General features: G+C 30.0%; 116 protein-coding genes, 7 tRNA genes, 3 rRNA genes and 1 pseudogene (2 of these 127 cut by a window edge). 19 read left to right on the forward strand and 108 right to left on the reverse strand.

Annotation, left to right across the window (positions count from 1 at the left end):
- The 13 genes in view from lysA to CVOLT_RS06865 are tightly spaced (at most 46 nt apart) and all read right to left on the reverse strand, a layout consistent with a single transcriptional unit that may run on beyond the window.
- Nucleotides 1-446, reverse strand: partial view of a diaminopimelate decarboxylase gene (gene lysA, locus CVOLT_RS06805; protein WP_039666043.1) — the start only. The gene continues 763 nt to the left of window position 1, outside the view; the window shows 446 of its 1,209 coding nt (coding positions 1-446); the start codon lies at nt 444-446; its stop codon lies off the left edge, out of view.
- A gap of 18 nt (nt 447-464) precedes the next feature.
- The gene (locus CVOLT_RS06810) at nt 465-1,526 is read right to left on the reverse strand and encodes an LptF/LptG family permease (protein ID WP_039666044.1); all 1,062 of its coding nucleotides are present in this window, start codon (nt 1,524-1,526) and stop codon (nt 465-467) included.
- Complete coding sequence (gene pth / locus CVOLT_RS06815; protein WP_039666045.1) at nt 1,527-2,066, reverse strand: aminoacyl-tRNA hydrolase; 540 nt, start codon at nt 2,064-2,066, stop codon at nt 1,527-1,529.
- Nucleotide 2,067: 1 nt separating this feature from the next.
- Entirely contained in the window at nt 2,068-2,604 is a 537-nt protein-coding gene (locus CVOLT_RS06820) for a 50S ribosomal protein L25/general stress protein Ctc (protein ID WP_039666046.1), read from the reverse strand.
- A 46-nt stretch (nt 2,605-2,650) separates the two neighbouring features.
- Nucleotides 2,651-3,622, reverse strand: coding sequence for a transaldolase (locus CVOLT_RS06825; protein ID WP_039666047.1), 972 nt, complete (start codon nt 3,620-3,622; stop codon nt 2,651-2,653).
- Nucleotides 3,619-4,245 carry a phosphoserine phosphatase SerB gene (gene serB / locus CVOLT_RS06830; protein ID WP_039666048.1) on the reverse strand — a complete coding sequence of 209 codons (627 nt, stop codon included), beginning with the start codon at nt 4,243-4,245 and terminating at the stop codon, nt 3,619-3,621. The genes CVOLT_RS06825 and serB overlap by 4 nt, the downstream gene beginning before the upstream one ends.
- A complete protein-coding gene (locus CVOLT_RS06835) occupies nt 4,245-4,763 on the reverse strand; it encodes a chemotaxis protein CheW (protein ID WP_039666049.1) in 519 nt (172 codons plus the stop codon). The genes serB and CVOLT_RS06835 overlap by 1 nt, the downstream gene beginning before the upstream one ends.
- Nucleotides 4,764-4,767: 4 nt before the next feature.
- Nucleotides 4,768-7,077, reverse strand: coding sequence for a hybrid sensor histidine kinase/response regulator (locus CVOLT_RS06840; RefSeq protein ID WP_039666050.1), 2,310 nt, complete (start codon nt 7,075-7,077; stop codon nt 4,768-4,770).
- A 2-nt stretch (nt 7,078-7,079) separates the two neighbouring features.
- Nucleotides 7,080-8,033: a chemotaxis protein gene (locus CVOLT_RS06845; RefSeq protein WP_039666051.1), complete on the reverse strand. Its 954-nt coding sequence runs from the start codon at nt 8,031-8,033 to the stop codon at nt 7,080-7,082.
- Entirely contained in the window at nt 8,033-8,758 is a 726-nt protein-coding gene (locus tag CVOLT_RS06850) for a metallophosphoesterase (RefSeq protein WP_235362413.1), read from the reverse strand. The genes CVOLT_RS06845 and CVOLT_RS06850 overlap by 1 nt, the downstream gene beginning before the upstream one ends.
- A 12-nt stretch (nt 8,759-8,770) precedes the next feature.
- Nucleotides 8,771-9,256 carry a transcription elongation factor GreA gene (gene greA, locus CVOLT_RS06855; RefSeq protein ID WP_039619215.1) on the reverse strand — a complete coding sequence of 162 codons (486 nt, stop codon included), beginning with the start codon at nt 9,254-9,256 and terminating at the stop codon, nt 8,771-8,773.
- Between the two features lie 10 nt (nt 9,257-9,266).
- Nucleotides 9,267-10,361, reverse strand: coding sequence for a lipid-A-disaccharide synthase (gene lpxB, locus CVOLT_RS06860; protein ID WP_039666052.1), 1,095 nt, complete (start codon nt 10,359-10,361; stop codon nt 9,267-9,269).
- Between the two features lie 8 nt (nt 10,362-10,369).
- The gene (locus CVOLT_RS06865) at nt 10,370-11,275 is read right to left on the reverse strand and encodes an ArsA family ATPase (protein ID WP_039666053.1); all 906 of its coding nucleotides are present in this window, start codon (nt 11,273-11,275) and stop codon (nt 10,370-10,372) included.
- A 160-nt stretch (nt 11,276-11,435) separates the two neighbouring features.
- On the opposite strand from CVOLT_RS06865, the gene CVOLT_RS06870 reads away from it, so the two are divergent.
- Entirely contained in the window at nt 11,436-12,140 is a 705-nt protein-coding gene (locus CVOLT_RS06870) for a cytochrome b/b6 domain-containing protein (protein ID WP_052243194.1), read from the forward strand.
- 18 nt (nt 12,141-12,158) lie between these two features.
- Here the strand turns inward: CVOLT_RS06870 and CVOLT_RS06875 are convergent, their stop codons facing one another.
- From CVOLT_RS06875 to CVOLT_RS06895, 5 genes are all read right to left on the reverse strand, one after another.
- Nucleotides 12,159-12,422 (reverse strand): cory-CC-star protein, encoded by a 264-nt coding sequence (locus CVOLT_RS06875; RefSeq protein WP_039666054.1) that lies wholly within the window; start codon nt 12,420-12,422, stop codon nt 12,159-12,161.
- Nucleotides 12,419-14,104 (reverse strand): carbon starvation CstA family protein, encoded by a 1,686-nt coding sequence (locus tag CVOLT_RS06880; RefSeq protein ID WP_039666055.1) that lies wholly within the window; start codon nt 14,102-14,104, stop codon nt 12,419-12,421. The genes CVOLT_RS06875 and CVOLT_RS06880 overlap by 4 nt, the downstream gene beginning before the upstream one ends.
- 101 nt (nt 14,105-14,205) lie before the next feature.
- Nucleotides 14,206-14,769 carry a cytolethal distending toxin, subunit CdtC gene (locus CVOLT_RS06885; protein ID WP_039666056.1) on the reverse strand — a complete coding sequence of 188 codons (564 nt, stop codon included), beginning with the start codon at nt 14,767-14,769 and terminating at the stop codon, nt 14,206-14,208.
- 9 nt (nt 14,770-14,778) lie between these two features.
- A complete protein-coding gene (locus CVOLT_RS06890) occupies nt 14,779-15,573 on the reverse strand; it encodes a cytolethal distending toxin subunit B family protein (protein WP_039666057.1) in 795 nt (264 codons plus the stop codon).
- Nucleotides 15,570-16,343: a cytolethal distending toxin subunit A/C gene (locus tag CVOLT_RS06895; RefSeq protein WP_084059220.1), complete on the reverse strand. Its 774-nt coding sequence runs from the start codon at nt 16,341-16,343 to the stop codon at nt 15,570-15,572. The genes CVOLT_RS06890 and CVOLT_RS06895 overlap by 4 nt, the downstream gene beginning before the upstream one ends.
- 151 nt (nt 16,344-16,494) lie before the next feature.
- Between CVOLT_RS06895 and pepT the strand changes: the two genes are divergently transcribed.
- The gene (pepT, locus tag CVOLT_RS06900) at nt 16,495-17,727 is read left to right on the forward strand and encodes a peptidase T (RefSeq protein ID WP_039666059.1); all 1,233 of its coding nucleotides are present in this window, start codon (nt 16,495-16,497) and stop codon (nt 17,725-17,727) included.
- Between the two features lie 16 nt (nt 17,728-17,743).
- Here pepT and dcuC read toward each other — a convergent pair whose 3' ends face one another.
- The 3 genes from dcuC to CVOLT_RS06915 all read right to left on the reverse strand — a co-directional run bounded on the left by dcuC (nt 17,744) and on the right by CVOLT_RS06915 (nt 20,572).
- Nucleotides 17,744-19,036 (reverse strand): C4-dicarboxylate transporter DcuC, encoded by a 1,293-nt coding sequence (dcuC, locus tag CVOLT_RS06905; RefSeq protein WP_012662076.1) that lies wholly within the window; start codon nt 19,034-19,036, stop codon nt 17,744-17,746.
- A gap of 9 nt (nt 19,037-19,045) precedes the next feature.
- A complete protein-coding gene (gene pepE / locus CVOLT_RS06910; protein WP_012662077.1) occupies nt 19,046-19,750 on the reverse strand; it encodes a dipeptidase PepE in 705 nt (234 codons plus the stop codon).
- 72 nt (nt 19,751-19,822) lie between these two features.
- Nucleotides 19,823-20,572, reverse strand: a complete 750-nt coding sequence (locus CVOLT_RS06915; protein WP_012662078.1) for a major antigenic peptide PEB3 — start codon at nt 20,570-20,572, stop codon at nt 19,823-19,825.
- 99 nt (nt 20,573-20,671) lie between these two features.
- Here CVOLT_RS06915 and surE point away from each other — a divergent pair, with 99 nt between their 5' ends.
- Genes surE through CVOLT_RS06935 form a run of 4 tightly spaced genes read left to right on the forward strand, consistent with a single transcriptional unit; the run spans nt 20,672 to nt 23,719 of the window.
- Nucleotides 20,672-21,445, forward strand: coding sequence for a 5'/3'-nucleotidase SurE (surE, locus tag CVOLT_RS06920; protein ID WP_012662079.1), 774 nt, complete (start codon nt 20,672-20,674; stop codon nt 21,443-21,445).
- Nucleotides 21,438-22,091: a tRNA cyclic N6-threonylcarbamoyladenosine(37) synthase TcdA gene (locus tag CVOLT_RS06925; RefSeq protein WP_012662080.1), complete on the forward strand. Its 654-nt coding sequence runs from the start codon at nt 21,438-21,440 to the stop codon at nt 22,089-22,091. The genes surE and CVOLT_RS06925 overlap by 8 nt, the downstream gene beginning before the upstream one ends.
- A 47-nt stretch (nt 22,092-22,138) precedes the next feature.
- The gene (locus CVOLT_RS06930) at nt 22,139-22,885 is read left to right on the forward strand and encodes a class D beta-lactamase OXA-493 (protein WP_012662081.1); all 747 of its coding nucleotides are present in this window, start codon (nt 22,139-22,141) and stop codon (nt 22,883-22,885) included.
- A gap of 12 nt (nt 22,886-22,897) precedes the next feature.
- Nucleotides 22,898-23,719 carry a CPBP family intramembrane glutamic endopeptidase gene (locus CVOLT_RS06935; protein WP_012662082.1) on the forward strand — a complete coding sequence of 274 codons (822 nt, stop codon included), beginning with the start codon at nt 22,898-22,900 and terminating at the stop codon, nt 23,717-23,719.
- On the opposite strand, the gene CVOLT_RS06940 is transcribed toward CVOLT_RS06935, so the two are convergent.
- The 4 genes from CVOLT_RS06940 to CVOLT_RS06955 are packed head-to-tail and all read right to left on the reverse strand — an operon-like array spanning nt 23,716 to nt 26,703.
- Nucleotides 23,716-24,417: a methyltransferase domain-containing protein gene (locus CVOLT_RS06940; protein WP_012662083.1), complete on the reverse strand. Its 702-nt coding sequence runs from the start codon at nt 24,415-24,417 to the stop codon at nt 23,716-23,718. The genes CVOLT_RS06935 and CVOLT_RS06940 overlap by 4 nt on opposite strands.
- Complete coding sequence (locus tag CVOLT_RS06945; protein WP_012662084.1) at nt 24,414-25,028, reverse strand: pimeloyl-ACP methyl esterase BioG family protein; 615 nt, start codon at nt 25,026-25,028, stop codon at nt 24,414-24,416. Before CVOLT_RS06945 ends, CVOLT_RS06940 begins: the two co-directional genes overlap by 4 nt.
- Nucleotides 25,025-26,149, reverse strand: coding sequence for an aminotransferase class I/II-fold pyridoxal phosphate-dependent enzyme (locus CVOLT_RS06950; RefSeq protein WP_012662085.1), 1,125 nt, complete (start codon nt 26,147-26,149; stop codon nt 25,025-25,027). The genes CVOLT_RS06945 and CVOLT_RS06950 overlap by 4 nt, the downstream gene beginning before the upstream one ends.
- Nucleotides 26,149-26,703, reverse strand: coding sequence for a TPR repeat protein, Sel1 subfamily (locus CVOLT_RS06955; protein ID WP_012662086.1), 555 nt, complete (start codon nt 26,701-26,703; stop codon nt 26,149-26,151). The genes CVOLT_RS06950 and CVOLT_RS06955 overlap by 1 nt, the downstream gene beginning before the upstream one ends.
- A 129-nt stretch (nt 26,704-26,832) precedes the next feature.
- Here CVOLT_RS06955 and CVOLT_RS06960 point away from each other — a divergent pair, with 129 nt between their 5' ends.
- On the forward strand, nt 26,833-28,101 hold the full coding sequence (locus CVOLT_RS06960) for an adenosylmethionine--8-amino-7-oxononanoate transaminase (protein WP_039666060.1): 1,269 nt from the start codon (nt 26,833-26,835) through the stop codon (nt 28,099-28,101).
- Here CVOLT_RS06960 and bioD read toward each other — a convergent pair.
- From bioD to CVOLT_RS06975, 3 genes are read right to left on the reverse strand one after another with little or no spacing between them, the layout of a single operon-like run.
- Nucleotides 28,075-28,647, reverse strand: a complete 573-nt coding sequence (gene bioD / locus CVOLT_RS06965; RefSeq protein WP_012662088.1) for a dethiobiotin synthase — start codon at nt 28,645-28,647, stop codon at nt 28,075-28,077. The two genes, CVOLT_RS06960 and bioD, sit on opposite strands and share 27 nt — an antisense overlap.
- Before the next feature lie 7 nt (nt 28,648-28,654).
- Complete coding sequence (locus CVOLT_RS06970) at nt 28,655-28,969, reverse strand: DMT family transporter (protein ID WP_012662089.1); 315 nt, start codon at nt 28,967-28,969, stop codon at nt 28,655-28,657.
- Entirely contained in the window at nt 28,969-29,316 is a 348-nt protein-coding gene (locus CVOLT_RS06975) for a DMT family transporter (protein WP_012662090.1), read from the reverse strand. Before CVOLT_RS06975 ends, CVOLT_RS06970 begins: the two co-directional genes overlap by 1 nt.
- A gap of 171 nt (nt 29,317-29,487) precedes the next feature.
- Here CVOLT_RS06975 and CVOLT_RS06980 point away from each other — a divergent pair, with 171 nt between their 5' ends.
- Nucleotides 29,488-30,522, forward strand: coding sequence for an isoaspartyl peptidase/L-asparaginase family protein (locus tag CVOLT_RS06980; protein WP_012662091.1), 1,035 nt, complete (start codon nt 29,488-29,490; stop codon nt 30,520-30,522).
- On the opposite strand, the gene CVOLT_RS06985 is transcribed toward CVOLT_RS06980, so the two are convergent.
- From CVOLT_RS06985 to CVOLT_RS07035, 11 genes are all read right to left on the reverse strand, one after another.
- Nucleotides 30,523-30,945 (reverse strand): hypothetical protein, encoded by a 423-nt coding sequence (locus CVOLT_RS06985; RefSeq protein WP_012662092.1) that lies wholly within the window; start codon nt 30,943-30,945, stop codon nt 30,523-30,525. It lies immediately after the preceding gene.
- Nucleotides 30,942-34,205 carry a carbamoyl-phosphate synthase large subunit gene (gene carB, locus CVOLT_RS06990; RefSeq protein WP_039666061.1) on the reverse strand — a complete coding sequence of 1,088 codons (3,264 nt, stop codon included), beginning with the start codon at nt 34,203-34,205 and terminating at the stop codon, nt 30,942-30,944. The genes CVOLT_RS06985 and carB overlap by 4 nt, the downstream gene beginning before the upstream one ends.
- Nucleotides 34,206-34,307: 102 nt before the next feature.
- Complete coding sequence (locus CVOLT_RS06995) at nt 34,308-35,276, reverse strand: catalase-like heme-binding protein (protein ID WP_039666062.1); 969 nt, start codon at nt 35,274-35,276, stop codon at nt 34,308-34,310.
- Between the two features lie 89 nt (nt 35,277-35,365).
- Entirely contained in the window at nt 35,366-36,112 is a 747-nt protein-coding gene (gene mreC / locus CVOLT_RS07000) for a rod shape-determining protein MreC (RefSeq protein WP_039666063.1), read from the reverse strand.
- Complete coding sequence (locus CVOLT_RS07005; protein ID WP_132037978.1) at nt 36,102-37,139, reverse strand: rod shape-determining protein; 1,038 nt, start codon at nt 37,137-37,139, stop codon at nt 36,102-36,104. Before CVOLT_RS07005 ends, mreC begins: the two co-directional genes overlap by 11 nt.
- A gap of 9 nt (nt 37,140-37,148) precedes the next feature.
- Nucleotides 37,149-38,372, reverse strand: coding sequence for an ATP-dependent Clp protease ATP-binding subunit ClpX (gene clpX / locus CVOLT_RS07010; protein WP_039666065.1), 1,224 nt, complete (start codon nt 38,370-38,372; stop codon nt 37,149-37,151).
- Complete coding sequence (gene lpxA / locus CVOLT_RS07015) at nt 38,365-39,156, reverse strand: acyl-ACP--UDP-N-acetylglucosamine O-acyltransferase (protein ID WP_039666066.1); 792 nt, start codon at nt 39,154-39,156, stop codon at nt 38,365-38,367. The genes clpX and lpxA overlap by 8 nt, the downstream gene beginning before the upstream one ends.
- Complete coding sequence (fabZ, locus tag CVOLT_RS07020; RefSeq protein ID WP_039666067.1) at nt 39,156-39,596, reverse strand: 3-hydroxyacyl-ACP dehydratase FabZ; 441 nt, start codon at nt 39,594-39,596, stop codon at nt 39,156-39,158. Before fabZ ends, lpxA begins: the two co-directional genes overlap by 1 nt.
- A gap of 69 nt (nt 39,597-39,665) precedes the next feature.
- The gene (locus CVOLT_RS07025) at nt 39,666-40,739 is read right to left on the reverse strand and encodes an epoxyqueuosine reductase QueH (protein WP_039666068.1); all 1,074 of its coding nucleotides are present in this window, start codon (nt 40,737-40,739) and stop codon (nt 39,666-39,668) included.
- A complete protein-coding gene (bcp, locus tag CVOLT_RS07030; protein WP_039666069.1) occupies nt 40,739-41,197 on the reverse strand; it encodes a thioredoxin-dependent thiol peroxidase in 459 nt (152 codons plus the stop codon). Before bcp ends, CVOLT_RS07025 begins: the two co-directional genes overlap by 1 nt.
- Complete coding sequence (locus CVOLT_RS07035) at nt 41,190-41,399, reverse strand: tautomerase family protein (RefSeq protein ID WP_039666070.1); 210 nt, start codon at nt 41,397-41,399, stop codon at nt 41,190-41,192. The genes bcp and CVOLT_RS07035 overlap by 8 nt, the downstream gene beginning before the upstream one ends.
- A gap of 191 nt (nt 41,400-41,590) precedes the next feature.
- On the opposite strand from CVOLT_RS07035, the gene ilvE reads away from it, so the two are divergent.
- The 4 genes from ilvE to CVOLT_RS07055 are packed head-to-tail and all read left to right on the forward strand — an operon-like array spanning nt 41,591 to nt 44,670.
- The gene (gene ilvE, locus CVOLT_RS07040; RefSeq protein ID WP_039666071.1) at nt 41,591-42,505 is read left to right on the forward strand and encodes a branched-chain-amino-acid transaminase; all 915 of its coding nucleotides are present in this window, start codon (nt 41,591-41,593) and stop codon (nt 42,503-42,505) included.
- A gap of 9 nt (nt 42,506-42,514) precedes the next feature.
- Nucleotides 42,515-43,588 carry a prohibitin family protein gene (locus CVOLT_RS07045; RefSeq protein WP_039666072.1) on the forward strand — a complete coding sequence of 358 codons (1,074 nt, stop codon included), beginning with the start codon at nt 42,515-42,517 and terminating at the stop codon, nt 43,586-43,588.
- A 15-nt stretch (nt 43,589-43,603) separates the two neighbouring features.
- Entirely contained in the window at nt 43,604-44,140 is a 537-nt protein-coding gene (locus CVOLT_RS07050; RefSeq protein WP_039666073.1) for a DUF2393 domain-containing membrane protein, read from the forward strand.
- Nucleotides 44,140-44,670, forward strand: coding sequence for a DUF2393 domain-containing membrane protein (locus CVOLT_RS07055; RefSeq protein WP_012662105.1), 531 nt, complete (start codon nt 44,140-44,142; stop codon nt 44,668-44,670). Before CVOLT_RS07050 ends, CVOLT_RS07055 begins: the two co-directional genes overlap by 1 nt.
- A gap of 3 nt (nt 44,671-44,673) precedes the next feature.
- Here CVOLT_RS07055 and purF read toward each other — a convergent pair whose 3' ends face one another.
- The gene (gene purF, locus CVOLT_RS07060) at nt 44,674-46,014 is read right to left on the reverse strand and encodes an amidophosphoribosyltransferase (protein ID WP_039666074.1); all 1,341 of its coding nucleotides are present in this window, start codon (nt 46,012-46,014) and stop codon (nt 44,674-44,676) included.
- Nucleotides 46,015-46,743: a 4-hydroxy-tetrahydrodipicolinate reductase gene (gene dapB, locus CVOLT_RS07065; RefSeq protein WP_039666075.1), complete on the reverse strand. Its 729-nt coding sequence runs from the start codon at nt 46,741-46,743 to the stop codon at nt 46,015-46,017.
- 136 nt (nt 46,744-46,879) lie between these two features.
- Between dapB and CVOLT_RS07070 the strand changes: the two genes are divergently transcribed.
- Nucleotides 46,880-48,661, forward strand: coding sequence for a PhoX family protein (locus CVOLT_RS07070; protein WP_039666076.1), 1,782 nt, complete (start codon nt 46,880-46,882; stop codon nt 48,659-48,661).
- A 19-nt stretch (nt 48,662-48,680) separates the two neighbouring features.
- On the opposite strand, the gene trxB is transcribed toward CVOLT_RS07070, so the two are convergent.
- From trxB to mqnP, 19 genes and pseudogenes are all read right to left on the reverse strand, one after another.
- Nucleotides 48,681-49,619 carry a thioredoxin-disulfide reductase gene (trxB, locus tag CVOLT_RS07075; RefSeq protein WP_039666077.1) on the reverse strand — a complete coding sequence of 313 codons (939 nt, stop codon included), beginning with the start codon at nt 49,617-49,619 and terminating at the stop codon, nt 48,681-48,683.
- Between the two features lie 119 nt (nt 49,620-49,738).
- A complete protein-coding gene (trxA, locus tag CVOLT_RS07080; protein ID WP_039666078.1) occupies nt 49,739-50,053 on the reverse strand; it encodes a thioredoxin in 315 nt (104 codons plus the stop codon).
- A 50-nt stretch (nt 50,054-50,103) separates the two neighbouring features.
- Nucleotides 50,104-50,442, reverse strand: a complete 339-nt coding sequence (locus CVOLT_RS07085; protein ID WP_039666079.1) for a YraN family protein — start codon at nt 50,440-50,442, stop codon at nt 50,104-50,106.
- The gene (locus CVOLT_RS07090) at nt 50,442-51,692 is read right to left on the reverse strand and encodes a homoserine dehydrogenase (RefSeq protein WP_039666080.1); all 1,251 of its coding nucleotides are present in this window, start codon (nt 51,690-51,692) and stop codon (nt 50,442-50,444) included. Before CVOLT_RS07090 ends, CVOLT_RS07085 begins: the two co-directional genes overlap by 1 nt.
- A 1-nt stretch (nt 51,693) precedes the next feature.
- The gene (locus tag CVOLT_RS07095) at nt 51,694-52,896 is read right to left on the reverse strand and encodes an LL-diaminopimelate aminotransferase (RefSeq protein ID WP_039666081.1); all 1,203 of its coding nucleotides are present in this window, start codon (nt 52,894-52,896) and stop codon (nt 51,694-51,696) included.
- Nucleotides 52,897-52,906: 10 nt separating this feature from the next.
- Nucleotides 52,907-53,713, reverse strand: a complete 807-nt coding sequence (locus CVOLT_RS07100) for a hypothetical protein (RefSeq protein WP_039666082.1) — start codon at nt 53,711-53,713, stop codon at nt 52,907-52,909.
- A gap of 661 nt (nt 53,714-54,374) precedes the next feature.
- A pseudogene (locus CVOLT_RS08280) lies at nt 54,375-54,588 on the reverse strand (helix-turn-helix domain-containing protein); the annotation flags it as partial.
- The gene (gene rlmB / locus CVOLT_RS07110) at nt 54,581-55,261 is read right to left on the reverse strand and encodes a 23S rRNA (guanosine(2251)-2'-O)-methyltransferase RlmB (RefSeq protein ID WP_039666084.1); all 681 of its coding nucleotides are present in this window, start codon (nt 55,259-55,261) and stop codon (nt 54,581-54,583) included. The pseudogene CVOLT_RS08280 and the gene rlmB, both read right to left, overlap by 8 nt.
- A 19-nt stretch (nt 55,262-55,280) precedes the next feature.
- The gene (gene rsmI / locus CVOLT_RS07115; RefSeq protein WP_039666085.1) at nt 55,281-56,099 is read right to left on the reverse strand and encodes a 16S rRNA (cytidine(1402)-2'-O)-methyltransferase; all 819 of its coding nucleotides are present in this window, start codon (nt 56,097-56,099) and stop codon (nt 55,281-55,283) included.
- Nucleotides 56,099-56,299 carry a 50S ribosomal protein L31 gene (rpmE, locus tag CVOLT_RS07120; protein ID WP_039666086.1) on the reverse strand — a complete coding sequence of 67 codons (201 nt, stop codon included), beginning with the start codon at nt 56,297-56,299 and terminating at the stop codon, nt 56,099-56,101. The genes rsmI and rpmE overlap by 1 nt, the downstream gene beginning before the upstream one ends.
- A gap of 77 nt (nt 56,300-56,376) precedes the next feature.
- A complete protein-coding gene (locus tag CVOLT_RS07125) occupies nt 56,377-57,039 on the reverse strand; it encodes a 16S rRNA (uracil(1498)-N(3))-methyltransferase (protein ID WP_039666087.1) in 663 nt (220 codons plus the stop codon).
- Nucleotides 57,040-57,450, reverse strand: coding sequence for a hypothetical protein (locus CVOLT_RS07130; RefSeq protein ID WP_039666088.1), 411 nt, complete (start codon nt 57,448-57,450; stop codon nt 57,040-57,042).
- Nucleotides 57,450-57,650, reverse strand: coding sequence for a hypothetical protein (locus tag CVOLT_RS07135; RefSeq protein ID WP_039666089.1), 201 nt, complete (start codon nt 57,648-57,650; stop codon nt 57,450-57,452). Before CVOLT_RS07135 ends, CVOLT_RS07130 begins: the two co-directional genes overlap by 1 nt.
- Nucleotides 57,650-58,234 (reverse strand): 6-pyruvoyl trahydropterin synthase family protein, encoded by a 585-nt coding sequence (locus CVOLT_RS07140; RefSeq protein WP_039666090.1) that lies wholly within the window; start codon nt 58,232-58,234, stop codon nt 57,650-57,652. Before CVOLT_RS07140 ends, CVOLT_RS07135 begins: the two co-directional genes overlap by 1 nt.
- Nucleotides 58,231-58,980 (reverse strand): 7-carboxy-7-deazaguanine synthase QueE, encoded by a 750-nt coding sequence (locus CVOLT_RS07145; RefSeq protein WP_039666091.1) that lies wholly within the window; start codon nt 58,978-58,980, stop codon nt 58,231-58,233. Before CVOLT_RS07145 ends, CVOLT_RS07140 begins: the two co-directional genes overlap by 4 nt.
- Complete coding sequence (gene moaA, locus CVOLT_RS07150; RefSeq protein WP_039666092.1) at nt 58,980-59,945, reverse strand: GTP 3',8-cyclase MoaA; 966 nt, start codon at nt 59,943-59,945, stop codon at nt 58,980-58,982. Before moaA ends, CVOLT_RS07145 begins: the two co-directional genes overlap by 1 nt.
- Nucleotides 59,946-59,954: 9 nt before the next feature.
- On the reverse strand, nt 59,955-60,479 hold the full coding sequence (locus CVOLT_RS07155) for a hypothetical protein (RefSeq protein WP_039666093.1): 525 nt from the start codon (nt 60,477-60,479) through the stop codon (nt 59,955-59,957).
- The gene (locus tag CVOLT_RS07160) at nt 60,476-60,976 is read right to left on the reverse strand and encodes a hypothetical protein (protein ID WP_039666094.1); all 501 of its coding nucleotides are present in this window, start codon (nt 60,974-60,976) and stop codon (nt 60,476-60,478) included. Before CVOLT_RS07160 ends, CVOLT_RS07155 begins: the two co-directional genes overlap by 4 nt.
- Complete coding sequence (gene mqnP, locus CVOLT_RS07165) at nt 60,967-61,842, reverse strand: menaquinone biosynthesis prenyltransferase MqnP (protein ID WP_039666095.1); 876 nt, start codon at nt 61,840-61,842, stop codon at nt 60,967-60,969. The genes CVOLT_RS07160 and mqnP overlap by 10 nt, the downstream gene beginning before the upstream one ends.
- A gap of 69 nt (nt 61,843-61,911) precedes the next feature.
- On the opposite strand from mqnP, the gene miaA reads away from it, so the two are divergent.
- A complete protein-coding gene (miaA, locus tag CVOLT_RS07170; protein WP_039666096.1) occupies nt 61,912-62,775 on the forward strand; it encodes a tRNA (adenosine(37)-N6)-dimethylallyltransferase MiaA in 864 nt (287 codons plus the stop codon).
- Here the strand turns inward: miaA and CVOLT_RS07175 are convergent.
- From CVOLT_RS07175 to tig, 48 genes are all read right to left on the reverse strand, one after another.
- Nucleotides 62,772-65,135 carry a tetratricopeptide repeat protein gene (locus tag CVOLT_RS07175; protein ID WP_132037975.1) on the reverse strand — a complete coding sequence of 788 codons (2,364 nt, stop codon included), beginning with the start codon at nt 65,133-65,135 and terminating at the stop codon, nt 62,772-62,774. The two genes, miaA and CVOLT_RS07175, sit on opposite strands and share 4 nt — an antisense overlap.
- A 24-nt stretch (nt 65,136-65,159) precedes the next feature.
- Complete coding sequence (locus tag CVOLT_RS07180) at nt 65,160-66,557, reverse strand: NADH-quinone oxidoreductase subunit N (RefSeq protein ID WP_039666097.1); 1,398 nt, start codon at nt 66,555-66,557, stop codon at nt 65,160-65,162.
- Complete coding sequence (locus CVOLT_RS07185; RefSeq protein ID WP_039666098.1) at nt 66,557-68,029, reverse strand: complex I subunit 4 family protein; 1,473 nt, start codon at nt 68,027-68,029, stop codon at nt 66,557-66,559. The genes CVOLT_RS07180 and CVOLT_RS07185 overlap by 1 nt, the downstream gene beginning before the upstream one ends.
- Before the next feature lies 1 nt (nt 68,030).
- On the reverse strand, nt 68,031-69,833 hold the full coding sequence (gene nuoL, locus CVOLT_RS07190) for an NADH-quinone oxidoreductase subunit L (RefSeq protein ID WP_039666099.1): 1,803 nt from the start codon (nt 69,831-69,833) through the stop codon (nt 68,031-68,033).
- Nucleotides 69,821-70,132, reverse strand: a complete 312-nt coding sequence (gene nuoK, locus CVOLT_RS07195; protein WP_039666319.1) for an NADH-quinone oxidoreductase subunit NuoK — start codon at nt 70,130-70,132, stop codon at nt 69,821-69,823. The genes nuoL and nuoK overlap by 13 nt, the downstream gene beginning before the upstream one ends.
- Nucleotides 70,132-70,635, reverse strand: a complete 504-nt coding sequence (locus CVOLT_RS07200) for an NADH-quinone oxidoreductase subunit J (protein WP_039666100.1) — start codon at nt 70,633-70,635, stop codon at nt 70,132-70,134. The genes nuoK and CVOLT_RS07200 overlap by 1 nt, the downstream gene beginning before the upstream one ends.
- Nucleotides 70,628-71,254 (reverse strand): NADH-quinone oxidoreductase subunit NuoI, encoded by a 627-nt coding sequence (gene nuoI, locus CVOLT_RS07205; RefSeq protein WP_039666101.1) that lies wholly within the window; start codon nt 71,252-71,254, stop codon nt 70,628-70,630. The genes CVOLT_RS07200 and nuoI overlap by 8 nt, the downstream gene beginning before the upstream one ends.
- Nucleotides 71,255-71,262: 8 nt before the next feature.
- Nucleotides 71,263-72,261, reverse strand: coding sequence for an NADH-quinone oxidoreductase subunit NuoH (gene nuoH / locus CVOLT_RS07210; RefSeq protein WP_039666102.1), 999 nt, complete (start codon nt 72,259-72,261; stop codon nt 71,263-71,265).
- Nucleotides 72,258-74,711, reverse strand: a complete 2,454-nt coding sequence (locus CVOLT_RS07215) for an NADH-quinone oxidoreductase subunit G (RefSeq protein WP_039666103.1) — start codon at nt 74,709-74,711, stop codon at nt 72,258-72,260. The genes nuoH and CVOLT_RS07215 overlap by 4 nt, the downstream gene beginning before the upstream one ends.
- Nucleotides 74,708-75,421: a hypothetical protein gene (locus CVOLT_RS07220; protein WP_039666104.1), complete on the reverse strand. Its 714-nt coding sequence runs from the start codon at nt 75,419-75,421 to the stop codon at nt 74,708-74,710. The genes CVOLT_RS07215 and CVOLT_RS07220 overlap by 4 nt, the downstream gene beginning before the upstream one ends.
- A complete protein-coding gene (locus CVOLT_RS07225) occupies nt 75,418-75,645 on the reverse strand; it encodes an NADH-ubiquinone oxidoreductase subunit E family protein (RefSeq protein ID WP_039666105.1) in 228 nt (75 codons plus the stop codon). Before CVOLT_RS07225 ends, CVOLT_RS07220 begins: the two co-directional genes overlap by 4 nt.
- Nucleotides 75,642-76,868 (reverse strand): NADH dehydrogenase (quinone) subunit D, encoded by a 1,227-nt coding sequence (gene nuoD, locus CVOLT_RS07230; protein ID WP_039666106.1) that lies wholly within the window; start codon nt 76,866-76,868, stop codon nt 75,642-75,644. The genes CVOLT_RS07225 and nuoD overlap by 4 nt, the downstream gene beginning before the upstream one ends.
- Before the next feature lies 1 nt (nt 76,869).
- The gene (locus CVOLT_RS07235) at nt 76,870-77,661 is read right to left on the reverse strand and encodes an NADH-quinone oxidoreductase subunit C (protein WP_039666107.1); all 792 of its coding nucleotides are present in this window, start codon (nt 77,659-77,661) and stop codon (nt 76,870-76,872) included.
- Nucleotides 77,661-78,140 carry a NuoB/complex I 20 kDa subunit family protein gene (locus CVOLT_RS07240; RefSeq protein ID WP_229238036.1) on the reverse strand — a complete coding sequence of 160 codons (480 nt, stop codon included), beginning with the start codon at nt 78,138-78,140 and terminating at the stop codon, nt 77,661-77,663. The genes CVOLT_RS07235 and CVOLT_RS07240 overlap by 1 nt, the downstream gene beginning before the upstream one ends.
- A complete protein-coding gene (locus CVOLT_RS07245; protein ID WP_039666109.1) occupies nt 78,137-78,556 on the reverse strand; it encodes an NAD(P)H-quinone oxidoreductase subunit 3 in 420 nt (139 codons plus the stop codon). Before CVOLT_RS07245 ends, CVOLT_RS07240 begins: the two co-directional genes overlap by 4 nt.
- Nucleotides 78,557-78,665: 109 nt before the next feature.
- Nucleotides 78,666-79,337, reverse strand: a complete 672-nt coding sequence (locus tag CVOLT_RS07250) for an ATP-binding cassette domain-containing protein (RefSeq protein ID WP_039666111.1) — start codon at nt 79,335-79,337, stop codon at nt 78,666-78,668.
- Nucleotides 79,321-80,091 (reverse strand): ATP-binding cassette domain-containing protein, encoded by a 771-nt coding sequence (locus tag CVOLT_RS07255; RefSeq protein ID WP_235362414.1) that lies wholly within the window; start codon nt 80,089-80,091, stop codon nt 79,321-79,323. Before CVOLT_RS07255 ends, CVOLT_RS07250 begins: the two co-directional genes overlap by 17 nt.
- Nucleotides 80,091-80,867: an ABC transporter permease gene (locus CVOLT_RS07260; RefSeq protein WP_039666113.1), complete on the reverse strand. Its 777-nt coding sequence runs from the start codon at nt 80,865-80,867 to the stop codon at nt 80,091-80,093. Before CVOLT_RS07260 ends, CVOLT_RS07255 begins: the two co-directional genes overlap by 1 nt.
- The gene (locus CVOLT_RS07265; RefSeq protein WP_039666320.1) at nt 80,860-81,798 is read right to left on the reverse strand and encodes an ABC transporter permease; all 939 of its coding nucleotides are present in this window, start codon (nt 81,796-81,798) and stop codon (nt 80,860-80,862) included. The genes CVOLT_RS07260 and CVOLT_RS07265 overlap by 8 nt, the downstream gene beginning before the upstream one ends.
- Before the next feature lie 12 nt (nt 81,799-81,810).
- A complete protein-coding gene (locus CVOLT_RS07270) occupies nt 81,811-83,346 on the reverse strand; it encodes a nickel ABC transporter, periplasmic substrate-binding protein (RefSeq protein WP_039666114.1) in 1,536 nt (511 codons plus the stop codon).
- Between the two features lie 102 nt (nt 83,347-83,448).
- Nucleotides 83,449-84,099 carry an NAD-independent L-lactate dehydrogenase subunit gene (locus tag CVOLT_RS07275; protein WP_039666115.1) on the reverse strand — a complete coding sequence of 217 codons (651 nt, stop codon included), beginning with the start codon at nt 84,097-84,099 and terminating at the stop codon, nt 83,449-83,451.
- A complete protein-coding gene (locus CVOLT_RS07280; protein ID WP_039666116.1) occupies nt 84,092-85,507 on the reverse strand; it encodes a LutB/LldF family L-lactate oxidation iron-sulfur protein in 1,416 nt (471 codons plus the stop codon). Before CVOLT_RS07280 ends, CVOLT_RS07275 begins: the two co-directional genes overlap by 8 nt.
- Nucleotides 85,504-86,241 carry an NAD-independent L-lactate dehydrogenase, oxidoreductase subunit gene (locus CVOLT_RS07285; protein ID WP_039666117.1) on the reverse strand — a complete coding sequence of 246 codons (738 nt, stop codon included), beginning with the start codon at nt 86,239-86,241 and terminating at the stop codon, nt 85,504-85,506. Before CVOLT_RS07285 ends, CVOLT_RS07280 begins: the two co-directional genes overlap by 4 nt.
- An 8-nt stretch (nt 86,242-86,249) precedes the next feature.
- On the reverse strand, nt 86,250-87,905 hold the full coding sequence (locus CVOLT_RS07290; RefSeq protein WP_039666118.1) for an L-lactate permease: 1,656 nt from the start codon (nt 87,903-87,905) through the stop codon (nt 86,250-86,252).
- 185 nt (nt 87,906-88,090) lie between these two features.
- A complete protein-coding gene (locus CVOLT_RS07295; RefSeq protein WP_039666119.1) occupies nt 88,091-88,804 on the reverse strand; it encodes a hypothetical protein in 714 nt (237 codons plus the stop codon).
- Nucleotides 88,794-89,222 (reverse strand): Panacea domain-containing protein, encoded by a 429-nt coding sequence (locus CVOLT_RS07300; protein ID WP_039666120.1) that lies wholly within the window; start codon nt 89,220-89,222, stop codon nt 88,794-88,796. Before CVOLT_RS07300 ends, CVOLT_RS07295 begins: the two co-directional genes overlap by 11 nt.
- 140 nt (nt 89,223-89,362) lie before the next feature.
- On the reverse strand, nt 89,363-91,162 hold the full coding sequence (locus tag CVOLT_RS07305; protein ID WP_039666121.1) for a pentapeptide repeat-containing protein: 1,800 nt from the start codon (nt 91,160-91,162) through the stop codon (nt 89,363-89,365).
- The gene (locus CVOLT_RS07310; protein WP_039666122.1) at nt 91,162-94,899 is read right to left on the reverse strand and encodes a type IIS restriction/modification enzyme; all 3,738 of its coding nucleotides are present in this window, start codon (nt 94,897-94,899) and stop codon (nt 91,162-91,164) included. Before CVOLT_RS07310 ends, CVOLT_RS07305 begins: the two co-directional genes overlap by 1 nt.
- Nucleotides 94,900-95,899: 1,000 nt before the next feature.
- Nucleotides 95,900-96,016 (reverse strand): 5S ribosomal RNA (rrf, locus tag CVOLT_RS07315).
- A gap of 136 nt (nt 96,017-96,152) precedes the next feature.
- Nucleotides 96,153-99,061, reverse strand: a 23S ribosomal RNA gene (locus CVOLT_RS07320).
- A gap of 379 nt (nt 99,062-99,440) precedes the next feature.
- Nucleotides 99,441-99,517, reverse strand: a tRNA-Ile gene (locus CVOLT_RS07325).
- Between the two features lie 8 nt (nt 99,518-99,525).
- Nucleotides 99,526-99,601: transfer RNA gene (locus CVOLT_RS07330), tRNA-Ala, on the reverse strand.
- Nucleotides 99,602-99,694: 93 nt separating this feature from the next.
- Nucleotides 99,695-101,207, reverse strand: a 16S ribosomal RNA gene (locus CVOLT_RS07335).
- Together the 16S, 23S and 5S rRNA genes with 2 tRNA genes alongside form the textbook arrangement of a ribosomal RNA operon.
- A gap of 658 nt (nt 101,208-101,865) precedes the next feature.
- Nucleotides 101,866-101,950 (reverse strand) — tRNA-Leu (locus CVOLT_RS07340).
- A gap of 6 nt (nt 101,951-101,956) precedes the next feature.
- Nucleotides 101,957-102,033, reverse strand: a tRNA-Arg gene (locus CVOLT_RS07345).
- Nucleotides 102,034-102,059: 26 nt separating this feature from the next.
- Nucleotides 102,060-102,136, reverse strand: a tRNA-Arg gene (locus CVOLT_RS07350).
- 3 nt (nt 102,137-102,139) lie between these two features.
- Nucleotides 102,140-102,216: transfer RNA gene (locus tag CVOLT_RS07355), tRNA-His, on the reverse strand.
- A gap of 12 nt (nt 102,217-102,228) precedes the next feature.
- Nucleotides 102,229-102,306, reverse strand: a tRNA-Pro gene (locus CVOLT_RS07360).
- 83 nt (nt 102,307-102,389) lie between these two features.
- A complete protein-coding gene (locus CVOLT_RS07365) occupies nt 102,390-103,106 on the reverse strand; it encodes a TerC family protein (protein WP_039666123.1) in 717 nt (238 codons plus the stop codon).
- 44 nt (nt 103,107-103,150) lie between these two features.
- Nucleotides 103,151-103,723 carry a phosphoribosylglycinamide formyltransferase gene (gene purN / locus CVOLT_RS07370; protein ID WP_039666124.1) on the reverse strand — a complete coding sequence of 191 codons (573 nt, stop codon included), beginning with the start codon at nt 103,721-103,723 and terminating at the stop codon, nt 103,151-103,153.
- On the reverse strand, nt 103,714-105,057 hold the full coding sequence (locus tag CVOLT_RS07375) for a bifunctional ADP-dependent NAD(P)H-hydrate dehydratase/NAD(P)H-hydrate epimerase (protein WP_039666321.1): 1,344 nt from the start codon (nt 105,055-105,057) through the stop codon (nt 103,714-103,716). The genes purN and CVOLT_RS07375 overlap by 10 nt, the downstream gene beginning before the upstream one ends.
- Nucleotides 105,041-106,381, reverse strand: coding sequence for a DNA recombination protein RmuC (locus tag CVOLT_RS07380; RefSeq protein WP_039666125.1), 1,341 nt, complete (start codon nt 106,379-106,381; stop codon nt 105,041-105,043). The genes CVOLT_RS07375 and CVOLT_RS07380 overlap by 17 nt, the downstream gene beginning before the upstream one ends.
- Before the next feature lie 10 nt (nt 106,382-106,391).
- Nucleotides 106,392-107,069, reverse strand: a complete 678-nt coding sequence (locus CVOLT_RS07385) for an NYN domain-containing protein (RefSeq protein ID WP_039666126.1) — start codon at nt 107,067-107,069, stop codon at nt 106,392-106,394.
- A gap of 9 nt (nt 107,070-107,078) precedes the next feature.
- Nucleotides 107,079-108,587 carry a YifB family Mg chelatase-like AAA ATPase gene (locus CVOLT_RS07390; RefSeq protein WP_039666127.1) on the reverse strand — a complete coding sequence of 503 codons (1,509 nt, stop codon included), beginning with the start codon at nt 108,585-108,587 and terminating at the stop codon, nt 107,079-107,081.
- Nucleotides 108,584-109,105: a peptide deformylase gene (def, locus tag CVOLT_RS07395; RefSeq protein WP_039666128.1), complete on the reverse strand. Its 522-nt coding sequence runs from the start codon at nt 109,103-109,105 to the stop codon at nt 108,584-108,586. The genes CVOLT_RS07390 and def overlap by 4 nt, the downstream gene beginning before the upstream one ends.
- A 3-nt stretch (nt 109,106-109,108) precedes the next feature.
- On the reverse strand, nt 109,109-110,143 hold the full coding sequence (locus CVOLT_RS07400; RefSeq protein WP_039666129.1) for a GGDEF domain-containing protein: 1,035 nt from the start codon (nt 110,141-110,143) through the stop codon (nt 109,109-109,111).
- Nucleotides 110,144-110,152: 9 nt separating this feature from the next.
- Entirely contained in the window at nt 110,153-110,743 is a 591-nt protein-coding gene (gene clpP, locus CVOLT_RS07405; protein WP_039666130.1) for an ATP-dependent Clp endopeptidase proteolytic subunit ClpP, read from the reverse strand.
- On the reverse strand, nt 110,743-112,062 hold the full coding sequence (gene tig, locus CVOLT_RS07410; protein ID WP_039666131.1) for a trigger factor: 1,320 nt from the start codon (nt 112,060-112,062) through the stop codon (nt 110,743-110,745). Before tig ends, clpP begins: the two co-directional genes overlap by 1 nt.
- Before the next feature lie 110 nt (nt 112,063-112,172).
- Between tig and folE the strand changes: the two genes are divergently transcribed.
- The 5 genes from folE to CVOLT_RS07435 all read left to right on the forward strand — a co-directional run.
- Nucleotides 112,173-112,745 (forward strand): GTP cyclohydrolase I FolE, encoded by a 573-nt coding sequence (folE, locus tag CVOLT_RS07415; RefSeq protein ID WP_039666132.1) that lies wholly within the window; start codon nt 112,173-112,175, stop codon nt 112,743-112,745.
- Nucleotides 112,746-114,053 (forward strand): flagellar protein export ATPase FliI, encoded by a 1,308-nt coding sequence (fliI, locus tag CVOLT_RS07420; protein ID WP_039666133.1) that lies wholly within the window; start codon nt 112,746-112,748, stop codon nt 114,051-114,053.
- Nucleotides 114,054-114,117: 64 nt separating this feature from the next.
- Nucleotides 114,118-114,606: a hypothetical protein gene (locus CVOLT_RS07425; protein ID WP_039666134.1), complete on the forward strand. Its 489-nt coding sequence runs from the start codon at nt 114,118-114,120 to the stop codon at nt 114,604-114,606.
- 54 nt (nt 114,607-114,660) lie between these two features.
- The gene (locus CVOLT_RS07430) at nt 114,661-114,840 is read left to right on the forward strand and encodes a putative motility protein (RefSeq protein WP_039666135.1); all 180 of its coding nucleotides are present in this window, start codon (nt 114,661-114,663) and stop codon (nt 114,838-114,840) included.
- 78 nt (nt 114,841-114,918) lie between these two features.
- Nucleotides 114,919-115,343, forward strand: partial view of a Cj0814-related protein gene (locus tag CVOLT_RS07435; RefSeq protein ID WP_039666136.1) — the start only. Its footprint extends 730 nt past the window's final position; only the first 425 of its 1,155 coding nucleotides appear in the window; its start codon is at nt 114,919-114,921; its stop codon lies beyond the right edge, outside the window.

Consider the following 115,343-nt stretch of genomic DNA (forward strand, 5'->3'; position numbering starts at 1 on the left):
GTAGAAATATAAGGATGGGTTTTTGCATCTACATTCGGATTTACTCTTATACTAATTCTTGCAGTTTTTTGAATTTTACTTGCAATTTGTTCTAGTAAAAGCATTTCAGCTTCACTTTCAAGATTAACATAAAGTATATTTTCCTTTAATGCATACTCAAGCTCATCAGCACTTTTACCCACTCCACTAAAAATAATCTTATATTTTTTAGCTCCTGCTTTTAAAGCTCTATAAATTTCTCCAGCACTTACACAATCAAATCCACTATCTAAAGAAGCCAAAAATTTCAAAACACTTAAATTAGAATTTGCTTTTACTGCATAAAAAATTTGAGATTTTCTTGCCCTAAAAGCATCTTTTAGCATATAAAAACGACTTTTAATTTTGTCAAAATCATAAAGATAAAATGGAGTTTTATACTGCTTTGCTAATTCATAATAATCCATAAACAACCTTTTTTGTATTTATCTATTTTTAAAATAATAAAAACTACCTATCATCATTAAAATAAATATTGGTAACATTATACCAAGCTCTGGAGGTAAAATCTCATTTTCACTTAATCTAGTAAGCAAAAATAACATCCCCCAAATTCCAAGCACAAATATAAAAAATACAAAAGCTAAAAAAGCAAGATTAAAAAATCTTGCAGTAATTGGAAAATAATAATAAATAATTAACATCAAAAAAGGAGCAAAAAATGGAATCAAAACTAAAGAATACAAGCTAGTTCTAAGAGCATTAGTAGAAATATTTTGTTTAGAAAATATCAAAATACTCTCTAAAGCATCACTAATAGAATAAGAAGGATCACTTTCTACTAAAGAAATTCGCTCTAAAATTTTAGGAGAAAAATCTTGCAACCCTTGGATGCTTTGAAAATCTTCTATCTTTAAACCTTCTTTAGAAACTATTAATTGCTCTGGAATGGTTATAGACTTAACTTCATTTAAATTCCAAAATTTTCCTTCAAATTGTGCGTTTTTTGCTTGTAAAAGTTGTTTGATATTTAAATCATTTATATCAAAAATTTTTACATTATATAAAGAATTAGCACTTGTTTTTTCTATATAAATAAATTTTTCATTGTATTTGATTAAAACATCACCACCTTCTTTAGACACAACACCTCTTTTGACTATATTACTTTTATATTCATTTGCATAAGCAAAAGGAGTAAAATTTAACCCAACATAAACAAAACAAAAAAACAAAGCCCATATAAATGGATAAAAAATCACTTGATTTTTACTTAAACCTAAAGCATATAAACTAACAAATTCGTTAGATCTTATCATATTAAAAATACATAAAATCAATGCAAAAATTATAGCAAGAGGTAAAATATAAGAAATAGCTGAGCAAGTTAAAAAAAAGATATAAAGCAATTCCAAATTAGCACTTTTTGGAATTTTATTAAAATTCACTAAAAAATCAATTGCTACAAAAAAAAATGTCAAAGAAAAAAATAATATAAAAAAAGATTTTAAATACAAAGACGAAATATAACGAAAAAAAATCATCATTTAGCTTTTTAAAGAATATTTTGAAGCAATTTGCTCTATATTAGACTCTAAAAGCTCAAACAAAGCTTTTTTAGAATGCTTTAAAACTTTATCTAAACTTTCTTTTTCATCGGCTTTAAATTTGCCTAAAACATGAGAGATAACATCTATATTTTTTCCAACACCAATACGAATTCTTTCATAGTTATTAGAACATAATTGATCAATACTCTTAAGTCCATTATGACCTCCACTTGATCCACCTTTTTTAAATTTTAATGCTCCTAAATTTAAATCAATATCATCATGGATAACAATAATTCTTTGGCATTTATAAAAATCTTTAACAGCTCTTACGCTTTCTCCAGAAAGATTCATATAAGTAGAGGGTTTTAAAAAAAGAGTCGAAGAGCTTTTAAAAAGCTCTCCTTTAAATTTGACATTAGAAATTTTAGTAGTTTCTAAATCTTTTATGAGTAAATCAATAAGCATAAAACCGACATTGTGTCTAGTTTCTTCGTATTGTTCTCCTATATTACCAAGTCCTACGACTAAGGTCATTTTATCTTGCTTTTTCTACGCCAACTACAGCAACTCTATCAGCATCTACCATAGTTACGCCTTCAGGCACAACCACATCACGGATTAACAGCGCATCACCAACATCAAGTTTTGTTACATCAAGCTCAAAATAATTTGGTAAATTTTCCGCTGCACATTTTACTTTTAATCTTCTTTTAGATTGTATTAAAACACCTTTATTTTTAAGACCCATAGCGGTTCCAACTATCTTAACAGGAACCATGTATTTAGAAATTACACCTTTTTGGGCTACTTTTAAATCAACATGTTTTAATTCAGCAGTTACAGGATCTTTTTGATAATCAACCACAACAACATTTAATACTTTACCTGCTACTTTTACATCAAAAGCTAAAGTAGTTTTTTTACGAACTTCTTTGATAAATTCATTTACTTTAAAAGCTGCGTGTATGTTTTCTAATCCTTTTCCATAGATGTTTGCGATTAGATAACCATCTCTTTTTAAAGCTTTAGCAGCTTTTCTACCGATACTCTCTCTAACGATACCTTCTAACATCTTTTTCCTTTCTAAAAAAATAAGCTGATATTTTAGCTAAAAAACTTTATAAAGATTTTAAAATCTCTTCATAAGCTATGCAAAATTGCTCTAAACCATCATCTAATAAATTTTTACAACTCTTTTTTAATTCATCTTGTGAAATATTTGCTGATATTTTTTTCTCGATACATTCATCTTTTAAAGGCTCTTTAAAAATTAAATTTTTACCTTTAAAAGCATCTATAGCATCTAGTGGTGCTGTATTAATAGCTTTATCAAACAATAACTCTTTTATATAATAATCTTTCTCTAAATCATCACCTTTTACACCTGTGCTTGCAAATAAGGCTCTAATATTATCTTCATTTTGTTTGATGATGTATTTATAAGCTTTTGTTGCAGTTAAAATACCTATACGATTTTTATCTACAACTTGATTATTTAAAAGTCTGTCAAAACGACTTACAAAAATACTAATAACCGCTTGTGGTTCTTTTCTACCTGCAATATTATTTTTTCTAAATTCTTTTAGTCCCAAATTTAAAGCTTCAAAACATTTTTGAGTTTGTTCAAAATCAAAAATCAAAGTAGCATTAACACTAATGCCATTTTTCATTAATTCTTGCATAACCTCATAAGAAGCTTCTGTAGCAGGAATTTTTATCATGACATTATCTTTTGAAATTTGAGTATACAATCTTTTTGCTTCAGCTAAAGACAAACTAGTATTATCTTTTAATCTTGGATCAATTTCAATGCTAATAAAACCATCATTATTTTCATAAAAATTTAAAGAAAGTTTATCAGCAGCTTTTTTAATATCTTCAATAGCTAAGCGCTCATACAAAGATTTTTTATCTTTTATATTATAAGTTTTAATTTTTTCTTTATAAATACTTGAATTTAAAATAGCATTTTTAAAAATAGCTGGATTTGAAGTAGCACCATTGATTATATTTTGAGTGATTAAATCCATAAATTGATGATCTAAAAACTCATTTTCTATAAAATCACACCATAAAGAAAATTTTTTCATTTTACAACCTTTTTTATTTCTGTTAAATCTTTTTTATCAATACAAAAATCTGCATGTGATTTTAAAATTTTTTTAGCACAAAATGCTATTTTTAAACCACATTCATTAAACATAGCTATATCATTAGCTCCATCACCTACGCACATTAGTTCTTGCGTGTTTAAATTTAAAATTGTTTTTAAATTTTGTAATATTTTGCCTTTAGAGTCATTAAACATAACTTCACCGCCAACTTTCCCACTTAAAATACCATCTTTATGGTGTAAAAAATTAGCAAATGCTAAATCAAAATGAAGTCTTTTTCGCACCATTTTAATCCCCTCATGAAAACCGCCACTTAAAACAATGATTTTTATATTTTGTGATTTTAAATATTCAAAAAGTTCTATAGCGCCATTCATCAGTGGTAAATTTTCAAAACATTTTTGCACTTGATTTAAAGGCATTCCTTTGAGTAAAGCTACTCTTTCTAATAAGCTTTCAAAAAAATCAATTTCGCCATTCATAGCTTTATCGGTAATGCTTTTTATAGCATCACCGACATTATAAGCTTTTGCTAGTATATCAATACTTTCTGCGTCTATTAAAGTAGAGTCAAAATCAAAAGCACAAAGCTTTATCATTAAAACTCACGCTTTAATAAAGCTTCAGCTTTTAGTATAGTAAGGATATTTTCTTCTCTTTTACCTATACCAAAAATCATTCCTTTTTCTTTTAATAAAGTTTCAGGTGGCGGATCAATTCTGCTTCTATGAATTTTGATAGCTTCTGTTAATCTATCAATCACAAATCCAGCATTACCCGCAGGGATTTGATTATCATTTGCAATGCCCTTTAAAACTATATATCTAGTTTGAGGAGTCATTTTTAAACTTCCTTGGTTAAATCTTTTCGCAAGATCAATTAAAGGAATAACATTTCCCCTCATATTAAACACACCTAAAACATAATCAGGAACACTTGGAACCCTAGTATATTCTATAGGTTTAATAATTTCTTGGATATTAAGAATTGGAATAGCATATTCTTCATCTCCAACAACAAATCCAACAAGCTGAATAATATCCTCTTCTTTATCAATATCAGGTTCTGCAATTTGTGCTTGTTGTTTTTGCAAAACCTGGTTTAATTTATCATTCATCTTCTTATCCTAGTTTTAAATTTTTTCTAACAACATTTTCTAAGTACTCTGGAGAATAAGGCTTGGTGATATACTCAGTCATCCCTACTTCCACACCTCTTAAACGGTCTGATTTGCTAGTTCTTGAAGTAACTGCTACAAGTGGGAGATTTTTGTATTTAGAATATTTTCTAATCTCACCTGCTAAAGTATAACCATCCATTCTTGGCATTTCAATATCAATCAACACTGCATCAATATCATGCTCACCTGATTTAATAGTGCTTAATGCTTCAACACCATTTGTAGCTTCAATCACACTTACGCCTAGTGGTTCTAAAGATTTTTGCATGATATTTCTATCCATCTTAGAATCATCAACGATCAACACTGTGTAATCACTTGGTTTTTCTTTAGCTACTTTTTTAGCTTGAGATTCAATTTGAGCTTTGATATCTACTTTGATTTCTTTAGCTATATCCATCATTGCAGCTACATCAATAATCAATGTAACCCTACCATCTCCACGGATTGTAGCACCTGCTATACCTTGAATATTTTGTAAATACTCACCCATTGATTTAATAACAATTTCTTCTTGTCCTACTAAAGTATCTACTATGATACCAAGTTTGCTTTCTGCAACACCAATTACAACTACATAAGTTTGCTCAGTATTTTCAAGCACTTGTTTTACACCAAAAACATCTGAAAGTCTTACTAAAGATAACACTTCATCTCTTAAACGAAGTACATTTTTACCTTCAATGGTGTAAATATCATCAATTGGAACCCTAACTGTTTCAAGAACTGATGCAAGTGGAATAGCATAAAATTCTTCTTGAGTACCAACAAGTAAAGACTGAATAATAGCTAGTGTTAATGGGATTTTGAGCTTCATTACAGTACCTTTACCAAGCTCACTATCTATTTCTATAACACCATTTAATTTTTCAATATTAGTTTTAACAACATCCATTCCAACGCCACGACCTGAAACATTCGTAATCTTAGCAGCAGTTGAAAAACCTGGTTTAAAAATCAAAGCAAAAGCTTCTTTGTCTGTCATTTGATCAGCTTCGCGCTCTGTGATAAGATTTTTTTCTATTGCTTTTGATTTTAATGCATCTGCGTCAAGCCCTTTACCATCATCTGCAATCTCAACAACAATATGATTTCCCTCATTATATGCTTTAAGATTTACTGTTCCTTTTTCTGGTTTGCCATTTGCTAAACGAGTAGCAGGATCTTCTATACCATGATCACAAGAATTTCTAATCATATGCATAATAGGATCGCCTATTTCTTCAACAATAGACTTATCAAGTTCTGTTTCTTCACCTGAAATTTCAAGCTCCATTTGCTTACCAAGTTCACGACCTAAATCACGCACAACTCTTGGGAATTTGTTAAACACTTTTGCAATTGGCTGCATTCTTGTTTTCATAACTGCAAGCTGAATATCAGTAGTAACTATACTTAATTGAGATACAACTTGATTTAATTCTTCTAAGAATTTTTCACCATCATAGCGTTCTTCAACATCATCATAAATTTTTAACAAGCGGTTTTTTCCAAGAACAAGCTCTCCAATTAAATTCATCAAATGATCAAGTCTTTTTACTTCAACCCTAATCGTTTGATCCATAGTAGCACCACTACTTCCACCACCTGCTGCTGGAACTTTTTTCTCAGCTGGTGCATTTTGTGCTGGAGCTGCTTTTGGAGCGGCTGCTGGAGCGTCTTGAGTTTTTTTCTTCTCAGCGCGTCTTGCTTGATCTTCGGCTTTTCTTACTTTTAAAAGTCTTTCGATTTCTGCTTCAACCTCATCATCGCTAAGTTTATTAACATCAACTTCTGGTTGCTCTTCAACTTTAGGCTCTTCTTTAACTTCTTCTTTTTTCTCTTCAGCTTTAGCTTCTACCTTAACATCATCTAAACTTTCGCCCTCTGAAATTGCAGTTAATCTTGCACAAATTGGAGCTATATCAAGTCCTATTGCAGTATCATTTCCATTATCTCTAATAGAATTTAATAAAGTTTTCATCATATCAATAGACTCTAAAACCACATCCATAACTTCAGGGGTGATTTTTAACTCATTGTGTCTTGCTTTATTTAAAACATCTTCCATATGATGAGTAAGCTTAGTTAAAACATCAAAATTTAAAAAGCTTGAAGACCCTTTAACAGTATGTGCAACACGGAAAATTCTATTTAATAATTCTAGATCTTCAGGATTTGCTTCTAATTCAACCAAGTCATGGTCAATTTGCTCAACCAATTCAAAGGCTTCAACTAAAAAATCCTCAAGTATTTCTTGAATATCTTCCATTTTTACTCCTCACCTTTTTCATGTTTTGCTATAATGCGAGAAATTTCACCAAAGAAATCACTTGCATTAAATTTAACCAAATATCCCTCACCACCTGCTTCTTTAACACCTTTATCGCTCATAAATTCATTAGATAAAGAAGAGTTAAACACTATAGGAATATTTCTATATCTTTCATCGCTTCTAACTTTTGCTGCAAAGTGGAATCCATCCATTTGTGGCATTTCAACATCGCTCACAATGATCTTTAAATGTTTGCTTAAATCTTCGCCATAAGTGCCATAGAGTTCTTGTAATTTTTGCAAACCTTCAACACCATCTTTTGCTTCTACTACCTTTAATCCTATTTTACTTAATAGATCTTTTACAAGTTTTCTTGCAGTAGAACTATCATCAAGTGCTAAAGCAATACCATCAATTTTCTTGATTTTACTATCATCGATATCAGTTTGTGGAGCATAAATTCCTAATTCTTGAACAATGCTTTCTAAATCTAATATAAGTAAAACCTCATCACCTTCTATTTTTGTAACACCTGTAATTTTACCTTTATCTAAACTACCTGCACTTGTAGCAAAAGTAGCTGGTTCAATATTTTTCCAATTAATTCTACGAATTCTTTTAGCCTCATGAACTATAAAACCAATTAAAACATTGCTAAATTCAGTGATAATAACTCTTGGTTTTATATTAGTCATTTCTGGTTCTTGAATTTGCATCCATTTAGCAAGATTAATAACAGGAATAACCACACCACGAAGATCGAATATACCTTCAACATAATCAGGTACCCCTGGAATTTCAGTCAAAAAAGGAATTTTAATAATCTCTCTAACCTTAGAAACATTTACACCATAAATTCCCTCATAGACTTTATCGTGGCCTTGCTTAAAGATGCGAAAATCAACAAGTTCCATTTCATTTGAACCTGTTTTTACGACATTCTCATCAAACATTATGCCTCCTTAAGTTCTATTTTGTGAAATCTGATTTCTGGCTCGTATTTTACTATAAAAAAACTTTCCTTATATGCAAAAGTCGGTAAATTTAAATATTTTATCTCATTAAATTTATAAAACACATCTTGATGATAATGTCCTTCTATAATAAATTTAGTTTTATAATTTTTAATACGATTTTTAACAATTAAATCAAAATTATTAATTTTTCTAACAAGTTGTTTTTTATTTTGATTTGTTAAAATTTTTTGTGTTATCTTAAAACCACAAAGATTATTGATAAAATTTAAAAAGCAAAGTAAATGATGATTTCTCAAACTTTTTAAGCAAAACTGCAAAAATGGTTTTAGAAAAATATCCCCATGAGCTAACTCTACAAAAGTATGTGCATTATCTTCAAAGTTGCAAAGCAAGGGTTGTTTATCTATACTAAAAACTTTTACACGAGTAAAAAAATTAGCTAAATTAAAATCATGATTTCCTTCTAAATACACTATCTCAATTTTTATAGCTAATTCTTCCAAAAGCTCTACATAAGGCAATGCAAATTCATGAGTGGCCCTGACTTCATAAACTAATAAGTCAAAAATATCACCCATCAAAAAAAGCTGAGAAGTTTTAATCTTATCATTTTTTAAAGCTTGTAAAAATTCCCAAAAACCGCGTCTATTTTCATTTTCATGAGCATCAGCTATAAAAATAGCATTTTCTTTAATGATTATTTCTTGCAAAAACTAAAATTCCAAAGCTTTATACTCTATAGAAATGATTTCAAATTCACTCTCGCCTTTTGGCAAACGAACTTTAAAGTCATCTCCTTCTTTTTTACCAAGCATAGCTTTAGCAATAGGCGAACTAATAGAAATATAACCTTTTTCTAAATTTCCCTCATTGACTCCTACTAAAGTATAAGTGCTTTGCTTTTCACTTTCTAAGTCTTCTACAACAACAGTAGAGCCAAATTTTACACTATCGTGCTCATAAGAAGATGGATCGATAATTTGTGCTCTTGAGATCAAATCACCAAGTTCAGCAATCTTACCTTCTATAAAAGCTTGTTTTTCTCTAGCTGCATGATATTCAGCATTTTCTTTTAAATCACCATGGCTTCTTGCTATATCAATTTCTTCTACAACCTTTGGGCGCTCAACTTTTTTTAAATGCTCTAATTCTTTTTCTAATTTTTCATAACCATATTTGCTCATAGGTTCTTTTTGCATTTTTATTCCTTTAAATTTCATATAGTATTTTTGCAATATTTTTGGCACTTGCAAATTTTAAATAAGATTTCAAAAAAGAAATTTTATCAAAAAATCCTTGATAATCATAATCTAAATAAGCATTATATAAATTTTTTACATTGACTTGTTCTTGTAAAAATTCGGGATTAAGCTCATCTTTTTCTGCAAAATCTAAAAATATATTTGCAAGTCCTATGTGTTTCAATTTTACAAATATTTTTGCTATAAATATATCTATAGCCTTAGCCTTATAAGCAAGCACAAAAGGAGTGCCAACTAAAGCTGCTTCAAGTGTAGCCGTGCCACTACAAATAAAAGCAAAATCAGCTTTTTTAAGTACTTTTGGAGTATTGCTTTCTATCTTAAATCCATCTATATCACCATAAAGATCTAATTTTTCTAAGTTAAATTTAGGAACACAAAGTATTTTTTCACCATTAAATTTAGCGCTTAATTGCTTAAAAATAGGCATTAAACGCTTTATTTCGCTTTTTCTTGAACCTGGTAAAAAAGCTATAATTTTTTCATCATCTTTTTTTGAAAGTGTATTTTTTACATCATCTTCACTCTTAAATTCTTTTATTTCATCTAAAAGCGGATGTCCTACATAAGTGCTTTTGCTAAAAAATTTATCATCAAAAGGTAAAATAGAAGCTAATACATCAAAATGACTTTCTATAATGGGAATGCGTCCTTTTTTCCAAGCCCAAACTTGTGGCAAAATATAATAAATTCTTTTTATTTTAGAATTTGCTTTTTTCAAAGCCTTAGCAAATGGTATATTAAAAGCTGGAGAGTCTATACATAAAATAGCATTTACATTTTTTTCAAAACTTAAATTTACAAGCTCTTTTATAGCTTTTTTTGCTTTAAAAATAAGCGGTAAAATCTCTATAAAACCCATAGCGCTAAATTCATGTGAACTATATAAAGGCTTAGATTTTAAATCAAATTCTTTACATAAATTCTCATCATAAATTCCGACTAAATCAAATTCTTTATACTCATCTTTATAAGCTTTTAAAACTTCTTTTAAATGCAAATTTGCTGATGGCTCTAAGGCGCAAACTAAAAAGGTTTTCATTTAATTTCCTAAAATAACTTTATATGCTTAATTATAAATTCTAAATCAACTTCGCTAGAAATGTCTTTATTATACAAAGGTATTTCTAATATATTAAAATCCTTAAAAAGCTTTCTTGCAAGTTTTAAATTTTGCAAACTTATCTCAAATCTAGTTTTAAAAAATTCATCATTGCTATTAGGTGGAATTTTATTTATGATTATCGCAAAAGGAGTGATATTTTCTATGTGCAATTCCTCAATAGCTCTTAAAGTCTCATTAATAGGCAGTTTTTCTAAATTTAAAACTAGTAAAATAGCACATTGATTGTTATCTTTTAATATATTTAAAAATTTAGAATACCTTAAATGCCTATTTTCAAGATTATCCTTTAAAATGTCTTTGCCTTCTATATTGCCGATGATATTTTGTAAATTTGAGTTTTTTTCTCTTTGTTTTAATAAAAGCTCACTCCAAATTTTTAAATTTTTTGGCATTTTAAATAATCTTAAAGTATGGCCAGTTGGAGCTGTATCTATGATGATATGATCAAAATTTGTATCCTCGCTTATAATTTTTATAAGTTTATCAAACATAGCACTTTCTTGAGCAATAGCACTTTCTTTGACTATTTTATAGTAATTATCAAGCATTTCATAAGAATTGGGACTTATAAGCTCTTTGGTTGCTTTGCTTACATTTTCTACATACTCTTTTGCTTCTTTTTGTGGATTTAACTCTAGTATTTGTAAATTTGTATTGAATTGATTATTTTTTTCTATATCAAAAATATCTTTTAAATTATGTGCAGGATCAGTTGAGATTAATAACACTTTTTTGCCACTTAAAGATAACATCTTTGCTATAGAACTAGACATAGTGCTTTTACCCACGCCACCTTTGCCACCTACAAAAACCACTCTTGGAAAAATCATAAAATCAATACCTTAAAATTATACTTAGTCTAAAAATCTATAAATATATTTTATCTAAAAAAATTATTAGATAAAATATTTACTTTCACACAAATTTCACTTTATTTTGCGACAATTTACAAATATTTATACCAAAACATTTAAAATTATGGAGAATTTTATGGTTAAAAGTTATATTTGGACCTTTGTAAATAGATTTGTACATGTTTTACTTATAGTACTTCTTGCTTTGGCATATTTATCTTCTGACTTTGATAGTTTGTTGTATTATCATGCGCTTTTTGGAGTTTTATTTGGTGTAGTGGTATTTTTTCGTATTATTTGGGGTTTTGTTGGGACTAGGTATTCTTTATTTAAAGATTTTAATTTTAAGGGTGTAAAAGAATATTTAATTTCTATTTTAAAAGACAAGAAAAAATTCACAGGCCATAATCCAGCCTCTAGTATAGCTATAATTTCCATGCTTGTTTTAGGAATTTTAATCTTCATTACAGGTATGATGGCTTTAGGAGTTGAAGAAAAAGCAGGATTTTTTGCGAATTTACATTTTGGATATGGCTATAAATTTTTCAAGCATTTACATGAAATTTTTGTCAATATCTTTGTTTTTATAGCTATAGTTCATATAATAGGCGTTTTAATAGATAAATTTTATAATAAATGTGATGCTTTAGATTCTATGATTTATGGTTATAAAACAACGCAAAAAGATGAAAGCGTGTCTTTAAATATTTTTCAAAAATTATTATTTGCTATGTTTTTAATATCGCTAGTTGTATTATTTTTTTACTTACTTGATCCAAATAATAAAATTATAGGCATAGATCAAAATTCTACTTTTGTAAGTAATTTTTTATATCAATAATAAGTTGTTGTTAAAAATTTAACAACAACATGAGCAAGGAAAATTATCAAAAACACTATGCTTTAAGCCCATCTTTGTATGCCATTTATGGAATTTTGGCGACAAAATAGGCATAAGCTCTAAAGTTTGTAGCATAAAAGGATTTTCTATACCCATAAGCTCTGAAAAAGTGATGATCATAAAAAAATCATCGATTTCTTCTTGCTCTTTTTTTATAGCTTTTCCATATTTAGAAAAATAAAATTCTTCTAATTTTTTAGAAAAGCTATAAAATGCTTTCATTTATTATCACTTAAAGTTTTACTTATGGTTGATAATGCTGATAAAACCACCATTATAGTAACAATTAAAACTAAAATATCAATTACCAATAACAACCAATTACCTTGATTATAAAATTCAAAAACTTTTATCGAAGCACCCCAAAATGCCATGATCAATATAAACACTAAAGGGACTAAAACGACCAAAGATCCACCTATTTTTTTATTTTTAATCAAAATAACCGCTATAGTTAGCAAAGTTAGCGAAGCTAGTATTTGATTTGTCGCACCAAATAAAGGCCAAATCGCAACTTCATTTTTACCGCCTTCTCCTATACCATTCATCGCCATTATAAAAGATATACCCACAGCTAAAATAGTCGCAATAACATTTTTTCTTAAAAAAGGAATTTTGTAAATTTCACCCCATTCTTGGATGATATATCTTTGAAGTCTTATACCAGCATCCATAGTTGTAGCTGCAAACAAAATAAGCATTAGCGAAAATAAAGTAGAAGCTGCTTCAAAAGAAAGTCCAGTAGCATTTGATACTATAGCTCCACCACCAGAAGCAAAATTACCCGCACCAGGTTTGAAAAGGCTTGTCCATGTATCAGGATTTAACCCAGCATTAGCACTTAAAAGTCCAACCCCAGCTACACAAGCTATAATTGTCCCTAAAGCCAAACTTCCTTCTCCAACAGATCCTAAATACCCAACAAATCTTACATCACTCTCTTTGTTGATTTGTTTAGAAGTAGTTCCACTTGCTACTATACCATGAAAACCGCTTATAGCACCACAAGCTATAGTTATAAACAAAACAGGTATGATCAAACTATAATCTCCAGCTTTTATAGCAGGAATGATATCAGGAGCTAAAACAGTAGGATTTACTATAATAATAGAGCCATATAAAAGCATCAATCCTATGACAAGTTGAACCCCATTTACATAATCTCTAGGTTGCAATAGCATCCAAACAGGCAAAATAGAAGCAATTCCAGCATATATAAATAAAATCACAACCCATTGTCTTAAAGAATCAAGCCCTGCTACATTTTCAGGTAAATTCACAGGATAAGCAACGCCAATTGGCACTAAAGCATATAGTAAAACAACAGCTACTATGGTAACTAAAGCTAGATTCATTTTAAATCTATATATAGCCTGACCCATTAACAAAGCTATTAAAATCGCACCCCAAGCAGGTATGATAGTGGTTGGATACTCCACTGATTCTTTTGCTATGATAACACCAAATGCAGCATTTACCATTAAAAGAACTAAAAATATCACCACCATAAACAATTGCCCAATTTTTGTTCCTATGACTTTTTGGCAAACATTGCCTATGGATTTTCCTTGATTTTTGACACTAGCCCATAAAGCTGACATATCATGAATTCCAGCAAAAAACACCGTTCCTAACACAACCCACAAAAATGCTGGCAACCATCCCCATTGAACAGCTATAGCAGGCCCTACTATAGGTGCAGCACCAGCAACAGCGGTAAAATGATGTCCCCATAATACAAATTTATTTGCAGGGACATAATCAATCTCATCTCTAAATTCATGAGCAGGAGTGATGTTTTTATCATCAAGTTTTAGGATATATTTGGCTACAAATTTAGAATAAACAAAATAACCAAATACAAACATAACAACACCAATAATCAACAAAATACTAGCACTCATATAACTCCTTTTGTGAAATTATATTGATTATACCATTTTTGTTATACAAATTCTTTCTATCAGTAAAAATACATAAATTTTTACTGATATTTTAGAAAAACTTACTCTAAAGGTTGAGCATTCATTAATGCTGGTGTTAAAATCATAAGTTCATTTAATTCAGCAAAAAATACTGGATCAATAGTGCAAAAATCTAAACCGAAACGCTGCTCGATAGGAACATTTGGATTATAAAAAGTAACTATACACTCATCACTATTTAAAACCAAAGATCTTATTTGAACAGCTGAAGTTGTAGTAGGCATAATAGAAAAAACCGTTTCCATTTCTCCTTTTTGTAAATCTATACTGCAAGATTTCCCTACAAAAAAGCCACTTGGTGCAATGGCTAAACATATATCTTTATCACTTGGATGAGTAAATTGAACATAACCAAAAGGCAATCTATCTGCCATTTTGTCTTTTTCCTTTAATTTTTCATTTAATTGAATTTCTTTTACTATCCAGTTTTGATCTCTAAGATCTTGAGAGGTTTCCCTAAAAGGACTCAAAGTTATACCTGTTTCTAAAGATCTAATACTAAGCATTAAAGTAGAATCAGTTGATTCCATCTCAGCAAACGCAAAATTAAACATTAATAAAAATATAGCAATAACTTTTTTCATATTAAACTTTCAAAATTTTCTAAAATTTACAGGATAATGATCTGATGCTAAAAAGGTTCTAAGTCCAGCAAACATCAACACAGCTGACAATAAAGGTGGAGTTTGTCTCATAGCATTTCCCACTATAGCATAATCAATCGTTCTTCTAGATGTAGTTTGTGTAAAACTAGGCGGGTAAAACACACTCACTCTTCTTAACAAATCTCTATCTAACAATCTTAAAGTATCCAAAGGTTCTCTATTAAAATCACCTGCAACCATCCAGTTTATATTTGGCCTAGTTCTAAAATAATCATCAACTGCTGTTACTAAAGCACCCGCATCAGTCCCTCCAGAAGCAATAGCATGTATATTTAAAAAAGCTTCATTACCTATGCGAATACCTACTATAGGACGCGATGCTACTGTTGGAGGTTGTATTACAATTACCTCATCAGCCATTTGCCTGCTAACGATTGCAAAATTGACACGATTTGCCCCCACATCTATACGAGAATAATAAATAAACACATTATTTGGACGCGATAAGGTTCCTAAATTCCAAGTATATTCATCTATAGGAATTCCCCCAGGTTGCACATGTCTTTGAGTCATAACCGCAGTAGAAGGTAGCGTCCCAGCTTCTTGAACCATTAAAATATCTAAAGGATTTTCTCCTGTTATTAATTGTCTTATACTTATAGTCCATTTGCTTTCTGTGGTTGCAGCTGATGAACCTTGCAAATTCCAAGTACCTATATTATAATTTTCAAATCCTGCAAAAGCATATACAAAACTAAATAATATTAATAATATTTTTTTCATTTTTCACCCTTTCTATAAAGTGGTTTTGCAGTAAATGGAGGTGCAGTTATATACCATTGCTGATCTAAATTTGACTCTCCTTTTTTAACACATTTTGTAAGAAAAATCTGACTAACCTTGTCAAAATCTCTAAGCGGATCTTTTATAAAAGATTGTAAGCACAATTTGGTGGCTAAATTTTGAATTTTAACAGCTTTATTATCAAATGGAATTAAAGTCCAAAATTGAGCTTGATTGCTAGGATCACAAGTATAATGCACCACTCCGCCTTTATAAGCATTTAAACAAGTTCCTGTTCTAGCATTTTTAATCATAACCATATTTTTTGGAAATTCTATTAACTGCCAAGCTCTAGCATTGCCAAAATTTTTACTATTTAACAAAGTATAACCCCAAATCCAATTACCTGGATTTAAATTTGACATTACCAAAATAGTTCCAGCTGGATTCATAATAGTTACAAAATCACTCGTCACACCACTACTTTCAAATACCCCAACTTCATTGAATTTCCCTTCGCTAGTTAGCCTTGGTTGAGGATTTTCATTTGTGTTAGATGGATTTGATTTTAAAATTGGTGGATGGGGTGGAATTTTAACCTTAGAATTAGAAGTTGAAGTCGTAGGTCTAATTTCCTTTGCAGGTTTGCCTGGAGCATTACCTAATTTTAAAGGATCATCATCATACATATCGCCCAAAGATCTACCTAAAGGATTTAAATCTTCTTTGGAAGAACAACCCAAAACTAGCATTACAAAACAAAAAATCATGAAAATCTTTTTATTCACAAAAAAACCTCCTAAACATTTTTAAAATTCATTATAAAATATTAATAAAACATAAATCGACAAATTTTTAATAATAATTAAAAATTTAAATATTTGCTACAATAACATATTTAATATTAAAAAAGGAAAAAATATGGGTATAGTTGAAAGATTTATAAACTACACAAAAATAAACACTACAACAAGCAGAGAAAATGGAGCTAAAGGCATAATGCCATCAAGCCCAAACCAAACAGATCTTGCAAAATTACTTGAAAAAGAACTACAAGAATTAGGCTTAAAAGACATAAAAAGAAGAGAAAGCACTATCACAACAGCTCTTTTACCAGCAAACACCCAAAATGCTCCTAAAATAGCTTTTTTTGCACATTTAGATACAAGTATGGAGCAAATAAATGATACCAAAGCTCAAATTACACATTATAAAGGCGGAGATATTTGTCTAAACAAAGATTTAAATTTATATCTAAAAGAAGATGAATTTAAAGAACTTAAAAATTATATAAATGATGATATCATCCATACAGATGGCACGAGTTTATTAGGAGCTGATGATAAAGCTGCTATTGCTGCTATAATGGATATGTTAGAGTTTTTTGTAAAAAATCCTGATATTAAACATGGAGATATTTATGCTTGTTTTTTACCAGATGAAGAACAAGGCTTAAGAGGTGCCAAAGCTTTTGATATAAAAGAAATAAATTCAGATTTTGGATATTGTTTAGATTGTTGTGAAATAGGCGAGTTTATATATGAAAATTGGAACGCAGGTGATTGCGAAGTCGAATTTATAGGCAAATCAGCTCATCCTATGAGTGCTAAAGGAAAACTGATAAATTCTTTAATACTAGCTCATAAATTTATATCTATGCTACCAAATGGAGAAGCTCCAGAATATACAGAAAATAAAGAAGGATATTTTTGGGTAAAAGATTTAAAAGGTAATAGTGCTAAAACTATATTAAAAATAGATGTTAGAGAATTTGATGATGAAAAATACACTCAAAGAATGCAATTTTTACAAAATTTATGTGATAGTTTTAAAACTCTTTATGGAGAAGAAAGAATCAATATAAAATTAAGCAATAGATATAAAAATGTATTTAATTCTTTAAAAAGCACGGATTCTTTACCTATAAAACTTGCATTACAAGCTTATGAAAATTTAAATATAAAAACTAAAATCATCCCTATGCGTGGTGGATATGATGGAGCAGTATTATCTGAAAAAGGATTACCTTGTCCAAATATTTTTACAGGAGCACATAATTTTCACTCTATTTATGAATATTTACCAGTAAATTCCTTAAAAGCTGCTAGTAAAGTTATACAAGAAATTATCATACTAGCTGCTAAAGAAGTTTAAGCTTTTAAGCTTAAACTTATAATAACACAAAAGCAATCACTACCACTGAAATCACGCATCCTAAAGCTGTTCTTTTGACAATCTCTAAAGGACTAACCCCAGCAATAGCTGAAACGATAATACAAGCTCCCAAAATAGGAGAAAGATATCTTCCAAGCACAGCAGACATTGCTACAGCTGTACCAAGTTTAACTTGATCAAACCCAAGATCTTGAGCATGGATTGTTACTGCTTTATTAAACGCCATAGCAGCAGCATCTCCGCTTCCTGTGATCATAGCCATTAAAAATGGTATAAAAGTCCCACCAAAACGCACATAATGTTGCTCATTTTTAAGCCATTCTATGATTATATCTATTACCCCACATGCTTTAAGACCAGCCACAAAAACACTCGCTGCTATAATAATACCAATGATTTCAGCATAAGATTTTCCCATACCATTGAAAAATTCTTTTGAAATTGTATCAGGCTTACTCCAAGTTACAACTATAGCTATAATAGCTCCTAAAAGCATAGCTTCAGCCACGCCTATTTTAGAAGTCCAAGACAAAAATTCATACGCATGCAAAGGACTTGCACCTATTATCAAAATCGCCAAAGGCACCAAAGGCATTAAAGCGTATAAAATATTGACTTTTTCTATACTTTCTTCTTTTACATTTTGATTTGCTACTTCAAATGCTTTACCTTTTTGATAATCTTTAAAAATCAAAGCCATAATCATCAAAGAAATCATAACTATCACTCCTGCTGTTAGAGCATTTGGAGTTTGTACCAAGATTATTTCTTGTATATTTTTACCAGAAATTTCAGAGATTAAAGCTGTATGTGAAACCCCAGGACTTAAAATACCGCCTATAGTTCCACAAAGAACAGTAGCTGCTGCCATAGCAGGTTTTATACCCGAAGCCATTAAAAGTGGTATTAAAGTAGCTCCTACTGCAGCCGAACACCCAGCAGCTGAAGGTATAGCAATAGCTATGAAAAAAGTTACCATAAAAGCAAGTGGAATTAAGAAAAATCCTACATTTTTCAAAGGTGCTGTTAAAAGTTTTACCAAATGCTTATCACATTTTGTAACTTTCATCACAAAAGCAAAACCCATACTCGCACAAATTGCTTTAATCAAAGCAGGTTGAACCATAGCGTGAGTAAAAGCACTCAAAGCCTCTGTAGGTTTTAAAGAGAGCAAACACAAGATAAACCCTACCCCGATTAATGCTGTTTTGGTTTCTATTTTTTTTATTAGTAAATACACCACAGCAATAACACCTAAAATAGCAATTAAAAGATATAAAGCTTGCATTTATTTCCTTTAAATTTTATATTCACAATTAGTTTTTAAATATTCGATCTCAAAAGGATATTGTATTTTTAAAATATCATGATGACCTACGATTTTTAAAACATCTCCTTGCACTTTTAAGGCAGAACCTTCAGGGATGGCATATACTATATCTTTAGGATTAGTGATTAAAAATTCCTCCAAACGCTCTTCTCTGCTTTCTCCATTATGCCCAGCGATTTTACCACTTATAAAATGTGGATTGATTTGATGTTTAAACACGCCTAAACTATCAAAACTTTTTGGCATAATTATAGGCATATCATTGGTAGTCATTATGCTTTTTCCTGCTATATTAGATCCTGCACTCCAACCTATATAACAAGCTCCATTTATAATACGCTCTTTTAACACTTCTAATAAATCATACTCATAAAGCTTAGATAACAACATAAAGCTATTTCCACCACCCACTAAAAAAACCTTAGCATTTAAAATAGCTTCTTTTTTATCACTAAAATGGTGTAAAGATTTAATATTATCTTTTTTTAAACCATCTTTTACCTTAGCTTCATAAGCGTCATAGCTTCTTCTAACACCTGCATAAGGTATAAAAAGTATGTCCTCATCAATCGCTGCATTTTCTTTTAAAAATGTATCTATAAATTCGATAGTATGGCTTAAATACGGGCTATCTTTATAGCCAGAAGCACTAAAAAGTAGAAGTTTTGACATAGAATACCTTTTATAAAAATTTATAAAAGGTATTATACAAAAATTGTTTTTTAATATAAAAATTATTTTATATTATTTATTGTAGCCATATTTTTTAAAAATTTTATAAGCATCGTCAGTTTGTAAGAATTTTATAAAATCTTGTGTTTGTTTATCTGAATCATTTTTAGCAACCACATTGATAGTTCTATATACTACTAAATCTTTTTCTATACTTACTACATCACCAAAATCAGGATTTGCTTTAACCCAATCACTCCAAGTAATCCAAGCATCAGCTTTTTGATCTAAAAATAATTTTCTAGCACCACCGCTATTTGGAGTAAAAGCTACTATATTGTTTCTAAATTTTTTTATTGTATCGATATTTTTAGTTCTACCTATCATATCTTCCCAAACACCAGTACCAGAAGTATTACTTTTTCCAGCACCTTCAGGCACAACCACTTTTACATTTTTATTAGCAAGATCTTTTAAACCTTTGATTTTTAAAGGATTGCCTTTTTGAGTTAGTATAACAGCTTCTCTAAAATATAATGGTTGAATTTTTTTAGGATCAAAACTATCAAAATCAGTAGCTATTGCTAAAGCTGATTGATCAGAAGCGCCAAATAAAATATCAGCATCTTTTTTAGCTTTTTCAAACCAAGTAGCTTGAGGACCAAAATTTACATTTACTTTAACACCGGTTTTATCTTCATATACTTTAGCAACTTCTTTTAATGCAAAATGTGGACCACCAGGACCATACATATTAATATCAGCAAAAGACATGCTAGCAAAAACAGCACAAACACCAAATAAACTTAAAATTTTTTTCATTTTTCTTCCTTAAAATAAATTAAAAAAGTAATGATAAAAAATATTTGCAAATAAATAATTAAAAATATAGATATAATTTTACAAAAAATTAGGAAAAATATGAAAAGAATTCTACTAACTAATGATGATGGATACGAAAGCAAGGGTTTGATAAAACTAGCCAAAATGCTCAAAAAACACTTTAAAGCTGAAATTACTATAGTTGCTCCAGCAAATGAAAAATCAGCTTGCTCACATTCTATAACCTTAACCAAACCCTTAAGATTTCAAAAAGTAAAAAAAAGATTTTACAAACTCGAAGATGGCACACCTGCAGATTGTGTGTATTTAGCCTTACATGCTTTGTATAAAAATCACCTGCCAGATCTTATCATCAGTGGTATAAACAAAGGTGCAAATGTAGGAGAAGACATCACTTATTCAGGAACTTGCGCAGGTGCTATGGAAGCAGTATTGCATGGAATTCCTGCTATTGCTTTATCGCAATTTTATCAAGATGATCAAAAAGAATTAAATTTCAAACTCGCTCTTAATATAACCAAAAAAATAGTAAAAAAAGTTTTCAAAAAAGGTTTTCCTTTAGACAAAAAAGAATTTTTAAATATCAATTTTCCATCTTCAAAAACTAATTTCAAAGGTATAAAAATTTGCAAAGCGGGTAAAAGAATTTATAGCTATGAAGCTCACTCCAATATCAACCCAAGAGGTATTGAGTATTATTGGTTAGCTGCTGCTAATCTTGATCATGAAGATGAAAAAAAATCAGACATTACACTTTTAAAACAAGGCTATGCCACAATAACCCCTATAATGCTTAATCTAACAGCTTATAAACAAATGAAAAATCTCAAAAAATGGATGAAAAATGGATAGATACACGCGTATAAAATGGCTTGTTAATGAAGAAAATTTTATTAAATTTCAAAATACCAAAGTTTTAGTTTGCGGACTTGGTGGAGTTGGTGGAATTTGTGTTGATGCGCTTTTTAGAAGTGGATTTAGCAATTTAACTTTAATCGATGCAGATAAATTTGAAACAACCAATCAAAACCGCCAACTACATAGTGAAAATATAGGCAAAGAAAAGGCTAAGGTTTTTGAACGCATTTATAATGCTAAAGGTATAGTGAGTAAAATTGATGATGAGTTTTTAAAAAATTTTGATTTGAACGAATTTGATTTAATCATTGATGCAATTGATGATATACCTGCCAAAGTTGCTTTAGCCAACTTAGTTGATTTAAAAAAGCAAATTTTTATCTCATCAACTGGTGGAGCTAGGAAACTTGATCCAACACGCATTAAAACCACAAGCATCTTTAAAACTCATGGTGATGCCCTAGCTAAAAAATTCCGCTATGAACTTAGAAAGTCAGGCTTTAAAGGGGATTTTGATGTAGTATTTTCAGATGAAGAAGCTCATTGTAAAGATCTTGGTTCTTTTATGGGTGTGACAGCCTCTTTTGGACTCGCTCTAGCATCTTTAGCCTTAAGAAAAGTACTCAATAAAAAAAAATAAGTTCTTATGCTATATAATTAGTATTAATATAAATATAAGGAAACAAAATGAAAAAAATATTTTTGCTTTTTGGTCTTTTTTGCTCTTTTGCTTTGGCAAATGAAAATTTAAAAGATCTTTTTAAAGATTATAATGAAAGTGGAGTTTTTATAGCTTATGATGGTAAAAATTATTATAGCAATGACTTTAAAAAAGCAAACAAACGCATTTTACCTGCCTCTACTTTTAAAATTTTCAATGCCTTAATCGCACTTAATGAAGGTGTTGTGAAAGATACTAATGAAATTTTTTATCATTACAAAGGTGAAAAAGTATTTTTACCATCTTGGAAAAATAATGCAAACTTAGCTTTAGCTATGCAAAGATCACAACTACCTGCTTATAAAGAACTAGCTAGAAAAATAGGCTTAGAAAAAATGCAAAAAAACTTAAATAAACTTAATTATGGCAACCAAAAAATAAGTAAAATAGATGAGTTTTGGATAGATGATTCTTTACAAATTAGTCTTAAAGAACAAGCTACTTTACTTTTTAAGCTTGCCAATTTAACACTAGACTACCCTAAACATATACAAGAAGAAGTGATTAATATCATCAAGTTAAAAGAAAATGATCATTATGAACTTTTTGCAAAAACAGGTTGGGGTCTTAGACAATATGGACAAATCGTAGGTTTTATAAAAAGTAAAAAAAGTGACAAAATTTACGCTTTTGCTTTAAATATGAATATAAGTGATTTTAACAAGCTTTATCTAAGAGAAGAAATAGTACAACTGTATCTAGATCAATTATAAAAAGGATTTTATATGGTGGCTTTAAGCACTCATCTTTTTTTGGCTATTTCTTTGGTGTTACTTTCACTTGATAAAGCTAAAATATCGTATTTATTTTTACTCTTTTCACTTTTACTAGGATATATGTTTAACATTATAAACGCAACCTTTATAATGATTAATGTATTAGTTTTTATCATAGCTATATTGTATCAGTATAAAAAATTTTTCATACTTGAAGTAGCTTTGTTTATCTATGCTTTGGCTTTATTTCTTCATTTTATCCCGGGCGTAAACAACATCAAAGTCTTAGATCAAGTCTATGCAAGCACAAATAGTGCACCTTTTAATCTTTACTTTAGCATCGACAAACCACTAGGTATTTTTATACTTTTTTTACTTTTTCCAATTTTATTTAAAAACACAAACTACACCAGAGCTTCAGTATTAAAATGGGGTTTGTTATTTTTATCTCCCATTCTTTTGCTATGTGTGCCTTGGTATTTAGACGTAATCAAGCTAGAAATCAGCTTACCATCATGGATTTTGTATTTTTTATTTTCAAACCTTTTATTGGTGGCTTTAGTGGAAGAAGCTTTTTTTAGAGGTTATCTCCAACAAAGACTTACGCAGTTTATCCACCCCAACCTTGCCTTACTAATCGCAAGCATAGCTTTTGGACTAGTGCATTACAAAAGCGGTGTTTTGATGATTGTATTTGCTAGTATAGCGGGTTTGATTTATGGCTTAGCTTATAAGTATTCAAAAAGCTTATGGAGTAGTGTATTGTTTCACTATGGTTTAAATTTAATCCATTTGGTGTTTTTTACCTATCCCTTTTACCTAAAACACTAATGGTTGTGTTTTTCAAGCAAAAAAAACATAGGGTGATAAGTCAAGGTGTTTTGAAATTCTTTTTCGTAGTTTTTCAAAAATGCCTTGCTTATGAAAAAATTTTTATCTAAAGAATTAACCCCGCTTAATTTTAAATGCCTAAAAAGCTCTAAAGTATGATCAAATTTTAATTCTTTTAATTCTTCTTTTGCTTTGATGATTTTAAATTTTTTAGAAAGTTTTTGTTTAATTTGCTCCAAGCTTAAATATTTAAGTGATAAATTTGTGCTTTGTTTTATTTGAGTGAAATTTTTTTCTCCAAAAGTAGAAAAAAGAAAATAAGCATTTTTTTCTAAAATAAAAGAAATATTTTCTATCAATAAATCTAAATCAAGCCATTGCACGCAAGCATTTGAAGTTATAAGATCAAATTTTTTATTAAAAAAATGATGATTTTTAAGCTCATTCATATCAAAAACGCCAAATTCATCATATTTGCAAGGGTTTTCAAAAGGATAAATATCGTTTAAAAAATAATGCTTAAATTTTATATTTTTTTGCAAAATTTGGCTAAAAATTCCAACTCCACAACCAAATTCAAAAACTCTATCAAAATATTTTAAATCACCATCGCTAAGCATTTTGCAAAGCTTTATAGCCATATCTTTTTGCACCAATGCATTAGCACTATAAGTATTTTTAGCCTTTAAAAAATTCAAAACTCATTCCAAGTGTTAAAATCAAAAAATATAAAATGTCCTTTATCTAAGATAAAAGCTTTATCTTTAAAAAATTTAAAACTTGCATTAAAAGGAAATATTTTATCGTTTTTACTAAGTAAAGCCTTATCCCAAATAAAATTTTCATTTAAATCTTTAGTACAAAATTCATACAAACTCAAAAGCTCATTTTTCAAATAAAACTCATCATTAAATTTAAAATTTTTACTCAAATTTAAATCATCTTCAAACATATTTTTTTTAAAATTTTCTAAATCAAATTTTTTCATCGTAAGTCTAAAAATAGCTTCTTTGATCCCAAATTCATCATTTATAGGTAAATCTGTGCCATTTATAGCGATTTTTTTATCAAATTTTATATCTTTTAAAATTTTACTTGCTACACAAACTCCCATAGACCAAGCTATTAAAGTGATATTTTTAAATTTGGTTAAATCTATATCAAAATTAAAATCACTATAATCATAAACCATTAAAACATTTTCATCACTTTTTAAATGCGAAAAATGGCTAAAATGCGAGCAAAATCCTGAAAAAAATAAGATCAAATTTGATGAGTTTTCATTTTTATGTAAAAAATATGTTTTCAAAATAACTCCAAAATTTTTTCTAAATCATCTTTTTTTAATCCACTATGCAAAGAAAATCTAATCCTAGCAGTATTTTTTGGTATAGTTGGTTCTTTTATAGCTGGTGCAAAAAAGCCATTTTTTAAAAGCTTATCAAAAGTTTTACTAGCCCAATCATTTTGTCCTAAAATCAAAGATATTATATAAGCTTCACCTAAAATCTCTCCTTTGCTTGCTAAAGCATTTTTAAACCAAGCGCTTAATTTTAAAAGCTCATTTCTTTGAGTGTTAAATTTGTGCAAATGCTTAAATACATGCAAAGTCCAAGCTACGTTTATCGGCGCAATAGCAGTTGAGTATATAAAAGCTCTAGCCTTATTTATAAAAAATTCTTTTTCATCACTTATCATACAAGCACCCATAGAAGAAATAGCCTTGCCAAAAGTAAATACTAAAAAATCAATCTCTTTTTCTAAACCCAAAAATTTCACATAACCCAAGCCATCATCACCAAAGCACCCTATACTATGGGCTTCATCAATGTAAATTTTGATATTTTTGTATTCTTTTTTTAAGTTTATAAATTCTTTTATAGGCGCAAAATCTCCATCCATGCTAAATAAAGCTTCACTTATAATGATGATATTTTCAAATTCTTTATGATATTTTTGCACTAAGCTTTGTAAATGCTTTATATCATTGTGTTTAAAACGAAAAAATTTAGCCCCACTAAGCCTTAAACCATCAATAATGCTTGCATGAACTTGTTTATCAGCTAAAAACAAAGTATTTTTTAAAAGTCCTAAAGCTTGCAAACAGCTTGTATTTAAAGCATAACCACTATTAAAATGAAGAATTTTTTTATGAAATTTATTTTCTAAAAAGCTTTCAAATTCTTCAAAAATTTCATAATTTCCACTCAAGCTTCTAGAACTTGAACTAGAAAATTCAAATTCTTTTAAATGCGTTAAAAAATCTTGCTTCAATGCTTTTTCATTGCTTAAATTTAAATAATCATTACTCGCTAAATTTAGCAATTTTTGCTCATTATAAATAACATATTTTCCCTCATGTTTCAATGAGCGTAGAATTCTAAAATTATCTTGTTGCTTTAACTCATCTAAAATTTGTGCAATTTGCATTATTGTTTAAGCCTTGCGTAGTTTTGACAACCCTCATCGCTTTTTAAATCACAAGCCTTACCAAAATATTCTAAAGCCTTAGAAGTGTCTTTTCTAACGCCTTTGCCATTTTCATACATCAAACCAAGACTATTACATCCTTCTTCATAGTTCATATCACAAGCTTTTCTATAAAGCTCTACGGCTTTAAAATTATTTTTACTGACAATTTGTCCTTTCTCATATAAAGCTCCAAGGTGAGCGCAAGCATAAAAATTATCCAAAGAACAAGCTTTACTATAAAATTTTTCAGCCATTAAGCCATTCATTTTAACACCTTCTCCAGTTTCATATAAAATTGCAAGCCCAAAACAACCATTATCGTCATTTAACTCACAAGATCTTTTATAAAATTCCGCTGCTTTAAGGTAATTTTCATACATTTTATATCGAAAACCAAGTCTAAAACAACTTTTTCCTTTTTTATTTTCTATACAATCTTTTTCGAGCATATCCTCTTGTGAGTATGCAAAATTTGAAAATAAAATCGCTAAGATAATCAAAACTTTTTTCATACTTTACCTTTAAATTTAAGATAAAAAGCTAATTATATAAATATTTTCTAAATAATCCTTTTTCGTTTTAAAGCATAAATTTGAGTAAAAATTGTAGTATCATTAGTAATAAAAATCAAAGAAGTAAAAATGAATTTAAAAGAACTAGACTTAAAACACATTTGGCACCCTTGCACGCAAATGAGCGATCATGAATTTTTACCTTTAATACCTATAAAAAAGGCTAAGGGGGTGTATTTGTATGATTTTGATGAAAAATCCTACATAGACTGCATTAGCTCTTGGTGGGTAAATATCTTTGGCCATTGTAATGAATACATCAACGAAAAAATCAAAGATCAACTTCAAAGTTTAGAGCATGTCTTGCTTGCAGGCTTTTCACATGAGCCTATCATAAAGCTTTCACAAAGACTTTGCAAGCTTTTACCTTTTGATAAATGCTTTTTTGCAGACAATGGTAGTTCAGCCATAGAAGTGGCTTTAAAAATGAGTTTTCAATACCACTTAAACAATGGCTCTAAAAAGGATAAATTCTTATCACTTAGCAATTCTTACCATGGAGAAACCTTAGGTGCATTAAGCGTTGGCGATGTAGCACTTTATAAAAAAACCTATGAGCCTTTACTTTTAAAAAGTATCACAACGCCTGTGCCAACAAGCAAGGATTATATAAAAGAACTTGAAATTTTAGAAAGCATTTTAAAAAATCATCATCATGAAATTTGTGCTTTTATACTTGAGCCTTTACTTCAATGTGCGGGCAATATGCATATGTATGAGCTTGGGTATTTAAATGAAGCCATTAAGCTTGCTAAAGATTATGGTGTGCAAGTGATATTTGATGAGATAGCCACAGGTTTTGGACGTACAGGAGAGATGTTTGCGCTAGATTATTGCTCACAAAGTATTGATTATATATGTCTTTCTAAAGCTATCACGGGTGGGTATTTACCCCTTTCAGTGGTGCTTACTAAAGATGAAATTTATGAGAAATTTTATGATAGTTATGAGAGTCAAAAGGCCTTTTTGCACTCTCACTCTTACACGGGTAATGCCCTAGCTTGCACAGCAGTTAATGCGACTTTGGATATTTTTGAAAATGAAAATATCATCGCAAAAAATAAAATCAAAAGTGCTTTTATAAAAACACAATGGGAGAGTTTAAAAGAATTTGAATTTTTAGGAAATTTTAGAAATTTAGGCATGGTAAGTGCATTTGATATACAAAAGAGCAAATACAAAAGAGCAGGACTTGAAGTCTTTCAAAGAGCCTTAGAAAAAGGCTTGCTTTTAAGACCACTTGGAAATACGATTTATTTTATGCCACCATATGTTATAAATGAAGATGAGATTACTTATGTAGTGCAGTCTTTAAGAGAGATTTTTAAGGAGTTTTGAAAGTTTTTCGCACACTTTATCATCAAATTCTATGATAGGAATTTTAGCGTATTTGCTTATAAAATCCTTGCTAAAATTATCTTGGCTTTTTAAGATTAAAGCAAGAATTTTAATATCTTTTTGTTTTAGCGCTTCTATGCTTAAAAGCGTGTGATTGATACTTCCTAGATAATCTTTTGCGACTAAAATCGCAGGATGCTTAAATGCACTCATATAATCAATCATAGTTTTTTCATCATCAATTGGAGAAAAAAGCCCACCAGCTAGCTCTATGATGAGCTTATCGCTTTGTGGAATTTGTATATCAAAAGCTTTATAGTTTAAATTTTCTAAAATTCTTGCTTTATGCGGTGAAGCAGGAGTTTGTAAAAAAATTCCTTCTTTAAAAATCTTAGTTTTTGGACTAAATTTAACTACTACATCACTATCTTTTGGCACACCTGCTTGTATAAGCTTAAAATAATCAAAACCTAATTCTTTGCAAATTCTAGCACTTAAATAAGTCTTGCCAACATCTGTATTTATACCACTTATATAAATTTTCATTTTAAACCTATGAAAGTATTTTTAAGCCCACGGTGCAAGCAATGATAAGGGTTATTAGAAAAAGTTTTAAAAAGCTTTTGCTTTCTTTATAAAAAAGCACTCCGATGATAACCCCGCCTGCAGTTCCAGCTCCTGTCCATATAGAATAAGCCACACTCATAGCAATACTTTGCATACTAAGACTTAAAAATCCAAAAGAAAAAGCAAAACACACTATCAAAGCCAAAAGATAAAGTTTATTTTTAGTGCTTACAAGTTGCTTCATGATAATCACACCAAAAATTTCAAAAGCAGTCGCTAAAAATAAAAAGAACCATTCCATTATTTAGCTTCCTTACTAATGATTTTAAGACCTATGATACTTAAAAGCAAAATAGCTATTAAAGTAAGCTTGGTAATAGAGCTTGGCTCATTGAAAACAAACATCTCATTAAGCACCACTCCAACCGTGCCAATACCGACAAAAACACTATAAGCGATACTCACTTCAAGTCTTTCACAAGCTTTTAAAAAACATGTAAAAGATATGCAAACTCCAATGGCTGTTAAAGCATAATGCCAAATTTCACTAGAATACTTTAAACCACTTACCCAAAAGCACTCAACCAAACCACCCAAAATCACCATAAACCAACCAAAATTAGAGCTTATTTTTGTTCGTTCTATCATAATCTACCTTTTTTCAAAATCGCAAATTATAACTAAAATTACAAAAACAAAACTTTAATCAAAAACTAAACATATAATAAAAAATATCATTATTATAAATATTTTTATAATATTAATTTATATTTAATTTTTATTATTATATAATTTTAGGTTTACTAAAAAGGAGAACATATGAATTTTTTAGCGGGTAGTAAAAAGGCTTTATTGGTATTGGCCAGCTTAGCGTTCTTAACAAGTAATAATACTTTTGCGAAAGATTTTGAACCTATTATCGTTATACACGGTGGCACAAGTGGCTTAGGGCTTACTAAAGAGGAATTTGCCAAAAGAGAAAAGGTGATGAAAGAATCTTTAAAAGCAGGTCAAAGCATACTTGAAAAAGGTGGAAGCTCTGTTGATGCAGTTATAGCTGCTATTAAAGTAATGGAAGATAGTCCTGAATTTAATGCTGGAAAAGGTGCTGTTTTTACTTCTGATGGATTTAATGAGCTTGATGCATCTATAATGGATGGAAAAAATTTAAAAGCAGGTGCAATTGCTATGGCTAGGACGATTAAAAATCCTATAGAGGCAGCAAGACTTGTTATGGAAAAAACGCCTCATACTTTAATAGCAGGAGAAGGTGCTGATAAATTAGCCAAAAAACATGGTTTAGAAATAGTAGGGCAAAAATACTTTTTTACAGAGCATAGATACAAACAACTTCAAGAAGCTAAAAAAAGCAAAGAAGTATTATTAGATAGTGATAAGGCAAAAGCACATCTTGGCGTAAGTACCGAGCCATATTTAGGCACAGTAGGTGCAATAGCTTTAGATAAAAATGGCAATCTAGCAGCAGGTACAAGCACAGGTGGTACTACAAATAAAATGACAGGGCGCATTGGAGATTCTCCTATTATAGGGGCAGGAAATTATGCAAATAATGATTCAGTGGCGATTTCTTGTACAGGAACAGGCGATATTTATATAAGAGTGGCTGCCGCTCATGAAGTTGCGTCTTTATACAAATATAAAAAACTTTCAGTACAAAAAGCAGCCGAAGAAACTATCAAACAAGTAGCTAAACTTGGTGGCACAGGCGGAATCATCTCAATAGATAAAAATGGAAAAGTTGGCTATGCTTGGACTAAAGATAAACTTGGGATGTATCATGGACAAGCAAAAATCGGCGAAGAGCCAAAAGTATTTTGGCCACTTGAAAAATAATTAGCGCAACTTAACTTTTTTAACGCCTCGAAGTCTAAAAATCTTTGAGGCTCCGCTTTCAAAAAACTTTTCATCTACTATTTTATCTGCATTTTGCATAGCCCAGTTTAGATCAAATTTTTTTCCATGAATATTTGCAGAAGTAGAATAAAGCCAATCAAACTCTTTCAAAAATTCCTCATGAGTACAATCTTTCACGACGCGTATTGCTTTAGAGTTAGGATATAAAAAAGTAGTTTTTTTGGATTTTCTAATGATATTTTTAAAATGACTTGGTACTCTTGTAAGTTTTTTAAGCTCACTAAATTTAGCTGTGGTAATTAAACAATCTTGTTTTAAAGGTCTTTTTTTTAAAGCATTAAGGGCTTTTAAATCTTTGCTTAAAAACCCTGCAGTTGTATCAGTTTGAGCTAGATAAATCATACCTTTAAGTATTCTTGTAAGCTCTTTACTTCAAGGCAAGTTTTATTTTGTATAGCTTTAATTGCTTTTGCGCCTGCATACGCTGCTCTTAAATTTGTAAAATATGGGGTTTTAAAGCGTAAAATATTTGCTCTGATTTTTTTAGTATCGCCTTTAAAACTATGCTCATCACTTGTATTAATAGCAAGTTGAATTTGAGAATTTTTTAACTTATCCTCTACATTTGGGCGTCCTTCAGAAATTTTATGTACAAACTCACATTCTAAACCTGCTTCTTGTAAAATTTTATAAGTGCCGCTTGTAGCTATGATTTTAAATCCTAGTTTAATATACTCGCTAGCTAAATCTACTGCATATTTTTTATCTTGCTCTCTTAATGATAAAAACACATTTCCACTTTCTGGTAAGAAATTTGATGATGCAAGCTGACTTTTTGCATATGAGTTTTCAAAATCTTTGCTAATACCCATAACTTCACCAGTTGAACGCATCTCAGGCCCAAGCTCAAGATCACTTCCGCTAAGTTTTGCAAAAGGAAATACCACTGATTTTACGCTAATGTGTTTTGGTTTTTTAGCTCTTAAAATTCCATTTTTTTCTTCTACTACTTTGAAAATATCATAAAATTTCAAACTTTCTCTTAAATTTCCTTGCCACATCACACGCGTTGCAACCTTTGCTAAAGGAATTCCTGTAGCTTTACTTACAAAAGGCACGGTTCTACTTGCTCTTGGATTTACCTCTATCATATAAAGCTTATTATCATGTATAGCAAATTGTATATTTAAAAGTCCTACTACGCCTAAATTTAAAGCAATATCTTTTGTTTTTTGCTCAATCATTTCAAGCATAGTTTCATCTATATTTATAGCAGGTAAAGAACAAGCACTATCACCTGAATGAATTCCTGCTTCTTCAATATGCTCCATAATACCTGCTACATATACATCTTTTCCATCACTTATTGCATCCACATCAAGCTCGGTTGCATTATCTAAAAATTGATCGATTAATACAGGAGATTTATCACTTACATCCACCGCTTCTTGCATATAAAGCCTAAGCTCGCTCTCATCATGCACTACACGCATTGCTCGACCACCCAAAACATAGCTTGGCCTAACAAGCACAGGATAACCTATCTCATTTGCTTTTATAATAGCCTCTTCTACACTTATGGCTGTGCCATTTTTTGGTTGATTTATACCTAGATCTTCAATAAATTTAGCAAATTTCTTTCTATCTTCAGCTAAATCAATAACTCTTGCACTTGTTCCTATGATTTTTGCCCCAAAAGCACTAAGGCGTTTTGCAAATTTAAGCGGAGTTTGACCACCAAAATGAACTATCACTCCATCGGGTCTTTCTCTATCAATAACCGCTCTTAAATGCTCAAAATCAATTGGCTCAAAATACAAAATATCACTTGTATCATAATCTGTTGAAACCGTTTCTGGGTTGCAATTATACATTATAGTTTTTACGCCCATATCTTTTAGAGCAAAAGAAGCATGCACGCAAGCATAATCAAACTCAATGCCTTGTCCTATACGGTTTGGTCCACCACCTATAATCATCACTTTTTTATCTTTTTTATCTTTACTCTCTTTTATTTGAGTAGCTTCATTTGTATTAATACTTGAGTATAAATACGGAGTTAGTGCCTCAAATTCGCCTGCACAAGTATCTACTTCACTATATTGAGCGATGATTTTGTGTTTAATTCTTGCATAATAAATATCATTTTGGCTTAACTCAAGATTATCTTTTTGGTTAATCAAGCTAGCGATTTTTTTATCCGAAAAACCTAAGGTTTTAGCTTTTCTTAATAGTTGCTTATTACTTAAAATATCCATATCTATTTGATTTTCAAATTCCACTATTTCTTTGATTTGGTTTAAAAACCAAGGATCTATTTTGCAAAGCTCAAAAAGCTCTTGTGTGCTAAAACCTTCTCTAAAAGCTTGTGCTATATAAAGCAAGCGTTTTTCATTAGCTTGGCGAATTTTTGCCAAAAGCTCATTTTTATCACACTCTATAATATCAAACCCACTTAAATTTCTCTCAAGTGAGCAAAGTGCTTTTTGAATACTTTCTTTAAAGGTTCTTCCTATAGCCATAACCTCGCCCACACTCTTCATAGATGTACCAAGCTCAGTACTTGCATTTGGGAATTTTTCAAAAGTAAAACGAGGAATTTTAGTAACTATATAATCAATTACTGGTTCAAATGAAGCTGGAGTTCCTGTGATATCATTTTTAATTTCGTCTAAACTAAAACCAACTGCTAAAAGTGTGGCTATTTTTGCTATAGGATAACCTGTTGCCTTGCTTGCAAGAGCTGAAGATCTTGAAACTCTAGGATTCATTTCAATAACTATCATTCTACCATTAGTTGGATTTATAGCAAATTGCACATTTGATCCACCTGTATCTACTCCAATTTCTCTTAAAATAGCAAAAGATGCATTACGCATAGCTTGATATTCTTTATCAGTCAAAGTTAAAGCTGGAGCTATAGTGATAGAATCGCCCGTATGAACCCCCATAGGATCAACATTTTCAATAGAACAAACTATAATGCAATTATCATTTTTATCTCTGATAACTTCCATTTCATATTCTTTCCAACCAAGCAAACTTTCTTCTATTAAAATTTCATGGATTGGACTTAGTGCTAATGCAGTATTTGCAAGCTCTGCAAATTCATCCATATTATAAACCACACCACTTCCTGCACCACCTAAAGTAAAAGAAGCTCTTATCATCAAAGGAAAACCAATTTCTTCAACTGCTTTTAAGGCTTCTTCATAATTATACGCATACATAGATTTTGGCAAGTCCATGCCAATTTTTTTCATGCTTTCTTTAAAAATTTGTCTATCTTCGCCTTTTTTGATAGCTTGCGGATTTGCTCCTAAAAATTTCACATCGCCAAGCTCACCGCTTTCATAAACTTCCATAGCAACATTAAGCGCTACTTGACCACCCATAGTAGGCAAAATCGCATCAATTTTTTCTTTTTTTATAATGCTTAAAATGCTTTCTTTAGTAATTGGTTCTATATAAGTTGCATCAGCAAATTCAGGATCTGTCATAATCGTAGCTGGATTGGAATTGATTAAAACTACTCTATACCCTAACTCTTTTAAGGTTTTTGCTGCTTGAGTCCCTGAGTAATCAAACTCACAAGCTTGACCTATAACGATAGGCCCACTGCCTATTAATAATATATTTTCTATATCTGTTCTTTTTGGCATTGAATTTTCCTAAGCTGATTTTTTAGCTTGATTATAACAAAGATTAGCTTTTATAAAAGTTGAATTTGAAAAAGATTTTAGCCCTTAAGGGGCTAAATTTATTTATTGGCGTTTTCCAAAAGTGATGGCATAAGCTTCATTTCTCACATCAAATAAAGGATCTTTTGGAGGATTAACTCCTTGTGGAACATCTGAAGGAAAATATACATCAAAATTACAATCTTCTTGGCTTAAAGCATTGACTTTAAAAGTCCCAACAAAGCTTTCTTTATGCTCACCTTTCCATAAAGCTGTGGTGTCATTAGTGATGTCATCTTTATTAGCATAAACAAGATACATTTTATATTCTACTGGTTGGGTTTTTATGCGATTTTCAAAGTCTTCTTTTAAAAAGTCTTTACTAGCAGTTTTCATTTCATTTTCATCTAAATATTTAATCCCATCAACTGGAACAAGTTTCCATCTTGCTGGTATGAAATTATCACCATTTGCTTGTTTAAAATAAAAAGTATGGATACTGAAAAATGGTGTATTTGCTACACTTTTGCTAATACCAATTTTATCAGTATATGCAGCAAAATTTCTATAAGAATCAACCTCTTGTGTCATTTTTTTGATTTTTTCTTGATCAACTTTTCCATTTACAGGTAGTCTCATTTCAAAAAATTGTCCAAATTCGGTAGGATTTTTTGCAAAATTGATTTCAGTATTAAGCATTACCATAGTCCAAGTTGAAGATGATTTTGGATCTTGAATTCTTATAGCCATTCCTCTAGTTTTACTTTTATCATCCTTAAAAGCTCCACCTAAAGAGTATCTTACTTGTATTGGTAAATTTTTTTGTGCTAATAAAGGAACATCGATTTCTTTGTTGATCGATTGAGCTGGCTCAAAACTTCCCATAGCACAAAAACCTTTAGCGTGATTAACTTTTGCTTTGGGATTATTAGGATCAGCATTTAATTGGTAAAAAATATCTGCTATTTTTTGTGCGTCATATTTTACTTCATCTGCATAAATAGCCCCACTTAAACAGCAAAAAGCCAAACAACTAGTAATGTATTTTTTCATATATTCTCCTAAAGATTAAATTTTAGAAAAATATTTTAATATTTAATAGTAAATGATAATTTATATTAATAAAAATAAATAATTTTTTATTATAAATTTTCCACCATATAAAAATAACTAGGAACTTTAGTTTGTGCATAAGGCTTCACATAAGCGTTTTGATAAGCACCTTCTTCTTCTACCTTAAATACCTCTCCAACTGGAACACCTGAAAAGAAAATTTCATCTAATCCACTAGTATAAACTTTATCGTTTATTTTGATCTCAAGCCATTTTGGTATAAATTTTACCAATACATAATCATTTCTTCCATGTGCTATACCTGGAGCTTGATCTTTTCCTATATATACTGAAAAAGTGCATTCTTCATCTCCTTGCAAAAGAGCTAACGCTTTTCCATTTTTTTCTATAACGATACCTGCAGTATAGCCATTATAAATTAGTCCTTTGATTTTTCCTCTATAATCTAAAATATCAAGCCATACTTTATTATAATCACTAATTTGCACATAAGATACTGCTTTTACCAAACTAACATTAGGGTAATAAAAACTAGAATTTTTATCGCTTAAGATATTGTTTAATTCATTAGCAAAATTTTTCATATAAATATTATTTTTTTCAAGCTCTAAATTTCTTTCTCTTAAATTTCTAATTTCTTGAGCTTGATTGAAATGTTCATCAAATTTATGCTTAACAAAAGCGATGCTTTGAGAAAATTTATCAACTGCTATTGTATTTAAATTTAAGACATTTCGTTTTATTACATCTCCATAATAAAACGAAATAAAAACTAAAAAAGATAAAACAAGAACACTAAGAATTTTACTCTTCATTGGTTAGCTGATGCAATAAAGAAATTTCTTCTAAAGCTTTACCTGTGCCTTTTGCAACAGCCAATAAAGGCTCATCTGCCACATAAACTGGAAGCTTAACTACTTCTGAAAGATATTTATCAAGACCGCGTATTAATACTCCACCACCTGTTAAAACAACACCATTTTCAACAATATCTGCTGCAAGATCTGGTGGCATCATTTCAAGAACTATTTTTAAAGCATCTGCAATTTCTTTTAAATGCTCACGCATAGCTTCTCTTACATCTTCACTAGTAAGCTCGATTCTATTTAATAAACCTGTTACTTGATCGCGTCCTTTTACCACCATAGAAAGCTCTTTTGGAAGCTGTACTGCTGAACCTATGGCTATTTTTATCTCTTCGCCAGTTCGCTCACCTATTACAAGATTGTATTTTTCTTTTACATAATTTACTATGCTAGTATCAAGTTTATCACCTGCTGTGCGGATTGATTTAGAAATTACAAGACCACCTAAAGAAATTACGCCAATTTCAGTAGTACCGCCACCAATATCAACAACCAAACTTCCTTGAGGTTCTCTAATAGGCAAATTCGCACCTATTGCAGCAGCCATTGGCTCTTCTATCAAGAACACTTCTCTAGCTCCAGCACTTAAAGCACTCTCTCTTACTGCTTTTCTTTCCACCTGAGTTAATCCATAAGGAACTGAGATAATAATCCTAGGTCTTAAAAAAGACTTTCTTCTGTGAGTTTTTTCTATAAAATAGCGAATCATTTTTTCAGTCATATCAAAATCAGCTATAACCCCATCTTTCATAGGACGAATCGCTTCTATATTACCTGGAGTTTTACCAACCATTTCTTTAGCTTCTTTACCTACTGCTAAAATTTTTACCCTTCCATATCTTTCACGCTCAACTGCAACCACAGAAGGCTCATCAATGACAATACCTTTATCTTTAACTAAAACTAAAGTATTAGCTGTGCCTAAATCTATACCCATATCACTAGAAAAAAATCCAATTATTTGATCTAAAATCATTATTTATCCTCAACTTTTCTTATTTTTTATAAATAAAGGCTTGGCACCTTCTTTAATCACTTCTTTTGTAATTACTATAGTATAACCATTATACTCTGGCAATTCAAACATTAAATCAACCATCAATTCTTCGATAATACTTCGCAATCCCCTAGCACCTGTTTTTCTCTCAAGTGATAATTTTGCGATTTCTCTTAAAGCATCATCTTCAAATTTTAATTCTACATTATCAATAGCAAAAAGTTTTTGATACTGCCTAACAATGGCATTTTTTGGCTCTGTTAAAATACGAACCATACTTTCTTCATCAAGCTCTTCTAAAGAAGCTAAAACATGCAATCTTCCTATAAGCTCTGGAATCAATCCAAAATGTACCAAATCATCAGGTTCTAATTTTTGAAGTAAGGCTTCTTTTTCATCTTTTTTTTCATCACTAAAAAAGCCCATGACATTATCGCCTAATTTTCTTTTGATAATATCACTTATCCCATCAAAAGCACCACCACAAACAAATAAAATATTGGTAGTATCTATTTGTATAAAATCTTGATTTGGATGTTTTCTACCACCCTTTGGAGGTATATTAACCAAAGATCCTTCTATGATTTTAAGCAAAGCTTGTTGGACACCTTCTCCGCTTACATCTCGAGTGATGGATCTATTTTCACCCATTCTAGCAATTTTATCTATCTCATCGATAAAAATGATACCCTTTTGTGCTCTTTGGACATCTCCATCAGCAGCTTGCAAAAGACGAGTTAATATATTTTCTACATCTTCACCTACATAGCCAGCTTCAGTTAAAGAAGTAGCATCGCATATTGCTATAGGTACATCTAAAAATCTTGCTAAAGTTTGAGCTAGTAAGGTCTTGCCACTTCCTGTAGGACCGACTAATAAAATATTTGATTTTGCTAATTCTGTGTCATCTTCTTCTAAATTAGATTTAAATAACCTTTTGTAATGATTATAAACCCCTACACTAAAAATTTTTTTAGCTCTATCTTGACCAATGACATATTTATCTAAATAAGCTTTTAGCTCTTTTGGAGTAATGTCTTTGAAATTTTCAGTATTGATTTCTTGATTTTTTAAATCTTTTTCTTCTCCAAAGAAAATATTACAAGCACTCTCTGCACAATATTCGCATATAAAGGCGTTGTTGTAATCATTAACCAAAATTCTTCTATCGCTTGTTTCAATTTCATTGCAAAAACTACATCTTTTAACCATGATTTTTTTCCTTATAAATAGGAATTCCTCTTTTTGTTTCTAAGATAAAATTACACATTTTTTTAACATTATCACTTTGAGTTTGTTCTAATAATTTCAAAGCATTTTCTTTTAAAGAACCTTGTCTAAACAAAAATTTAAAAGCTCTACTTAAAGTATCTACTTCATCTTTATCAAAGCGTCTTCTAATGCCTACTAAATTTAAACTTCTAATACTAGCACGATTGCCTTCAGCTAAGCAAAAAGGGACTACATCTTGAGAAAGCGCACTTGCTCCTGCTATCATACATCCTTCACCAACCTTTACAAACTGATGTATAGGAGTAAGTCCTCCAACGACTGTATAATCTCCAAGCTCAACATGACCTGCTAAGGTAGCATTGTTTGCTAAAATGATATTATTTCCAAGCAAACAATCATGTGCTATATGAGAATAAGCCATTATAAAAGCATTATCGCCTATTCTAGTGTATCCATCGCCTTTAGCTGTGCCTGAATTTATAGTAACAAATTCTCTAATCACAGCATTTTTACCTATAATGACACCTGAATTTATCTCATCTTTATATGAAATATCTTGAGGGATATCTCCAACTATAGCATAAGAAAATACTTTCGAATTCTCACCGATTCTTACATTTGGTAAAATTCTAGCACCTTGTTTTATAATACTATTAGAGCCTATAACCGCATTTGCTCCTACATAAGCATAAGCTTCTACAACAACACCATCTTGGATAATAGCTCCATCTTCAACTACAGCACTTGGATGAATATGACTCATTATTTATCTACTATCATAGCTTTAAGTTCGGCCTCTGCAACAAGTTGATCATCTACAAAAGCTTTTCCTTCAAAAATCCACATATTACCACGATTTTTAACCACTCTCATTTCATAATCAAGTCTATCGCCAGGTTTAACAGGATTTCTAAATTTAGCCTTATCAATTCCTGTAAAATAAACTACTTTTGAGCTAGGATCCACCTTATCTTCCATACTTTCAAAAGCCAAAACTCCACCAGTTTGAGCCATACCTTCTAAAATCAAAACACCAGGATATATAGGATGATCAGGAAAATGTCCTAAAAAAACATGATCGCTAATGCTAATATTTTTATACCCTTTTACTACTTCTTTTATTTTTAACTCAACAATCTTATCTACCAACAAAAAAGGATATCTATGTGGCAAAATTTTTTGAATTTGCATTACATCAATCATAAATTTAACCTTAAAACTTAATTCAAAATTTAGATTTTACAAAAAAAATATTAATATTTCACTAAATAATCACAACTTTACAATCTTTTCTTTACTATCAAAATAAATTTCACTTTTTGCTATAAATTCATAAGAAGTATTGATTAAATTTTCGACAATGATAACAGGGGAAAGATCATAAACTCCAAAAAATTTTTGTCGGATTTTAATTTCTTGTTCGACTTTTAAAGGATTAGAAAGTAAATCTTGAAAATTTTTAAATTTATTTTTGCAAATTTTATTAAAATACTCAAAACTCCATAAATTTATCTCATCTTTAAGACTTTTATAATTTTGTAAATTTTCTTCATTAATACTAAATTTAGTATAAGCATTTTTAAAATGAGAATAAAACAAAATATAAGTTTTTATAGGTTTTTTACCTTGTTTTATCAAAGCACTTAATAAACGATAATTTAAAAATTTTTCTCTTTGAATTTCAAATTTTACACCTTTTTTTTCAAGCAATTTTACTTTTTTATAAAATTGTATTTTTGCTTCTATACTAGCAGGTAAAATTTGCTTATTAACAGGAGACATTAACTCATCAATAAAGCTTTTGTCTTGTTTTTGCTTTTTAAGTCCATAAATACATCCGCAATAATTTTGATGATAAAGCATTTCTTTTTTTGCTAGTGCAAATTGTCTTTGTGTGCCACCATTTTTGCGAAAATCAGGAGCTAAAAATTCTATCCCATAAGGTTTGCATTCTTTTTCTAAGGCATTTTTTAATTGCTCTAAATCCTTTTTGGGAGAAGTTAAAAGCGTAGTCGTAAGCTTTTTTTCTCCAATTTTTGCAGCAAATTCAACACTTGATCCCATTCTTACATCAAAACAAATCTCACATCTTACACCTTTTTCAGGCTCATCTTCATAACCACGCACGGCATTGAGCCATTTTTCATACTCGTATTTGCCTTTATAAAGTTTGATATTTAATTTATCACAAGATCTTTTTACATCTAAAAATCTAAGTTCATACTCGCTTAAAGGATGGATATTTGGATCATAAAAATAGCCTATGATTTTTTCATCAGGATATATTTTTTTTAATTCTTCTATGAAATAATGACTATCCACGCTGCAACAAATATGAACTAACATTAAATACTTTCAAGTACTTTTAAAGCATGATCTTTTACACGAACATTGCTATAAATTTGCATTATTTTTCCAGCTTCATCGATAACAAAAGTCGATCGTATAATGCCTTCGTATTCTTTACCATAATTTTTTTTAAGCCCCCAAGCTCCATACATTTTTGATACTTCTTTTTCACTATCACTTAGTAAAATATGCTTTAAATCAAACTTAGTAATAAATTTTTCATGACTAGCAGCACTATCTGGACTTATACCAACAATCACAGCATTTTTATCGCTAAAATGTTCATAATTTGCACTAAAATCACAAGCCTCTGTCGTACAACCTGGAGTATTATCTTTAGGATAAAAATATAAAATTACTTTTTTACCGATAAAATCTTTAAGAGCAATTTTTACCCCATCTTGATTTAAAAGCTCAAAATCAGGAGCTTTATCGCCTATTTTTAAGCTACTCATTGTTTGCCTTTGCTTTGATAGCTTCAACACTTTGGCCGCCAAATCCTATATCATAATTTTCTATATCTTCTATCATCACTACAACTCTTTCTTTGCTTTTATTATACTTAGTGCTTAAAAGCTCTGTTATATCAGCCATAAGCTGGGCTTTTTGCTCTTTATCTAAAGCTGGTTTTGCTAATTTTATATTCACTATAGGCATTTTTTCTCCTTTAAATTTTTATAATTATTTCAAATCAAATTTAATAATAATTATTTTCTAAATTTATTCTTTTAAAAACGCAAACATTTGTTGGTAGCTAAAACAAAGTTTAAAAGCTAAAGCGTATTATTAATTTACTTTTGATAGAATTAAATTTTTTTAAATAAAAATGATAAATTGCAAGGGAAAAAATGATCTTAGCAGACAAAATTTGGATGGATGGAAAAATCATTGATTTTAATGATGCAAAAATTCATGTCTTAACACATTCTTTGCACTATGGAAATGCTGTTTTTGAAGGCACTAGAGCTTATAAAACTCAAAATGGTTTAGCTATTTTTAGACTTAAAGATCACACTAAAAGACTTTTAGAATCAGCCAAAATCACTCTTATTAATCCTCCTTTTTCTCAAGAAGAGCTTGAAAATGCACAAATTGAACTTCTAAGAGCAAATAATTTTCAAAAAAATACCTATATTCGTCCATTGATTTTTTTAGGTGATAAAACTATGGGGGTGTATCATGTCAAAGCACCTGTTAGAGTAGCTATTGCAGCATGGGAATGGGGAGCGTATTTGGGCGAAGAAGCTTTAGAAAAAGGCATAAAAGTCAAAATTTCATCTTTTATGAGAAATAGTGTAAAATCAAGTCTTGCAAAGGCAAAAGCTAGTGCAAATTATCTTAATTCTCAAATGGCCAAATTTGAAGCAATTGAAGCAGGATATGAAGAGGCTTTAATGCTTGATGAGGAAGGCTTTATAGCAGAAGGAACAGGTGAGTGTTTTTTTATGATTAAAGATGATAAGCTTATTACACCACCAAATGACTTTTCTTTAAAAAGTATCACTCAAGATATGGTTTTAAAACTTGCTCATGATTTGGGTTTGAGTATAGTGCGTCAAAGAATTTCAAGAGATGAAGTCTATGTGGCTGATGAAGCCTTTTTTACAGGCACTGCAGCAGAAATCACTCCAATTAATAATATAGATGCAAGGATTATAGGCAATGGAAAAAGAGGTGAGCTTACACAAAAGCTTCAAAATGCGTATTTTGATGTAGTATATGGTCGCAATGAAAAATACGCTTCAATGTTAACTTATATTTAAAGGAAATCAATGCCAGCTGATTTAAATGATTATTTCAATAAAAAAAACAATCAAAACAATAACAATAGACAAAATCTAAATTTTAAAGCACCTGATTTTAATTTTAAAGGATTTGGAAAATTTTCACCTTTAATTTACAGCGCGATTACAATTATTTTAGTTTTTGCACTTTTTAAACCATTTGCCATTGTAAATTCAGGTGAAATGGGTATAAAATCAACAACAGGTAAGTACAGCCCTACTCCATTAGAACCTGGTCTTCATTTTTTCATACCAGTGCTTCAAAAAATAACTGTTATAGATACTAGAGTTAGACAAATTAACTATGCTTCGATTGAAGGTGTAAATGAAAATTTACAAATAGGCTCTGGAGTGATTAATAAAAATAGTATTTCAGTACTTGATTCAAGAGGTTTGCCTGTATCTATTGATGTAACTGTTCAGTATAAACTAAATCCTTTAAAAGTTCCTCAAACTATAGCTACTTGGGGTTTAAACTGGGAAAATAAAATCATAGATCCTGTAGTAAGAGATATAGTTAGAAATGTAGTAGGGCAATACACTGCAGAAGAACTTCCAACTAATCGTAACACTATAGCAGTGCAAATTGATCAAGGTATTAGAAAAACTATAGAAAACCAACCAAATGAACCTGCAGAGCTTCAAGCAGTTCAACTTAGAGAAATTATATTACCATCAAAAGTAAAAGAACAAATCGAAAGAGTTCAAATTGCCAAACAAGAAGCAGAAAGAACTAAATACGAAGTTGAGCGTGCAAATCAAGAAGCCCTAAAAAAAGCTGCTTTAGCTGAAGGGGAAGCCAATGCAACTATAATTAGTGCAAAAGGTCGTGCTAATGCTGTTAAAATAGAAGCTGATGCACAAGCTTATTCTAATAGAGAAATTGCAAAAAGCTTAAACAATCCTTTATTAACCTTAAAACAAATTGAAACTCAAAAACAATTTAACGAAGCCTTAAAAGTAAATAATGATGCTAAAATTTTCTTAACACCTGGTGGAGCAGTGCCAAACATATGGGTTGATAGTAAAGATGTAAAAAAAACAACATCTATGAATAATTAAATTTAAAGAACAACAATGAATGCACAACAAATCAGAGAGCAGATGATTTTTTTAACATCTCATCTGCAATTAGTGGATTTTTTACTGATTGTGGTAGTTGTGTTTTTCTTTGTTGCGACTTTATTAATAGCTTTAATTATACGAAATAAAAATGGCTTTGCTTTTACGGTTATTATTTTAGGAATTTTATGCTCGATAAGCATGGCTTACTTGGGTTATTATATTATAGATAACCAAATTCGATCAAGAATTGTAAGTATTGATAATTTTAAACACTTTACATATGATAATTCTTTAAGCATCCAATATAGCATAACAAATACTTCTAGTAATAATTTTGAAAATTGCAAAATCGATATAAGTGTGATAAAAAAACAAGAAGAAGCAAATTTTTTACAAAAAATAGTAAATGAACTTAAGCCTTTACGCAAAAAAACAATCATGCTTGATAAAACAATAAAACCTGAACAAACTATACATCTTAGAACCAAATTTTCCGATTTTAAAGAAGGTCAAAATTTTGACATTGAAATTAGTTCAAAGTGTTTTTAATGGGATATTTTACAATTTTTCATATTTTAATCATTGTTATTATGTTAGCTTCTACAGGTTTAACTTGGGTTTTGCTTTACTTAAAAGTTCAAAATAAAAAATATATGATTATTTTTTGCGCAGTGAGTTTCATACTGGCATTAATTTTAACTATTTCATTACTATTAACTATAGATCAATACACCAAAAAAGCAAGTTTGAGTAATTTTTCAACCTACAGACGCTTAGCAACAGAAAGTATTATTGTGAAAGGTAGAGTAACTAATGATACTAATTTTAAAATTTCTGAATGCTTTTTAGAGCTTAGGATAATTGATGATAATAAAAAACATGAGGTAAGCGGTGAAATCTTTAATCAACAAAATTTTGATAGTATAAAAAGAGCAAATCAAGAACAAAGAGATGCTTCGTATAATATAAATATTGCAAAAAATTTACCAGGGCATACTTATAAAGATTTTTCATTTGAAGTGGGATTGCCGCCCCATTTTCAAAGCTATAAAGTATTTAAACAATTAAAATGCAAATAAGGATTATTTAATAAAATAATCCCCATCAAAACTAATCAAAGAGTATTTTCTTTCATCGCCTATACTTGAAACTAGCTCATTAATATCCAAAAAAGTCAAACTATCTGCACCTGTATACTCTCTAACCTCTTCAACGCTTTTATTGGCTGAGATTAATTCTTCAAAAGTAGGCGTATCTATACCATAAATATCAGGAAATTTAATTTCTGGACATGCTATAGCCAAATGGATTTTTCTTGCGCCTGCTTGTTTTAAAAGTGCAATAATTTTTTTAGAAGTTGTTCCTCTTACCACACTATCATCAATCACCACTATATCTTTACCCTCTAAGACTTTTTTCATAGGATTAAGTTTTAATTTTACTTTCAAATTTCTCATTTCTTGAGTTGGTTCTATAAAGGTTCTACCTACATAGTGATTTCTAACTATTGCCATTTCAAGTGGGATTTTTAAATATTGCGCAAAACCTATAGCAGCACTTACGCCACTATCTGGAACTGGCACTACAAAATCCACTTTTTCTTTAAATTTTTTAGCCAAGGCTTCACCCATTTTTTTTCGCACTTCATAAACACTTTTGCCTTCTATAACACTATCAGGCCTTGAAAGATAAATATACTCAAAAGCACAAATTCTAGGATTAGTCTCTTCAAACACTTGTATGCTTTCAAATTCATCTTTTCCTTCTGTAAAAATAAGCATTTCCCCTGCTTTAACATCGCGGATAAATTCAGCTTCTATCAAATCAAAAGCACAAGTTTCACTCGCTACAATATATCCACCATCTTTTAATTTTCCTAAAGATAAAGGTCTTACCCCATAAGGATCTCTTGCTACAAAAAGTTGATTTTTGCTTGCAAGTATGAAAGAATAAGCTCCTTTAGTTTGCTTTAAAGCTTCAATAAATTTATCTTTTAATTTTTTTTGCTTACTGCGTGCTATTAAATGTACTACATTTTCTGTATCCATATTAGAATGAAAAATAGCTCCATTTTCAATAAGCTCTTTTCTTATTTCTTCTTTATTGATTAAGTTTCCATTATGAACTAAAGCAATATCACCAAATGAGCAAGTAGCACTTACAGGTTGTGCATCATGCAAAGACAAACTACCTGCTGTAGAATAACGATTGTGCCCTATAGCTAAATTTCCTTGTAATTGTGATAAAATTTGAGTATTAAAAACCTCATCTACCTTGCCTTTTGCTTTATGAGTTTTGATATTTTCACCATTACTTACACTAATGCCACTTGCTTCTTGCCCACGATGTTGCATAGCAAATAAAGCATAATAAGCTATCGTGCTAGCATTTTTTGAATTTATCACTCCTACAACAGCACACATTTAAAGTCCTAAACAATCATCAATATCATACAAGCCATTTTCTTGTTTTACAAGCCATTTTGCACATCTAATAGCCCCCATTGCAAAAGTAGCTCTTGAGGTTGCGTTGTGACTTAATTCTATAAATTCACCCTCATTATAAAATCCAACCCTATGAGAACCTACTATATCTCCTCCTCTTAAACTCATCACTGCTATTTCATCTTTACTTCTAGCACCTATTAATCCATCTCTTCCGCTAACTCTAACACTTTCTAAGTCTAAATTTCTAGCTTTTGCTACATATTCAGCCAAAGTCATAGCGGTTCCGCTTGGGGCGTCTTTTTTCTTATTATGATGCATTTCTAAAATTTCTATATCAAAATCACGCAAAATTTCACTAGCTAAAAAAGATAATTTTTTTAAAACAGCAACTCCTAAAGACATATTTGTAGCATATAAAATAGGCATAGTAATACTTGCACTTTTTAAAAGCTCATTTTGCTTTGCGTCAAGTCCTGTAGTGCCTATAACTAAAGGCTTAGGATTGCTTCTTGCATATAAAAGTAAATTTTCACAACCTTTAGGAGTTGAAAAATCTATAATCACATCACATTTATCAAAAAATTCTTCATAAGCTGAACCTTGATCAAAAAATGCACTTGCTTTAGCATCTTCTTGCTCTTGCAAACAAAGCTCAATTTGCTTACCCATACGACCATTACTTCCATGAATTCCTATACAAATCATAAATTTATCCTTTATATTAATGGTAAGAAATTGTAACACTAAGTAATTAATACAATATTACATCTTAATCGTAAAAGTTTCCAAAAAGTTTCCAAAAAGTTTTAAACTTAAAATGCATTTTTACAAAGGAGTTTTTATGAAAAGAAGAACATTTTTAAAAGGTTCAGCTTTAGGTTCTATGGTGGCTTTTTTTGCTAGTTCAAATTTAAATGCAAGCTTATTAAAAGATAAAGATTTGCTAAATTTTAAAGAAGTGCTAGCTAGCACAGAAGATAAAGTAATAGTCCCAGATGGATACAAGGCAGAAATTTTAATTTCATGGGGAGATCCTCTTTTTAAAAAAGCATCAAACTATGATGAAAAGAAAAATATTGATAAAAAAGCTATAGAAAATGCTAAATTAGTTTTTGGTGATAACAATGATGGTATGAGCTTTTTTCCTCTTATGGAAAATAAAGCTATTTTAGCTATCAATAACGAATATATAAATCCTGAAATTATGTTCAATCATCAAGGAAAAGATCTTACTTTAGATGATGTTTTATATGAGCAAGCAAGTTTGGGAGTAAGTATTTTAGAAATTCAAAAAGAAAAAGATCAATGGTCTGTGGTGCTTGATTCTAAATACAATCGCAGAATCGATGCAAATACAAAAATGAGCGTTAGCGGCCCAGCAAAACAACAAGTACTTCAAAATGAAAAATTTGTATATGGGACTTTAAACAATTGTGCAAATGGGAAAACACCATGGGGAACTTATCTAACTTGTGAAGAAAATATCAATGATTTTTTTGGAAGTTTGGATGAAAAAATTGAATTTTCAAAAGAGCAACTTAGATTTGGATTTAAAACTCAAAGTCAATATGGATGGGAAAAATTTGATGAAAGGTTTGATTTAAGCAAAAATCCACAAGAAACAAATAAATTTGGATGGGTTGTGGAAATTGATCCATTTGATCCTAATAGCATACCTGTAAAAAGAACAGCCCTTGGAAGATTTAAACACGAAAATGCAGAATTAATTGTAGAAAATGATGGAACGGTTGTAGTGTATATGGGTGATGATGAAGCTAATGAATTTATTTATAAATTTGTAAGCAAACATAAATACCAAAAAGGATCAGATACTAGTAAAATTTTAGATGAAGGAATCTTATATGTAGCACAATTTAATGGCAAAATAGGAGATTTTATGGGAAATGGAAAATGGATCGAGCTAGAATATGGCAAAAACAATCTTGATGAAAAAAATGGTTTTAATTCTCAAGCAGATGTATTAATCAATGCTAGAATTGCTGGATCTATTGTAGGTGCAACCCCTATGGATAGATGCGAATGGATAGCAAGTCATAAAGAAAGTGGATCAGTAGAAGTTTTTGCAACTTTAACAAATAATAAAAATAATACCAACCCAAATCCAGCAAATCCAAGAACAAAAAATGTATATGGACAAATTATCAAATGGAAACATAAAAGTTCTCATAAAGACAATGAATTTACTTGGGAAATTTTTGCACTTGCAGGAAATCCTGATAATCAAACAAGCCTTAATAAAGGCTCAAACAACATTACAAGTAAAAATAAATTTAATTCCCCTGATGGATTAAGCTTTGATAGAGATGGCCGTCTTTGGATACAAACTGATGGAAACTACTCTAATAAAGAAGAATTTGAAGGTATGGGAAATAACTGCATGCTAGCAGCTAATCCAAAAACAGGAGAGATTAAAAGATTTTTAACAGGTCCTATAGCTTGCGAAATAACAGGAATTGCTTTTAGCCAAGATTATAAAACCATGTTTATTGGGATCCAACACCCTGGAGAAAAACTCAAAGGTAGCACTTTTCCTTATGGTAAAACACCTAGATCAAGTATAGTAGCAATAAGCAAAATCGATGGTGGAGTAATTGGAAGTTAATTCAATTTACACTAGCTTTCTAGTGTAAATTTTCAATATAAGCCAAAGCACTAAGAGCTGCTATAGCACCATCTCCTGCAGCACATATAACTTGCTTTGGTGCATCTTTTCTTAAATCACCTGCAGCAAATAATCCTGCAATGTTTGTTTGCATTTTAAGATCAACACTTACTTGTCCGCTTTCTTCCATGCTGCATAAAAATTTACCATCGTCTTGTTTTAAGATTTCATTTCTTACATTTAATCCTACAAAAGTAAAAATTCCAGGCACATCAAGTTCTCTTTTTTGACCATCATTAAAAGCAACTTTTACTTTATTAACACCCATTTTATCACCACAAACCTCATCTACTACTGCATTAGTAATGAGTTCTATTTTTTCATGTTTTTTTACTTTTTCTACGGTTGATGGAGCTGCTCTAAATTCATCTCTTCTGTGGATTAAATAAACTTTCGAACAAATATTTGCAAGATACAAAGCTTCTTCTAAAGCAGTATCACCACCGCCTAAAACTGCAACTTCTTTGTTTTTATAAAAAAAGCCATCGCAAGTTGCACAAGTGCTAACACCTTTACCAAAAAATTCATCTTCTCCTTTAAATCCTGCACGACGCGGAGTTGAACCTGTACAAACTATCACAGCTTTAGCTATTTCACTTTTACCACCTCCAAGCTTGATAGTAAAACTACCATCTTCATTTTTACAAATTTGTTCTACTCCTACCATTTCATGCTTTAAACCAAAACGCATACACTGCTCACTCCAAGGAGCCATAAAAGAAATTCCATCCATCACTTGAGCAATACCAGGATAATTTTCTATTTCAGAACTTGAAGTAATCTGACCACCTGGCATACCTTTTTCAAACATCACAACATTTTTTAAACCACCTCTTGTAGCATACAATCCCGCACTCAAACCTGCTGGACCACCGCCAATGATTGCTAAATCTAACATATTTTAATCCTTAAAAAATATTTTAAGTCCATTATACAAATTTTTCTTTAATTATAAATAATAAAAATTATTAAATAGTAAAAAATAGAAGAAAAAAGTCGCAAAAGCGACTTGTAAGATTATAAAAGTGAATTTAATTTATCAGCTAAAGCTTGTTTTGATTGAGCGCCAACTAATTGATCAACTATCTCACCATTTTTAAAGAAAATGATAGTTGGGATAGATCTTACTCCAAACTCAGCTGCTAAATCACCTTGCTCATCTGTATTTACTTTACAAATTTTAGCTTTACCATCAAAATCTTGTGCTAATTCATCAATAACTGGAGCAAGCATTCTACAAGGCCCACACCATGGTGCCCAAAAATCCACTAAAGCTACTCCTTCTTTTGCTTGAGCAAAATTTTCTGATGTTAATTCGATATATTTTCCCATTTTTTCTCCTTGATTTTTTTAAATTTTATTAAAATAGAATAAACACTGTTTTAATAGCTTATATTCTCAATAAGCTTTATATCATCTTTATAGACACAAAGTAAATCTAATTGATAATTTTTATCGCAACTGTGTTTCATAAAGTAATACTCTATGGTTTTAAGTATTTTAGTGTATTTTTTATTATCCAATCTATAGCTTACTTCATAATCGCTCCAAGTTGCTTTTACTTCTACAAAATGTAAAATATTATTTTTTAAAGCTATAATGTCGATTTCTCCAAATTTAGAGTGAAAATTGCGTTCTAAAATTTCAAAACCTATTTGCTGTAAATATTCACAAGCTTTATCTTCGCCTTTTATGCCAAAAAGATAAGCTTTTAAACCCATTAATCTTCTATTCTCATCATAAAAATTTCATCTTGTATAAAATTTTGTTTTTTTAATTCTTTAATTAAAATTTGAATATTTTTTTCATAAGTTTCATGGGTAATAAAAAATAAAATACTACAATCATTTTCTTTTTTAGGCTTTTGTAAAAAAGTATCGATGGAAATTTGAAGTTGACTCATTAAATTGGTGATGATGGATAAAACTCCAATTTTATCTAATACTTTTAATCTTAAATAATATTTTGTATAAATTTCATCTTTGACTAATAAACTATAAGAAGTATCATTTAAATACCCAAACATAGCCGTATTTTTTTCTTTTCTTGCTATGTCGATTAAATCTGCTACAACAGCACTTGCAGTCGCCTTGCCACCAGCACCAGCTCCATAATACAAACTCTCTCCTAAAATATCCCCATCAACACTAACAGCATTCATCACCCCATCGACTTTAGCAAGCATTTTATCTTTACTAATCATTGCAGGATGAACTCTTAACTCAACTTTTTCATTTTTACTTCTAGCAATACCTAAATGCTTGATCACATAATCAAAATCTTTAGCAAAACAAATATCTTCTTGCTTTACCTTGCTAATACCTTCAATTAAAATTTCTTCAGGTTTTACTCTCAAACCATAAGCAATATTTGCTAGTATAAGTAGTTTATGTGCTGCATCAAAACCTTCTATATCAAAAGTAGGATCAGCTTCAGCATAACCTAAATCTTGAGCTTTTTGCAAAACCTCTTTAAAATTTGCTCCATCTTCTACCATTTTACTTAAAATATAATTGCTAGTTCCGTTTAAAATTCCTTTAATACAAAGTATATTGTTTGCACTCAAACCTTCTTTTAAAATTTTTATAATAGGAATTCCACCAGCTACGCTTGCTTCATAACCAAAGGCTGAATTTTTAGCCAATTTTTCAAGCTCATATCTATGGTAAGCAAGCAAAGCTTTATTAGCTGTAACAACTGCTTTTTTTCTTTTTAAAATTTTAGAAATAATTTCAAAAGGAAATTCTATCCCACCCATTAATTCTACAAATACATCTATATCATTGCGATTTAAAATAAGCTCTATATCATTTACCACAGGGATTAAAGCATTTTCTTTTGGGGTTCTTGCTAAAGCTATTACAGGGATGATTTCTTCATCACATCTTGCTTTGATTAATTCTTGATTATCAATTAAAGTCTTTACAACTGCACTTGCAACCGTTCCATAACCTAAAATTGCAACTTTCATTTTATTCTTTTAAATATTTTTTAATATTTCTTGCAGCTTGGCGTATGCGATTTTCATTTTCGATTAAAGCTATTCTTACATACTCATCTCCAGCTTCGCCAAAACCAACTCCAGGGCTTAGTGCTACATTAGCTTTTTGCAAAATTTGTTTTGAAAATTCCATACTACCAAGATGAGCCTTTTTTTGAGGGAGCTTAGCCCAAACAAACATACTTGCATTTGGTCTTTTTAAACTCCATCCAGCCTGATCAAAAGCTTCAATTAAAACATCCAATCTTTTAGCATAAACATTCTTAATTTCTTCAACACAAGTTTGATCCCCATCTAAAGCTATGGTAGCAGCCACTTGTATAGGTGTATACATACCATAATCAAACCATGATTTAATTTTTTTAAGAGCGCTAATTAAGCGTTTATTACCCACTACAAAACCTACACGCCACCCTGCCATATTGTAAGATTTAGATAAAGTATAAGTTTCTACTGCTACATCTTTTGCTCCTTCAACTTCAAAAATAGAAGGAGTTTTATAAGATCCAAAAGTCAAATCTGCATAAGCAATATCAGAAATAATATAAAATCTTTCTTTTTTTGCCAAAGCAACCAATCTTTCATAAAAACTTTTTTCCACAGTTACTGTTGTAGGATTGTGAGGAAAATTCACCACTACATATTTTGGCCTTGGTAAGCTCTCATGCAAAGTCTTTTGTAAATTTTGAAAAAAAACATTTTCATTTAATTCGTAATTTTCATTAAATTCAAAATCCATAGTGGCTACATTTCCACCTGCTATAATAAAAGCTTGTGTATGTATAGGATATGCAGGAGTTGGCACTATAGCCACATCACCAGGATTAATCACTGCACGAGCTAAATTTACAAAGCCTTCTTTTGATCCCATAGTAGCGACTACTTCGCTTTCTGGATCTAAATCAACATTGTATTTTCTTTTATACCAATTACAAATTGCAAGTCTTAATTTATATATACCAATAGAAGCAGAATAACCTGAAGTTTTATCTTTATTAGCACTTTCACAAAGTTTATCTATAATGTGTTGTGGGGTTTTGCCATCAGGATTTCCCATAGAAAAATCAATAATATCTTCCCCTGCTCTTCTAGCAGCCATTTTTATCGCATTTACTTCTGCAAAAACATAATTTGGCAGTCTTTCTATGGTATTAAAATGAATTTCTTCAAACATTACTCACCCCTTATCTTCGTAGGTAAATTTTTAATCCTCTTTTTATGTTATCTAAACTAAACATATCTCCTATGATAGCATATTTTGCACCAAGTGGGATATTTACGGTGATATCATTTTGTTTTTGAGTATTTTCTACACCTTGGATAAAATTTAAATTTTTATCTAAAAAGCGTATTTTGCAAAACCAAGAATCAAGATTATGCGCACTGAGTTCCATTGCTTTAGCATCTTGTAAATCTACAATATATTCTACCAAAGGTTTTTTTAATTGCACAAAGGTATTAAGTGGCACTTGAGTATTGATCTTTGCTTTTGCCTTGGAAAAATCAAGCTCATATTCATAATTTAGCTCTGAAATTTTAGAAATATCTTTAATAAATACAGAATTTGTTAACAAAGTCTTATAAAAAATTCCAGGATCTAGCATATATTGAGAATCAACTGCTAATTTATAAGTAATATAATTTTCCCTTAGTGTAAATTCTATAGGTATAAAATACACATAACCTAATTCATTTAAAGTATCATTAATAATTTTAAAAAAAATCACCGCATCAGCTTGAGCTTTAAAAGAAAAGGTTAAATTTTTTGGCTCATTTAAAATAAAATTTGCCAAAGAATTGGTTTTTAAAATTTGTGAAATAGTATAAATATCAATATTTCCATATTTATCTCTATAATCATTTTTTCCAAACAATAACTGCAATTTTGAATTTTTTGAACTATCATTAACTATATGTCTAGCAACATCTAAAGCACTTAAAGCAAATACATTTACACTAAAAAAAACTATACAAAAAAAAATTTTTACCATAGTTTTCCTCTATTTTCTTTGATAAATTCAGCTTTGCTTATTTGTTTGATTTTGCCATCTTTTATCATTAAAAATTTACTCACACCGCTTTTAAATTCTAAAATATTATTGTGCTCATCATTTAAACTAAAAGCTGCATGACCTGTGGTAATTAGCATATCTTTTTCTAAAGAAATAACAAATTCATTCTTAATAGTTTTAGAGCTTTTTTGAAATGTTTTTAAATCTACCATTCCAAGCCATAACTCAGCACTTGGCTTAATAACACTTTCATTAACCAATGCTTCAGCTTTTTTTGGCGCATTTTCTTCGATAATTAAATTCTCATTTATGCTTGTATTTTCATCTTGAACACTCACATTAACATCTAAAATTTCTTCTACGCTTTCGTTATTATCTGTAGAATTTTCTTCTATAAAATCTTTTTCATTAAACAAAATAGTAGCATTGGTATCATTTTCTTCAATGATGATTTGTTCTTGATTTAAAACATTAGTCGTGTTTTCATCTGCTACATCTTGGAGCAATCTTGAAACGGCCAAGGCACTAAGAATAATCAAAGCAACCACGATAATAACTACAAAAAACCAAAAATATGATTTTTCTTTAGTATAAGAACTCATTCTTGGGCACACATGAGCACTATTTTTTTTCTCTACACCATTTTCAGCAAGATAAGCTTCATACTCTTCTAAAAAACTTGTAAAATCAAGTTCATATTCTCTTTGTAAAATTTTTATAAAACCATTAATATTAAAGCGAGATAAAGATTTAAAATCTTTTTTTATAATCAACTCAAGACAAGCAATTTCTATCTGTGTTCGTTTTTGAACTTCAAATAAATTTAAATCTTCTAATTTTTTCCAACTATCCATTTATCATCCTATCACAAAGTATTGCAAATGCTGCACTGACATTTAAACTATCAAAATCATTATGCATTTTTATCCCCACACATTCATCACATTTTTTTAAAATTTTATTAGGTATGCCAAAACCTTCACTACCCATGATTAAAATTTTCTTTTTTTGTGGAATTACTTGGTGTATATTTTTACCCCCACTTGCACTAGCATAAATATGAAATTGCTTTTGTTTAAATTCATTAAGCACGGTTAAAATATCATCATTTAAAGCTATTTTCATATCCAAAGCTGCGCCACTACTAGTCCTAATAACCCCATCCATAGCTACGCTTTTAGCTGCTAAAATTATCCCATCAGCACCCAAAGCATAAGCACTTCTTACGATAGCTCCAATATTTCCAACATCGCTTATATTATATAAAATAATAACGAAATTTTTATCTTTTAGCTCGTTAAAGTCACAAAATTCAAAATCGCAAACATCCATTAAAAAACCTTGATGATTACCACCTCTTGCTAAACTTTGAGCTGCTTTAAAATCAAGTTTTTTAATTTTCTTAGAACTTTTAACAATCCTTGAAAATTCAGACTTTTCACACTCTTTTGCTAAATAAATTTCATTAATTTTTTCTCTGTGTTTTTCTAAAATATAAAAAAACACTTGTTTACCATAAACTATCATAATTTAATAATAACTAAATTCAACTTAAAAGCAGTTTTTGGTAATTTTCTTTTGTCGATTTTGCATTAATTTTTGAAAGCAATTTAGCTTTAGTTTTTAACGGCAAGTCAAGCTCTAAAATATCATCTTCACAAAGTGTATTTTGACAAAATTTATCTTTAACACAATCAACCACCACACACCACTCTCCTCTTAAATCCAACTCTTGGAGTTTTTTAAAAACTTCTAATGCATTGGCTCTAAATTTAGTTTCAAATTTTTTGCTTGCTTCTTTTATAACAAAAATTTCTCTTAAAGGATCAATCTTGCTAATTTTTTCTATAAGCTCTAAAATTCTAGTAGGTGCTTCATAGACTACGCTTGGATAAGGATTTAGCATTAAATTTTCTATATCTTTTTTTCTTTGAGAACCATTATTTGATAAAAACCCCATAAAAATAAATTCTTTATAGCAAAGAGCACTTGAAACAACAGCAAGCAAAGCCGCATTAGAACCTGATAAAACTTCATAAGCTATGTCATTTTTAATAGCATAATCGATTAAAATTTGTCCTGGATCGCTAATGCCTGGCATACCCGCATCACTCATATAAGCTATGTCTTGATCAAAAAAATTTTCATCAATAGAGCTTAAAAACTGCTTTTGATTATGAGTATGAAAAGATAAATAATTTTGGGGCTGGATATTAAGATTGTATTTTTTATTTAATAGAGTGATTAAAGATTTGCAAACTCTTGTATCTTCGCATAAAAAGAGTTTGCATTTTTGTAAAATTTCTAAAGAATGAAATGAAATATCATTTAAATTTCCTATAGGGGTAGGAACAAAATAAAGCATTACTGCATTGCGTATTTTTTCTTAAATTTCTCTACACGACCCGCAGCATCCACAATTTTTTCACTACCTGTGAAAAATGGGTGGCAATTTGAACAAATATCAACTTTAATTTCTGACTTATTAGATTTAGTAGTAAAAGAATTTCCACAAGCACAGCTAACTTTACATTCTACATATTCTGGATGAATTTCTTTTTTCATTTTCTATCCTTTTTTTAAACATTAAGGCGTAATTATATAAATTTTTATATAAAAAAAAACTAAATTTAAGCAATATTTTAAATTGCAAATTTTGAAGCTAAAGCTATAATAGCAGTTTGTGCTTTTAATATAAAAGGGTGATCCATTTTAGCCTTTACTTTACATGTTAATCTTTCTTCCAAGGAAAATCCACCTTCAGGACCAACCAAAAAAACATGATCTAAAGGATCAAAATCACTCAGTTTTTCACCTTCAAAATCAATTAAAACTATGTTTTGATATTTTGTCTTAAATTCTTCAAAATTTTTAAAAATTCCAATCTTTAACAAAGAATTTCTACCGCATTGCTGAGATGATTCTATAAGGATTTTTTCCATTCTTTGCATATCTAGTTTAAAATTTTTTTGAGAATATTGCATATAAACCAAAGAAAGTTTTTCAACTCCTAATTCATTTAAAAAAGGTAAAATTTTTTCTATAACCTTTGGATCAACCACCGCTAAAGCAAGATGGATGTTTGAAATTTTTTGTGGTTTTTCTTCCTTTTTAGTTTTTAATTTAAAAAGAAAAAATTTCTTTTCTACTTGTATGCATTCATAAATATAAGCAAAATTATCTTTTAAATTTTTAAAAATCAACTCATCATTTATTTTCAAGCGTCTTGCTTTTAAATGCAACAAAGCTTGGTTTTCTATTTTTAAATTTTCATCACCGCTTTGAGCATGATATAAAAATTGCATTTATAGGTAAAACCTTTGAAGCAAATAAGGAGTAAAAAGTAAAAAAATATCCAAACACAATATAAAAAAACTCAAAAATCTAAATTTTGCATAACGCTTAAATAATCTTGCTTTTTTAAATAAAACAAATTGATAAATTGCTAAAGCAAAAATTAAAGCCCACGCAAGCCACATTGATAAAATATATAAATTTGTTTCAAAATGCTTTAAAGCCCACAATAAGCTACCTGTAAATAAGGTTATAGCTAAAAATAAATAATAAATTGGCAAAAACAAACGAATTCTTCTAATAAAGATAAATTCTTGTGAAAAAGAACTTTGTGTTAAATACAAATAAAATAGCATTAAAAATCCATTAGTATATAAACTATAAACATGGATGGCTAAAAAAAATTCATAATTTTGATCCATTATTGTCCTTGAGTTGTATTTTCATCTTTAACCTCATCATCAACAGGTAAAGGAAGAGTCTCATCGTTAATTTGTACATTAGAATCACTTTGTTCAATTTGCACATTTTCTGTTTGAATTTCTTTAGTATTGCTTTTTTTATCTTCACTAGAACATGCATAAAAGAATAAAACCATAAAACATAACAAAATTTTTTTCATCAAACCTCCTTTTGATTGATAAAGATAAATTTTTCATCTTTAAGTTGATTATAAAAATCTTTGTTTTTCCATTCTTCTTGGATGGCTTTTGAAAATTCAATATCTTGCAAATTTATCTTAGGCAAAAATTCACTATAAGCATCTTCTTTAAATCCTTGCGCATAGCCTGTTCTAGTTTCATGAACTATAATGCTTTGTAAATTTACACCTTGTTCGCCATTTATCATTTTAGTTTTTTTAAGCAAAGCATCAATAAGCACAAAAAAAACTCTTACAAAATTTTCAGCACTCACATTTACAGGTAACATTACCCAGCGTTTTGAGTGTTTTTTCATATCATTTAAATATTGCTCATCATCATCTTTATACAAAGTAATAGCATGATCAAAACTATCGATAATTTGTTTAATTTCGTCTTTTAATAAGCCAAAATCATAAACCATTCCTGCATTATCTAAATACTTGCTTTCTAATAAAATTTCAACCTTATAAGAATGGCCATGTATGCTTGTTTTACATCGTTTGGAACTACAAAATCTAACTATATGAGCATTTTCAAATTCAAATAATTTTCTAATTATCATACGCCTTCTTTGTCTCCCCAAAGTCTAATATGCAATCTATCGGAGTAATTATATCCATTTTTTAAACAAAATTCAGCAACACTTAAGGCATTTTTAGAAATTTCTTCTTGTGTGCTTCCCATTGGCATACAAAAAACTTCATTTTCGCATAATTGTAAAATTTCTTTTATCTCTATCAAAGCTTTATTTTCTAGTATAATATTTTCATCTAAAACAAATTTGTAAAAACTATCTTTAGCGTATTGTTTGAAATTTTGTAATGCTTTTTGATTGATCCTTTTTTCTTTTATTATGCCACTATTGCTTAATTTTACGCCCAAAGCAAAATAACAATCTTTATACATACTATATTTTATAAAATCAAGCTCTATACTAGCGTTAGTTTCAAAATGTACGCAAAAATTATTTTCTAAAAGCAAACAAATAAATTGAATAAATTCTTCATTTTTATAATGAATTAAAGGTTCTCCGCCAGTAATTACCACAATAGGATTAAAATCTTTTTTTAAAAAATTAATTTTTTCAAATAAATTTTTAGCATTATATTTTTCATAAGTAGATGCAAATTCTTTAACAAACACTGCTCTAATAGTATCACACCCTACAAAAATTTTATCATCTTTACATTTACTAACACCAAAACCAACGCAATTAAAATTACACCCTGCAAATCTAACAAAAATAGCTAATTTTCCGCTATATTTTCCTTCACCTTGGATGCTTAAAAAAGTCTCAACAATTTCCATCATCCACCTGTTTGATAAAATGCCCTAGTTGAACTTTTGTTATCTTCATTGCTCCATCTATTTTTTTCTGATTTGTTTTTTATAACCGTTCTTAATACCTCACAAGCTGCTTTTATATCATTATTTCTAATAGCTTTTTTTATACTCAAAGCCTCATCATAATACAAACAAGGTATCAAAAGACCTTCAGCTGAAAGTCTAATACGATTACAAGTATCGCAAAAATCATGACTATGTGGATCAATCACCCCAAAACGATAACCATCACTAAGCTCATATAATGAAGCAGGTGCATTAGGAACTTTCTCACATGGTTTAAATGTATATTTTTGCGCTATGATGTTTAAAATTTCTTCTGATTTTAGCCCTTTTAAATCCCCATAAGCATGATAATTTTCCATAAATTCTATAAAACGAATTTGACACTTGCGCTCTTTGGCAAATTCTAAAAGATCGATAAATTCTTTATCATTGATATCTTTTAAAGCTACGGTGTTAAATTTGATCTTAAAGTCCAAATTTAAAGCCTCATCTATACCATTTAAAACATCTTTTAGTATATTTTTTTGTGCTAGTTTAAACGCAACTTCTTCTTTTAAAGTATCTAATGATATATTAATTCTTTTTAGACCAGCTTGTTTTAAGTCTTTTGCTTGTTGTTTTAGCAAAGAAGCGTTGGTAGTAAGTGCTAGATCGATATCTTGTTTATATTGGCTAATCATAGCTATAAATTTATACAAATCTTTTCTAACTAATGGTTCACCACCGGTGATTCTAATTTTATTAACACCCTCATCAATGCAAACTTTAACAAACATAAAAAGTTCTTCAAAAGAAAGCAAATTTTCTTTTGCGCTCCATTCAAATGGAGTCTTAGGCATACAATACAAGCAACGAAAATTACATCTTTGAGTTACAGAAATTCTTAAATAATCAATCACCCTACCATAACTATCAATCAACATAAAAAAATCCTATATAAGCTTATTAAATTTTAAAATAAGCTCTACTCTACCAGTTCCTATTCGTAGATCTTTTGCAATTTGCTCTATAGATTTTTTTTGCTCAAACATTTCTATGACCTTTTGCTCTTCATTATCATAACTTGGACTTAATTTGGTAATGCTTTGGGTTTTTTGTTCTAAATTTAAAAGTCTATTTTTTTGCTCACTTTGAAATTCTTCTATAACCTCTTCTACTTCTTTTAAAGCACCAAGTATTGGGAGTATATTTTGTTGAATTTTATTTTCTAAAATTTGCACAAGCTCTTGTTTGAGCTCTTCTTTAATTAATTCTATATCTAGCTCTTCTTTTTCTACATCTAAAATATCTTCTTGACTATCTTTTTTTAAATAATGATATTGTTTGTTTAAATCTTCTACAATTTTTCCTAATTCGTTAAATTTAGCTGCATTTTCTTTTTCGCGTATTATCATATAAACAAACAAAGCAAATATCAAAATTACAACAACCAACCATAATAAGATATCTGTATTCACTCGCTTTTCTCCTTTAAAATTTTTATCATTACTCTTTGCATATCTGCAACAAAATTATTATAAATATTTTCATCTTCATTTTTCATTTGACTTATTTTTGCTTCATTTTGATTTAAAGCTTTAAAGAAAAAGCATATTTTTTGTCCATTAAGCTCCATTCTTCCATAGTATTCTTGATCGCTTATTAAACACTCATTTTTAAATTTCAAATGAGAAAAATTTACCCCTTCTAGTTCTTCTTGATTATTTAAATTTACATATAATTTTGTTTGATTCATAGCATTTTTTAATAAAAAAAATTCTTGTTTTAAATCTAACAATAAATCAAAAATCAACTGCTCACCTTCGCTTAATTCAATCCTTGATGCAAGCTTTTTCCATTTGTTTAAATTTACAAAATTATTACTTGTTAAATATTCTTGTAAAAATTCATCATATCGCATTGAAATTTCTTCAAATTCAATATCTAAAGAGCTTTTAAAAAAATTTATTTCCATACAAGATCAACCCAAATAAAAATAAAAAATACTATACTCAAATAGCCATTTAGAGTAAAAAATGCCTTATCGATTTTTGCAAAATTTTTCCTAACAATTTTATGCTCAAAAAATAAAATCAAAGCACTAATTATCACTCCTAAAAACGCTATATTGCCAGTTGGAGCTACCCAAACAAACAAAAGCCAAAAAAGCACAGCTAAAACATGACAAAAAGCCGAAATAAACAAAGTTGCTTCAAGACCAAATTTAGCAGGTATAGAATATAATCCAACTTTTTTATCATACTCCATATCTTGCAAGGCATAAAGCAAATCAAAACCAGCAGTCCAAAATGTAACACCTAAGCATAAAATCACACTATATATTTCAATTTTTCCAAGTACAACTATACTTCCTGCAATAGGAGCAAGACCTAAACAAAAACCAAGCACTAAATGCGCTAAGGAAGAAAATCTTTTAAACGCTGAATAAATTGCAAGTATAAACAATACTGGCAAAGATAAAGCAAAAGCTAGTTTATTTATAAAATAAGCAGATAAAACAAAAACAATTGCATTACAAATAATAAAAATCAAAATATTGCTTTTTCCTATACGGCCATCAACACTTGGACGATCTGCACAACGAGGGTTGTCTCTATCGATATCTTCATCCATTAAACGATTTACGGCCATTGCAAAATTTCTAGCACTAATAGCACAAATAACGCCTAAAAATAAAGCCTTAAATCCAAACCAAGTGCTGTTATTTAAAATTACTGAAGCAACTATCATAGAAACAAATAAAAATGGTAAAGCAAAAATAGAATGTTTAAAAACAATTAATTCTAAAATATCTTTTAATTTGTCTTTAAATAAGTTCATTTTCCACTCTTTAAATATATTTTTGTTATGATTTTACTAAAATAATTTTAAATTTAGGATATTTTTACGATGTTTTTTGAATTTGCACTTATTGGGACTACAGCAAGTGGCAAAACTGATCTTGCAAACAAACTAGCTTATGAATTTAATGCAAGTATTTTAAGTCTTGATAGTCTTTGTGTGTATAAACAAATCAACATAGCATCTGCTAAAACTGATCAAAAAACCCTTAAAGAGCTTGATTATTTTGGTGTAAATTTAATCGATATTGATGAACATTTTAACATAGCATTATTTTTTCAAGAATACAAAAAGGCTAAAGAATTTGCACAGGAAAATAACAAAGCTTTAATCATAACAGGTGGAACTAGTTTTTATCTAAAAGCTTTAATGGATGGTCTTAGTGATCATTTTCAAGAAAGTAAAAGCTTACTTAGTAATGATGAAATTTATACTTTAATGAAAAAAATCGACACCAATGCCAAAATAGAAAAAAACGACACCTATCGTTTGAAAAAATGGCTTGGTATCTATGAACAAAGTAAAAAAATTCCAAGCGAAGTTTTAAAAGAAAGCAAGCAAGAGCCTTTGATAAAAAATTTAGATATTTTTGAAATCACTTGGGATAAGCAAATTTTAGAACAACGCATTGTTAAACGCACTAAAAATATGCTCAAAGAAGGCTTGCTAGATGAAGCAAAAAATCTTTTTGAAAATTTTGATAATAATCTTAAAGCTTTAAATTGCATAGGATTAAAAGAATGCAAAAGTTTTTTTGAACACAAAATATCTTTAAACAAATTAGAAGAGCTCATCATCATACATACAAGACAACTTGCCAAACGACAAAGAACTTTTAATAAAAAATTTAACAAAACCCAACTAAGCTACGATGTAGCATATGATAAACTAAGAAAAAAATTTATAAATTAAGGTTGAGAATTTAAAATATCCATTTTTTCTTTACATAAATTTTGCCAATCACTTGTTGTGTTAATATCTAAACATTGTTGCAAGCTTTGTTTTTGATTTTGAGTTTGGTTTAAATCTTCATAAACACTACTTTGTAGATAAAATGCCCTAGCTCTTTCATCTGCTTTTAAAGGATTGGCTAATAAATCTTTAAACAAACCTAAAGCTTTTTGATCTTGATTGCTTTGTTGCAAGGCTTTAATATACATAAATTCTAAATCTGGAGAAAAAAGATTCACACCTTTTAAATTTTGATAATCAATAGCCTTTGGTGCATAGGTTAAGATATTGGTGATAAAATTATTTTTCTCACAAAATAATAAAAATTCATAATAAAGCTCCACCATACGATAATTCATATCAAAACGCTCTAATTTTTGCAAAGTTTCAACCATAGCATTATATTTTTCTAATTTCAATTGAGCAAAAAATTTAAGATAATTAGCTTCAAATTTTTCCTCATTGCTAACAATAGTGCGAGTAGATAAAATATCATCAACCGTTTTAATGACTTGTTGGTATTGTTTATCTTTTAAAGCTAAATCAGCCCCTTGAAGCTTGTAATAAATCTCATCATCTTTTTCATTTTCAAGTATATATTTTTTAGCTTCTTCTATGCGTAAGGTTCTTTTAAAACAAGCTAACATTTGTTTTTTATTGTAAATTTTATTGCCTATATTGTATTCTTTAAAAGTATCATAAGTTTTAATTGCTTCTAAACATTCATCTTTTTTAAGTTCTTGAATTAAAATTTCAATAGCTGATTTTTCTAAAATATCTTTTACTTCTTTATTAGAATACTTTTCTATTTCATTTTTATAAGAAATCACTTTTTCATAATTTTTTTCTTTATAATATAATTTTACATTATCAAAAAGAGCCTTGCTTGAAATTTCTCCTGCATATTTAGTCATAATTTCTTCATATTTTTGATGCAAATAAGTAGAATTGTTATCTTTTAAATATAAAAAATTTCTATCTTGAGCTTGTTTTATAAGAGCTAAATACTCTCCTAGAGGGAATTCTTCTGTGTATAGGTCTAAGTATTGTTGGGCTTGATTATATTTTTTAGCATTAAGCAATGAAAAAGCTAATTCTTTCAAAACTCTTTCATAATCTTTATCGATTTTGGTCAAATTTTTAAAAATATATTCATATATTTTTGAGCTTACATCATAAGCTTTGTTATTATCTAAAGCTTTAGCTAAAATCAAAGAATTTGCCAAATCACTCACGAAAAATTTTGGGTTTGAGTCTAAAATTTTATTGCTTAAATCTTTGGCTTGTTGAATATTTTTTTGCTCTAAATAATTTCTAGCTAAAAATAATGCTGCCCTACTTGCTAAATTTTGATTTTGAGTCGAATAATAAACATCTTCATAAATTTCAACCGCCATATCTTTTTTCCCAAGATTATACAAATAATCTGCATAATCAAGCATAGCCATAACCGTATAAGGATCGTTTTTATGTTCTGTGCTTAAAAGATTTATGATATATTCTACATTAGATCTTTGTGATAAACCTATGTAAATTCTCATCATAATATACATAACTTCTGTAAAATCTTTATCATTTACATAAGTTCTAGTCCATCGTTTAGCATCTTCAAGCATTTCTCCTAAAATTTGTTGATCTTTGTCTAAAGTATAGGTATAAAGTTGATTTTGCGCTCTTAATTTATAAAGCTCAAATTCGCTCATAAAAACACTGCCTTGATATCTTTTAATGGCATTATTAGCATCTCTTAAAACTTGATCGTATTTTTTTGCTTCATATTCTTTTTTAATACTAAAATAAGTATTAAAATCAGCACTTTTAGAACTTTCCATAGGATTTGAATTTAAATCCAAAGCACCAATATATGGCATTAAACCATCATTAAAATAAGTATTAAAATCCAAGCCATCATCTACTTGTTCTCGTTTGATGTCTTTAGTAAATATAAATACAAAATGATTAGATGCGTTTGGGTTTGGACTAAGAATTTCTTCTGAGTCAAAAAGCTCTTGAGAATAGCTGTACATTTTTACAGGAGCTTTTGGTTCTATAAAAATATTGACATAAGTTTGTTCTTTTTTAAATTTAATCACAAAATCATCAAATTCTCTATCTTGAAAATGCATACTACTTATGCCTAAAATTTTACATTCAAAATAATTATTTTGCGATTGAGAAATATCTTTACAAACAAAGTCTTTACTATCTTTTAAATGCAATATACTAAAAGGAACACTCGCGTCTTCACCTTTATTGACAAATATTTCAAATGAAAATATATAACTTATATTTAGCAAAAGTAAAAATAATATTCTTATCATAAATGTGATTATAGCAATATTATTTTACAAAAGCAAAAACACACTACCAAGGCTTCCAGCAAGACAAATGCCTAAGATTATTTTTTGCTCTATGGCTAATTGTTCATGTGTGATATTGTCTGATTTTTTAAAAAATACATAAATTAAAATTTTCAAATACGGATAAATCATAATCATTGAACTAAGTGCGATGGTAAATACCATTGCATAATAGCCTGAATTTAAAATCGAAGCTAAAATCAATAATTTACCCCAAAAAATTCCAAATGGAGGAATACCAGCTATTGATAAAACAAACAAAGCTAATACAACTGCTAAAATAGGATTTTTATCAAATAATCCAGCAAAACTTTCATATGAACTTTTCTTAAATAAACTTAATATTAAAAATAAACCATAATTAGCAAAAGCAAAAGCAATCCAATATAAAAATAAAGCCAAAACAGCTATCAAATAAACGACACCACCTTCTTGAGAATTTAAATTTATACCAGATACTATAATAGCTAATACAAAAGAAGAATGAGTTATAGAACTATATGCTAGCATTTTTTTAACATCATTTTGCACTAAAGCTGCTATACTAGCACTAAACATAGAAAACATAGCCAAAAATGCAACAATATATTCAAATTTCACACCTCCACCTAAGGCTGAAAAAATTCTTAAAACCACTACAATCATTGCTATTTTTGGCACAACAGAAATAAAGGCTACAAAATTAGTATGAGCTCCATAATAAACATCTTTCAACCAAAAATGAAAAGGAGCTATGGAAAGTTTAATCCCAACTATAACTAAAAACATCACTCCAGCACTTAATAAAACAGGATCTGAAATATATTCTGAATTCAACAAATCAATCAAATCCAAAGAACGAATTTTTAAATACACAAAAGCACAAGCAAATGCAAAAAATCCAGCCCCAACAGCAGCAATAGTAAAGTATTTAATACTTGCACTAATTGCATTATGCGTTCCTCTTAGGGCAATTAGTGTATAAAGAGCTAAAGAAGAGCCTTCTAAGGCTAGGAAAATGACTATCAAGTTAGTGCTTGATATCATTAAAATAAAACTTCCTATCATAAACAAAAACAAAGAAAAAAATTCAGCCCTTTTGTCTTCTTTATCCATAATCAAATAAAAAATAGAAAAGATTATAATAATAAGTTGTGCAAAAATAGAATAATTATCACTAATAAACAAACCAAAAAAAGCACTTGTGCTATCTAGTCTAAATCCATTAAAAACACACAAAAGGCAAAAACTACCCAAAAGCGCCATAACACTAACGCTCGTATAAAAACTTTTAGAAAAATTTTTAAAAGCACTCAATAACAATAAAACAATAGCCCAAAAAAATAAAGATAACATAGGCCATAACAATACAAAATTTAAGTTTTCTAAATTAAACCCACCCATTATAAACCTCTTATACTATCTATAATTTTTTGATTTTCTAAAACAACATTTTTAATTTGTATTACTTCAAGAATAGCATTTGCACTAGTTGAAATTTGATCAAGTATATAACTTGGCGCTATACCAAAATAAATCACCAAAGCACTCAAAATACTTAAAACAAAAATTTCACCACTTTTAAGTTTAAATTCTATCTTATCTTCTTGGGTTGATGGAACAAAAAACATATCTCTGTAAAGATTTAACATATAAATAGCTCCAAGTATTATCACTATACCAGCTAATAATGCATACCATAAATTCACACTTGCTATACCTTGTAAAATTAAAAATTCCCCAACAAAAGATATAGTCAAAGGTAAAGATATTGATGAGAACATTAAAATACCAAAAAATACACTATATAAAGGTGCTTTTTTGGCTAAATTTTTATAAAAGCTTATCTCGTAAGTATTGTATCTTTGATAAAGCATATAAGCAAGTAAAAATAAGCCTCCAGTAACTATACCATGAGCAAACATATAAAACACAGAACCACTTAAGCCATCATTAGTAATACTCACAATCCCTAACATCACAACACCCAAATGCGATATAGAACTATAAGCGATAAGTTCTTTTAAATCTTTACTTTTAAAAGCTATAAATCCTGCATATAAAATACTAACTATACACAAGATTGCCAAAATAGAATAATAATGATTTAAAGCATCTACTGTTAAAGGTAAAATAAATTGTATCATTCCAAAAGGAGCCATTTTAAAACTCACTAGCATCACAGAAACCAAAGTAGGACTTTTAGCATATACTGATGGCGCCCAAGTATGAAATGGAAACAAAGGACTTTTAATCGCAAAAGCTATAAAAAATCCTATAAAAATTAAATTTTGTGCATTTTCAGGTATGAAAAAATCACTTTTATACCATTGTAATAAATCAAAACTCCAATAACCAAAGCTTTTAAAATACAAATATCCTGTATAAATAATAGCTAGTAGCATCAACATAGATCCACAAAATGCATAAACAAAAAATTTAATTCCTGCTTTATAGTTATTAGAATATCTTCCTATGAGATAAATAAGCGGTATTAAAGAAAATTCCCAAAATATATAAAACAAAATTGCATCCAATGAAGCAAAAAGCCCCATCATACAAAATTCTAATAAAAAAATACTTACCACAACACTTTTATCAGGTATATCCAAACACACAAAAGACAAAAATATCATCAAAGAACAAAGCAACATCAAATAAAGCGCAATTGCATCAACACCAATATGATAGCTTGCCATTAAAAAGCTAAATTCAAATTCATAAGCAATACCTTCTTGATATTTGTATAATAAAAATACATTCAAAGCAAGAATGCAAAAACTAACCAATACAGCAAAAAATTTACCTTCTTCTTTTTTTAAAAACAATGCAGCCAAAGCAGCAAAAAATGGAAAAAATATCAATAAATTCAACATATTACACCACCAAAACCAAGCAAAGCAAACAAACAAATGCTAAAATAGATATTCTTAAAACCAAAGACAAATCTCCTTTGACTATAATAGTCTTTCCACAAGCTTGTAAAAACTGCGCTATGACATCTATAGTAGCATCGAGTATTTCTTTATCATTTCTTTTTAAAAATTCACAAAATAAAGTATATTTTTGCACTATAAATTGATGATAAAATTTTGGAATAAAATATTCATTTGATACAAGCTTGTATAAACTTGTATTAGAAATAGATGGCTTAAACCAATTTCTTTTATAAGCAATGATTGCCAAAAGCATTCCAAGTATTGCCGCACCAAGTGCAAGTTTCATCACTAAAGAATTTTGAGCTTCAATGAAAGTTAAATCCAAACTTACAAATTCCATAAATTTATGCTCAAATAATCCTGCTATAATAGCAAGTAAAGCTAGCGGAGTCATCGCAAGTAAGGCTATTTTACTTGCTTCATGAGGGTGCTCATCATGTCTTTTTGGAGTAAAAAATACCAACATTAAAAGTCTAAAACTATAAAATGCGGTCATAAAAGCTGCAATCAATAATGCCAAAAAAATTCCATGATGATGGCTTATAAAAGAAAATCCTAAAATCAAATCTTTAGAAAAAAACCCTGCAAAAGGATAAATTCCAGCTAAAGCCAAAGATCCTATACTCATTAAAACAGCACTAAAACGCATATTTTTATAAAGTCCGCCCATTTTACTAATATCTAATTTATCATTCATAGCATGCATAACATTTCCAGCACCCAAAAACAATAAAGATTTAAAAAACGCATGAGTTGCAAGATGAAAAAGAGCTATAGCATAAGCTCCAAGTCCAGCTGCTACAAACATATAGCCAAGCTGAGATAAAGTAGAATATGCGATAATTCTTTTTAAATCTTTAGCCGCCATAGCTAAAGATGCAGCAAATAAAGCTACAAAAGCACCTAATACTGCTATAAAATAACCCACTTCACTCACTTGAAAATAAAGATCTCCAGCACGAATCACCAAATAAACTCCAGCCGTTACCATAGTCGCAGCATGGATTAATGCTGAAACTGGCGTTGGTCCTGCCATAGCATCAGCAAGCCAAGTATGGAAAGGAAATTGTGCTGATTTTCCCATAGCTCCTATAAAAAGTAAAATCGCAATTAAAATTAAAATTTTATTATCTTCATAACCCAAAACTAAAAGAGCAAAAACATTATCATAAGTTAAAGATCCAAATTCTAAATAAATTAAAAAAATTCCCAAAAGTAAAGCTAAATCTGCTATACGATTCATAATAAATGCTTCATTAGCAGCAAAGGTGTATTTTCGATTTTGATACCAAAAACCTATTAAAAGCCAAGAGCATACCCCTACACCTTCCCAGCCTATAAAAAGTCCTAAAAAATTATCACTCATCACCAAAAACATCATAGAAAATACAAAAAGCCCAAGATAGCTAAAATAACGATTAAAGCCTTCATCTTTTTCCATGTAAAATATACTATATAAATGCACACAAGTTGAAACAATACCAACTACACACATCATCACTAAGGTAATAGTGTCTATCTTAAAGCCAAAATCTACATTAAGCAATGATATCCAAGTGCCCAAAGTAAAATCAAAATGTGCATTATTTATAAATAAAACTACAGAAGCTATAGCTGAAATCAAAATCAAAACAAAAGCAAGATATCCTAATAAAATTTTTTTAGGCTTAAAAGCAAACACTCCTAAAATAATCGCAGAAAGCAAAGGTGAAAAAAGTGCTATTAGGGCTAAATTTTGCATTTTTCATCTCCTTTTTCAGCCAAAGAGCTAATTTCTAAAGTTCCAGTTTTTCTATACCACAACACACAAAGAGCTATCCCAACAGCCACTTCACAAGCTGCTACTCCCATTATAAATAAAGCAAAAACCTGTCCTTCGATACTATTGTGCATAACTCCTGCTGTAACTAAAGCCAAATTAGCTCCATTGAGTAAAATTTCACTAGATACAAAAAGCATGATCAAATTTTGACGCTTTATAATGCCAATCAATCCTATAGCAAACATTAAAATAGCAACTACATAGTATTTTTCTAGCATCATTGCTTATCCTTTTGTATGCTTTTTTGAGTTAATACAATGGCGCAAATTAAAGCAATAAGTAACAAAACTGCCATAAATTCAAAAGCAAGCATGTATTTAGTAAATAATATAAAACCAATTTCTTGCGTTGAAGTTAAAATCTCAAAAGATGTTTCATAGGCATTTATATCATGACCAAAAATTATACCTATGAGCAAAAAAGCACTAAAAATCACAGCTAAGATAAAAAATCTTTTATTTTTTAAACTTTCTTTAACCTTAATAGAGGCATCAAAAAACATCATAGCAAAGCTATAAAGTCCTAAGATAGCACCGCTATAAACGATAATTTGTATCGCCCCAATAAATTCAGCATCCAATAAAAAATAAAATCCACTTAAAAAAACCATACCTGCAGCCAAAGAGCTAATCGCATAAAGCACACTAGTGCTCAATACACTCACTAAAAAAAATCCTAACACCAAAACACTCAATATATAAAAGGCTAATGTCTCAAACATTTTCTTCCTTTGTATTTTCTCTTTGTAAATCTACATCATAATAATTTGGAGTTTTTTTAACTAAATCATCAGCATCTTTTCTAAGACTACCACTACCTTCAAATACTACTTGGTTTTTTAATTTATCAATTGGAGTTAAAAAATCTTGCTTTTGACCAAAATACGATCTTTGCTCTGCTGCGTTTTCATATTCTTTACCATGAACAATAGCAAGCTCAGGGCATACATCAGCACAAAACCCACAATATATACAACGCCCCAAATTAATACTATAATTTTCTACTTTTTTACGCCCATCTTCACCTAAAGATGTTTCCATTCTTATACAATTACTAATACAAATTTTTTCGCACAATCCACAACCTATACAACATTCGTTTTCACTTTCAATAAAACGCATCAAACGATGAACCGCACGATATCTATCATCTAAAGCAACTTTTTCCATAGGATATTTAATCGTTGCGCTATTATTTTTTTTCAACATTTCTCTTAAAACAACATATAAACCCACAAAAAGCTCGGTATTTAAAGAACGCTTAATCACTTGTATGATTTTTTCATAAGCATTTGTAGGATTTTTACGCTCAAAATCTACTTTAAAATAACCTTTTTTCATAATCTTTCCTATATCACAAGCACTAAAGCACTAATTAATAAATTTAAAACCGCCAAAGGTATTAAAATTAAATAACACATTTTCATAACTTGATCAGGACGAAGCTGTGGAAATGCTCCCCTAGCCCAAAAATACCAAAAAAACACAAAAGATACTTTAAGTAGCATCATAATAGCTCCAGGTATAATCCAAAAATCATTAAAACCACCCAAAAACAAAAGCGATATCATAATCGCTCCAGTTATCATAGCTGTATATTCACCTATAAAAAACATACCCCATCTAAGCCCTGAATACTCTGTGCCATAACCTGATACAAGCTCAGTTTCATTTTCACTTAAACAAAGTGGGGTTCTATTTGTCTCTATAAAAATAGCTATGATAAACAATACAAAAGCTAAAGGTTGTTTAAAAACAAGCCAAGAAAGAATTCCATCGCTTTGATAATTATTAATATCTATTAAAGATAACGATCCTACAAGCATTACAACACAAACTAAAGAAAGTCCAGCCACACTCTCATAAGAAATGATAGAAACAAGCCCTCTAGCTCCACCTAACAATGACCATTTATTATGACTTGCTAAACCGCCTAAAAAAATAGCATAAAAACTCATTCCGCCCATGCCAATAACAAACAACAATGCCACATTAATATCAGCTATAATAGGACGAATTACTCTGCCAAATAAAGTAAATTCAGGAAAAATAGGAATAGCTGCTATAGCAACAAAAGCACAAATAGCTGCTATTAAAGGAGCGATTAAAAAAACAATTTTTTGTGCATAAGTTGGCACTATATCTTCTTTTGTAAAAAGTTTTATCATATCAGCTACAACTTGTAATAAACCAAAAGGTCCTACCATATCAGGCCCTAAACGACGATGAAATAAAGCTAAAACCTTTCTTTCAAGATAAGTAGCAACTCCTGCTAAAGTAGCAAAAACTGCTATAACAAGAACACATTTAATGATAGTTTCTATAATAAAAAATGTAATATCATTCATATTTTTGCTCCTGTTTTTTCAAGATCCACTTTAATATAACGCAAACCTTGAAACAAATCTTGAGTATTAAGCTTGCTATCATAATCACCCAAATATGCACCATTTTCTAAATTTTCATCTGTTTTAACACTAAGTGCAAGCTGGGTATGTTTTGATTTTAAAATAACGCTATCATTATCTTTTAAATCAAATTTTTTCATCAAATCAGCTGATAAAAATAAAGCTCCAACCTCGTTAAAAGCTCTATTACTAAGTTTTCCAAACTGATGTATGCTATTTGCAAAATAAAGGGTTAAATTTCCATCATTTTCATCTAATTTTTGAGTGTTAAATTCTTTTTTTTCTAATTTTAAATTGGAAAAATCAAGCTCATAGCCACGATGGTTTTTTCCACCATTGTCATAATAATTGTTCAAATCATCAAATTCAATTGCTCTAAAGCCCTTATCTTGCGGTAAAAACTTGGTATAATTTATAGTAAATTCTTCATTAAATCCTAAAGCATTTGCTAAATCATTTAAAAAATATCCTTTAAATTCCAAAGCTGCATTGGTAGGAACCAATCTTTTATCATAATTTACAAAGCTTCCTTCTTGCTGATTTAAACTAGAGCTTGCTAAATCACAATGTCCATCATAAGAAAAAGTAAAATCACCTTGTTCGTTATAACCTAAAATTTTTCCTTCTTTATAAGCATCTTGCAAATTGCAAATCAAACTCACACCTAAAGTATTAGTACAAGTTGGAATCAAAAATACTTTAAATTCAGTGTGTTTTTGCACCAAAGCACAAAGTCTTGCAAGTTCTGTGCTTTTTGCATCATAATAAAAATCACTACCTATAATAAGAGTAAAATTTTGCTTTTTAGCTAATAAAGTTTCTAAAATATCTTCATCTAAGCTGATATTTTTAGCATAAATAGATCTTTTAACTTGTATAGTTTTTTGAATTTTTTTAGGAAGTTGTTTTTTTACTTCTTCTATAATTATTTCGCCATTTTCATTTTCGCGTTCTATTTTTTCAATCACTTCTTCGTTTATAGTTTCTTCTATTTCTTTACTATCTTCATAGTATGCTTTTTCAACAATAGTTTGCAAATCTAGCGGGAGTTCTTTTGCAAATTTTTGCAAGATAAAAAGCAAAATATCTTCATTATTTTTAATATCATAGTTAATTTGCAAAAGATTTTTAGAGTATTTATCTACACCTTTATCTTTAATAGGATGAAAATATAAGGCTGAGCCTTTATTCATCACTAAAGCATTATTAACCTTATATCCAAGAGTTGGTGCGTCATATCTTAAAAAAGATCCTGCGATGATTAAAAAATCACTTTGAGTGATATCTTGAGTGTTAGCATTATAAATAGCATTAGCATTTTGATAAAAAACATTTAGAAAATCTTGAAATTTTTTAGCTTCGTCATTGATAAGATTAATTTCAAATTTATCACTAATATTTTGCAAGATCAAAGCTTCTTCATTTGTGATAAAGCTATTAAATTTGATATTTTTAATTTCTTGATTTTGTATCATTTTTACTAATTTTTCAAAAGCTTTTACATCTTTAGTTTCTACTTCATTTTGCGTATTAAAACCATATCTTGCAGCTTTATTTAGCGTTGCAAAGGTAAAATCATTACTAACTCTGTAAATTTTTTCTTTTTGATTGTTGATACTAGTTTGTTTGATATCATAATACATCAATTCACAATCACTAGAATGTGGATTACTTGCTGGAATTCTTTTTAACTCCCAAGCATTAGAAGTATATTGAAAAGCTCCACCTACCAAAGCTCCTGTTGGACATACGCTAGTACATTCTCCACAAAATGAACAATCAAGCATATCTCCATTACTTGGAGCGATTAAACTTTTTTGAAATTTAGTCCAAATTGCTAAAGCGTCTTTACTCATAATCTCTTTAAAACTAGCATCAGGTGCATTTGAACCTCTTGGAGTAGTTTTTAAAGCACTTTCGCCAATTTTATCTTTACAAACTGTAATACACCTTTCACAAACTATGCATAAAGCAGGATCATAATTAATCTCACCCCATTTTTTATGCTCTTTGTGCGTATCTTTAATCCAATAATTTTGCACATTTACTCTTGCTTTATGAGTAAAATTTTGCAATTCACATTCTCCTGATTTATCACAAACTCCACATTGCAAAGGATGATTGATACAATAAGCTTGCATGATAGCATTTCGTTCATCCCATAAATTTGGCAAATCACTCTCTATAACCATACCTTCTTTAACTTTAGTATTACAAGAATAAACCTTTTTACCATCAGCTTCTACCATACACATACGACAGGCTAAAGTCGGAGAACAGCCATTTAAATAACAAATTGCAGGAATAAAAATATCATTTTTTCTAGCTACATTTAAAATATACTCACCCTCATTTGCTTCACACTCTATACCATTAATGATGACTTTCATTTTATAACCTTAATCTGAGCTTTTGCAAAAGCAAAATCATCGCTTTTATAATCATATAAAGCTACAGTTCCTTTTAAATTTGGATCAATACAAACTTTGGTTTTAAAAATTTGATTATTGAGTTTTAATTCTATATCATCTTGATCTTTTACTTTAGCAATCAAAGCAAAAGAAGCAGAGCAATGTAAATTTAAATCTTTAAGTCGATTTTTTAAGACAACAATACCATCAAAATTATCAAGTTCTAATAAATCATCAAATTCTTTTTGCACACTTAAAACGCTTTCTTCTTCATCTGTGCAAACTAAAATAAGATTAAATTTTTCACAAAGCTTAGTTAAAAAATATTTGATATTTTCAAAATCTTTGTGTTGTTTTAAATTTTCATCAAAGATTATACATTTAGCATTTTGCAAAAATTCTAAAACTTCTAAAGCCTCTTCTTCTCCAAAACAAGATTCAGCACTTAAATACCCTTCATCTAAATCATCAAAACCACCCATACTCATTTTGCACAATAACGCCAAAACAAAAGACACACTTGCAATCTCGCATTTATAAAAAGTCGCATTTAAATTATTATCTTGGATACAAGAGATATTGATGTTTTTACTACTATTTAGTTTTGCATTTAAATTTGGATTTTTTAAAGAAAGTAAATCTGTAAAACATAAAGCATTAAAACCTTCTTGATATTTAGCTAGTTTCATTGTTTTGCCTTTTTTATGACTATAGTCCAATCTACTTGATTAAATTTTAAAGAATTTAAAAGCTCACAATTTTGCTCTTTAACAAAAGCAAAGCTTTTTTCTACATTTGAAAAATCTCCTATTTCAAATAAAACAACCAAAACTTCACCCATACAAGCATCATCTATGATATTTTTTAAATCTTGAAATAAATTTTGACTTTTTCTTAAATCCACCCGTCTCATCGATCTATCTCGCCTAAAACTATATTTATACTTCCTAAAATTGCCACCGCATCGGCCAAATATGAACCCACAAGCATTTCTTCTAAAAATGCACAATGAAAAAAGCTAGGGGTTCTAGCTCTTAATCTATAAGGCCTACCACTTCCATCTGAATGGATAAAAAATCCAAGCTCACCTTTAGGACTTTCAGTAGGCACATAAACTTCTCCTTTTGGAGGTTTTAAACCTTGAGTAACCAAAACAAAATGCTGCATTAAAGAATAATTTTGAGTCATGATTTGTTCTTTTGAAGCACTGACATACTCAGGATGTTCGCATAAAATTTGAGGTGGAGTATCTTTATATAAAAAAGCACATTGGGTTAAAATTTTCAAACTTTCTCTAAATTCTTGCATATAAACTTTATATCTAGCATAAGAATCACCCATCTTAGCAACAGGCACTCCAAAATCTACCTCATCATAAAGCAAATACGGTTCTTCTTTTCTTATATCATAAGCAATTCCACTACCTCTTAACATCACTCCACTACAGCCCCAGCTTAAAGCTTGTTCTTTGCTTACTACGCCAACATTTTCAGTACGCATACGCCAAATTCTATTATCATCAAGCAAGGCTTCATAATCTTTTATATCATTTGGAAATTTTTTACAAAATGCTAGTAGCTCATCTAAAAATCCATCTGGTAAATCAAGCATAACTCCGCCTATTCTCATAGAAGAATGTGTAAGTCTTGCACCACAATATTTTTCTATCAAATCAAGCACATATTCACGCTCTCTAAAGCAGTATAAAAATACAGTCATAGCACCAATATCAAGTGCATGAGTAGCAAGCCATAATAAATGCGAAGCAATGCGATTTAACTCAAGCAAAATCATCCTTATCACACTTGCTCTGCGTGGAATTTCTAAACCACAAAGTTTTTCAACCGCTGCTACATAAGCATAGTTATTTGCACTTGCTGCTATATAATCCATCCTATCAGTAGTTGGAATAAATTCTTGATAAATCATATTTTCAGCCATTTTTTCCATACCACGATGCATATAGCCTATACAAGGAGAAGCTTTGATAATTTCTTCTCCATCAAGCTCTAAAATAAGGCGTAAATTTCCATGAGCACTAGGATGTTGAGGGCCAAGATTTACTATCATCACCCCATCTTCTCGCTCAAAGCTTATATTTTCATAATAAGGTTTTAATTTAGTAGAAATTTGCATTTTATCTTCTCTTATCTAAAATTTTAGCTTGATTTCTTTTAACTTTTTTTACAAAAGCGACGCCATCTTCTTCTTGATAATCTTGCAAGTATTTATCTTCTCTTGGAGCCTCGCCTTTAGATACTTCATGATAAATTCGGCTAAAATTTAAAGTATCTTTTTCATCAACAAAACCTGGATCTCTGTTTTCTTCTCCTACTACTTGGCGGTATTCTTTACCAAAAATTTTATCAATCTCATACCATTTGGCAAATTCATCACCCTCTAAAGGATAAGTCTTTAAAAAAGGATGACCAAACCAATCATCTGGCATTAATAATCTTTTTAAATTAGCGTGATTAATGATGAAAATTCCAAACATATCATAAATTTCTCTCTCACACCAATTTGCCCCTTTAAACACATTCATAATGCTTTGAAGTTTTTCTTTTACACCTACAAAGGTTTTTATCCTAACTCTTAAATTTTTATCCATATTTAAAAGCTGATAATACACTTCAAATCCATTTTTTTGTGCTACAAAATCAATAGCACTTGCATCAGTAAAACAGCTATAACCTAAATTTTTAAGCTCACCTAACAAAACAACATTGTCATCTTTTTCTATTTCAATCACCCAAAAATCAAGCTCAATAAAAGAATTTTTAATCTTAAATTTTTGAGAAATTTGAAGAAAATCTTGCTCAAAAACACTATTTTCTAAATTTAATTTTTGAGTTTTTGGAGCATGATAAAATCTATCTTCATAATAATTTTTCAATTGAACATTTTTTTTATCGCTATATTTTCTCATCATATAAGCCTTTTTGGAGCGATGTGTCTGCTTGCTTTTTCTTTGCGAATTCTTTTTTGAAGTATCATTAATGCAAATTGAAAAGTCTCAGGGCGTGGCGCACAGCCTGGCACATAAATATCAACAGGTATTATTCTATCTACACCTTGAACAGTAGAATAAGTATTAAACATACCACCAGTATTTGCACAAGAGCCCATGGAAATCACCCATTTAGGATCTGGCATTTGATCATAAAGTCTTCTTGTAAATTCAGCATGTTTTTTGCTTAAAGTTCCAGCTATAATCATCACTTCAGATTGTCTAGGACTTGCTCTAAAAATAGTCCCAAATCTATCAAAATCATACCTTGAACCACCTGCTGCCATCATTTCAATAGCACAACAAGCAAGTCCATAAGATAAAGCCCATAAAGAATTACTCCTACCCCATTGGACTATTTTATCAACAGTGGTTAAGACAACAGGTGCTGTGCTCATTTTTTGATACTCTGCCACTCAAATGCTCCTTTTTTATAAGCATATAAAAACCCAATTGCAAGCAATAAAACAAATACAAAAACTTCAACTAAAGCAAACATAGACAAACCATATCTTGAAAGCTCAGCAGTTAAATCTTTAAACACAACAGCCCAAGGAAATAAAAACACTACTTCTATATCAAGCAATATAAAAATCAAAGCAAAAACAAAAAATTGAGAATTGATTTTATTAGCTTGCTTAGAAGCCATCGGGCCACACTCATAAATTCCAAGCCCTAGTTTTTTTCTATTGTGTGAAGCTAATTTTGAGCCTAATTTTGAAGAAATATATACTAAAGTAAAAAAGATAACGCTTGCAATCACAAGCATTGCAAATATACCAAAGTATTGATGCTCTATTGTTGCATGAGTCATAATAAACCTTTTAAGCTAATTGGGGTTATTTTACTTCAAATTAGCTATATAAAAACTTATTATCAATCAAATAAATTTTTAATATTTCAAAATGAAACAATTTTTATCTTTATTGTAAAACAATCTTTTTATGGCAAAGGTTTTTTAACAAATTTTCTTGATGAGATATAAAAATATAAGTAATATCATTTAAATTTTGAAATTTGATAAGATAATTTAAAATTTTATAAGCAGTTGGTATATCAAGAGCTGAAGTAATTTCATCTAATATTAACAATTTTGGTTTTAAAATCAAAGCCCTAATTAACCCAAGTCTTTGACTTTGTCCACCACTTAACTTTAAAGGCTTTAAATCTAAAATATCTTTTTCAAGCTCAAAAATATCAAACAACTCAAAAAGTTCTTTATAATTTGGCTTAAGATTAAAATTTTCATACACATCTAATATGAGATTTTTGACTTTTTTATAAGGATTTAAAGCTAGTTTTTGATCTTGAAAAAGATATTGAATTTTTTTGCGTAATTTTCTTTGACTAGAAAAATCTAAATTTAAAATATTTTCATTTTCAAACAAAATTTCGCCGCTATTTGCAGTTTCTAACATACACAAAATTTTAGCTAAAGTGCTTTTGCCGCTTCCACTTTCTCCACAAAGCAATAAATTTTCATTTTTATTTAATGTAAAATTGATGTTTTTTAAAACAAAAATTTCTTCTTGTTTTAAATACCAGTGTTTTTTAAAAGTATAGCTTTTACTTAAATTTTTAATCTCTAAAAACATTTTCATTCTTTGAAAGCTCTATCAATTCTTTAGCATAAGAACTTTGTGGATTTTTTAAAAATTCCAAAATGCTTGCTTGCTCGATGATGGTTTTATCTTCCATAATCAAAACCTCATCGCTTAATTCTTTTGCTAAATTTAAATCATGTGTGATGTAAAGTATATTGATAAATTCTGATTTTAATTCTTTTAAAATAGTAATGATTTTTTCTTCATTTTTTTTATCTAAAGAACTTGTGATCTCATCACACAATAAATACCTAGCCCCGCTTAATAAAGCTAGGGCTATTTGAACACGCCTTGCCATACCTCCGCTTAATTGATAAATAAAAGAATGCCACAAAAGATCATGATTTTTAAGTCCTAAACGCTCAAAAAAATAAAATGCTTTTTCTTTAATTTCTTTTGTGCTTAAAGTAGTATGGGTTTTTAAAACTATATTAAAATAACTCCCAATATCTATAAGTGGATAAAAACTCCCATAAACATCTTGAAAAAGCAAATTTACTTTTGATCTTAGCGTATTTAACTCTTTAACATTAAGATTTAAAATTTCTTTAGAGTCTATATTTAGCGATGAAGCTTGTAATAAATAATGTTTATCAAAAAGCCTAATGAAGCTTTTAAGTAATAAACTTTTACCAACACCACTTTTACCCATAATGGCTAAGGTTTTATTATCTTCAAGGGTAAAAGTGATGTTTTTTAACAAAACTTTTTGTTTATAATGTAAATTTAAATTTTCAACTTTTATCATATTTTGATACCTTCTTGCATATCATTACCCAAAGCAAGCAAAGGTAAAATAAGTAAAAGTATAAACATCACAGGAAAGACTATCATCCACCAAAATCCCAAAAACACACTTTTGCTAACTTCATTGAGTATATTGCCTAAACTTGGTGTAGAAAGATCCACTCCTAAACCAAAAAAGCTTAAAGTTGCTTCGCTAGTTATAGCATGAGCGATGTTTAATACAAATAATACAAAAAGCAAATTCCAACATGCAGGCAAAAGCTCTTTAAATAAAGCCTTTGTTTTGGTGCTTCCTAAGATTATGGCATTTTGATAAAATTCTAATTTTTGAAATTTATTAATATGTGTATCAAGCACCTTAGCCACAAAAGCAAAATGTCCCAAAGCAATGATGAAAATCATACTCCAAATAGAACCTGCTAAAAAACTTTGAAAAAACATTATCACTAGCAAAGAGGGCAAAGCTAACAACATATCAAGCACTCTTGCAAAAAATGCATAAGCAAAAAATCTAGTTAAAAAAACATAAAAAAGAGCAAATACTACACTTAAAAATGCAGCCAAAATTCCTACAAGTAAAGAAACTCTTAAAGCATATAAAATTCTTGCAAAAAGATCTCTACCAAGTAAATCTGTACCAAAAATATGAGTTAAATTTGGAGCTTGCTTGGCTTTGCTTAGATCAATTAAATTTGGATCATAAGAGCTTATATAAGGAGCAAATACAGCTAAAATAATACTGATAAAAAACAAAGCTAAGTATATTTTACGCATTTGCAAACCTTGGATTAATCATCTTGCAAAGAATTTCTACAATCAAATTTACAAAAACCACTACCAATATACTAAAACTCACCACAGCTAGCACCACAGGATAATCTTTAAACAATATACTTTTAATCACCAAATTCCCTATACCCTCATAAGAAAACACACTCTCTACTATATAAGTGCCCATTAAAAAACTCACAAAAGAAGCACCAAAATATGCAAGTATAGAACCAAAAGCATCTTTTAGCACAAAATGCAAATACACTCTTTTTTTACTAAGTCCTCTAGCAAAAGCACTTTCTATAAAATTTTGATTTAAACTATCGATCAAAGTAGTTCTTATAAAACGCACAAAAACCGCTAAATGCGAAAAAACCAAAGCACACACTGGCAAAAACAAATGCCACAAACGATTTTTTACATCATCTTCAAAGCCAATATCTGCTATAGCTGAACTTGGGAAAAATTTAAAAATAACCGAAAAAAACAAAATAAGCATCAAAGATAAAGAAAAAGTAGGCAAAGCTAAAAAACTCATCGTAAAAAAAGTGATAAATTTATCTAAAAAACTATCTTTATAAAATACACACAAAAGCCCTAAAATCAAAGACAAAACAAACAACACAAAAAAAGCCAAGCTTCCAAGTATAATGGTATAGGGAAGTTTTTCTTTTAAAATTTCATTTACTTTTTCACCGCTTATTAAAGAGTAGGAAAAGTCGCCTTTTAATGCTTTAAAAGCCCAATTTTCATACTGCTCTAACAAAGGTTTGTCTAAATTTAAATTTTTTTCTATCTCTTCTTTTACTTTTAAGCTAACACCTTGAGGCACAGCAGCAAATACCACACTACCTTTAGCATAATACATCATCACAAAACATAAAAAACTTGCAAAAAAAATCAAAAAAAACGCCCATAATAGGCGTTTTAAAATGAGTTGTAGCACTTAGTTTTTGCTCCACTCGTAAGCATTCCATGTAAAACCAACCCCATGATGTCCTAAAACATGTGATTTTATACCGCTGATATTTGCTCTAAAAACTAAAGGATAATCAATATAAGCTATAAACAAAAACGCAGGATCTTCATGCAAAGCTTGGATAAATTCCTTATAATGTTTTTTTCTTTGATTTACATCTAATGAATTTCTAGCATTAAGTAAAGCTTTATCTACCTTAGCATTTTGATAATGTCCAAAATTCCAACCACTTGAATTTAAAGCAGCATCTTCAGAACTTGCAAAAACTCTAAAGGTGTGAAAATCAGGATCATAAGGACTTCCCCAACCTACCAAAAAGCTATCTATCTTGGTATAGTCAAAACTTCCACTTGGCTTAGCTATGGCTTTTGCTTTAACGCCTAATTTTAAAAATTCACTTTGTAAGATATTTACCAAAGCCACTCTTAGCGGATCATCACTCATAGCATACATTTCAAAACTAAATTCTTTGCCATCTTTTTCTAAAATACCATTTTTATTTTTTACAAAACCAGCTTGTTTTAAAAGCTCATTTGCTTTTTTTACATCATAATGATAAGTAGAAAAATTATCAGGATTTGCCCATGATTTTTCTAAAGGATGATTTGCTACGCTTCCAAAAGAATGCAAAAGAGAATCTACAATGACTTTTTTATCTATGGCATAATTTAGTGCTAAACGAACCTTTGGATCTTTTAAAAATTCATTATCAAGATTAAACATCAAAGCACGATAATCAGCTGATGGCATTTGGATTATTTTAAAATTTTTATCATTTTTAAAACTTGAAGCCAAAGAAAAATCAACCAAAGCCACATCTATGGTTTCATTTTTAAGCTCAATAGCACTCACGCTAGGATCTTTAATGTGTTTTAGTATAAGTTTTGGAGTTTTTACCTTGCTTAGATAATAATTTTCATTTGCTTCTAAGATCATATATTGACCTTGTTTCCATTGTTTTAACTTATACGAACCTGTTCCTATAGGGTTTTGATTAAATTTTGTAGTGTTTAAATTTTCTTTTTCAAGCAAATGTTTTGGCAAAATTCCTACACTTAAAGCATCTAAAAAAGGAGGGAAAGGCTTAGATAAAGTGATTTTTATATGATAATCATCTATAATCTTTACTTCTTTAACTGCATCAAAATTTACCTTTGAAGGAGAATTTAGTTTTTCATCTTTTAAAGCATTGATGCTAAATTCCACATCTTTGGCACTAAATTTAGTCCCATCATGCCACAACACATCATCCCTTAAAGTAAATTCATACTCAAGTCCATCTTTGCTCACTTTCCAAGAGCTAGCAAGATCAGGTGCTAAATTCATTTTCTCATCAAAGCGTGTAAGCCCTGAAAACACAAGTCCTATAGCCACATCGTGATCTTCGCTAAAAAGCGGATTGATACGCTCTGGTTCATTTTCAACCGCGATAACGATCGTATCTTTTGGTGTAGTAGCAAAAAGACTCATCGCGCAAAAAAGCATCATAAAAAATCTCAACATAAAAAGACCTTTCTTTAAAAATTTTCAAAATAATTCTATCATTTAAAAATTTAAACAAAATTCAAAAATCATAAATTTTATATTTTAAAACAAGTTTTTATGTCAATAAAATACTACATGCACTTTTTGCGATCCATGCACCCCAAAAACCGTTATAAGCTCTATATCAGCCGTTCTTGATGGCCCTGCTATAAACAAAATATTACTCGGTAAAATTTCATTTTCTTTTTTGACTAAATTTAAAGCCTCGCTTAAACTCTTCACTACATTTTCTTTTTTAAGCAATACTATACAAAGCATAGGTGCCAAAGAAAGCATTCTAGGCTGATCTTTACTTGAAGTTACTAAAGCCACTCCATGTGAGCTTACTCCAAGTCTTGCTTGGATGATAGAAAAATCACTATGAAAAAGCTCTTGTCTTAAATTTTCAACCTCTTGATCAAAGCAAGTCTTTTTTTCAGCATTAATTTTTTCAATGTCTATATCTAATTTACTTGGATAAATGCAAGTTTTATAGCCATAACTTGAAACGATTTGATTTATCGTTTCTTCTAAATTTTCTTTAGAGCATTCTTGGACTATATATTTATTTGCTTGCATTTTTTCCTTTAGCTCTTCAAGCATATTTTGACTTGTTTTGATATGTTCTATAGGATCTATAGTTGGAATTTTTTCAATATCTATTTGGGCGTTTTTGATTTTATCTAAAATAATTTTTTTACTTTTTGAAGAAATTTCATCAATCTTACTCACACTTTACTCCTTCAATGTTTTCAAGCTCTTGGTATAAATTCATTTTTACTTGTGGAAATTCTTTATAAGCACTCCATTTTTTCACTACAGGCAAAGAATTTTTACCCTTTTGCAAAAACCAATTGAATTTATGCAAATTAGACATGGTAAATTGCCAAATTTTTGGCGAAGTTGCAGCTTTTTCAAAAGCTTTAAAACCCATAGCTTCTAAGGTATTTGGATTTTCATTTCCAAAACTTCCTTGGCCTATTTTTGCAGCTCTTAGCTTTCTTATTAAATCAGCAAGTGGAATTTTTACTGGACAAACTTCAGAACATCTTCCACACAAAGAACAAAAAGTAAGTATATCTCCATTTTCTTGCATACCAAAAAGATTAGGGCTTATAACCTCTCCTATAGGGCCTGGATAAACACTTTGGTAAGTATGACCGCCTATCTTATCATATACAGGACAAAAATTCATACAAGCACCACATCTTATACAGCGTAAAGCTTCATAATAGTCTTTATCATTTAGCATTTTGCTTCTATTGTGATCAAAAAGTATTATATGCACTTCTTTAGGGCCGTCTAAATCTCCATTTTTTCTAGGGCCTGTGATGATGTTGTTATAAGTTGGTATAAATTGTCCAGTAGCCGAAGGAGTAAGTAAAGATACCATAGTAGCAGCATCTTCAAAGCTTTCCATCACTTTTTCTATACCACAAAGTGCTACATGTATATCGCTTGCTGTAGTGCACATTCTACCATTACCTTCATTTTCTATAAGCCAAAAAGCACCTTCTTTAGACATAGCAAAATTTACTCCACTAAGTCCCATTTTAAGGCCTTCAAATTCATCCCTTAAATGTTTTCTAGCTATAGCATTTAGTTTTTCTGGCTCGTTTTCTAAATTTGCTCCTAATTTTTCTTGAAAAATTTTACCAATTTCATAGCGATTTTTATGCACAGCTGGTACCACTATATGCACTGGAGTTTCATCATTTAACTGAAGTATGAGTTCGCCTAAATCTGTTTCTATGGCTTTGAGTCCTTTAGCTTCTAAATAATGGTTTAAGCCTATTTCTTCACTAGCCATAGACTTGCCTTTTAAAATTTTACTTATATTTTTTTCAAGCATTAATTCATATATGATCTCGCAAGCATCAGTATCTGAACTAGCCCAATGCACTTTTATGCCATTTTTACTAGCATTTTTTTCAAATTCTAAAAGTCTATCGTGTAAAGTCGATAAAGCATTGTTTTTAGCTTGTTTTGCTTTAGATCTTAAACCTTGCCAATCGTTAAATTTTTCATCTATAACTTTTAAGCGATTTTTTTGCAAAGTATGCATAGCAGATCTTAAATTTTCTCTCATTTGAGTATCGTGAATTTTTATATCCACGATTTGTTCATGTGCTACTTTCATATCATAGCTCCTTCAAGACGCTTATTTAAAAAACTATACAAATGCATACCTTTGATGTCAAGTCCCATTTTTTGCATGGTTCCTACGATATTCATCAAACAGCCACCATCTGAACTTAACACATACTTAGCACCTGTATTTTGGATATCTTTGATTTTTTCTCTTACCATAGCATCTGAAATTTGAGGTTCTTTTACTGCAAAAGTTCCCCCAAAACCACAGCATTCTTCTTCAAATTCTAAAGGCGCTAATTCTACATTTTTTAATTTTTTAATCAAATTTTTACTTGCATTAATGCATTTTTGAATCCTTAAAGCATGGCAATTAGAATGCCAAGTAACTTTCAATGGCTCGCCTTTGTCTTCATACTCTACTTTCAAAACATCATCTAAATACTGACTAAGATCAATCACTCTTGAGCTAAATTCTTTTACCAAAGCATAATTTTCATCATCTTTAAAAAGCTCTAAATAATCATGACTCATCATCCCAGCACAGGAGCCACTTGGGACGATTATAGGATAGTCTTTGTCAAATAATTTTATATTATACAAAGCTATGTTTTTGCTTTCTTTAAAATATCCTGAGTTAAAAGAAGGTTGAGAACAGCAAGTTTGCTGCTTTTTAAAAATCACCTCAACCCCTTCTCTTCTTAAAAGCCTAACAGCACTCAATACGCTTTCTTGCATGATAGCACTACCCAAACAAGTAGCAAATAAATACACCTTTTTCATTTTTAGCCTTATTTTAAAGTTATAACATCAGGTATTATACCGCTTAAGAAAAACGCTATAACAAAGGTCCAAATTCCTATTAAAACCACAAAAGCAATAGAATATTTTAAAGTAAATCTAAATAGCTCTGATTCTCTTCCTACAAGTCCAACAGCTGCACAAGCTACTGCTATACTTTGTGGAGATATCATTTTTCCTACTACCCCACCTACTGAATTTGCTGCTAAAAATAAAGCTTCAGAAACGCCAAGTTTTTGAGCGCTAACTTGCTGTAAAGTTCCAAAAAGTAAATTCGAGCTAGTATCTGAACCAGTTAAAAACACCCCTATCCAACCTATAATAGGCGAGAAGAACGCATAAGCATCGCCTGTATTTGCAAAAGCAAGGCCTAAAGTAGTGCTCATACCGCTGTTTTTGGCTATAAAAGCAAAAGCTACAACTAAACCTATGGTAAAGCAAGGAATAGCCATATCTTTTAAAGTTTCCCAAAAGCACTCGCTTGCATCATTTAGTTTGATTTTTAACACTACTATACTCATCAAAGCAGCAAGTAAGATAGCCGTTCCTGCTTGAGCTACTAAGTCTATGGTATGTGATGGGATCATGGTTTTTGTAATTTGTGGATTAACTATATCAGGACTTACGATAGAACCTAATGTTTCGTTAAATTTTATACTAAATTGCATGAAATTTAAGATTCCATCTTTAGCAAATAAAGCTTTAAACCAAGGCTGAGTCCATATAATGATACAAATGATTAAAAGTATAAATGGCATCCAAGCTAAAAGCACTTTTTTAAATTCTAGCTTTTGTGGATTGTCAAAATCTTTTACATCGTCTAATCTAAAGATATTTTTTGGTTTCCAAAATTTTAAAAATATAGTTGTAATAGACAATGAAACCACAGCTGATATGATATCTGGTAGTTCTGCTCCTAGGTGATTTGAGCTTAGAAATTGTGTAGCAGTAAAAGATATAGTCGCTACAAAGATGGCTGGGAAAGTTTCTTTAACGCCTTTTATACCATCCATTAAAAATACTATAAAAAATGGTATGCTTAGACTAAGTGGCACAAGCATTCTACCTACCATAGCTGAAACTGAATGCTGTTCTATACCTACTAAATTACTCATAGCTATAATAGGAATTCCAACGGCTCCAAAGGCTACTGGAGCGGTATTTGCTATAAGACAAAGTCCTGCTGCATATAAAGGCTTTAACCCAAGACCTACTAGTAAAGCTGCTGTGATAGCAACAGGCCCACCAAAACCTATAGCACCTTCTAAAAATGAACCAAAACAAAATCCTATCAAAATCACTTGAATTCTATGATCTGGGGTGATACTCATCACGCTTTGTTTTATGATCTCAAAAGAACCTGATTTGATAGAAAGTTTATACAAAAATATAGCTGCAATGATAATCCAAGCTATAGGCCAAATGCCATTAGCAAAGCCTTGTATGAAAGTTGCTCCTAGTAAAGACAAAGGCATGCCATAAGCAAACAAAGCTATCAAGGCTGATAAAATAAGTGTCAAAAACGCTGCTTGATAGCCCTTAAGCTTTAAAAATACAAGAGAAATTAAAAAACACAATATAGGTAAAAACGCTACTAAAGCACTTAAAATGATATTGTTAAATGGATCGTAGATTTGTTGCCACATACTTTTCCTTTCAAATTTAAGTCATTTGAATTCATCTTAACAAATATTTGGTTTTTAAGTGTTTTTCATAGGAAAAGATTTAATAATATATGAGTATAAGAGTAACATTGCAAAAGCTGATTTAAATTTATAGCGATAAAAAGAAACAAGCTAATTATAAAAATTAACTTGGCACTATGGAATTTTTAATAAAAACAATACAAATAAAAACAAAAATCAATAAGCATAATTAAAAATATAATTAAATTAAAAACATAAATGTAAATATTACTTTTACAACTATATATTGAAGAAATTTTTAAAAGAAAAGCAAATAAAGAATAAAGAATATTTCCTACAAAAAAAGCTATAAAAGCCATAGTAAAAATTAATCTAAAAATACTTACTTTATCTATATTTGACAATACAGAAGTTGAAAAAACCAAACCGCTAACAAAAGTCAAAACAATAGAAGCAAAAATACCTAAAATAGTAATATATTGAGTTTGTTGCTTACTAAGGTTATCTTTTATATTATTGTAATTTTTATAAAGCTCATTATATTCATCTTTTATCTTTTTTATTTTACCATCAGAATCTTGTAACCTGACACACTCTAAATTAATATGATCATAAAAATCTTTAATTTTTTCTTTAATACACTCATCGCAAGTTTTGTTATCTAATTTTTCTTCAAGCATTCTAACATTTTGAGCTAATGTCATTAAATCTTGCTCTCTATCGCTTTTTGTAATATTTAATATTATCGTCGTAAGCTCTGAATACTTATGCTTATATTCTGTTTTATAAATTGTGATTAATTTTTCTACAATGTCATCACAACTACTTTCTAAGCTTTGCTCATTATATATTTTTTCTATAATTACTTTTAGTTCCTTATGTTCTTTTTTAAAACTCATTTTTGGCTTCTTGTTTTATTAATTCCTTATTGATAACTTCCTTTTTATTTTCTTTAAAACTCTGCTCCCACGCTCCACCTTTTCTATGACTTTTTTCAACAAGAATCCAATAAGATTGTTTATTGCATTTTTTAATCGAATTATTAATTATTTCCAACTCATCATTATCAAGATTTAATTGAATTTCATCGTTAGGTTTATCTATAGAATTAGCCCCATAATTTCTATATTCGCAATAAACATCTCTAGCAACAGGACCATACTTCCAAGCTTCAAAATCATCATTAATAAGATGTTTATCAAATTTTTTAATATAATCAAGTTCTGTAAAATATAAAGTTTTTTGTAGTTCTAAATTACTCAAATCTTTATCTGATTTATAAAGAATATATTTTGCTAAATCTAAAGCATTAACCATTGTTACTCCTTTAGTTTGTTTTATTAATCATATCGACATATAAATCCTAATCAATTGTTTAAAGTATAACATATATAAATTTAAATACCTATTATTGTTTTATTTCATCTTGAATTATTGTTTTTCCATTTTTATATTTTCTAACTTGGCACTATGGAATTTTTTCGTGCGGTTTTTTGGAGTGAGAAAATGACTAAAATAATCAAAACAAAATATATCACATTTAAGCTATTCATTATCGTTAAATTTTCACTACTATCTTTAAAAATATCATATATAAAATAAAATTCTTTTGGTTTTAAAAATAAAACAAAAGCTACAATAAAATAAGAACAAGATACAAAAATATATCTCAATACAAAAGAATGGATAAAAAACAAAAAAAGTCCTATAAAACTTAGACAAACAAAAGATATATATAAAATATCTTTAAATATTTTTAAATCAAAAAATTTTGCTAAAAAATCTCCTATCATACCAAAAACAAAAGTTCCTAAACAGCAAGTTGAAAGCACAAGAAAAGAAGTATATATTTCTTTTATTATAATCTTACCCCATTCAATTTTTTTCACTTTAATTTCTTCATTTATCATATGTGTTTTTTCTTTATTTTTACAAAAATATATAGAGCAAACACATATAAAAAATAAAATACCCGACACATATAAAAAAATATTATTATAATTAAAAATATCACTTAAATAAATTTTAGCATCATCTACAATTTTTTTATCATTGATATATAAAATAAAAGAACTATATAAAATATGCAAAGATATTAACAATAAAAAATTATTAAAAACTCTTAAAAAATCAGTATGATGATCACAAAGTTTTCTATAAAAATTCAGCAAATAAGAATCTATAAAATTTTTAAATACATTTTGATTTTTTATAGCATCTTTTTTACTATTTGTTTTGTTGATTTTATTCCAATATTCTTTTAACTCTATTTCTTTACAATAAAGTTCATATTTATGAAAATTTGAAGCATCTAAAAGATTATTATCTTTTATCAAAGCACTTTTAAAAGTCCTAAAAGAATCTCTAAAATCATTTGCAAATTCATCTAAAGGTTTTTCATCTTGCTTGTTTTTACCTTTATTAAAATCTTCATATTCTTGTTTAATTTTTTCTTGCAAATCATCAAAAGTAAAATTTAGATTTGTATTTACAGCATTTAAATTTCCTTTGAAAATAGCTTGAGAAAAATTTGGAGCTTTATCAAATGTAACTCCATAAAAACAAGCTGTCTTTTCAAATTCACACTCGTGAAAATAAACATTATCTTTAAAATGAGAATTATTAAAATAAACATTATCTTTAAAATGAGAATTATTAAAATAAACATTATCTTTAAATGTTCCTTTTATTTTGCATTGTCTTTCAAACACGCAATTATCCATTTGAAATATATCTAAACACTCTTGGAAATTTAAATATAAATTATTTTTAAAAATACAATTTAAAAAAGATAATTTTTGAATTTGCTTTAATTGATATATTGTTTCAAAAATATTGTAGTCAAATATACAATCAATAAACATTAAAGGATACTTTTCAAATAAAAATAATAAATTATCATACGAATATCCTTTTAATAACATTTTTTCTTGTTTAGTTTCAAAATAATTTTCATCATAAGGTTTTGTGCTAACAGAAAGTCCTACAATAAATATATTTGATGAATAATCAACTTTACAATTTAAAACTTTATTTATTTCTTTTTTTCCAACATATTCATATACATATTGTGGAATATCTTTTAATATTTCTTCTAAATTTTTTCTAACTATAATTAATGAACTTTCTATTTTTCTCATTACATATTGACTGCATAAATAAATTTCTTTTTGTTCTAATAATTTATTTATATTTTCAAATTCTTCTTCTATTCTTTTTTGTATAGCCTGTTTTTCCATCGCTGTTAATTTTTCCATCACTTTCCTTCGATTATCGATATTTCTTCTTCGGTGAGATTGTAGAGTTTATAGACTAGAGAGTTTATTTTGTTTTCTTGTTCTTGGGTGTTTGCGTTTTTGTTTTGCTCTTTGGCTTTTAAAATTTCATCGACTAGACTTACTAACTCATTTGCTAATTTTTCATTTTTAGAATTTATTTTTGGTATAGGAAGTTTTTCTATGTATTGTTTAATCCATCTAAATGCACCATCACCCAAATTTGATGAAATTTGTTGCATATAATAAAAAATAATATTTGAATTTAAAATTCCTATTAAATATTTACTATAAGGGCTTGTAAATATATAGCAAGTTTGATTTGTAAATACTTGAGAAATATCATAAATAAAACAAGGTTCCCTTGTCATTTCTGCCCATACAATCTTTTCCTTTTCAAATTCTTCATAATAAGCTATGTTATCTTGAGTTTCAAACCATTTATTACTTGTTTTCTTACGACAGCCTTTTTCTCCGCTTTGCTCTATGCGTGGTAAAAAATTAGATAGATAAGATTTTAATGATGGATATTGCTCTATATCGATTTTTAAACTAGGGAAAGTTCCTATCACCCAAAGTCCCGCCCATTCATAGCTGTATCTTTTTATATCGCGTCCGCGTAGCATTTTGCGTATGAGTTTTGCGGTGCGTTCTTTTTCGTCTTCGTCTTTGCAATTAGCTAAAATTTCATCTTTTTTCTCGGTGGTAATGATGAAGGCTTCGTTTAAACCTGTTTTAATGCCATAATTTATATTTAATCCGTGCCAATCTTTAAGCGGTGTGCCTATACGCTCTATCTTAGCTTTTAGTGCATTTGTGCTTTCATCATTGAAAGTAAAGCTTTCTTTGCTAAGTGAGTTTTGAGAGATATTTAAAAATTCTTTTATGACTGAAATTTCAAAGTCATAGTTTTTTAAAAGCTCGTTGTTTAAGCTTAGATATTTAAAGGTGTTTTCTTTGATTTTTATTTTTTCAAAGCTAAGCATGGAAGTATCTACCGTAGCACTATCGAAGACTTTTATGCCGTTTAAGTCGATGTATTTTAAAATGCAAGTATTTTTTAGCAAAAATTCACGCAAAGGCTCTCCATAACCTGCACGGGTGTATTTGTTTGAAGTGATGAAAGATAAAATTCCATTTTCTTTTAATACATTAAAACCTAGCTCGTAAAAATAAGTATAAATATCTGCTGTGCCTTTATAGACTTTATAGTTTTTGCTTAAAGTGTTTTTTAGCTCTTTTATCTCTTCTTGTCTAATGTAAGGTGGATTGCCGATGATGAGATCAAAACCTTTGAAATTCCCACTTTCATCTAGCACTTCAGGAAATTCAAAACGCCACTCAAAAGGATGAGAACTTTCTAAGTCAAAAATGCTCTCATAAAGCTTTGTTAGTTTTGTAAATTCTTTTTTGGCTTTGCTCTCATCAAAGTCAAATTCAAACATATTTTTCGAAAAAAAGCTTTTAAAATTCTCATCATCATAAGAACTTACTAAAAAATCGCCATATTTTTTAGAATACTCATTTGCATCGTTTGTAAAGGCTTTGATCTCTTTTGCAAATTTGTCTTTTAAACAAAAATTTTTAAAAGAAGTTTTGAGATTTTGTATTTCTTTGCTTATCATAGTTTTGTCAGTATAAAAGCCGTCTTTGTAGTCTTTGACTATGCGTTTGTATTTGTCCATACGCTCTTTTATGTTTGGATAATGAGTAAGGCTTTTGTTTATATCAAAATAGCTTATGAGTGAATTTCCGCATTTTATGTTTATATCGATGTTTGGTAGGGTTTTTAAATCGTGATAATACTCGTTTTCAAAACTTTGATAATAACTATGCTTTAAAAGCTCTATCCAAAGACGAAGCTTAGTGATCTCGCATGAATTTGAATTTATATCCACTCCAAAGAGATTATTTTCTATGATGAGTTTTTTGCACTCAAAAAGCTCTTTTTGAATTTGGTGGGCTTTGTCTTTTTCAAAGCTTGGGCGTTTATACTCTATAAATTCGCCTTTTTCGTTTTGTATTAAAATTTCATCATTTTCTATACTAAGGTAAAAATCTTGCTCAAATAAATTCAACTCATAATACACCATAAGCAAACAATTTAAAGCCGAAACCAAAAAATGCCCGCTTCCTACGGCCAGATCGCAAATGCGTATAGAATTTAGCAAATCAAGTTTTTCTTCTTTAGAAATTCTAAAATCCCTTAGATCTTTTTTCAACTCATTTAAATTTGTAGAATTTAACTTAAATTTAGCATTAAATTTATCAAGCACTACTTTGCTAATGCTTTCTTTACACATATAAGAAGTGATAAAACTTGGGGTATAAAAAGAACCTTCTTTATAGCCATTTAGTTTTTCAAAGACATTTCCTAAAACACTTGAGTTTATAAGCTCTTTTTGTTTTATAAGTTCTTCGCTTTGCTCATCGCTTCCAAAATCAAAACTATCTAAAAATTCAAACAAATATTCTAATAATAAAACTTTACCTTTTTTGCTTTTGCCATTTTCATCTTTTAACTGAGTATGTGGAAAATACTCTAAGGTGCTATCATCATCTAAAGCATTTATAAAAAGTAATGATTTTTCTATATCTTGTTTTTCAAATAAAGAAGAATTTAAATAAGGCAAATAGCTAAATTTGCTTTCGCTTCTTTTTTGCTTTTCTTTGGCTAGGATATCAAAGAAAAGATGAGAAAGTGCAGTGAAATTTGGAATTTTTTCATAATTTAAAAATTTTAAATTTTTATCGTTGTTAAATCTTATAAGATTTGATTCTATGAGTTTTAAAAATAAAATTCTATTAAGCCAAAGTATGATGAATTTTAGTATAGTTTCAAAATTTTTATCTTCTAATTTGCTTTCTATAGCATAATAAAGCGTGCCTTGACCTTGTTTGCTTTGTTCGCTTTGAGTGATAATGGCCTTTGAGTTTTGCTCACAAAGTCCTAAGATATATAAAAGCTCTTTGTAAAATGCATTGTTTAGTGAATTTGCATCATTTGGACTAAATTCATTTAATAAAAAATCTTTATTAAAAATTTTAAAAATACTTGAAAGATTTTTAAAATTTGAATTTTGTTTATCTTTAAATGGCGTCAAATCTATAAAAAAGCCTTTTAGAGTGTCATTAGAAGTTTCTATAATCTTAGCTGCTTCTTTATAAAATTCATCTGTATTGCCTTTAAAAAGTGAATTTTCATTAGTAAAACTTTCAAAAAGTTTTTTAAATTTAGCATTTTTGTAAAAAAGCTCTTCAAAATCCTTGGATCTAAATACATAAAATTTATAAAAATCCGTAATGATGATAAATTTTAAAGAAAAACTATGCTCTCTATTTCTAAAATAATACAAAATACTTTCATGCAAAGCTTTTGCATTTGGCTTAGTTTGAGAGATAAATTCTTTTGAATTTATCTTTTTGGCTTCTATTAAAACTTCTAAATCTGTGCTTAGCTCATCTTTTGTTATGGATAAATCTATCTCACTTTTACCTTTTTGTTTGGTCTTTATGTGTGTTTTGAAATTTAAACTCGCTAAAAATGGGCTCAAAGCATTTGCCACTAAATAATCTTCATTTTGTTCGTGTGCTTGTTCGAGTTTTAAAAGATATTTTGATAAAGCTTTATTAAAATGATCAAATTCGTTTTGTGTGATTTGTTTTTTACGATAATATGGATTTAAAAAATCTTTTTCATTAAGCAAAGCAAGATGCATAATTAACCTTTTATAAAAAAATAATTTGTATTTTACTAAAATTTGCTTTTATATAAAAACTATATTTTTTATAATTTAATAAATCTTTATATGCTTGTTGTAATTAAACTAATCAGTATCAATCAATTTATCAAACCTAGCCCATCCTTTTTTTCAAAAACCCAACCCTAAAAAACTAAAAATCTTTAAATAAATAAAATAACCAACAACCCCTCCAAAAAATACCTTAATTATAATCTTTATCATTTCTATATAAAAACCATACATCCTAATAAAAAACTAAAACTATAACCAATAAGCTTTTTTATTTTTCGCCCACCAAACTCAATCACTCAATCACTCAATCACTCAATCACTCAATCACTCAATCACTCAATCACTCAATCACTCAATCACTCAATCACTCAATCACTCAATCACTCAATCACTCAATCACTCAATCACTCAAACTCACCCAAACTCACCCAAACTCACCCAAACTCACCCAAACTCACCCAAACTCACCCAAACTCACCCAAACTCACCCAAACTTATTCAAACTCACTTAATCAACAAGCAAGCAATTTAATTATAAACCCATAAAAACATTTAAAGGATTAAAAACTAAAAACAAATAAAAAAACTAAAATCAATTCATAAATAAATATATTGATAAATTTGTATATTAAAAACAAATCCTAATCCAATAAATAAACTAAAATCCAAACTACAATCAACAAATACAAACAAACTAAATATAATTATCAATACTTATAAATATAATTAACACAAACTAATCTTAATCAATAATTTAACCTAAGTAAAAACTAACAATTAAAAAAAACTAAAAAGTAAGCAATAAATATATCATAAACCCTAAAAACATTTAAATTATTTATAAAAAATCCAACAAATAAAAAATATAAATAAATAATAAAGAATTGATAAAAATAAAAGCTAGTAAATAAATTAAACTATAAAGAATTAATACAAATAGAAGAATAAAAATAAGTAATTAACAAGTCCGCAATGAGCTACTTTCCCCCTGCCAGTAAGGCGTAGTATCATCACCCACGATGTGCTTAGCTTCTTGGTTCGGGATGGATCAAGGCGTCTCCACATCTGTATAATCACGGACATTGTTATTTAAATATTCTTTATAAGAATACTTAAAAAACAATGTTAAGAGCAAGTTCTAATACAAACTTTACCTATAAAGATTTTTATAAAACTTATTTATATATAAAAACCTTAACAAGGAAGTGATGCTTAAATAAGATAAGCCAAACGCTCTATTAGTACTGGTCAGCTAAAGGACTTTCATCCATTACACACCCAGCCTATCAAACTAGTAGTCTTCTAGAGAGCTTAGAGAAGATTCATCTTAGAGTTGGCTTCACGCTTAGATGCTTTCAGCGTTTATCCGTTCCAAACTTAGCTACGCTGCGATGCTCTTGGCAGAACAACAGCTACACCAGTGGTTTGTTCAACCCGGTCCTCTCGTACTAGGGTCAAATCTCTTCAATCTTCTTACGCCCACGGCAGATAGGGACCGAACTGTCTCACGACGTTCTGAACCCAGCTCGCGTACCGCTTTAAATGGCGAACAGCCATACCCTTGGGACCTGCTCCAGCCCCAGGATGCGATGAGCCGACATCGAGGTGCCAAACCTCCCCGTCGATGTGAGCTCTTGGGGGAGATCAGCCTGTTATCCCCGGGGTACCTTTTATCCTTTGAGCGATGGCCCTTCCACACAGAACCACCGGATCACTAAGACCGACTTTCGTCCCTGCTTGACTTGTATGTCTTGCAGTTAAGCTGGCTTATACCTTTATACTCTACGAACGATTTCCAACCGTTCTGAGCCAACCTTTGTAAGCCTCCGTTATTATTTGGGAGGCGACCGCCCCAGTCAAACTACCCACCAGACATTGTCCCACTTGAGGATAACTCAAGCTGGTTAGCTACCCAAATAAGAAAGAGTGGTATCTCAACAACGGCTCATATACAACTGGCGTCATATACTCAAAGCCTCCCACCTATCCTGCACATTCTTATCCAAATAGCAGTGTCAAGCTGTAGTAAAGGTCCACGGGGTCTTTCCGTCTTGCCGCGGGTAGGAGGAATTTTCACCTCCACTACAATTTCACTGGATCCCTCTTTGAGACAGCTCCCATCTCGTTACGCCATTCATGCAGGTCGGTATTTAACCGACAAGGAATTTCGCTACCTTAGGACCGTTATAGTTACGGCCGCCGTTTACTCGGGCTTCGATCAAGAGCTTCGCTAATGCTAACCCCATCAATTAACCTTCGAGCACCGGGCAGGCGTCACACCCTATACATCCTCTTACGAGTTAGCAGAGTGCTGTGTTTTTGGTAAACAGTCGGGAGGGACTCTTTGTTGTAAGTTTCTTTGCTTTCGGAGTAAATCCTAATACAAAGCGAACCACACCTTATACCGAAGATACGGTGCTATTTTGCAGAGTTCCTTAAAGAGAGTTCTTCCACGCGCCTTAGAATACTCATCCCACCCACCTGTGTCGGTTTACGGTACGGGCAACATTAGCTAAACTTAGAAACTTTTCTTGGCTCGACGGCATCAGCATTACTCTTATCCATCCGAAGACTTCAAAAAGCTTATAGGTTCTCGGAGTATTCTTATACGGATTTGCCTATATAAGCTCCTACGACTTTCAACTAGCACTTCCATCCGCTAGCAATGCTTAGCCCTAAGCGTCCTTCCATCGCACACTAATGTTGGTATTGGAATATTAACCAATTTGCCATCGCCTACCCCTTTCGGACTCGGCTTAGGACCCGACTAACCCTACGATGACGAGCATCGCGTAGGAAACCTTGGGTTTACGGCGTTAATGATTCTCACATTAATTATCGCTACTCATGCCTGCATGCTCACTTCTATTCGCTCCAGCACTCCTTACCGGTATACCTTCGACGCAAATAGAACGCTCTCCTACCACTTGACAAAGTCAAGTCTACAGCTTCGGTACTTACTTTAGCCCCGTTATATTTTCCGCGCAAAATCACTAGACCAGTGAGCTATTACGCTTTCTTTAAAGGATGGCTGCTTCTAAGCCAACCTCCTGGTTGTTTAAGTAACTTCACATCGTTTTCCACTTAAGTAAGATTTAGGGACCTTAGCTGGTAGTCTGGGTTGTTTCCCTCTTGACGACGGATTTTATCACTCGCCGCCTGACTGCTGTGATTACACTAAAGGTATTCGGAGTTTGATAGGGTTTGGTACATTGGTGTATGCCCTAGCCCATTCAGTGCTCTACCCCCTTTAGTTACGACACAACGCTATACCTAAATATATTTCGGAGAGAACCAGCTATCACGAAGTTTGATTGGCCTTTCACCCCTATCCACAAGTCATCCGGGGGCTTTTCAACGCCTATCGGTTCAGTCCTCCACTAGTTCTTACACTAGCTTCAACTTGCTCATGGATAGATCACTTCGTTTCGGGTCTGCAGCATCTGACTTAATCGCCCTATTCAGACTCGCTTTCGCTACGGCTTCGCGTGTGCTTAACCTTGCCAGACACCACAACTCGCAGGCTCATTATGCAAAAGGCAGTCCATCACACTGTATTGCTACATAGTGCTCTGAATGATTGTAAGCAAATGGTTTCAGGTTCTATTTCACTCTGATCACCTCAGTTCTTTTCACCTTTCCCTCACGGTACTTGTGCACTATCGGTCTGGTATTAGTATTTAGGGTTGGATCGTGGTCGACCCAGCTTCAGACAGGATTCCTCGTGTCCCGCCCTACTCAGGATACTGCTAGCTAAGGTTTGGTTTTCGTATACGGGACTATCACCCTCTATGGCTACACTTTCCAGAGTGTTCTACTAACCTCACCTATTGCACATTGCAGTCCTACAACCCCCAGTGCAAGCACTGGGTTTGCCCTCTTGCGCTTTCGCTCGCCGCTACTGACGCAATCTCTATTGATTTCTTTTCCTGTAGGTACTAAGATGTTTCAATTCCCTACGTTCGCTCCATTATGGTAGTATATATCTCTATATACTGGGTTGCCCCATTCGGAAATCTACGGATCAAAGCTTCTTGACAGCTCCCCGTAGCTTATCGCAGTCTAGTACGTCCTTCATCGCCTTTACCAGCCAAGGCATCCACCATTCGCTCTTAATAGCTTACCTTTTTTACCTTTTATTCTAAAACGCATCACTTCCTTGTTAAAGTTTTTATAATAAAACCTTACTATCTTAAGACGGAAAGCATTTAAACACTTAATAACTAAATATAGCTAATAAGCTGTGAGTTTAAAACTTATCTTTAATCTTTCAAGATTAAAGCAAAGATAATAATAATTTTATTCTTTAACAAGTCCTGTAAAATTGTTTTTATTAAAACTTGCTTGTGACTCTTAACAATGATAATTCAAATAACATTAAATAAAAGTATTTTATTCAAATATTTTATTTAGCTTAGGTCTTAAAACCTAAAGTAAATATAATTACTCATATACTTACTTTAAGTTTTAAAACTTTTAATTAATTGATAAACAAATCTTTTTTATGGTGGGCCTAACAAGACTTGAACTTGTGACCTCACCCTTATCAGGGGTGCACTCTAACCAGCTGAGCTATAGGCCCTTAATAAATGGTGGAGAATAGCGGGATCGAACCGCTGACCTCCTGCGTGCAAAGCAGGCGCTCTCCCAGCTGAGCTAATTCCCCAAAATTAGCTTTTCATCAATCTTTGAAATCTAAACAAGGATGATTGAGTTTATATGAACTGATAGTTGTGAGACTTATCAGTTTGTACTCTAGAAAGGAGGTGATCCAACCGCAGGTTCTCCTACGGTTACCTTGTTACGACTTCACCCCAGTCGCTGATTCCACTGTGGACGGTAACTAGTTTAGTATTCCGGCTTCGAGTGAAATCAACTCCCATGGTGTGACGGGCGGTGAGTACAAGACCCGGGAACGTATTCACCGTAGCATGGCTGATCTACGATTACTAGCGATTCCGGCTTCATGCTCTCGAGTTGCAGAGAACAATCCGAACTGGGACATATTTTATAGATTTGCTCCACCTCGCGGTATTGCGTCTCATTGTATATGCCATTGTAGCACGTGTGTCGCCCTGGGCATAAGGGCCATGATGACTTGACGTCGTCCACACCTTCCTCCTCCTTACGAAGGCAGTCTATTTAGAGTGCTCGGCCAAACCGTTAGCAACTAAATACGTGGGTTGCGCTCGTTGCGGGACTTAACCCAACATCTCACGACACGAGCTGACGACAGCCGTGCAGCACCTGTCTCTAAGTTCTAGCAAGCTAGCACCCTCATATCTCTATAAGGTTCTTAGGATATCAAGCCCAGGTAAGGTTCTTCGCGTATCTTCGAATTAAACCACATGCTCCACCGCTTGTGCGGGTCCCCGTCTATTCCTTTGAGTTTTAATCTTGCGACCGTACTCCCCAGGCGGTATGCTTAATGCGTTAGCTGCATTACTGAGATGACTAGCACCCCAACAACTAGCATACATCGTTTAGGGCGTGGACTACCAGGGTATCTAATCCTGTTTGCTCCCCACGCTTTCGCGCCTTAGCGTCAGTTAAGTTCCAGCAGATCGCCTTCGCAATGGGTATTCTTGGTGATATCTACGGATTTTACCCCTACACCACCAATTCCATCTGCCTCTCCCCCACTCTAGATTACCAGTTTCCCAAGCAGTTCAACGGTTAAGCCGTTGGATTTCACAAGAGACTTGATAATCCGCCTACGCGCCCTTTACGCCCAGTGATTCCGAGTAACGCTTGCACCCTCCGTATTACCGCGGCTGCTGGCACGGAGTTAGCCGGTGCTTATTCCTTAGGTACCGTCAGAATTCTTCCCTAAGAAAAGGAGTTTACGCTCCGAAAAGTGTCATCCTCCACGCGGCGTTGCTGCGTCAGGGTTTCCCCCATTGCGCAATATTCCCTACTGCTGCCTCCCGTAGGAGTCTGGACCGTGTCTCAGTTCCAGTGTGACTGATCATCCTCTCAGACCAGTTAAGCGTCATAGCCTTGGTGAGCCATTACCTCACCAACTAGCTGATACTATATAGTCTCATCCTACACCGAAAAACTTTCCCTATTCAACTTGTGTTAAATAGGAGTATAGAGTATTAGCAGTCGTTTCCAACTGTTGTCCTCTTGTGTAGGGCAGATTAACTATACCTTACTCACCCGTGCGCCACTAATCCACAACTAGCAAGCTAGTTGCTTCATCGTTCGACTTGCATGTATTAGGCACGCCGCCAGCGTTCACTCTGAGCCAGGATCAAACTCTCCATAAAAATTATAGATAGTTTAATCTTTTTCTTCAAAGAAAAAGTATTTTAAAGATTAATAAAATAATCTTTGAATTATTCGTATGATAGATTTACATTATAAAATAATATAAATCTCTGGCTCAATCGATCACTTATTTAGATTTCAAAGATTGACTATAAGATTTGATTAACAATATTAATAATTTAAAGAACAATTTAAAAATTAGAGATTGAAATATCTTAATTTTTAACTACCTTTTTTTAAAAAAAGGAAATGAAATTATATCTATATAAGCTTAAAGTTTTATTAGGTTAGAGGAAAAGATATGGAGGATATAAATTAAAAAAATAAAAACATTAAAAGGGTTTGATTTGAAAAATAGTATTTTAGAAATTTTAAGTGGATTTTCGCAGCTTTAGTTTTAATAAGTAATTTAAAAGAAAGTGGAAATGGTGGAAGGGATTGAGAGAGAAAAGGGATAAAGAGTTATCTTATAAAAATTAAAATATATCATGGTGTAAAAATTATCAAAATATTTAGAAAATTAAAAATTTAAGAAGAAACAAAAATCTAAAAATGATTTTAGAAAATATACAGAAGATATTAAAAATTAAAAACTAAATTAACTTAGATAGGGTTTTTAATTTATATAAGCTTGTAACTATAAGAATAAGATAAAAGTGGTGCGGATGAAAGGACTTGAACCTTCACGCATTGCTGCACCAGATCCTAAGTCTGGCGTGTCTGCCAATTTCACCACATCCGCTAAAAGTGGTACGCTCAAGAGGATTCGAACCTCTGACCTACGGCTTAGAAGGCCGTTGCTCTATCCAGCTGAGCTATGAGCGCATAATAATGAAGTATATCAGGCAATGTGGTGCGCCCGATAGGAATCGAACCCATAACCTACAGATCCGAAGTCTGTCGCTCTATCCAGTTGAGCTACGAGCGCTGATGGGGTGAGTGATGGGAATCGAACCCACGACCCTCAGGACCACAATCTGATGCTCTAACCGACTGAGCTACACTCACCATTTATATAAATGGTCGGGGTGAAAGGATTCGAACCTTCGGCCCCTTGGTCCCAAACCAAGTGCGCTAACCAGACTGCGCTACACCCCGATGTATTAAAAATAAAAGCGATATTCTACATAAAAAAAATTTAAAAGTCAAGATAATCTTGATGTCAAAAAGACATCAAGGTGTTAAGATTTTGCTTTTTTTGAAGCAATGATATTTAAAATTTCAACCACGAGTGAAAAAGCCATCGCTGTATAAATATAAGCTTTGTCTATATGTATGTCAAAACTTTCACAAACTAAAACAGCACCAATTAACACTAAAAATACTAATGCTAAAATTTTTATACTTGGATATTTTTCAACAAAATTAGCAATTGGCTTAGACGCAAAGAGCATAACCATCACAGCTATAATCACAGCTATAATCATTATTTCTATATCTTGAGCAATTCCTACAGCTGTAATAACACTATCTAGTGAAAATACTATATCTATAATAGCAATCTCTGCTACTACTATCCAAAGTTTATTGCTTATTTTAACATTAGCGTGATTTTCTTCTTTATGAGAAATATGCTCTTTAATTTCTTTGATTGATTTAAAAATCAAAAACAATCCACCAAGCAATAAAACCAAATCTCTACCAGAAATTTCATTACCCAATACACTAAATAAAGGCGTAACAAGCTTCATTACCCAAAATAACGAAAATAGTAACAATATCCTAGTAATCATCGCAAAAGCAAGACCTAAAATCCTACCTTTATCTCTATGTTCAGGTGGTAATTTACTTACTAAAATAGCTAAAAAGATGATATTGTCTATACCTAAAACAATCTCTAAAGCTATTAAGGTAAATAAAACAATCCAAGCATCAATGCTAAAAATCCATTCAAACATTTATCTCCCTTGAAAATAAAAATTGTAATTATAGTAATGAAAAATTAATCGTTTTCAAAAATTTTTCTAATAGCTAAAGGCAAAAGCTCAAATTCTAAAGAATGAATTTTTTCTTCAAATTCTTTTAAAGTCAAATCGTTTTTTTCAAAAGCTTTTTGCGCTATTATAATGCCACCATCAAGTTCTTCATTTACCCAATGAACGCTTACTCCAGCTACTTTCATATCACTTTCATAGCTTTCTTTAATAGCATTAGCACCCTTAAATAAAGGCAGTAAAGATGGATGAAGGTTTATGGCTTTAATTTGCTGAGTAAATACAGGGCTTAAAATTCTCATAAAACCCGCTAAAATAGTCAAATCAATATCATATTTTTGAATTTCTTCTACTAAAATTTTATCAAAGTCTTCTCTAAATTTAAAATTTTTATGCTCAATAATGGTCGTTTTAATACCATATTTCAAAGCTCTTTGTATACCAAAGGCATCTTTTTTATTGCATATACAAAGTGCGACTTCAAAAGTTTTATCTTTAAATGTTTTTTTGTGTAGTTTTTTTAAAATATTTTCTAAATTACTTCCATTACCACTAAAAAGCACAGCAAGTTTTATAAGCATTTTAGTCCCTTAATAAGCTTTAAAGCATCAAAACTATTAAGATTAAATTTATACTTTTTAGCCACCAATGCATGAGCTAAGACAGAATTTCTTGCCGCACTTAAAGCATCAAATTTTACACCAAGTAAAGCTGCTATCATACCACTTAAAACATCTCCACTCCCAGCTTTTGCTAAAGCCGCATTAGCACAATTTACCACATAAAGCTTTTCTTTTTGAGTTATGATGGTATTAGCACCCTTTAACACTAAAACACAATCATAACAAGCACTAAATTTTTTAGCATAATAAAAACGATTTTTTTGTATCTCTTGTGTTGAAATATCTTCACCAAAACACATTTTTAAAAGATAGGCAAATTCTTTAGGATGTGGAGTTATAATGACATCTTTTCGGTTTAAATGTAAAAGTATATGATGACTTTGAAAGCAATTTGCATCTAAAACCAAGGGGATATTGTTTAAAATTTCATCTTGTAAAATATCCAAATTTTCAAGTCCCATACCTAAGGCGATAGCGTTTGCTTTTGAACTTATGCTTGATTTTACCATCAACAAAGGCGAAAAACTATCCTTAGCTACTAAAGAAACAAGTCCAGCACCAAATTCCAAAGCTCCAAGACCAGCCAAAGTACCAGCACTTTTACTTGCTAATATATAAATATGACCAAAATTTCCTTTATGAGAGTTAATTTTTCTATCTATAAGCTTTAAATCTTTTTTTTCAAGTAAAAAATTTTGAACTTTTGGTTTTAAATTTAAGCCTAAATTTAAACATTTAATTTTACCAACATAAGTTTTAGCAAAATCTTCTAAAAGCTTTTCTTTAACCACTCCCATACACAAAGTAAAATCAGCTTTAAAACACTCACCAAATCCAAGTCCGCTAGGCGTATCACAAGCTATCTTTAAAGCTTTGCTTTTGTTAATTTTTATAAAAATTTTTTGTAGATTTTCATCTAAAGCCTTGTTTAAACCACTGCCAAAAATACAATCAACTATAATGTCATAATGCTTAAATTTAGGCTCTTTTTTTAAAAATTTAAAGCCTGCATTTTTTAAAATGCTTTTTTGTTTTTTAAATAAAAAACTTTGCTTATAATCAAAACAATAAGCTTTGCATTTTTTAAGATGTCTTATGGCCACAAGCCCATCTGCTCCATTTCCTCCACCACCAAGCAAAAATAAAATTTTAGCATTTTTAAATTTTTTACTTTGTTTTTTAATAAATTTTGCAAGATTAATGCCTGCATTTTCCATCATAATAAGTTCATCTAAACCTTTATCACAAAGCTCTTTTTCAAAAAGGGTGTTATCTTTACATATTGCTTTCATCATTGATCTCATATTTAATAAATTTTTGAGTTTTTGCGCCAAGTTCTTTTAGTTTAACCACCCTTGAAGCTATATTTCCACTACCATGAGTTAGTTTATTTTGCATACTATCTATATTGGTATTTAATTTTTTAACTCCATCTTTAATTTTTTCAAAATCATCCAAAATCCCTACAAATTTATCATGAAATTTTCCAAGCTCATCAAAAGCCTTTAAAATATTTTCATTGCTTTGGATATTTTTCCATGAAATATTAATGGTATTTAAAGCCATAAAAAGCGTATTAGGCGTTGTAAGATAGACTTTTTTCTTATAAGCATACTGATAAATTTCAAGATCTACACTAATAACCAAATCTAAAATATTTTGATAAGGTATAAAAAGCAAAACAAATTCATAAGTATGCTTGTCAAATTGCGCATATGGCTTTTTAGCAAGCTCGTCTATTCTAGATTTTAAATTACAAGCTAGCTCTTTGATGGTATTTTGGCTAAGCTCTTCAAAATTAAAATCATTTGGCAAAGAAAATTTAGCATCTATAATAATACTTTTTTTATTATCTAAAAATACCACTGCATCAGGGATATAAGTTTTATCTTCATTTTCAAATTTTTCTTGAAGTTTATATTGAACTCCTTGTATTAAACCGCTATTTTCAAGGACTGATTTAAGCTGCAATTCTGCAAAATTACCGCGAATTTTTTTATCGCCTTTTAAAATTTTAGCAAGTTTATCAGCATTTTCTCCCATATTTTGGCTAAATTTAAACATATTGTCTATGTTTGTTTTTAAGCTTATTTCATTTTGTGAAAGTTTTTCGCTATATTCTTTAACACTTTTTTTAACAGGTATAAAAATTTCTTCTAAAATTTTTTTAGCATCTTCGTTAAACATAAGCTTATTTTGATTTAAAATATTTACATTTTGTCTTTGTAAATTTTGCTCAAATTCTTGTTTTAACTCAAATAAATTTTGCTTATACTTTTTTTCAAGCTGATCAAGATTTTGCGTGTATTCTTCTTTTAGATTATTGCGTTCTTGCAAATGCGTATTTAATAGTTCTTTTTGGCGTTGTTCTTTTTCTTCTAATCTTGCTTTAATTGCTTCGTACTGAGATAAAATTATCATTTTTTCTTCATTAAGATGAGAAATTTTTTGTAAATTTTCTTTTTTTTCTTGCTCTAAAAGTGTGTTTTGATTTTGCATTAAAGTGTAATTTTGATCTAAAATTTCAATTTTATTTTTTTGATGTTGGTATTTAAATAAAAGCCATATTAAAGATAAAATCAATACACTCAAAAAAGCTATTAAAATATTTTCCATATTTGATCCTTTAGACTTTTTCTAAAAAATAAATATTTTTTTCATTAGCTTCTTTAAACTGCTTCATTTTTGGCAAGAATTCTTTAACCAAGGCTCTAAAATTTTTAAAACCAAAATTTTGCGGGGTGAAATTAGCGTGTTTTCTGTTCATATTAGTTCTTATTTGGGCATATTCAGCGCGACCTTTTTCTTCTATGAGAACTTCTGTGATATTGATTAAATCTTTAATGTATTCTTTAATGATCATATTGCTTTTATACTCATCTTGATCAAGATAAAAAAATTCATTAAAAGAATTCACATAGGATTTTACAGCTTGTTTTAAACCCATACCTATAACTTGTTTTTTATTTTCTTTAAGCTTTTGTATCAAGCTAGTATAATCGCTATCGCTTGATACTATCACAAAAATATCAATATCTTTTTCATAAAACACACTCATAATTTCTGTGATTAAATACATATCACTTGAATTTTTATTGGCTATAAAATTAAATTGTTGCATAGCGATGATAGAATATTGTGCGATTTGATCTTTCCAATTTTGTATATTTTTTTGAGTCCAATCCCCATAAATTCTTTTTATAACAATCTCACCATAATCAGAAGCTATATCAAAAATTGATTTTGCATATTTTGAAGGAATATTTTCTGCATCAATAAAAATAGCCACACTTTTATTTTCCATACTTTTCTCCTATATACTTCTCATCCTAAAACTTAAAGCTTTTAGCAAATGGCTTTTTAAAATGTATTTTTCTTGCTCTAAATCTGCAATAGTTCTTGCAACTTTTAAAGTTTTGTCGATACCTCTTTGGGAAAAACCATATGAATTTATAGCTTTGTTTAAAATTTCTTGAGCATTTTTATCTAAAATGCAATACTTTTTAACTTGTTCTTCGTTTAATTTAGCATTAAATTCATCTTGATTTCTTTGTTTTTGAAACAAAAATCCTTCAAAAACCTTTTGACTCATTTGTTTAGAACTTAAACTAGAGGTATCTTCATATGAAATTTCATCCATGGCAACATAAAGATCGATTCTATCGAGTATAGGAGAAGATATTTTATTTTTATATTTTTTAATCTCACTTTCAGAACATCTACAAGCTTGATGTTTTGAAAACAAATTCCCACAAGGACAAGGATTTTGCGCGCATACAAATAAAAATTTAGTCTCATAGACGACTTTATTATTTACTCTAGAAATTAAAATTTTATAATCTTCCAAAGGCTCTCTTAAACTTTCTATAATTTGTCTTGAAAAATGTGGAAATTCATCAAAAAACAATACTCCACCATTTGCTAATGCCACTTCTCCTATTTTTGCACTTTTAGTTCCACCACCAAAAATACTTGCTTTAGTGCTTGTATGATGAGGACTTCTAAAAATTCTACTTGCACTAAAATCATCATCTAAAGAATTTAAGGATTTATAGGCATTTTGAGATAACACTTCTTTTAAACTTTGAGGTGGCATAATGTATGCAATTCTTTTAGCGCACATACTCTTACCACAACCTGGACTACCTTCAAATAAAATATTATGCATTCCAAGCGCAGCCACCATACAAGCAAATTTAGCATTTTCTTGGCCTTTGATATCTTTAAAATCATGGATAAAATTTTCATTTTTAATGTATTTTTGACCATTAATTTCTAAAGCATTCAAAAATAAAGGATGAGCATTGCAAATTCTATAAGCTTGGTAATTTTTTTCCTTAAAAAAATCTACCGCTTGGTTTAAATTTTCTAAAGCATAAATTTCTAAATTGGGTATCATAGAAGCTTTTAGTGCGATATTTTTTGGCACCACAACTTTTGCATATTCAAGCTTTGAACTCAAAAAAAGCAAAAGCGAGAACATACTAGCAGTGCTTTTAATGCTCCCATCTAACCCAAGCTCTCCAAATACAAAAAAATCATCTAAATTTTCTTTTTGAAATAAAATCAAAATAGCAATAGCCAAATCAAAATGAGATCCATTTTTAGGTATATCTGAAGGACTTAAATTGATAGTGATTTTTTGTGCTGGGAAAGTAAAATTTTGACTTAATAATGTTGCCTTAACTCTTTCTGTGCTTTCTTTTATGGCACAATTTGGCAAACCTACTATATTAAAACCTGGCAAACCTCTTGTGAAAGTTGATTCTACATCTATGATATCAAGCTCTGTAGAAAAACTCGCACATTTTAGTTTTTTCATTTGATTTTTTTAGTTTTTTTCTTAAATTCTTTATCAAATTTTTTGCGTTTTAAAAAAGAAAGTTTTTCTATAAATAAATGCCCATCAAGATGATCTACTTCATGCTGAATAGCCACTGCTAAAAAATCATGTGCTATTAAAGTCTGTGCTTTTCCAAAGCGATCTTGGTAATCAAGTTTTATATTTTTATAACGCATTACATCTTCATAATACCCTGGTATGCTTAAACATCCTTCATTACAAGATATTTTTTCATCATCTAAAGGAGTAATGATAGGATTTATAATTTCTATAAGCGTTTGTTTGTCTTTTTGTTCGCCTTCTTCATCTCCAATATCTACTAACAAAGCCCTCAAAGGCACATCAACTTGTATGGCAGCTAAGCCCACGCCTTTATTTGCTATCATTGTTTCATACATATCATCTAATAATACATGCAAATTTTCATCAAATTTTTCAACTTTTTGTGATTGTAAAAATAATCTTGGATTTGGATAAGTGATGATTTCTCTTAGCATAATTTATCTTTCTATCACCACAAAAGATTCTAAATCTTTACCAGTATTTTTTAAAGCATCAATGCATTTATTTACTAAATCTTGGCTTTTGCTATCTTTATTTACCACGCCAATTACAAGTTCAGCATTAATTTGAATTTCTTTATCTGCTAAGAAGAAATTTGAATTTTCTAATGATTCTAAAAATTTATTACTTAGCTCTTGTGCTTTTTCTAAATTAGTATGCGACATTAAAGCTACAAAAATATTATTACCGCAATGAGCTATCAAATCACTTGAAGAAATATTTTTAGCAAGTATCTTACATACGCTTTTTAAAAATGCAATTTTTTCTTTTTGAGTACATGCTTGTTCTAAGGTTTCATCTTTAACTTTAAAAAACAATAAAGTAGTATGATAGCTGTATTTTAAATTGCTCTCTATGCTTTTTTCTAAGGTTTCTAAAAAATATCGTTTATTATAAACTCCAAATTTACAATCAAAATCGCTTTGTTCTTCTAGATGCTTATAAATTTGCCTTACTTCATCAAAATTTTCTTTAATTTCATCAGAATATCGATCTAAAATATTTGAAAATCTTAAAATATCACCTTCTAAAGCATGGACAACATTAGAAACTGCTAAATTTCCTGTACTTACAGCAAGTTCTGAATTTCTTTTTTTAATCATATCTTTCATGGTTTCAAGGTGTTTGTATATCATTGCTATATACTGAACTAAAGCCGAAGTTGAGCTAAAACTTTTTTTAATATCTTGCTCGATATTTGCGCGTTTTACGCCTTCATCATTTTGCTCAAATTCTGTAATTTCGGTAATTTTTTTCTTAAATGCCAAAGGACGATCATTTAACATTTTCTGAAAATACACCCCGTAATTTGTAGGAGTTGGAGGTACATTATCTTTAACAAGTTCAGACAAAATAGATTTTGCAAATTTTTCAAATTCACCGCCGCTAATTTTTTGGATCTTTGGTGCTTCTTTTGTAGAAGCTGAATCCATATTTAAGTCTAACTCAGCAAATAAATCATCATCTAGCATTGCTATTTCCTATTTAAAACTTTTCTCTAAAACCTTATCGATTAAACCATATTCTTTTGCTTCAGCTGCACTCATAAAAAAGTCTCTATCTGTATCTTTTTCGATTTTAGAAAGTTTTTGCTTAGTGTTTTTAGCCAAAATATCATTTAAAATTGATTTTAATCTCAAAATTTCTTTAGCTTGAATTTCTATATCCGTTGCTTGACCCCTTGCTCCACCTAATGGTTGGTGTATCATTATTCTAGAATTTGGTAAAGCAAAACGCTTTCCTGGTGTTCCACAACTTAACAAAAAAGCTCCCATAGAAGCAGCTTGACCTATACAAATAGTGCATACATCAGGCTTTATATAGTTCATAGTATCATATATACTAAATCCACTTGTTACAACCCCACCTGGTGAATTGATATAAAGATAGATATCTTTTTGTGGATCTTCTGCTTCTAAAAATAAAAATTGCGCAACAATAGAAGCAGCAAGATCATCATGTATCTCGCCACTTAGCATAATAATTCTATCTTTTAATAATCTTGAGTATATATCATAGCTTCTTTCGCCTCTGCTTGTTTTTTCAACTACATAAGGGATATAAGAACTCATTATTTTTCACTTTCTTTGTCAGTTTTTTTCTTATCATTTTTTTTAAAAATATCAGCAAAAAGCTTTTCTTCTATCAAAGCCATTTTAATCGCAGGTAAAGCACCTTGTTTTTTATAATTATCCAAATGTTCTTGAGGATTAAAACCATATCTATAAGCTTCAAAATACACTGCCTGTATAAGCTCTTGATCACTTACTTGGATATTTCTAATTTTTGCCAATTCATCAATGATAAAAGTGAGTTTTACACTTTTTTGAGCATCTTCTTTAAAACTTTCTCTTTTTTCTTTATATTTTGTTTCATCTTTAAATTCTTTTAATTCTTCCTCACTAAGATTTCTTAAAGAATTTCTAAATTGCATATCTGTTTCTTGCTCTACTATGTTTTGTGGTAAAGTAAAATCATATTTATTTACTAAAGCTTCTGCAAATTGATTTTTTAATTCATCATTGATTAATTTAAAAAGTTTTTCATTTTTTATTTGCTCTTTAATTTTAGCATCAAGTTTTTCAGTGCTTAAGTCTTTTTCACCTGGAAGTAAGCTTTTTAAAATTTCTTCATTGATTTCTGGTATTTTAAGTTCTTGAATTTCATGAATTTTTACTTTAAATACCGCATCTTTTCCTGCTAAATGAGCTGCGCCGTATTCTTTTGGAAAAGTAACATTAATATCTTTTTCCTCACCCTTTTTAAGACCTATCATACCATCTTCAAAACCTGGTATAAATTGTTTTGATCCAATCTCTAGCACATAATTTTGAGCTTTGCCTCCATCAAAAGCCTTGCCATCAACAAAACCTTCAAAGTCAAATTTAACAAAATCTCCTTCTTTTATAGCTCTATCTTCTTTTATAGCTTCAGGAGTTGCAAATCTTTTTAAAAGCTCTTCTTTTTTAGCATCAATTTCTTTTTGAGTTACTTTTGGAGTATTATAAGTTGGGATTAATTCTTCATAACCTTCAATTTTTACTTCTGGTTTAAAAGATAAAACCATAGTAGCATCAATACCACCATCTTTTCTCTCAAATTTTTCAAAATATGGCTCACCTACTAAATCTTTTGCGTCTTTTTTGATTTCTTTTAAAGCACTATCTACAGCATTTCTTAAAAGATCTTGCTCTGCATCTTTTGTAAGTTCTTTTTCGTATCTTTTAAGCACCGCAGCTACAGGAACTTTTCCTGCTCTAAAACCATCCATTTTAACGCTTTTAGATGCTTTTTTAGCTAATTTCTCAATCTCAGCTTTAATAGCTTCTTGAGTAATTTTTATAGTAGCATTTGCATTTGCAAAATCAAGTAATTTTGCTGTAACTTCCATAATATTTTTCCTCTTCATAAAATAAATTTTTGACAATATACCAAAATTTTCCTTATCACTATCATATAAAAATAAAAATATGTTAAAATTTTCATTTTTATGGAGAAAAAATGCAAGAAAAATTTGAAAATTCAGTAAAAAATATGTTAGAAATTATAGGTGAAAATCCTCAAAGAGAAGGCCTTTTAAAAACTCCTACTAGAGTATTTAAAGCTTTTGAATTTTTAACAAGTGGTTATAAACAAGATCCTAAAAAAATTTTAAATGATGCTTTGTTTGAAAGCTCAAATAATGAAATGGTTTTAGTAAGAGATATAGAATTTTATAGTCTTTGTGAGCATCATTTGCTGCCTTTTTTTGGAAGAGTGCATGTAGCTTATATACCTGATAAAAAAGTAGTTGGTCTTTCTAAAATTCCCCGTCTTGTAGAAGTGTTTGCAAGACGCTTGCAAATTCAAGAACAGCTCACTGAACAAATCGCAGAATCTTTAATGGAGCATGTCGGTGCAAAAGGAGTAGGAGTAGTCATAGAAGCAAGGCATATGTGTGTTGAAATGCGCGGAGTTCAAAAGGCAAATTCTACTACTAGCACTTCAGCTTTAAGAGGAAGTTTTTTAAAAAGCGAAAAAACTAGACGAGAGTTTTTTTCTTTGATAAATTCATCTAAGCAGGTAAGATTTTAAATGGGTTTAGAAAAACTTAGAAGCAAAATTTCTTCACAAAATCTTTCTAGTGTTTTTGGACAAATTACTAAAATTTCAAGCACTAGTATAGAAATTAATGGTTTAAAAACTAGCATAGGCGATATCATAAAAATAGTATCTAGCGAAGATGAAAGCAAAGAAGCTATGGCTATGGTTGTAGAAGTAGATGAAAATTTAAGCTATTTAAGTCCATTTGGCTTTGTTGAAGGATTTAAAATAGGAGATCGTGCATTTATAAATGATGCAGGGATGCAAATAGGTGTAAGCGATGCGTTATTAGGACGCGTAGTAGATCCTTTTATGCACCCAAAAGATGGTAAAGGACCTATAGAAGCAAGTAAATTTATGCCTATTATGCGAGCTCCAATAGATGCTATGAAAAGAGGTTTGATAGAAGAGGTTTTTCCAGTTGGAGTTAAGACTATAGATGCGCTTTTAACTTGTGGAGTGGGACAAAAGCTTGGAATTTTTGCAGGTAGTGGGGTTGGAAAATCAACCTTAATGGGTATGATAGTAAAAAATTCCAAAGCTCCTATAAAAGTTATAGCTTTAATAGGCGAACGCGGCAGAGAAATCCCTGAATTTATACAAAAAAATTTAGGTGGGAAGCTTGATGATACTGTTATCATAGTAGCTACAAGTGATGATAGTGCATTGATGAGAAAATATGGTGCATTTTGTGCTATGAGTGTGGCTGAATATTTTAAAGAGCAAGGTAAGGATGTGCTTTTTATAATGGATAGCGTAACGCGTTTTGCTATGGCTCAAAGAGAAATAGGACTTGCTTTAGGTGAACCTCCAACTACAAAAGGATACCCACCTAGCGTTTTAAGTCTTTTACCTCAACTAATGGAGCGAGCCGGTAAAGAAGAAGGTAAAGGAACTATAACAGCTTTTTTTACAGTGCTTGTAGATGGTGATGATATGAGCGATCCAATAGCTGATCAAAGCAGATCTATACTTGATGGGCACATAGTTTTAAGCAGAGAACTTACTGATTTTGGAATTTATCCTCCTATAAATATACAAAATTCAGCCTCAAGAGTTATGGGGGATATAATCACTCCTGAACATAAAATGAGTGCTAGAAGATTTAAACGCTTGAATTCTTTGTTAAAAGAAAATGAAGTTTTATTAAGAATTGGAGCTTATCAAAAAGGTAGCGATAAAGAACTTGATCAAGCCATAGCTAAAAAAGATTTTATGCAACAATTTCTTAGTCAAAATCCTGAAGAAAGTTTTGAATTTGAAGATACCATTAATATGCTAAAAATGATTGATTCTTGATTATTTGGAATGATTCTTGCTTAATATTTCAGATATTAAAAAGTCATGAATAAAAGGATGAATCATGTCAAATACAGCTATATTAGATTTTCAAACCAATTTAGCTTTAAATTATATAGATATTTGTCAAAACATATTTGAAAGAGAAATTTATACTCAAATGTTTCTTGAATGCATTAGTTTTGAACTTACTGAATCTAAAGCTAAATTAAAATATATGAAAATCATCACATCAAATGATGATTTTATAGTAGAATTTAAAATTAACAACCAAAAAAGATCATTTATTCTTAACGATAAAAGAATGATCAATGAAGAATTCAGAGCCCATAGACTAACCCAAGAAGAATATCAAAAAGAAATTGCAAGATTTTATCAAATAGAAAGATATCTCAAATCTCAAAATAATCTTGAAAATTTTTCTCAAGAACTTTTTGCTCATATGAAAAATTTATTTAAAAATATGGATGAATTTAAAAATTACATCGATATTTTAGAAGAAAAAGAAGCAACTCACAACAATTATCTTTCAAAAATTTACAATATCGCTTAATATTAACAAAACTTTGCCGATAATACTTATGAATCCAAACAAAAGGAGTAAGTTATGGGCGAAGTTACTAACAATCAGGCAAGCTTAATGCTTAACATTGCAACTACTGTGATGAAAAAAACTATAGAAGCAAACGAAAATGCTGTAATGCAAGTACTCGAAGGCGTAAATGCAAACACTGCTCCAACTACTACTCCTACTAATAGTTCAGGATCGCTTGACATTTACGCTTAATCTTTTCTCTTCAATTTAAAAATATTGGCATAGCTTTTGCTTAATTTAAGTTAAGCAATATTTTTAAAGAGAAGAGTTATGTTTATTAGTTCAAATATCAATCCGTATCAAAATTTTGCAAATTCTTCCTTTGCAAAGTTAGAAAATTTAGAACCTAAAAAAGATACCGCCAACAATGTCGCTCAAAATGATTTTACAAAATCTAAAGAAAATTTTGACAATGATTATAAAATAACCTATGCAAGTGAATTTGGCTTTAGGATAGACGAAAAAGGATTTTTTGAAAAAGACTTAAATAAAAGCGCAAAGATTCCTCTTGATTATGATATAAATATCAAAAGTATTAGAGAAATTTCAAAACAATTAACCAAATTAGATGAAAATTTAAACTACAATAAAATTGATTTGCCAAAACTTTTAAATTCATACCATAACACCTTAAAAACCATTAATCCCGAATTTGAAAATAATGATAATTCTTTTCTTAACAAAAGCACTATTTT

The organism is Campylobacter volucris (genome assembly GCF_008245045.1).
GTDB classification, from domain to species: Bacteria; Campylobacterota; Campylobacteria; order Campylobacterales; family Campylobacteraceae; genus Campylobacter_D; species Campylobacter_D volucris.

Excerpts from the sequence above, each read along its gene's own strand:
- CVOLT_RS06810 (WP_039666044.1), bottom strand. The coding sequence starts at position 1,526 with ATGATGATTTTTTTTCGTTATATTTCGTCTTTGTATTTAAAATCTTTT.
- pth (WP_039666045.1), bottom strand. The coding sequence starts at position 2,066 with ATGACCTTAGTCGTAGGACTTGGTAATATAGGAGAACAATACGAAGAA.
- CVOLT_RS06820 (WP_039666046.1), bottom strand. The coding sequence starts at position 2,604 with ATGTTAGAAGGTATCGTTAGAGAGAGTATCGGTAGAAAAGCTGCTAAA.
- CVOLT_RS06825 (WP_039666047.1), bottom strand. The coding sequence starts at position 3,622 with ATGAAAAAATTTTCTTTATGGTGTGATTTTATAGAAAATGAGTTTTTA.
- serB (WP_039666048.1), bottom strand. The coding sequence starts at position 4,245 with ATGATAAAGCTTTGTGCTTTTGATTTTGACTCTACTTTAATAGACGCA.
- CVOLT_RS06835 (WP_039666049.1), bottom strand. The coding sequence starts at position 4,763 with ATGAATGATAAATTAAACCAGGTTTTGCAAAAACAACAAGCACAAATT.
- CVOLT_RS06840 (WP_039666050.1), bottom strand. The coding sequence starts at position 7,077 with ATGGAAGATATTCAAGAAATACTTGAGGATTTTTTAGTTGAAGCCTTT.
- CVOLT_RS06845 (WP_039666051.1), bottom strand. The coding sequence starts at position 8,033 with ATGTTTGATGAGAATGTCGTAAAAACAGGTTCAAATGAAATGGAACTT.
- greA (WP_039619215.1), bottom strand. The coding sequence starts at position 9,256 with ATGCAAAAAGAACCTATGAGCAAATATGGTTATGAAAAATTAGAAAAA.
- lpxB (WP_039666052.1), bottom strand. The coding sequence starts at position 10,361 with ATGAAAACCTTTTTAGTTTGCGCCTTAGAGCCATCAGCAAATTTGCAT.
- CVOLT_RS06865 (WP_039666053.1), bottom strand. The coding sequence starts at position 11,275 with ATGATTTTTCCAAGAGTGGTTTTTGTAGGTGGCAAAGGTGGCGTGGGT.
- CVOLT_RS06870 (WP_052243194.1), top strand. The coding sequence starts at position 11,436 with ATGGTTAAAAGTTATATTTGGACCTTTGTAAATAGATTTGTACATGTT.
- CVOLT_RS06875 (WP_039666054.1), bottom strand. The coding sequence starts at position 12,422 with ATGAAAGCATTTTATAGCTTTTCTAAAAAATTAGAAGAATTTTATTTT.
- CVOLT_RS06880 (WP_039666055.1), bottom strand. The coding sequence starts at position 14,104 with ATGAGTGCTAGTATTTTGTTGATTATTGGTGTTGTTATGTTTGTATTT.
- CVOLT_RS06885 (WP_039666056.1), bottom strand. The coding sequence starts at position 14,769 with ATGAAAAAAGTTATTGCTATATTTTTATTAATGTTTAATTTTGCGTTT.
- CVOLT_RS06890 (WP_039666057.1), bottom strand. The coding sequence starts at position 15,573 with ATGAAAAAAATATTATTAATATTATTTAGTTTTGTATATGCTTTTGCA.
- CVOLT_RS06895 (WP_084059220.1), bottom strand. The coding sequence starts at position 16,343 with ATGATTTTTTGTTTTGTAATGCTAGTTTTGGGTTGTTCTTCCAAAGAA.
- pepT (WP_039666059.1), top strand. The coding sequence starts at position 16,495 with ATGGGTATAGTTGAAAGATTTATAAACTACACAAAAATAAACACTACA.
- dcuC (WP_012662076.1), bottom strand. The coding sequence starts at position 19,036 with ATGCAAGCTTTATATCTTTTAATTGCTATTTTAGGTGTTATTGCTGTG.
- pepE (WP_012662077.1), bottom strand. The coding sequence starts at position 19,750 with ATGTCAAAACTTCTACTTTTTAGTGCTTCTGGCTATAAAGATAGCCCG.
- CVOLT_RS06915 (WP_012662078.1), bottom strand. The coding sequence starts at position 20,572 with ATGAAAAAAATTTTAAGTTTATTTGGTGTTTGTGCTGTTTTTGCTAGC.
- surE (WP_012662079.1), top strand. The coding sequence starts at position 20,672 with ATGAAAAGAATTCTACTAACTAATGATGATGGATACGAAAGCAAGGGT.
- CVOLT_RS06925 (WP_012662080.1), top strand. The coding sequence starts at position 21,438 with ATGGATAGATACACGCGTATAAAATGGCTTGTTAATGAAGAAAATTTT.
- CVOLT_RS06930 (WP_012662081.1), top strand. The coding sequence starts at position 22,139 with ATGAAAAAAATATTTTTGCTTTTTGGTCTTTTTTGCTCTTTTGCTTTG.
- CVOLT_RS06935 (WP_012662082.1), top strand. The coding sequence starts at position 22,898 with ATGGTGGCTTTAAGCACTCATCTTTTTTTGGCTATTTCTTTGGTGTTA.
- CVOLT_RS06950 (WP_012662085.1), bottom strand. The coding sequence starts at position 26,149 with ATGCAAATTGCACAAATTTTAGATGAGTTAAAGCAACAAGATAATTTT.
- CVOLT_RS06955 (WP_012662086.1), bottom strand. The coding sequence starts at position 26,703 with ATGAAAAAAGTTTTGATTATCTTAGCGATTTTATTTTCAAATTTTGCA.
- CVOLT_RS06960 (WP_039666060.1), top strand. The coding sequence starts at position 26,833 with ATGAATTTAAAAGAACTAGACTTAAAACACATTTGGCACCCTTGCACG.
- bioD (WP_012662088.1), bottom strand. The coding sequence starts at position 28,647 with ATGAAAATTTATATAAGTGGTATAAATACAGATGTTGGCAAGACTTAT.
- CVOLT_RS06970 (WP_012662089.1), bottom strand. The coding sequence starts at position 28,969 with ATGGAATGGTTCTTTTTATTTTTAGCGACTGCTTTTGAAATTTTTGGT.
- CVOLT_RS06975 (WP_012662090.1), bottom strand. The coding sequence starts at position 29,316 with ATGATAGAACGAACAAAAATAAGCTCTAATTTTGGTTGGTTTATGGTG.
- CVOLT_RS06980 (WP_012662091.1), top strand. The coding sequence starts at position 29,488 with ATGAATTTTTTAGCGGGTAGTAAAAAGGCTTTATTGGTATTGGCCAGC.
- CVOLT_RS06985 (WP_012662092.1), bottom strand. The coding sequence starts at position 30,945 with ATGATTTATCTAGCTCAAACTGATACAACTGCAGGGTTTTTAAGCAAA.
- carB (WP_039666061.1), bottom strand. The coding sequence starts at position 34,205 with ATGCCAAAAAGAACAGATATAGAAAATATATTATTAATAGGCAGTGGG.
- CVOLT_RS06995 (WP_039666062.1), bottom strand. The coding sequence starts at position 35,276 with ATGAAAAAATACATTACTAGTTGTTTGGCTTTTTGCTGTTTAAGTGGG.
- mreC (WP_039666063.1), bottom strand. The coding sequence starts at position 36,112 with ATGAAGAGTAAAATTCTTAGTGTTCTTGTTTTATCTTTTTTAGTTTTT.
- CVOLT_RS07005 (WP_132037978.1), bottom strand. The coding sequence starts at position 37,139 with ATGATTTTAGATCAAATAATTGGATTTTTTTCTAGTGATATGGGTATA.
- clpX (WP_039666065.1), bottom strand. The coding sequence starts at position 38,372 with ATGGTTAAAAGATGTAGTTTTTGCAATGAAATTGAAACAAGCGATAGA.
- lpxA (WP_039666066.1), bottom strand. The coding sequence starts at position 39,156 with ATGAGTCATATTCATCCAAGTGCTGTAGTTGAAGATGGAGCTATTATC.
- fabZ (WP_039666067.1), bottom strand. The coding sequence starts at position 39,596 with ATGATTGATGTAATGCAAATTCAAAAAATTTTGCCACATAGATATCCT.
- CVOLT_RS07025 (WP_039666068.1), bottom strand. The coding sequence starts at position 40,739 with ATGTTAGTTCATATTTGTTGCAGCGTGGATAGTCATTATTTCATAGAA.
- bcp (WP_039666069.1), bottom strand. The coding sequence starts at position 41,197 with ATGAGTAGCTTAAAAATAGGCGATAAAGCTCCTGATTTTGAGCTTTTA.
- CVOLT_RS07035 (WP_039666070.1), bottom strand. The coding sequence starts at position 41,399 with ATGCCTATAGTGAATATAAAATTAGCAAAACCAGCTTTAGATAAAGAG.
- ilvE (WP_039666071.1), top strand. The coding sequence starts at position 41,591 with ATGATCTTAGCAGACAAAATTTGGATGGATGGAAAAATCATTGATTTT.
- CVOLT_RS07045 (WP_039666072.1), top strand. The coding sequence starts at position 42,515 with ATGCCAGCTGATTTAAATGATTATTTCAATAAAAAAAACAATCAAAAC.
- CVOLT_RS07050 (WP_039666073.1), top strand. The coding sequence starts at position 43,604 with ATGAATGCACAACAAATCAGAGAGCAGATGATTTTTTTAACATCTCAT.
- CVOLT_RS07055 (WP_012662105.1), top strand. The coding sequence starts at position 44,140 with ATGGGATATTTTACAATTTTTCATATTTTAATCATTGTTATTATGTTA.
- purF (WP_039666074.1), bottom strand. The coding sequence starts at position 46,014 with ATGTGTGCTGTTGTAGGAGTGATAAATTCAAAAAATGCTAGCACGATA.
- dapB (WP_039666075.1), bottom strand. The coding sequence starts at position 46,743 with ATGATTTGTATAGGAATTCATGGAAGTAATGGTCGTATGGGTAAGCAA.
- CVOLT_RS07070 (WP_039666076.1), top strand. The coding sequence starts at position 46,880 with ATGAAAAGAAGAACATTTTTAAAAGGTTCAGCTTTAGGTTCTATGGTG.
- trxB (WP_039666077.1), bottom strand. The coding sequence starts at position 49,619 with ATGTTAGATTTAGCAATCATTGGCGGTGGTCCAGCAGGTTTGAGTGCG.
- trxA (WP_039666078.1), bottom strand. The coding sequence starts at position 50,053 with ATGGGAAAATATATCGAATTAACATCAGAAAATTTTGCTCAAGCAAAA.
- CVOLT_RS07085 (WP_039666079.1), bottom strand. The coding sequence starts at position 50,442 with ATGGGTTTAAAAGCTTATCTTTTTGGCATAAAAGGCGAAGATAAAGCT.
- CVOLT_RS07090 (WP_039666080.1), bottom strand. The coding sequence starts at position 51,692 with ATGAAAGTTGCAATTTTAGGTTATGGAACGGTTGCAAGTGCAGTTGTA.
- CVOLT_RS07095 (WP_039666081.1), bottom strand. The coding sequence starts at position 52,896 with ATGTTTGAAGAAATTCATTTTAATACCATAGAAAGACTGCCAAATTAT.
- CVOLT_RS07100 (WP_039666082.1), bottom strand. The coding sequence starts at position 53,713 with ATGGTAAAAATTTTTTTTTGTATAGTTTTTTTTAGTGTAAATGTATTT.
- rlmB (WP_039666084.1), bottom strand. The coding sequence starts at position 55,261 with ATGATAGTTTATGGTAAACAAGTGTTTTTTTATATTTTAGAAAAACAC.
- rsmI (WP_039666085.1), bottom strand. The coding sequence starts at position 56,099 with ATGCTTTATTTTGTTCCTACCCCTATAGGAAATTTAAATGATATTTCA.
- rpmE (WP_039666086.1), bottom strand. The coding sequence starts at position 56,299 with ATGAAAAAAGAAATTCATCCAGAATATGTAGAATGTAAAGTTAGCTGT.
- CVOLT_RS07125 (WP_039666087.1), bottom strand. The coding sequence starts at position 57,039 with ATGCAATTTTTATATCATGCTCAAAGCGGTGATGAAAATTTAAAAATA.
- CVOLT_RS07130 (WP_039666088.1), bottom strand. The coding sequence starts at position 57,450 with ATGGATCAAAATTATGAATTTTTTTTAGCCATCCATGTTTATAGTTTA.
- CVOLT_RS07135 (WP_039666089.1), bottom strand. The coding sequence starts at position 57,650 with ATGAAAAAAATTTTGTTATGTTTTATGGTTTTATTCTTTTATGCATGT.
- CVOLT_RS07140 (WP_039666090.1), bottom strand. The coding sequence starts at position 58,234 with ATGATAATTAGAAAATTATTTGAATTTGAAAATGCTCATATAGTTAGA.
- CVOLT_RS07145 (WP_039666091.1), bottom strand. The coding sequence starts at position 58,980 with ATGGAAATTGTTGAGACTTTTTTAAGCATCCAAGGTGAAGGAAAATAT.
- moaA (WP_039666092.1), bottom strand. The coding sequence starts at position 59,945 with ATGTTGATTGATAGTTATGGTAGGGTGATTGATTATTTAAGAATTTCT.
- CVOLT_RS07160 (WP_039666094.1), bottom strand. The coding sequence starts at position 60,976 with ATGGAAATAAATTTTTTTAAAAGCTCTTTAGATATTGAATTTGAAGAA.
- mqnP (WP_039666095.1), bottom strand. The coding sequence starts at position 61,842 with ATGAACTTATTTAAAGACAAATTAAAAGATATTTTAGAATTAATTGTT.
- miaA (WP_039666096.1), top strand. The coding sequence starts at position 61,912 with ATGTTTTTTGAATTTGCACTTATTGGGACTACAGCAAGTGGCAAAACT.
- CVOLT_RS07175 (WP_132037975.1), bottom strand. The coding sequence starts at position 65,135 with ATGATAAGAATATTATTTTTACTTTTGCTAAATATAAGTTATATATTT.
- CVOLT_RS07180 (WP_039666097.1), bottom strand. The coding sequence starts at position 66,557 with ATGGGTGGGTTTAATTTAGAAAACTTAAATTTTGTATTGTTATGGCCT.
- CVOLT_RS07185 (WP_039666098.1), bottom strand. The coding sequence starts at position 68,029 with ATGTTGAATTTATTGATATTTTTTCCATTTTTTGCTGCTTTGGCTGCA.
- nuoL (WP_039666099.1), bottom strand. The coding sequence starts at position 69,833 with ATGCAAAATTTAGCCCTAATAGCACTTTTTTCACCTTTGCTTTCTGCG.
- nuoK (WP_039666319.1), bottom strand. The coding sequence starts at position 70,132 with ATGCTAGAAAAATACTATGTAGTTGCTATTTTAATGTTTGCTATAGGA.
- CVOLT_RS07200 (WP_039666100.1), bottom strand. The coding sequence starts at position 70,635 with ATGTTTGAGACATTAGCCTTTTATATATTGAGTGTTTTGGTGTTAGGA.
- nuoI (WP_039666101.1), bottom strand. The coding sequence starts at position 71,254 with ATGAAAAAAGGTTATTTTAAAGTAGATTTTGAGCGTAAAAATCCTACA.
- nuoH (WP_039666102.1), bottom strand. The coding sequence starts at position 72,261 with ATGAATGATATTACATTTTTTATTATAGAAACTATCATTAAATGTGTT.
- CVOLT_RS07215 (WP_039666103.1), bottom strand. The coding sequence starts at position 74,711 with ATGAAAGTCATCATTAATGGTATAGAGTGTGAAGCAAATGAGGGTGAG.
- CVOLT_RS07220 (WP_039666104.1), bottom strand. The coding sequence starts at position 75,421 with ATGAAACTAGCTAAATATCAAGAAGGTTTTAATGCTTTATGTTTTACA.
- CVOLT_RS07225 (WP_039666105.1), bottom strand. The coding sequence starts at position 75,645 with ATGAGACGGGTGGATTTAAGAAAAAGTCAAAATTTATTTCAAGATTTA.
- nuoD (WP_039666106.1), bottom strand. The coding sequence starts at position 76,868 with ATGCAAATTTCTACTAAATTAAAACCTTATTATGAAAATATAAGCTTT.
- CVOLT_RS07235 (WP_039666107.1), bottom strand. The coding sequence starts at position 77,661 with ATGAGAAAATATAGCGATAAAAAAAATGTTCAATTGAAAAATTATTAT.
- CVOLT_RS07240 (WP_229238036.1), bottom strand. The coding sequence starts at position 78,140 with ATGAGCACAGCACCTGTTGTCTTAACCACTGTTGATAAAATAGTCCAA.
- CVOLT_RS07245 (WP_039666109.1), bottom strand. The coding sequence starts at position 78,556 with ATGACTCATGCAACAATAGAGCATCAATACTTTGGTATATTTGCAATG.
- CVOLT_RS07250 (WP_039666111.1), bottom strand. The coding sequence starts at position 79,337 with ATGTTTTTAGAGATTAAAAATTTAAGTAAAAGCTATACTTTTAAAAAA.
- CVOLT_RS07260 (WP_039666113.1), bottom strand. The coding sequence starts at position 80,867 with ATGCGTAAAATATACTTAGCTTTGTTTTTTATCAGTATTATTTTAGCT.
- CVOLT_RS07270 (WP_039666114.1), bottom strand. The coding sequence starts at position 83,346 with ATGTTGAGATTTTTTATGATGCTTTTTTGCGCGATGAGTCTTTTTGCT.
- CVOLT_RS07280 (WP_039666116.1), bottom strand. The coding sequence starts at position 85,507 with ATGAAAGTAGCACATGAACAAATCGTGGATATAAAAATTCACGATACT.
- CVOLT_RS07285 (WP_039666117.1), bottom strand. The coding sequence starts at position 86,241 with ATGAAAAAGGTGTATTTATTTGCTACTTGTTTGGGTAGTGCTATCATG.
- CVOLT_RS07290 (WP_039666118.1), bottom strand. The coding sequence starts at position 87,905 with ATGTGGCAACAAATCTACGATCCATTTAACAATATCATTTTAAGTGCT.
- CVOLT_RS07295 (WP_039666119.1), bottom strand. The coding sequence starts at position 88,804 with ATGAGTTTTAAAAAAGAACATAAGGAACTAAAAGTAATTATAGAAAAA.
- CVOLT_RS07300 (WP_039666120.1), bottom strand. The coding sequence starts at position 89,222 with ATGGTTAATGCTTTAGATTTAGCAAAATATATTCTTTATAAATCAGAT.
- CVOLT_RS07305 (WP_039666121.1), bottom strand. The coding sequence starts at position 91,162 with ATGGAAAAATTAACAGCGATGGAAAAACAGGCTATACAAAAAAGAATA.
- CVOLT_RS07310 (WP_039666122.1), bottom strand. The coding sequence starts at position 94,899 with ATGCATCTTGCTTTGCTTAATGAAAAAGATTTTTTAAATCCATATTAT.
- CVOLT_RS07365 (WP_039666123.1), bottom strand. The coding sequence starts at position 103,106 with ATGTTTGAATGGATTTTTAGCATTGATGCTTGGATTGTTTTATTTACC.
- purN (WP_039666124.1), bottom strand. The coding sequence starts at position 103,723 with ATGCTTATAAAACTTGCTGTGCTTTTTAGTGGTAATGGAAGTAATTTA.
- CVOLT_RS07375 (WP_039666321.1), bottom strand. The coding sequence starts at position 105,057 with ATGAAAGCAATATGTAAAGATAACACCCTTTTTGAAAAAGAGCTTTGT.
- CVOLT_RS07380 (WP_039666125.1), bottom strand. The coding sequence starts at position 106,381 with ATGGAAAATATTTTAATAGCTTTTTTGAGTGTATTGATTTTATCTTTA.
- CVOLT_RS07385 (WP_039666126.1), bottom strand. The coding sequence starts at position 107,069 with ATGGAAAATAAAAGTGTGGCTATTTTTATTGATGCAGAAAATATTCCT.
- CVOLT_RS07390 (WP_039666127.1), bottom strand. The coding sequence starts at position 108,587 with ATGAAAAAACTAAAATGTGCGAGTTTTTCTACAGAGCTTGATATCATA.
- def (WP_039666128.1), bottom strand. The coding sequence starts at position 109,105 with ATGCTAAGAGAAATCATCACTTATCCAAATCCAAGATTATTTTTACAA.
- CVOLT_RS07400 (WP_039666129.1), bottom strand. The coding sequence starts at position 110,143 with ATGCTAGATGATGATTTATTTGCTGAGTTAGACTTAAATATGGATTCA.
- clpP (WP_039666130.1), bottom strand. The coding sequence starts at position 110,743 with ATGAGTTCTTATATCCCTTATGTAGTTGAAAAAACAAGCAGAGGCGAA.
- tig (WP_039666131.1), bottom strand. The coding sequence starts at position 112,062 with ATGGAAGTTACAGCAAAATTACTTGATTTTGCAAATGCAAATGCTACT.
- folE (WP_039666132.1), top strand. The coding sequence starts at position 112,173 with ATGCAAGAAAAATTTGAAAATTCAGTAAAAAATATGTTAGAAATTATA.
- fliI (WP_039666133.1), top strand. The coding sequence starts at position 112,746 with ATGGGTTTAGAAAAACTTAGAAGCAAAATTTCTTCACAAAATCTTTCT.
- CVOLT_RS07425 (WP_039666134.1), top strand. The coding sequence starts at position 114,118 with ATGTCAAATACAGCTATATTAGATTTTCAAACCAATTTAGCTTTAAAT.
- CVOLT_RS07430 (WP_039666135.1), top strand. The coding sequence starts at position 114,661 with ATGGGCGAAGTTACTAACAATCAGGCAAGCTTAATGCTTAACATTGCA.